Genomic DNA, 115,343 nt, shown 5'->3' with positions numbered 1-115,343 from the left:
CGATAATATTGAAGCCGAAATAGTTAAACGCTTAAGCTTTTTAAAACAAGGTAGCGTCTATAAGTTTCAACGCCGCCAACAGGATGGCCGAGTACTAGAAATGCAAGGTAATGCCTTGCCAGGTGGCGGTTTTGTCACCACTTATAGCGACGTCAGTGACTTTATTGATGAGCAATATCAATTAGAGCAACGCGTATTAGCGCGAACTCAGGACTTACAGCAATTAAACCAACAACTGCAATTAGCCCAAGAAAAAATAGAAGCCAATACCTTAGCTAAAAACCGTTTTTTCTCAGCGGCCAGTCATGACTTAATGCAGCCATTTAATGCCTCAGCTTTATTTGCTAGTTTATTACGCGACAAACAAACCGACCCCGAATTAAAACAACTAAGCCAACATTTAATTAGTTCGTTAAACTCAGCTGAAGAGTTGCTTGGCACTATTTTAGAACTAACTAAATTAGACTCTGGTGCTATTACCGCTAACTTACAACCGGTTACTATTAGTGCCATTTTGGATGATATCGCCAAAGATGCCTCCGTATTAGCCGCTGAAAAAGGCTTAACCTTTCACTATCAGCGCTCATCATTAGCGGTCATCACTGATCGCAAGCTATTAAAGCGGGTGGTGCAAAACTTATTAGCCAATGCCATTCGTTATACCCAAAGCGGCAAAGTGTTATTAGGGGTTAAACGCCGCGGCAAACAGCTAGTGATTTGTGTTATTGATACCGGTGTCGGCATTGCCGAAGAAGACCAGCAACGGATATTTGAAGAGTTTCATCAAGGTAATCAGCCGGATCAAAAAGGTTTAGGCTTAGGCTTAGCCATTGCCCACCGTATGACTGAAATACTGCAACATAAGCTAGAATTACACTCTGTGCATCAGCAAGGCAGTTGTTTTAGTGTCAGCGTGCCTATCACTAGCCAAGCTACCGTGGCAGTAGTTAAACCCGCTTTTCATACTATTAGCGCCAGCTTTAGTGGTAAAACGGTATTGGTGCTAGATAATGAGCCACAGCTACGCTTTGCTGTCGCCGAGTTGCTGCGCAGCTGGCAAATTAACGTTATAGCATTAGGTCAGCCTGAAGAGGTAATACAAGCCTTTACAGACGGTTTAGTGCCAGATTTAATCTTGTTTGATTACCATTTAGATAATGCAGTGACCGGTGTTGCCGTTGCCCAGCAAATAAGCGAACAGTTTCAATTGACTGCGCCGATTATTATCCACTCGGCCGATCATAACGAGACCATTCGTGAAAGCGCATTAAGTGCCGGTTTCTACTTCTTACTAAAACCGTTAAAACCGGTTTCGTTAAAGAAGCTGTTCCAACGCTTATTACGTTAACGCAACTTTATAAGCCGCGTTATCGTTAGTTATATCAATAGCGTTGAAATAATTTCGAGGTGATAACGAGTTAATTACTCAGTGATTGCTAACCTAAGCCATTAAGGTTATCTATCTGGCAGGCGCAGCTTTTCAAATAAAATGCCGGCTAAGGTGCGATTATTAACGTTTAACTTGCGTAAGACCGCAGAGACATGCTGCTTAACCGTCGTTTCTTGCACATTCATTTCATAGGCTATTTGTTTATTCAACAAACCATCGGCAACCATTTTCAATACCCGAAACTGCTGTGGTGTTAACTGCTCTAAGCGTTGGGCGAAATCATCATCTATCAACGAAGTAGCATTATTTACATCAGCTATTAACTCTTCAGGCAACCAAGTATCACCATTGAGCACGGCAGCAATCGCATCAGATAAACGCTCTAAAGGCGCAGATTTGGGAATATAAGCAGAAGCCCCTAAGGCTAAAGCTTGTTTAATGATTACTGGGTCTTCTTCTGCTGACACCATAATCACTGGGACATCAGGATATTCAGTACGCAGTGCGGTCAGGCCTGTAAAGCCATCAGAACCCGGCATTTTTAAATCAAGAAAAATAAAATTAGTATCAGGGTGTTGGCGTAATAATGGCCAAAGCTGTCCCATGTTTTGCGCTTGGAGCAATAAAGCGTCAGCACCAAGGATATTGGCACAAGCTTGGGATAAGGCTACACGAAATAAGGGGTGGTCATCTGCAATTAAAGCAATCATAGTAATGTTTCTGAGCATTTTTGCCCATAATGAACCGGGGCTTTCGCCCCGGCAAGGTTTTTCTTAATTAGAAGCGGTAACCAACTGATAAGCTAACCGTACGTGGGTCGATATAATAACCTGTAATAGTTTGCTCACCCGCTAACAATGGGAAGTTATAACCGGCAACACGCGCTTGCTTATCACCTAAGTTCTTACCCTGTAACGATACATCCCAGTGACCATCTTGTGAATACCAGTTAACACCAGCATTAATCAAAGTATAGCCGCCGTAATCAAGTACTGAAGGTACTTCAAAGATTTGCGTCGCACCGCGATAAGCTAAATTACCACTAAACACAATGTCACCAAAATCAGTCACAATAGTATAACGAGTAGCTAACGTTGCTGTTAATTCTGGTGTATTAGCAAAGCCCCAAACATCAGATACGTCTACGACAGATTGTGAGGTTGGGTCAAAGAACTCTACTTTATTAAATGATGCATCTAAGTAACCAACAATGGCACTGATTTCAAGATCGCGCGAGGCAGCAAATAGCGCTTCAACTTCAGCACCGTTAATATCTGCGCTAGCGGCGTTTAATACTTGAGAGGCTACGTTATTACCTACAGCACGTTGCACAGTAACTTGCATATCATCATACGAAGAATGGAAAACCGCTGCGTTTAAACGTACGCGTTGATCTAACCATTCACTTTTGATACCAAACTCATAAGTATCAACCGTTTCTTCTTGGTACGGGTCGGTAGCGTTAGGGTTAACAACTTCAACCGCACGCATGTCAAAACCGCCTGATTTAAAACCATCGGTGTAGCTTACATAGTACATTAAGTCACGGTTGTACTGATATTCAGCACCAATCCGCGGTGAGAAGTGGCTAAAGCTTTCACTGCCTGCGAAATCTGTTTGTACCTGTAGTAATGTACCTGGAACAACAGGATCACGTGGACCTTTATAGCCTAAGTACATGTTGCGATACATCGTCGCATCTTTATCATCTTTAGTGTAACGACCACCCGCTGTTAACGATAGCTTATCAGTTAACTGATACGTACCTTGGGCATAAGCAGCAATACTATCGGTATCAACACAACCACCGTTTTCAACGGTTACACCAGCACCGGCAACAATGACAGTACCAAAAGAACCACAAGCTTCACCGGTATAATAATATAAACCAGACGCCATTTTAAATTTGTCGCCAGTAAATAATAACTGCAATTCTTGTGAAGTTTGTTCATCTTCATAGAAAGCTGGAACATCTAATGACGCTAAAGGTGTAGAGTCAAAGTCGATATTAGTATCTGTAACGCCTTTCCGTTTTGCGGTAACCGATTTAATGGTCCAGTTATCATTAACATCCCAAGTTAGGGTTAATGACTGGCCTTCAGTGTCAACTTTGTTATCAGCAGGCATACTGGTGTAAGAGTCATACACGCTATCTGTTAACGGTTGATCTGGTACTAATAAACTTGGTGTTAAGCGGAAGCCACCTTTAGAGTTAGACTTATCTACTGTTTTATCTGCACTAAAGTTAACTCTAAAATTATCTGCAGCATTCCACTGCACGCTAATACGGCCAGATTGGACATCTTTATCGTAGTTATCAGCACCGGTATTTAAGTAAGTACCAAAACCATCACGATTAAAGCTAGCAATTGCACCACTAACAAATAAAGTGTCGGTTAAACCCACTTGACCTGACAATTTAACATCTTGCTGGTTTTTAGTACCGATAGTACCGCGCACTGCAAACTCAGTATCGCCAGTTAATTGTTTAGTTACATACTTAACCGCACCACCAATAGTGTTACGACCATATAAAGTACCTTGTGGACCACGTAATACTTCAATCCGCTCTACATCATATACATCTAACGCCGCACCTTGTGGACGCGCCATATACACATCATCAATGTAGATACCAACGCCTGGCTCAAAACCCCATAATGGATCTTGTTGACCAATACCACGAATATAAGCCGTTAACGTACTGTTAGTACCGCGCGAAACTTGTAACGTGGTATTGGGTGAATATTGCTGAACAGCAATTAAGTTATCCATACCGCGTTGTTGTAATTCATCACTACCAATAGAGGTTACTGCTACTGGTACTTCTTGTAAGCTTTCAACTGTGCGACGGGCCGTAACCTGGATCCGCTCTAGTTTTGCGCTTTCAACTTCCGTTTCTGCTACCGCTTCTTGAGCGATAACACCACCACTTAAACTCGCGCTAATAGCTAGTGCAATTAAGCTTGGCTTAAGTAAAGAGCGGCTGAATTTGTGCGTTACATTGTTTTTATAATTATTGGCCATTTAGGCTCTCCTGCTGATTTAATGCAATGTCCACCCTACTGTAGCGCTCTCTGCAGATTTTTTAACCTGTACCTTAGTACTATGGTGCAAAAACCCATGCTGTATCAGACTAACCCAAAATGACAATAAGGATTTAAGATGTTAGCAGTCATAGGACTTCTAGTCGGGTTAGGGTTACTCTTTGTATTAACAATGCGTGGCTTTAATCTCTTTGTAACCGCACCACTATGTGCGTTATTAGTTGCCGTTACCAATGGTATTCCATTTTGGCAACTCACTGATAAGCTTGATTTTGTACATGGCTATATGTCTGGTTTTGCCAGTTTTGTTGCGGCTTGGTTTTTAATGTTTTTACTAGGCTCATTATTTGGAAAACTGATGGAACACACCGGTGCAGCTGATGCCGTAGCACTGATGATCGTGAAAAAACTCGGTAAAAGTAAAGCCGTTCTGGCTGTGGTATTAGCTTGTGCGGTGTTAACTTATGGCGGCGTAAGTTTATTTGTGGTGGCGTTCTCGGCCTATCCAATGGCATTAAGCTTATTTAAAGGCGCTAACTTACCGCGGCGCTTTATTCCTGCCACGCTAGCTTTAGGTTCAGTTACCTTCACTATGACATCTGCAGGTTCACCTGAGATCCAAAACTGGATCCCAATCCAATATTTAAATACCACCCCATATGCCGGCTGGCAAGTGAGTATTATCGTGGCCATGTTTATGGCCATCGGTGGTTATATGTTATTAATGTGGATGATAAAACGTGCCGTTAGCAAAGGAGAAAACTTTGTGCAGCGCGAAACTGACCCAGCAATAACTGAACGTGCATTACCGCATCCGATTACCGGTATTATTCCGCTGATTATCGTATTAGTACTGTCATATTTATTACACGATAGCTTACAGCAAGCCGCGTTATTAGTGGCGTTAACCGGTGGTGTGGTTAGCTTATATCTATTGAATCATCGCTTTTTAAATAACCTAGGCGAAGCCACCAACGAAGGTGTTACCGGTGCGCTAATGGCAATTGGTAATACCGCCGCAGTCGTTGGTTTTGGTTCGGTAGCCAAATTAACACCTGCTTTTACCGATATAGTAGCCTTTATGACCCATTTGCCCGGCCCAGAATTATTAGGCGCCGCGGTGGCCGTTAGTGCTATCGCCGGCTTAACGGGTTCGGCTTCAGGAGGCCAAGTTATAGCCCTACCGGAAATAGCCCCGCATTATTTAGATCGTGGTGTGGATCCAGAGCAATTACACCGTGTGGTCGCTATTTCATCTGGTGCATTAGACTCACTGCCGCACAACGGTTATGTAGTAACTACCATTCGTGCTATCTGTGGCGAAACCCATAAAAACGCCTATTGGCCAATGGCTGTTGTGAGTGTGTTAGTGCCAGTAATTGGCACCTTACTTGCGATTACGCTATTTCAATGGCTATAAGGAGGTAAAGTTATGCCTAAAATTAATCTAATTTTTATCAGCTTACTATTACTGGTTGTTAGTTGTTCTGGCCAAGCTGAACTGGACAAAAACCTAGGCCAAGCACCTGTGCAAGAGCTAGCCTTAGTTGAAAAACAAGCCTTTGAAATGCCGGTTTATACCACCCAAAACGGCTCGACAATTAAGCAGCTAAAAGTTGGTTGGGAAGCTTACGGCACGTTAAATGCCGATAAATCTAATGTGATTTTAATCACTCACTTTTTCTCTGGCACGTCACATGCTGCAGGTAAATATACGGCCGACGATGCCGCTCCTGGTTACTGGGATGCGATTATTGGCCCGAATAAAGCTATCGATACTAATAAGTATTATGTGATTAGTGTTGATACCTTAGTTAATGCCAATGTGTTTGATAAAAACGTTATTACCACAGGCCCGGCAACCATTAACCCTGATACCGGTAAAGCTTATGGTTTAAGCTTCCCAGTAGTGACCATTGCCGATTTCGTTGAAGTACAAAAAGCCTTACTGGATAGCTTAGGTATTGCTAAATTGCACGCCGTGGTTGGCGCTTCAATGGGCTCGTTTCAAGCCATTGAATGGGCGACCCGTTATCCAGATAAAGTTGAACGCTTAATTCCTGTCATTGGCACAGCTTATATTGATGCTTGGGCGGCCGTAAAATTAGAGCGCTGGGCTTATCCGATTAAAACCGACCCTAATTGGCATAATGGCGACTATTATGAGCATGGCCAACCTAAGCAAGGTTTAGTCACCGCCTTAGCTTATATTATTCAAGATGCAGTATTCCCTACCGGCTTTAATATGCGTTATCCAGCGCCAGCAACCGATGCTGCGCCACATAACAATATTTTGGCCAGCTTTTCAGCTTGGGATCAACTGATGCAACATGCCGCTATGCGCGCTGAAGTGCAAGATGCCAACCATATTTTATACTTAATACGTGCTTCGCAACTGTATCGTGCTGGGATGGGCGACAATTGGCAGCAAGCGATTAAAAACATCAGCGCAAAAACCTTGTTTTTACCGGCAACAGGTGATCAGTTACTATATCCCGCTATGGCGAAGGCTAGTGTTGATGCCATGAATGCTGGCGAAAACCATGCCGGCGCTAAACAAGCAGACTATGCTGAAATTCCTGGCATATGGGGCCATTTAGATGGCGTGGTCGGTATTGCTGCAGTCGCAGATAAAATAGAAGCTTTACTTAACTAATCTTTAGTTTTAAATTATTATTTCAGTGATAGTTTAATTGAAACAAAAATCCAGCCAAAGGTTTAACCACGGCTGGATTTTTGCTTTGTAGGTTTAACAGAATTTATTGCAATATGAACTCATTACGGCAAACTACTAGCCGATACATTTTACGTTATTCTTTACGTCTCTATTCACGTTATTAATAAAAGCAAAAGGAAGTACTAATGGCCTATGATTATGGCAGTGAATCCCTAGGGATCCGTAACCCCTTTAAAGTAGAGGGACTTTTTAGAGCAATCAGAGGCCTGTTGGTAAGTTTGCTAGGTATTTATCCCTTACTTCAAGTGATTAACTTAGTTCAAGCAGATAAAGCGCTAGCCTGGATTTATGCTGGAGTGGGCTTCATTTTATTAGCCGGTGGTCTAAGAGCCTTGGGCGGTGGCATTTTTCAAATGTTTCGTTTTTTTGTTGGTCGCAGTGTGCCTACATCATTGGCACCGAACTTTAGCAAGTCAGAACGCGAAACCGCTAAGCTAGAAACCCCCCATTATAAAAGCATTGATTTAGAAGAAATGCTTATGGGTCGCAAAAATAAAACCTTTGTTGAACCTGATGGCTTTATTTCTCGCTTCGTTCATACCTTAGTCACAAAATTAATATTCTTACCTTATCCACTACGTAATCTAGCCCAGCGTTTTTCTGGTGCTATTATCGGCACTTTTGTCGCTTTAATTGCTTATGCGTTAACGGCGTTTGTGTGCTTAACTGGCTTGGTTGGTACTACAGGTGATATTTTATTACCTATTTTTTCTTTTGTATTAGTAGTGTATTTAATTTTAACCTGGCGCGCAGCCAGCACGGTGTATCGTCATGCGGAACGTACTATCGAAACCCAAGGCACTTTAAAATTAGCAAAAATTATGACCTTCGCTATTTTAGCGCCGGTAATTTTAGGGCTGATAATTAATTATTTACTACAGCAACCGGATATTGCCGATACCGTTGCACGCTTAAAGCAGTCAAATTTACAAAGCTTTGCCGTATTACCGCAGTTACTTTTAGTACTAGTATTTGCCGCTATCAGTGGCAGCTTAATTTTTATTTTATTAAAACAACGCACCGCGCTGGTACAGGCGCAAACTAAAGTGGCCGAGTACCGTGCTAACTGGCAAGAAAATATTCACCCTCGCGAGTTGTTTGTAAATATCGACAATATTGTGATGGCCAACCGCCGCTATAAAGAAATACCTAACCGTGTTTATCGTGAGTTAAATCCAAATTTAAACGAACAATCTGAAAGTAAAGGCAACTTTAGTGGCGAAGTTATGATAGAAACTCAGCCAGAATACGCGCCCTTACCCCATACCGCTTTATTTAAGCAACTACGTATTGCCGCTACTGCAGTAGGCCAAATATTACTATTAATTGGCCCAATGATTTTATTCTATTTAATGTTTGAAGCTAAAGACGTGATGGCATTAATTACCGATATTCAGAACGCTCGGTATAGTGGTGTTGATCCTGAACCCCTTGCCGTGCAGTTATTTAATGAAAGTCAGTTTATTTTAAGCTTATTATTTAGCTGGTTAATTTGTCATAGCTTTGGCCGCTTATTGCAAAACTACAGCCATACTTTTTGGGCCGAGCTAAACTTTAATTCATTATTAGTCTATTTAAAATGTGAAGGCACTTATACTGAAAGTAAGCTTACCACTGGTAAAGGTATTTACGATTCTACCGCTTCAGAAAACTATGTTATGCGCTCGTCATTAACGCCGTGGATTATCAGCTCGCGCATTATGACTAGCACCTTTGCCGACAGTGGCGCAAAGAATGTTGAGCACCCAAGACATATTTTAGAAATGCAAGAAAACCCAGAAGAAATGCAGTCGATTATCGCTGATATTCGCAGCTTCTTCTCTGATCGTGAAACCATTGCTAGCATTAAAAATGAACAAGATTTGGCTAACACCAATCAAATTCATCAAATAAATCAGCAATCACGCGCGATGCCGGTAACATCAGATCAAGCTACATTAGCTAGCCCACAAGCTGATGCAGAAGCCAGTACTGCGCTACCGTTAGAGCAACCTAAAGACTAGCCACCTTAGGTTAATTGCACTGCAACTCGGTACTAAGATTATCCACAGTCTTAGTATCGAGTTATATCGGGTTATTTAGTCTCGCTAAAACGGTTATCACGCACTCTCTCTCGAAAAAGTTTTATACGCTGCTCGTATTTTTATATCGTATTTATTCTCTGCATAACCAGGGCCGTTATAGCCTCGAGCGAACCGTGACCAATCTTTATTCTGTAGGTAGATATCTAGCGAGTTGTACTTTATAAAACCAACAAATGCCTCTAACTGCTTTGTTTCGGAGCAAAACATATCCTGAACAAAAGCCTGAACTGTTCGATAGCCACAGGCTTGATAGTTAAAACCCATAATCTGAAACCTGCCCCAAGACGCCGACTGCAATGCTGCTAACGGATCTAAAGCCAATGCTTGCTCTAAGCGATAGTATTCAGCATTACCACCCGTATACAAAGCAGGGTTCCAGCTTCTGCTAGAGATAGTTGGCTGGCTAATATCATAACGATGCTGGGTTAAACGAGAAAAAATATGGGCTTCAAATAATATTTTCGGCCTGCCGTTACTAAAATACGCTTCGCCTGAACATTCAACCTGAGCAACCGCTTTAATGGCAGCAACTTCGCAGCCTAGTGTTTGGGCAATATCATTATAATCTTGCGCGGTCGGTGGCGCAGAGGATTGTACCCTTGGCAATTGATAAGGTGTTGCATAAGCCGCAGCTAGGGTGGTATTTATTTTGCGGTGCGTAGCATCATTGGGCTCTATTTTACCATTGGGGTTTGCTAGGCCAACAACATTGCTTTGAAACAGCTTAATAGCCGCTACGGTTTTAGAGTTGTCTAGATGAGCCCCTAAAAAACCATCGATAACTAATGGCTGTATTGGTGAGCCTGTTGCTGAAAATATTGAAGTAGGTGCTAATGGCGTTAAAGCCAAAATTGTATTTAAAGCAATTTGCACCGCTTTAATATCACTGCCGATATTTACGCCAGCCATACCCACTGAGTAAGCAATATGCAACGAAGGCATAGTATTTCCTTGATTATTTATTAATCAAAAAAACGAGGAGTTTTAATTATAGTCGTAATTAATCTTGCTTGCTTAGGCCGTAGCTTATTAACATTTTATTAATTAACTACGACCCTATTTTAACAGCTTGTTGATTATACGGGGAATAGTACTAGGTGATCTAAGTCTAAGCGGATACCGATGTCTTCGCCTATGGCGTGGTTATGGTGGCTTAGCGCTAGGCATTGCACTTGCTCTCCACTTTTTAGCTTTAGTTGATACAAAATATGTGAGCCACGGAAGGTTTTTTCTACTACTGCAGCCGTAACTGGGCTGCTGTCATCGTGCACAATATCGTCTGGGCGAATTAACACATCTACCCTAGCGCCTTGCTGCATAATATTATTGTAGCGCGGGGTGAATATACCCAGATTAGTTTCTACTTTTCCTTCTGCTAATACGGTTCCGGGTACTAACACGCCACGGCCAATAAAGTCGGCAACAAAACGGTTAATCGGTTTATGGTATAACTCGTAAGGTGTGGCCCATTGTTGTAATTCACCGTCCGACATAACGCCAATAATATCGGCCATAGCAAAGGCTTCATGTTGGTCATGCGTCACTAACAATGCGGTGATATTTAGCTGTTTTAAAATGTCGCGAATATCACGGGCTAGGCTTTCGCGTAAATCGGTATCTAAACTAGAAAAAGGCTCGTCGAGTAATAGTACTTTTGGCTCTGGTGCTAAAGCACGCGCTAAAGCCACCCGCTGCAATTGGCCGCCTGATAACTGGTGCATAAAACGATTGCCTAAATTAGGCAAACCGACTAACTGCAATAATTGCCGTACTTTTTGCGCTTTTTCAGCTTTACTGGCGCGGGCCAAACCAAAGCTAATATTATCGGCTACTGATAAGTGCGGAAATAAAGCAAAGTCTTGAAACACCATACCTACTTGGCGTTGCTCAGGGTTTATGTGCTGTTGAGCACTGCTCACTTCAGTTTTTTGCAGCACAATACTGCCTGATTTTAGGCGTTCAAAGCCGGCAATTGCTCGCAATATTGTGGTTTTACCGCAGCCTGATGGCCCCAGTAGGCAACCTATTTGGCCCGGCATCAAAGCAAAGTTAACGTCTTTAACTACAGTATCCGCGCTATAGGCTATAGCAACGTGTTGTAAAGCTAGCATGGCTTACCCTTTAATATCCGGAGCTTTAATATCCGGAGCTTTAATATCCGGAGCTTTTATATCAGTATCAAGACCGCGTGCCAGTATTATCACCGGTAACAAACTAACTAACACGATAGATAATGCTGGTAACGCTGCATCGGCTAAGCGCTCGTCTGATGCCAGTTCGTAGGTACGCACCGCTAATGTATTAAAATTAAATGGCCGCAAAATTAAGGTGGCGGGTAACTCTTTTAACGCATCGACAAACACCAACAATAACGCGGTTAATACACTGCCGCGTAATAACGGTAAATGAATTTTCGTTAATACTTGACTCGAACTAGCACCTAATGAGCGCGCGGCATGGTCCATATTGGGTTTAATCCGTGCTAAACCTGACTCAACACTATGCAGTGACACCGCTAAAAAGCGCACGCTGTAGGCTAATACTAAAGCAAATAAACTACCCGAAAATAATAAACCGGTGCGAATACCAAACCAGTCTTCTGCCAATAAATCGATATGGTTATCTAGCCAGGCTAATGGGATCATAACGCCAATGGCGATCACCGTGCCGGGGATGGCATAACCTAACGCGGCCGTTTGCACCGGTAAGCGAATAAATAAGCTGTTACGTAACCGTTTAGCATAGGCAAAGGTTAGCGCCAATATCACCGATACCACCGCCGCAATGGCCGCCAAGGAAAAGCTATTCCACAACAAACTAATATAGGCTGGATCAAACAGCATTTCATAGCGCTCTGCCGCCCATAATCCTAACTGACTAGCCGGTAATATAAACCCGAACAGAATAGGTAAACCACATAGGATAAACACCCCTACTTGCTTGGCGACTGTTAACGATTTACGTGCCGCTGCTCTATGGCGTTGGCCTTGATGATAGTAGCGAATTTTACGCCGTGACCAATGTTCTAATAATAATAATATCAGCACAAAACTAGTTAGCATGGCCGCTAACTGAGCAGCTGCGGGTTGATTACCTAAGCCAAACCAAGTGCGAAAAATACCGGTGGTGAAGGTTGAGACGCCAAAATATTGCACTGTGCCGTAATCGGCAAAGGCTTCCATCATAGCTAAAGCAGTACCGGTTAAAATAGCGGGCCGAGCTAATGGTAAAGCAACCCGAATAAAGTGCTGTCGTGTGGTTAAGCCTAAACTGCGACTTGCTTCAGATAATGAGCCACTTTGTTCTGAAAAAGCACTACGCGCGAGCATATATACGTATGGATACAGCACTAACATTAACATAATGATAACGCCGCCTAACGAGCGTATTTCGGGGAACCAATAATCACCATAAGACCAAGAGAACGTGGCTCTTAGCCAACTTTGCACTGGGCCGGCAAAGTCTAATACGCCAGTGTAAGTATAAGCAATAATATAGGCCGGCATGGCCAGCGGCAGCAGCAATAACCACTGCAACACGCGGCGGCCAAAAAAATCATACTGGCTAACAAACCAAGCAGTGGTGGTACCTATAACTAACGCACCAAAACCGGTACCGGTAGCAAGCAGTAGCGAGTTAATAATATAGTCGGTTAATACGGTTTGGCGTAAATGCTGCCAAATTTCAACTTGCGGCGTAAAAACACTGGCAAAAACGACCAGTACCGGCAAAGCCAAAATAAGCGCGGGTATTAATACTACACCGCGCCAAAAATCAAACTGTGTTTGTCGATGTGACATCAGGCAATTACTTCCAGCCAGCACGATCCATTAAGCGAATTGCATCTGCATTTAATTCGCCTAAGTTCTCTAACTGTAAAGTATCGGCTTTAAATTCACCGAAACGCTGTAAAATGTCGCTACTGGCAACATCTGCACGAATAGAGTATTCATGATTTGCTTCGGCATACCAACGCTGAGCGTCAGCAGTGGTCATAAATTCTAGCAACTTAACTGCTTGGGCTTTATTGGGTGCATATTTAGCCACACCGGCACCAGAAATATTTACGTGTACGCCGTCTGTAGCTTGATTTGGCCAAAATACACTAAGCTTTTCTGCAGCAGCTTTTTGGCTATCATCCGCTAACATACCGGCTAAATAATAGGTGTTAGCAATAACTATATCGCACATGCCTGCGGCGGCAGCTTTGATTTGATCGCGATCACCGCCTCGTGGCGGCTGAGCAAAATTAGCCACAAAACCTTGTGCCCATTTAGCTGTTGCCGCAGCACCATCATGAGCAATAAAGCTGGCCGTTAACGATTGGTTATAGATATTATCTGAAGAGCGAACACAAATACGGCCTTTCCATTTAGCATTAGCCAAATCGGCATAAGTAGATAGTTCTGAGGCATCAACTTTAGCGGTAACATACATAATAGGCCGAGCGCGCATGGTTAGCCCATACCAATAGCCGTTAGGATCACGCAATGCACTTGGAATGGTTTCAGTTAAGGTGTCTGATTGAACGGCTTGCAGCACTTGCTGTTGTTTGGCTCGATATAAACGACCGACATCGGAGCTAATGATAATATCAGCAGGGCTATTGCGCCCTTCACTGACCATACGGCTAATTAACTCATCCGCTTTACCGGTAATAAGATTAACCTTAATACCCGTTTCGGCAGTAAATCTTTCTAATAATGGTTTAACTAATTCTTCTTGTCGGCCAGAGTAAACATTAACTTCAGCAGCGTTAGCCATAGGCAAAAAACTACTTAATACACTTGCACCAACTAAACTAATAACGCTAACTAATTTCATTCTGCTGCTCCAGTGACGACACTAAAATAATGCCGTGATTAGAACACAAACAAGAATGGTTCTCAATACAAACTAGCTTTCTGCTAACGTATTTCATCGCTAACAGAAAGCTAACTCTGTCGTATTATAAAAACAGTTTGTTAAAAACTACCCCGAACGCCAAGTGCAAATGAACGGCCAGGTAAAGGGGCAATATCTTTTAAAAATGACGTATGCACAGCGGCATATTCATTGGTTAAATTTTGTCCTTTCACATACAGTGATATTTCTTGCCCTGCTAAGTACACCCGATAGTTAACGCTGGCATCAACTAAGGTATAGCCAGCTGTTGCTGATTCTTCTGCCGCTACTTTGTCTTGTTTCAAATAACGAGTAGCACGAATGTCAGCACTGACATCACCTAAATCATAGCCAAATTCTGCTGCTAAACGCAGTGGCGGTGTACGAGGTAAATCACCACCTTGCTGTAAGCGGGCTCTAATATAGTCGGCTTGTAACGTTAAGGTATATGGATCGGCCATGCGCCAGACAAACTGGCCTTCAAAACCATGTAACCGGACATCCGCTGGGCTAAATAAGTACACCGGCAGCTCATCTTCGTGCTCATGTGCAGCTTCAGAGCCTGGGGTTGTTGCAGCATGATCATGGCCACTTTCGGCTAATAAACCGGTATTACGCTGATAATAATAATTATCAATTTGGTTATAAAAAGCATTAAATATAAAACCAAAATCACCACTAAATTTGCGTAGCGACAAATCGATATTATTAGCGGTTTCTAACTTAATAGGTTGGTTGTTAACTATAAAACTATCGCCATCAGCATCTAAATTAAATAAGGCGCCGACTTCATAAGAGGCCGTACCAATATGCGGGCCGAAGGCGAGTAATTCTGCTGCTGAAGGGGCACGCTCTGAACGTGACAATGACAAACCCAGGTTATAACCTTCAGCAAAATCCCATACCGCGCCGGCTGATAAGCTATAAGGGGTAAATTTCTGTTTAAAGGCAAATATTTGGCTAGTCTCATCATGGCCTGCTTCTGGAGCAGCATCATGTGAATGTAACTCTAAACTAGGCAATACCACGTTGCTAGCATCTATAGTGACTTGTTCTATTCGCGCACCTAATTGCAATAATACTGGGCCAAAATGACGCTCTTCCATCCAGGCTAAGGCTAACATTTCACTGCGTGAAGGGGGTGTAAAGGCTTCTTCACCCACCGCAGCAAAATCACTATATTTGTAATGCACACTAATGCCACCTAACCAATCGAAACGTGGCCGATGTAATATCTCGACCCGTGCCTCGTAACTATCATTACTAAACACTGTACCTATCTCGGTGCCTTCAATCTCTTTATGCTGATAATCAGTATAAGCAAAACGGGTATTAATTTGGCGAATAAAGTTATGCTGTAAATTAAGCTCGCTTAATAACTGCCAACGGTTTTGGCTTAATTCGGCATGTACATCTGGAGTCGCCTCAGCTTCTGCATGATTGTGACCTGCATGGCTATGGCCTGGAATGCCGTATTCACGATCCATTCGGCCATAAGAAACACCCACAAAACCATTATCGAGTAAATAACTGCCGCCTAAAGTAAAACCGGTCGCTTTAGCTTGGGTATTTTCCACTTTATTGCCTAACGCTTCATCAGCGTGCTCGGCGTGATCGTCATCTGCCTCGCTATGTGAATTGCGATGCGGAATTTTATAAGCATCGTTATCACGAATAAAACCATCCGCATATACAGCAAAATTATCGCCACCGCTGCTAATAGAGCCCGCGGCCAGTTTTTCGTTATTACCTGAGCCATGCTCTAGCATCCATTCGGCGCGGGTACTGCTATCCGTGGGAACACGCTGATCAACCACGTTAACCACACCACCAATAGCACCGCTACCATAAAATAAGGTTGCTGGGCCACGTAACACTTCAATTTGGGTGGCGGTGCTGGCTTCAGCTGCCACACTATGATCAGGGCCCACCCGAGAGGCATCACCTGAATCTAAACCGTTTTGAGTAATTAACACTCTAGGACCATCTAAACCGCGAATAATAGGGCTACTGGTAACACCACCGTAAAAACTACTATGCACCCCAACTTCATTTTTTAAGGTATCACCTAGCGTAGCAGCCTGACGCATTTTAAGATTATCACCCGCCAGCACACTGACCGGTAACGCTGATTCATTGGCAGAAGCATGAAATGGGCTGGCTTTAACATCAATCACTTCTATTGCCGATGATAATAATGTTAATTTTAAATCGGTTAAGCCTTCTTCTGGCACGTTGAAATGAAAATTACGGTGGGCATAACCACTGGCTTCAACGTGTAACTCGGCATCGAGGGTATGCAAATTATCAATAATAAAACGGCCGTCACTGTCTGACTTAACCCGAATATTCTCACCAATAATCGATATTTCTGCACCAGTAAGAGGTTTACCAGCGGTATCGGTTACGACACCTTTGACTGCTTGTGCCCATAGTGGGCTAGAAAATACCGCAGCTGTAATTAGGCTGGCTAAAACCGTTTTATTAAACATTTTCACTCCTATTCTGACACTGACACGTTACTTACTAAGCTTAAAAATACAGACTACTGTAGTCTAAATATCAATCTAAAATCGCTCTACACCAGACTTAACTCCGGCATTACAGTAACGTGATAGTATAACATTATGGTTAAGGTTTGTGATGTTATAACATTTTGTAGTTATCGGGCAACCGTTAAAGAAAATAAATTTGGTTTTTGCGTTGGATGGGGATAAAAAAAAGATAAGCCAAGCGTCTACAGCAGCCTGGCTTATTTGCATTAATTGGCCTTAGCTAAAGTAAGCCAAGCCTAAGGTTTATTGTTTTGCCCTACTATTTAATCTTACTGTTTAGCCATATTGCGTTGAAACTCAGCAATATCGGACACTAACGTCTGCTTAGGTAAATTAGCAAAAGGTTGTTGCTGAAATTTAGTGCCGCGCATTTGCACTGATACCCGTGCAGCCTCTGGGTTTAACATGGTTTGCTGATAAAAGGCGCTAACATCCGCTAGTGTGACTTGCTCAACGGCAGCAATTAGTTTTTGTTTACTGTCAAAGCTAAACTTTTCTTGATACCAATCACTTAATAGCGGCGCCACTTCTTGTTGCAAGTTTTTAGCCGGCTGTTTTAGGGTAATTAAGGTGCTGGCTTTTAACTGCTCAAATTGCGGCTCAGTTAATGCGGCTAATTCAGTCGCATATTGTTGTTTAAATTTATCGAACCGAGCCTGCATATCTAACACACTTTTTACCGGTGTTTGGATATACATGGCAAAGCCGACATAGTTATCTACTTTAGTTGCGGTACCGCCTACTGCATAAGCCAGTTGCTCTTCTGTGCGCAGTTTATCAAAGGCTATATTACTAAAGTGACTGCCTAATACTGTGGCGCTAGCCAATTGCCGATATGAAGGCTCTGGGTGAATATGCACATCCATTAATGCCACATCGGCCACATCAATATCGCGCTGGATCACTAAAGTTTGCCCAGGTTGTGGCTGCCAATAAGCAGTAGCTTGATACGGCTGCGTTACCCGCTCTGCCGGTAAACTTTGGTTTACCTCACTAACAACGTGCTGCAAATCTTTTTGATCATAATTACCAAAAGCAAACAAGCGTAAATGATTATGCGCTAGCGTCTGCTGCATAAATTGCTGCAGTTGCTGTAGCGTCAGACTTTGTGCTGCAGTAACTAATTGCTCTGGTTCGTTATTGCCGTTACGGATCAGCTTATTATAAGCATTAAATGCTTGATAATAAGGAAATTGCTTAGACTGATTTTGCACACCGCGTATAAAACGATCTAGCGCTTGAGTAAAGCTTTGCTGATCTACATTGAAGTTTAAACCGGCTAACGCTTGCTGGATTAATTGCGGTTGTTTATCGGTAAAGCCGGCAACCGTAAGAATTAAACCATTGCCTTCACTTAAGCCCATTTGCATACCCGCAATAGAAGCTTCAGTTGCTAAAGCACTTTGTTGCAAGTTATAAATATCGCGCCATATAGCCAGCATTACGCTTGCTCTAACATCCTGTTGTGCGCTTTTAGTATTAATCAGTAGGGTTAGGCTACCTTTAGGTTGATGAGCAAACTCTTGGCTTGGATACAACCAAGCTTTAATGTCATGCTGCTCCAGTTCCAGCTGTGGTTTATCTTGTTTGGCATTTTGCTTAATGGCGAACTGTTCTGGTAATAACCGGTTTACTGTCGGTAAAGTTAACGCTAATGAAGGCGATTGCTGCCAACTTTGTTGCTCTTCTAAGCTAATATCAGCAATTTTATATTTACCATCATAAAAGTGTAGTGCGCTATCGCTGGGCTCTTGCTGACTGATATACCAAACTCGTAACCGCTCTGGTGTTAATTGCTGTAATACTTGTTGCACTGCTGCAGCATCAAACTGCTGATAAAAGTAGTTGGCATTAATCGCATGCTTAGCGGGCACTTTTTGCATAGCATCGGTTAAATTAGCGACATAGCTAAATTCATCGCTTTTTTCTAAAAAACGAAACTTATTATTTAAGCTAGTTTGAATTTCACTAAAGTATTTACTATCAACACCCTCACGCTGTATTAGTGCAATATATTGCATAATTACCGCAACTATACCTTCGCGGTTTTGCATACCGGCGTCGGTTAAGTCAACATCAATACTTAGTGCGCCATAGTTACCATATAAATCTGGCGTGGCACTACTGCTTAATTGGGAAATTAAACCCATTGCTTTTAATTGCTCAGCCGGACTGCCTGGCATTTCTGAGCCTAATAAATAACTGACAAACTCATTCGGTTTTACCGCAAATTGTTCAGCGTTGTTATCGATAGTAAAATCGATGCGTAACTGTTTTACATCTTCATTCGGTACATAGTAAATGCGTTTAGCACCGAGCTGACTAAAATCCAGTTGTTCGGTTACGCTGGGTTTAGCAATATTTTTATTCTTAATATTAGCAAAGTGCTTTTTGGCTAATGTTTCCATTTCAACTAGCGGTAAATTACTTATCAACGCCACTTTCATTATGTTTGCTGAATAATATTGATTATAAAACGCCACAGTTTCGGCATGTAAATTACTGTTAGCTTTGTCGCCTAAAGTTTCTAAATTACCAATTAAAAACCGGTTGGCAGGATGTTGCCCCATCATGGCACGTGACAGCTTATATTGGCCAAAAAAGTCCATTTCGCGACGCATTGACCATTCGGCATTAACGGCATTTTTTTCTTTATCGGTATATTCTGGATACAGCTTTGGCGCTTTAAAAAAGTCGGAGAAACGATCTAAAGCTTCGTCATAGGCATCGTTATTAACTTTAAACATATAGTTAGTGATATCTAACCAAGTGTAGGCATTTTGCGCTCCACCATTTTTGGTCATAAACTCACTATAGCCTTTGGTATCGGGGTAGCGCTCGGTGCCTAAAAACAGCATATGTTCCAAATAATGCGCCATACCCTGCTGGCTCATAGGGTCTTGTTAATCAAATCCAACACCGACACTTAATGCCGCTGCCGACTTCTCTGCCGTTGGATCGGATACCAGCATCACTTCTAGCTTATTATTTAAGGTTAATACTTTATAAGCGCGCTGATCATTCGGGCTGGTAATCACTTGTATTTGCAGTTGTTGCTGCTGGCTAGCTTGGCTATTGGTAGTACTTTTCTCAGAGGCACAGCCTGCTAGTACCGCTAGTGCGACTGCACTAACCATTAGAATTTTTTTCATGCTAAATTCCATTTATATATTTTAGGGAGTCAATTTGCTATCGCCTACTCTAACCAAGCTCTGAATCTAGTGCCAGCCTACAGTGGTACTGGTTTGTAATAAAATGTGTCTATGCTACTACATAGCTAATACATCGCTAAAACCGCCATAAAATAGCCATAAAAAAGCCGGTAATAAAACCGGCTTTAATGCTTAGCATGTAGCATGTCTGTCACTTATCTAACTGTCGTTTTCCACGGCTATCCCTTTTCGACAGCAAGTAACAATTGCTACAGCTTACATTTGTGATTGTAAGTAATTAGGTAAGCCTAATACTTTAATTAATTTTAGTTGCTGCTCTAACCAATGGGCGTGATCAATCTCGGTATCAGCTAACAAGGTTTGTAAAATATTACGGGTAACATAATCTTGCTCTTGCTCACACAAGGCCATGGTTTGTTTTAGTAACTTAGCCACGCTGTATTCAACATTTAAATCGTTTTGCAGCATTTCCGGCACGTTTTTACCAACATGAATAGCATCGCGCTTACTCATATCTGGCACGCCTTCTAAAAACAGAATGCGCTCTATTAATGCTGAAGCATGGCCTTTTTCGTCCTCAAACTCATGATCTATACGAACAAATAACTTTTGTAAGCCCCAATCTTCATACATACGAGAGTGAATAAAGTATTGATCCATTGCCGCTAGCTCGTTGGCTAATAAGGTGTTGAGCGCGGAAATAATCTTAGTGTTGCCTTTCATATTATTCATCTCCTAACTGAGCTTGCAGATAATTAGCTAAGCCTAAAGCTTCGATTTGATATTGTTGGGTTTCTATCCAATCTAAATGTTGCTCTTCATATTCTAGTATGTCGGTCAGAATATCTCGGCTAACATAGTCTTGCTCTGTTTCACACAGGGCAATCGCTACCCGCAGTTGTGGTAGTTGCTCTAACTGAAAATCAATATCGCACTGCAGCATTTCTTCGGTGTCTTCACCAATGCGCAACTTACCTAAGGCTTGTAAATTGGGTAAACCTTCTAGCATTAAAATGCGTTCAATTAACTCATCTGCCTGCTTCATATCTTTTATAGATTTTTTATAACAAACATCGTTTAACGCTTTTAAGCCCCAATTTTTATAAATTCGAGCATGTAGAAAGTATTGATTAATAGAAGTTAATTCGCCGGTAAGTACTTCATTTAACTTAGCGAGAACTTTAGGATTACCTTGCATAACTTCACCTTTTATTCTGGATTAATAAATTTATGCTCACAGTGTAGTACAGTAATGCACACAAAGCAAAAATTCGTTATTTATCAATAACATATTATTGATAACGATTCGCGTTATTACCACCATTAGCGTAACCAAATTTAACCAAAAATACTGCGCAATTACATTAACTTAGTTTTTACGGCTTTAGTCTCAAGCCTTTTGTAATCTTCTAGCTTTTACGGTAAACCTTATCTTGGGATTAATTAAAAATACAACATAGGAAAAACTATGCCACTAAATACTATGCCAATAGTAAAATCGCTATTGCTAGTGCTGTTGTTCTGTAGCAGCCAGTTACTAGCAACCGAGCGCCAAATTGAAATTGATAGCAGCGTCGTTACTAAACATAAAACCAGCGTCAACGGTAAACGGTTTGAGTACACGGCGACTACCGGTACTCAGCCAGTTTGGAATGAAGACGGTGAGCCAACCGCCACCTTATTTTATACTTATTACCAACGTTCAGATATTAAAGATCGTAGCAAACGGCCATTACTAATGTCATTTAATGGTGGACCAGGTTCGGCATCAGTTTGGATGCATGTTGCCTATACTGGCCCTAAATCATTAAATGTGGATGACGAAGGCTACCCAGTTCAGCCTTACGGCGTAAAAACTAATCCGTATTCAGTATTAGATGTGGCTGATATCGTGTTTATTAACCCAGTGAATACCGGTTACTCACGGGTACTGCCAAATAAAGATGGCAAAATGCCTAGCAAAGACGAGCAGCAAAAAATGTTCTTTGGTGTTAATGCTGACGTTAAATACTTAGCAGAATGGCTTAATACCTTTGTTACCCGTACCGAACGCTGGCAGTCACCTAAGTTTTTAATTGGTGAAAGCTACGGCACCACTCGCGTTTCTGGCTTAGCCTTAGCCCTACAAAACCAGCAATGGATGTATTTAAACGGTGTAGTGTTAGTATCACCTACCGATTTAGGTATTAAGCGCGATGGTCCTGTTGATGCCGCTAACCGCCTACCGTACTTTGCCGCTACCGCTTGGTATCACAAAGTATTAAATGCTGATTTACAGCAAAAAGATTTATATGACGTTCTGCCAGAAGTTGAAGACTTTGCCATTAACCAATATCTGCCAGCATTAGCAAAAGGTGCTTTTATTAGCCCAGAAGAAAAGCAGCAAATTGCGACTAAAGTAGCGGCTTATTCTGGTTTATCAGTAAAAACCGTATTGCAAAATAATTTAGATATTAGCCCAGCTTTTTTCTGGAAAGATTTGCTACGTGAACGCGGCCAAACAGTGGGTCGTTTAGACTCTCGTTATTTAGGTATTGATAAGCAAGAAGCCGGCAATCGTCCAGATTATAATGCTGAACTAACGTCGTGGTTACATTCGTTCACGCCAGCCATTAATTACTATTTACGCGCCGAGTTAAATTATAAAACCGATATTAAATATAATATGTTTGGCCCCGTTCATCCGTGGGATCGCTCAGGCGACAACACCGGTGAAAATTTGCGTCAAGCTATGGCACAAAACCCGTACTTAAAAGTGCTAACCCAGTCTGGTTACTATGATGGTGCTACAAACTACTTTGATGCTAAATACAATATGTGGCAGTTAGATCCAAGCGGTAAAATGAAACATCGCTTAAGTTTTAAAGGCTACCGTAGCGGTCATATGATGTACTTACGTCGCGCCGATTTAGAGCAATCTAACCAAGACTTACGTGAGTTTATTTTAGATGCCATACCGGCAGAAGGTGTGGCTGCTAAATACTAAGTAAACAGTCAAGCGCCAAAAAAAAGCCGAGGATCCTAGCTCGGCTTTTTCATTTTTAGCGTTTCGATTTGCTATTCGGTTTGGCCTAGCAAATTAAGAATAAACGCATACTCTTGTGCGTATTCTGCCAGCCTAGAGAAGCGACCAGATTTACCGCCGTGCCCCGCTTCCATATTGGTTTTAAAAACTAATGGTTGATTATTAGTTTTATGGCTGCGTAATTTAGCGACCCACTTTGCCGGTTCATAATACTGTACTTGTGAATCATGCAAGCCGGTGGTCACCAACATGGCCGGGTAGGCTTGTTTAGTCACTTGATCATAAGGTGAATACGACAACATATAATCATAATAGGCTTGTTGCTTGGGGTTGCCCCATTCATCAAACTCATTAGTAGTTAAAGGAATCGTTTCATCTAACATAGTGGTCACTATGTCAACAAAAGGCACATGCGCGACTAAACCACGATACTTTTCAGGTGCCATATTGGCTATTGCACCCATTAATAACCCACCGGCGCTGCCGCCCATGGCAAACACTTTATCTTTTGCAACATAGTCGTTTGCTACTAAATAATCTGTGACGGCGATAAAGTCGGTAAAAGTATTGATTTTATGCAGTAATTTGCCGTTTTCGTACCATTGCCGGCCCATTTCTTGACCGCCTCGAATATGGGCAATGGCATACACAAAACCGCGGTCTACTAAGGATAAAGCAACCGATCTAAACCATGGATCAGACGAGCTGCCATAAGAGCCATAAGCATACTGATACAAAGGGGCTGTGCCATCACGTTTGTAATCTTTGCGATATAACAAGGTGACGGGAACTTTTACGCCGTCCGTTGCGGTTGCCCACACCCGCTCGGTTTTATAATTATTCTGATCAAAGCCGCCTAAGACTTCAGTTTGTTTTAGCAGTTGTTTGTCACCGGTTTTCATATTGTACTGATAGGTGCTTTCCGGTGTGGTTAAAGAGCTATAGCTATAACGTAGCCAGTCAGTGTCTGGCTCAGCATTAGTAGCAAAAGCCATCACATAGGCGGCTTCATCAGAGGCAACATAAAAAGCTTGCTCGGGCGTGGCCCAAGGCATCACTTTTAACCGACGCACACCATCACTACGCTCATTAATGGCCAAATAATTATCAAATACTGCAAAGTCTTCAATAAAGACATTGTCGTCATGCTTGACCAAAGGCTGCCAGTTATTCCGATAGCCAATTTTATCTGCTGCTACGGTCATTAAACGAAAATTAGGCGCTTGCCAATCGGTGCGGATCACCCAACGGTTGTTAATATGGCTGGCTGAATATTGAAAATCACGCTGTCTTGGCGCTAAAACTGTAAATTCACTGTCCGGTTTAGTCGCATCTTGTACCCGCATCTCTGTCGATACCGTACTGCCAAGGTAAATTACCACATAATTATTGTCTTCCGTATTACCCACGCCCATATAATAACTATGGTCTTGTTCGGTATACACTTGGCGAGCCTTAGCGACGTCCTTGCCTAAGGTATGCTGCAACACTGTGGTACTGAGCAAAGTTACCGGATCATTTTGAATAACATACAAGGTTTGACTATCTTTAGCCCAAGCGACACTTCTAGATAACCCTGTAATCTCATCAGCTAAATCTTTGCCTGTACGCAAGTCTCGCACTTTTAGCGTGTATTGTCGGCGACCACTGGTATCTTCTAAATAGGCCAGTAAGTTTTGATCTGGGCTCACGCTCATATTAGCTATTTGATAAAAGTCTTTGTCGCCTGCCAGCTCATTGACATCGAGCATGACCTGCTCGGTTCCGTCTTTTAATGATTTACGTAGATATACTGGGTACTCTTTACCGGCATCAAAACGGTCGTAATAACTATAATCACCTTTATTGTAAGGCACGGAGCTATCATCCTGTTTAATACGGCTAATAATTTCATCTGTCAGTTTGTCTGTTAACGCTTGGTAATTGGCACTATATTGCTCAAAATAGCTATTCTCACGATATAAGTAATCTAATACCGTGGCAGAGGTTCGGCTATCATCACGCAGCCAGTAATAAGAGTCTTGCCGATCCCCATTAGGCGATGTCACGGTATAAGGTTGCTGCACCGCTACGGGCGCAACAACTTCAGCAGCCTGCAACCAAAAGCAACTTAAGCTGCTTAAGAGCAGCAAGCCAAGGTGATGTTTTCGCATTATTATTCTCTCCAAATTATGCTGCAGAAAAAGTTAACATAAATACTACAATTATCCTGACAAGGCGAGGCTAAAAGTGTAACCGAGTATATTTTGCATCCGACTGACTAGCTTGGGATTAGTTGAACGAGCAGCACCATTATATTAACAGGCAACTGAATCTATATTAACAGGCAACTGAATAGGTCTAGGATGGCATTGCTAACAAATGTTGCAACTGCTGTTGCCAGTGTTTAGCTTCAGTCTCGTAACCTGGGATCGCGACATACCATAACCAACAAAATCCTGAGTACAGCTGTTTGGCTAACGGTATTTTTAGCTGTAAGGTTTCCAGTAATGAGTCATGTAGTCTGGCTTGCCTACGAAGCTGAATATAATCTACCAGCAATTGCTGCTGCTCCTTAACATCGAGTTGATAATGCATAATTATCGCGGCTAAATCTAAGCTGCTATCAGCTTGTTGGCTATATTCAAAATCCAGTAACCATAAGCGCTGTTCAGCCCAGAGTAAATTATCAGCATGTAGATCGAGATGGCACAATACTGTGTCTTGGGGTAAGGCTTCTAGCTGCTTAGCTGCCTGTTGCAGCTGGTTAAATAGTACAATATCTACCAGGTTTTTATCGGCAACTAGGCTGAGCTGAAACTGTAAATAATCCTCCAGTTGTAATACCGATGTCAGTACATTTAATTGGTGTAATTTTACAATATGCTGAATTAACTGCTTACTATCATGCTGGCGATAATTAAAAGGCTCGCCAATATCAATAAAGTCGCTAATCATTATCTGTAGATGATTATTTAAACATAACGGCGCCGGTGCTAAGTCATCGGCAGCAGCGGCATGTTGTATTGTCAGCTCTTGCTGACGGCATCGATACTGTTTTGGCGGGTAACAGCGCAATACAAACTCAGCCCGATCGGTACTAATGCGATAGCTTTTATTGCTTTGACCATGCGATAACGGCTGTATATGTTGCACTTGCTGATTAGCAAAAAATTCTAATTGTTTACATAGCTGCGCTATACGTTGGCAGTCATGCTCAATGTTTGTTGTTTGTGTTGATGCTTCTGGTGTAACTTTTGTTGTATAAAGTGATGGCGCCACGCAAAATACCCTACAATTGCGATAATGGTATACAGCATAAACAAGCCGGTAAGAAAATACAGGTGCTTTTGCGCATAAACGTAAATAGATACTGCATCTATTACTACCCAGTATAACCAATTAGACACTAATTTACGGGTTACTAACCAAGTGGCCATAACACTAAATGCCGTTGTTTGCGCATCTAAATAAGCGAAGTCAGCTTGAGTATAGCCTGCCATAACATAGCCTAAGCCTAAGCCCGCTAATGCAGTAATAATAATTAGCCTTACATGGCGTTGCCATGCCCATTCGTATACAGGTGCTTGCTCAGCGATATTAGTATTATTATTGGTGTTACTCTTACCGTTAAGGTTGGCACTTATTTTCGCGCTTTGTTTAAGTTGCTGCCAGCGCCACCAACCATAAATAGCCATACCGGCATAATACATTTGTAAAATGGCATCCGACAATAAAGCCGATTGCCACATCACTTGGGTAAATAAAATAGTGCTAAGTAAAGCGGCAGGCCAACACCATAGGCTTTGTTTTAAAGCCAGTATCACGTAAGCCAGTGCTAGCAAGGTAGCTACCAGTTCAACGCTGTGCATCAGCTGCCAATCAGCAATCGCTTTACTTAGCAACTCACTCATGGCCGCAAATCACCATGCAAAAATTTACAGACAAAAATCACTTTACCGTATTTCTCAAATGACCATTTAATGCAGTCTTGTAAGGCTTGCATCACTTCGTCGTATTCACCAAACATCTGAGTACTCAGAGTATTAGTTAAAACCATAATGGAAGGATATTGATTCAATTGCTCAATAAAACCTTTTATCGGTGTTAAATAATCATCCGCTAACGGATAGCTACTTATCTCAACGGTTAATTGCATCTTTAGCTCCTATTAAAATTGATAGCTGGCACTGACACCAAAACGACTGGGCTCAGCGTATTGTTCATAGGTATGTGGCGCATAGCCATCTCGCGGATCATTACCAAAGTAAAAGCCACGCACGCCAATATCTTGATTTAAGGCATTACGGCTCCACACAGCAAAGTTCCAGTGTTCTAGTTGATAACTTAAGCGTAAGTTGACCAGCTCATAACGTGACGAACGCGCGTTATGGCCATCGGAATAGAAGTATTCGTCTTTACCTTGCAGGCTTATATTGAACGTTATTGGCTCAGTAATATACCAATCTGCAGCTATGCTATATTGAAACCGAGGAGCTTGAGCTTGCTCACGACCGGTAAAAAGATCGCCCGCTAACGTAGTGTAATCACCTAATTTGGTTTTTAACCAGCTCGCACTAAGAAACAACGCCAATTGCGGGTGCAACTGTATGCGGTTTTCCATTTCAATACCGTAGTTACGGCCACTACCGGCATTATCAATAAAGCCAGAAAATTGCGGGCCAGTGTTCGGGTTTAACCAGCCTTTAACTTGCATATCATCACGCCACATATAAAACGCGGCAACACGGGCTATTATGCTTTGATCTAAGGCGCTACCTTTAACACCAAACTCGGCGTTATATAGCGTTTCTGGGGCAAAGCTAGCTTTGCTTTGTAGCTCAGTTAAATCACTGTTATTCGCTTTGGCTAACGCATCACCATTCACCCCACCCACTTTATAGCCGCGTGATGCTAATAAATAGATTAAAGCTTGTTGATTAACTTGATAGTTTAAACTTAGCTTAGCGCCCCACATGGTATCGTGGTTGCGAATAGCATTACCGCTAGTATCAGCATATTCATCATCATAGCGCTCGACACGTAAGCCGGAAATTAAACTCCAAACATCGTTTAACGGCGTAGTGACTTCGCCATAAGCAGCTACATTACGACGTTTCAATTGGTTATCAAATTGCGCCGGTTGCCACAGATCCCAGTCCCATGATTCTCGGGTTAAGTTGAAGTTTTTATTGGCGGCATAAATACCAAACACCCAATCGCTATCACCTATCTTACCCATAGGGGTAGACACTAAACGATAATCAACGCTTAATTGCTCGCGATTACGTAAATAGCGATCAGTCGTAGCGTATTCATCTGGATGAATGCCAACATAGCTCCAATCTTCATCAAAACCATAATCGCTGTTAGCATCTAACCAACTAATTTGGCCAAAAGCCGTAAAGTATGGCACACCGCTGTACTCAGCTTGTAATGCTAGCGCTTTGCTGCGAATTATATCTTGGCCAGGATTGTCAGATAACGTCGTACGATTTTGATCCAGCGAGAAGGCATCAAAGCCATTATCTTGATCTACTAAGTGAGTTACTAATTGCAGCATTAAATGCTCATTAGCTTGGAAACGTAGTTTGAATCGCGCAGTAAATTCGTCGATATTATTAGTATCGTCGCGGTTTAAGTAGGCATTTTCAATAAAACCGTCAGAGCTTTGTTGCTCAAGCGATATGCTATAACCCAGGTTTTGGTTGATAGCATCACTAAAATAACCGGCTAATTGATAGCTATTATAATCCGCTAAAGTAGCGCTAAATTTTCCTTCTGGCGTAGCAGAAGGACCTTGTGTTGTTAAGTTAAGCATACCGGCTAACGCATTAGCGCCAAAGCGAGTGGCTTCAGGGCCTCGGAATAATTCTAGTTGGGCTAAATCATGAATACCGCTAATGCCCATACCTGAATAATCAATACCATCAATTAAAATGCCAACTGATGGATTAATGGTATCGACATATTCGCTACGTTCACCAACGCCCCGTACTTGTAAATACCGGCCGCGTGACGCACCAGCCGTAAAGTTAACGTTGGCAAATTGATGAAGCAAATCATCTAAGTGTTGAGCAGAAGTACGCTGTAAATCTTCATCCGTAAGCACCGCTACACTACCGGCAATTTGTTGCACAGAATGACGTCTAAAGTCACCCTGCACTTCAATTCGCTCTAAAGCAACAGCGCTGTTAGCAGCAAGGCTAGGATTAATTTGGTCAGCAATGGCAATAGCTGGATTAGCAATAGCCAGGGTAAGTAAACAAGGTATAAAACGCATTTTTTGTATGAGTCTCCAATAAAACAGAGATCACACCAGCATGAGGAGTCAGCACCATCCCTCCGCCGGTATAATCCGGATCAGGTTCTTAGGGTTCGCCTTTCGGCATCTCAGCAATTGCACCCCTTGGTTGCGCGGCAAGTGTATAGCCTTTTCAAATTTACTGCAATGCGTGCCAATAAAGATTATTACGCTTAAAATTTATGCGTTAACCCTACGGCCAAATAATCAGTATCTTCTGCTAAATCAAAATTAAAACTAGAATACCACGCATAAATTTGGCTATTTTTACCTAGCTTATAATCCACTCCCACACTGGCACCATTATCATCATCCATCACTTGATACTGAGTTTTTAAAGTTAATTTCTGCCACGGATAAGCCACCCCGACTAAGTAACCATCACGATCTAATTGGGTTGTTATATCTTCTTGGCGTTGATACATCGTACTTAGGGTAAATTCGGCAAGTTTAAATTGCGCGCTAGCACGTAACGTATCGTAGCCATTCACTTCACTGTCATAGGCCAGTGCTGCATAAATATTACTTTGTTTTAATCCTTCATCACCGTAGAAAATAGCGGCAGAAAGTGCATCATCGGCGTCTGCGGCATCGGCCACTACATAAGTCAGTTGCATGCCAAAGCCAGCATAAATTGGTGAAAAGTAACTTATAGAGTCATTAACCCGGTTTTCGCCTTTCCATAAGGTTTTAACATCCGCCTCATAATCACTAAAAAAATCGGCTTTACCCTGCGACATTTTTAGTGCTGTATCATGTCGGCCCAGCCTGACTTCACCAAAATTACCTTTTAAACCAATATATTGATTACGTGATTTAAGGTTTTTTTCATTACTGTCATCTGACACATCAACTTGCCACTCCAACTTATATACAATGATTAAGCCATCTTCTAAAGCATAATCACCTTTAACACCAAATTTAGACGCATTGCTTTTCATTTCAGTAAAACGGCCTTCACCTTCTTCACTAGACTGCACTGATACATCTACTTTGCCATAAAATTCCAGCGGCTTAGCGTCAGCATTCACACTGTATGCAGCTACCGACATTAAGCCAATAATACCGCTAGTTAAGGTTATTTTTGTGGTCATCTGGTGTTACCTATATTGAAGTGATAAATGCGCTAAACATTATGGCCTAGCAGCTATTCATAAAATATTGATGCATATTTTATGAATATTATATGACAGTTGTATGACAATCAGCGTATTAATCACTCAGTTTTTTGGATAATAACTAGGATACTCAGCCGTAAAATTCGGTACTAATAATCTATGGTGATAGTCGGTAGTAAATGTAGGTAACGATAGTCCGAAGTATAGGCCGCAAAAATGACTTTAGCTCAAGCCTACTTTACAATAATTTTAATCGCTGCCTAAATTTACGGCCTGTTATGCTGACATTATCGCCACGCCAATTACTATTTCTGTCATTAATCGCCGCTTTTGCCACTATGGCACTTAAAGGTGTTGCTTGGCATTTAACCGGTTCAGTCGGTTTTTTATCTGACGCCTTAGAATCTTTAGTTAATGTCGCGGGTGCAGGTTTTGCTTTATTTATGGTCACCTTAGCCCAACGCCCCGCTGATGATAATCACCCTTATGGCCATAGCAAAGCAGAATATTTATCTGCCGCTTTTGAAGGTGGTTTAATTTTATTAGCCGCTTTAGCCATTTGCGCCACAGCGATAGAGCGGCTTATTAATCCGCAACCCTTAGCCGACTTAGGTGTGGGCACAGTGCTAACCGTTTTAGCTAGCTTGATAAATTTAGCCGTGGGCTTATTACTGATACGGGGCGGTCGCTTATATAGTTCGCCGGCATTAGACGGTGATGGTAAGCATTTAATTACTGATGTTTGGACCACAGTAGGTGTGATAATTGGCGTTGCGTTAGCAGCCATAACTGGCTATAGCTGGCTCGATCCTGTTGTCGCTATCGCCGTAGCGCTGCATATTTTACATGAAGGTTGGCAGATACTTTATAAAGCTAGTAATGGCTTAATGGACCAAGCACTACCGGATCAGCGTATTGCTGAAATAGAACAGACTTTAAGCCAATTTAGTGACCATAAAGTGCAATTCATCAACCTAAGAACTCGCTCCGCAGCAACATTACAATTTGCCCAAGCCGATATGCAAGTGCCTAAAGATTGGACCGTGCAACGCGCCCATCAAGTTGCCGATGATGCTGAATTAGCCCTAAAAGAAATCGGCATTGAACTCAGCATTCATATAGAACCGCAAGACGCGCATGGACCTATCTTATAACCCCAAGTACCAAGTGGCGATGGAGAAGTACAATACAACACCTGCGACGTCAGCAATCGAAGTGATCAATGGGCCACTCGCTGTTGCAGGGTCAAGTTTAAACTTGCTTAATAAAAACGGTAACGACAAGCCAATTAAACTACCGGCTATTACCACTAGCATCATGGTCAGAGCGACCACTACGGCAATATCATAACCGCCCCGCCACCAGCCTAAACCCACCACAGCTGCTGCCATGGTAAAGCCTAACAAACCCGCCACTAAGCACTCTTTACCCAATAATGCGCCCCAGTCACGTAGTTTGATCTCACCTGTTGCCAAGGCTCGCACCATCAAAGTACCGGATTGTGCACCCGCATTACCACTACTGCCAATTAATAACGGTAAAAAGAATAATAAGGCGATATGTTCTGAAATAGTGCTTTCATAATAAGCGATCCCGGCACCGGAAAAGATATTACCAAAGACTAAAATAACCAGCCAAAATACTCGTTTACGATAAAGTAATAAGATACCAGCGTCTTTAACACTGATTTCTAATTTACCGATAGTCGATGTTTTATGGAAATCCTCTGTTGCCTCTTCTGCCACAACGTCCATGGCGTCATCGTAGGTAACAATACCGACCATTTGATTATTTTTATTCAAGATCGGTAGGGCAAGTAAGTCGTATTTAGAGATTAAAGATGCTATTTCTTCTTGCGGCGTATCGACGCTAGCAAAGATAGGCACATGGTTCATTAACTCATCAATACGCATGGTTACTGGCGCAAGAATTAAGTCTCGAAGTGACACCACACCAATTAAATGCCGATCATGATCCACCACATAGGCAGAATAAATCGTTTCTTTATCTGGGGCTTCACGACGTAACACGTCCATCGCTTGTGCCACGGTAATCTCGGCAGCTAACATAGCGTAATCAGACGTCATAATAGCGCCGGCTGTACCTTCTTCATGTGAAGATAAATGCAGCAAATCTTCCCGCTCTGCTAAAGCCAAAGCCGGTAATAAGGTTTCGCGTTGTTCATCGCTTAAACGATTAAATAAGTCTGCCCGTTCATCTGATGACATTTGGCGAATAATCGGCGATAGCCGACGACGACTAATCCTAATAGACAGTTCAACTTGCACTTCAGCTGGTAAGTAACCAAATATTTTGGCCTGATCAGCACGGGGCAGCACACTTAATAGTGTCCATAAATCATTAATAGGAAATTCAATAATTGCACTGGCATAATCAGCAGGGTGAATATCTTCAAGCTGCTCACGCATTAAATGCACAGTATCTGTTTCTAATGCAGCACGAAGGGTCTCAATTAATACAGGTAGTTCCATAGCAACCTCTTACAGTACAGGCTGAGTAAGGCTATGGATGCGGTGAGGCAGGCTTACTCAGCAGAATTCATATAAATAGCAAAATCGATTATCAGGCTTCGCCTACTACCCGGTACGTCCATAAATTCACTTTGCTCCAACGTTTTAATCAGAAATATATAAAATACCGATAATACAGGCTATTTTATAAAGGATAGCCTTGAATAACAACTGAATATAATCACTTAGCCGCTGCTAAGTCAGATGGCTTCTTGTTAAGATAGCCAAAACACCGACATAAAATGGAATAACCAATATTGTGACTTCAACAGTGACGACAACAGTGACGACAACAGCTAGCTCACTGTGGTGGCAGCCGATGACCTTTGCCAATAATGAATGCAAAGGTTTTCGTATTGGTGCTTTGCAACTGTATTTGCAACGCCAAGCAAAACAGTGGCTCATTGCAACCGACACCATTCACGATGATGAAAAGGTGCCACTACAACAACATAACCTTGAGATGTTGCCGGGGCATTTACAGCCTCAGCGCTATATGTTTACTAAAAGCCCTAACGTGTGTCGTTTAGTACCACAATTATTAGACCGCCCCGTTGTAGTGAAAACCCTACAGCCAGTTCGGATACCGCCAGGCGAGCGAGCCACGTTTTATATTAGCTCACCAGTATGTATTGGGGTGGTACTACCTGCATCAGAAGTACTAAAATCTGAACTCATCTTAACCGATATTGCTGTGCAACGCTTGTCTGATACTTGGTTTGGTCCTTCTACCCAAATTGGTGAGTTATGTTACGCCGATAAAACCCATGCTAGACATAGTAAAGGCGAGTTAAAAGTTCGGCCACACCGTGCTATTACACCGGTGCATATCCATAATTTATCTGAGCAAATGCTAGCGATGGATAAAATTAGTATTCCAGTGCCGTATTTAACTTTATATGGCGATCTTGATGGCAGTTTATGGACTGACAGCTTAACCATTCAACATAAAAGCTTACTTAGCTTAGCTAGTTTTAAAATCGACAAGCTCGATATAACCAAACCGCAAACATCTACGTTGTTAAGTCCGCCACGTAAAACGGCAGAGAAACACAGTTTGATCCGAGCTTTTACCGATATGCTTTCCGACTAACGAGGCGATAATGTCAGAGTCAATTTTAACATGGTTACAACACGAGCAATTACGTAATGTCTTATTGGCTAGCCTATCGGTTATATTAGGTTTTTTAATTGCCAGCCTGGGTGCTAGAGCTGTCGAAAGGGTATTTAAAGCTAACTTTTCGCAACACCATATAGTGCTTTTTAAGCGCTTAGTGTATTGGTTAGTGCTAGCGCTTTTTATCGCCTCAGCCTTAAACCAACTTGGTTTTTCACTCAGTGTTATTTTAGGTGCAGCCGGTGTGTTATCTGTCGCTTTAGGCTTTGCTTCCCAAACCTCAGCTTCAAACATTATTAGCGGCTTATTTTTAATTGGCGAAAAACCGTTTCAGCTTGGTGACACCATTAAAGTAGGTAATACCACCGGCGAAGTATTATCTATCGATTTGTTGTCAGTGAAGTTACGCACCTTTGATAATTTATTTGTGCGTATTCCTAATGAAAGCCTTATAAAAAGTGAAGTCACTAACTTAACCCGTTTTCCTATTCGCCGCTTCGACCTTAAATTAGGTGTGGCTTATAAAGAAAACATTCGCCAAGTTCGTGAGCTATTATTAAAAACGGCTGATAACAATCCATTAAGTTTAGACGAACCAGCACCTGTTTTTATGTTTCTAGGTTTTGGTGATTCGTCTTTAGATATACAGTTTTCAGTTTGGGCAAAACGAGAGAACTTCCGAGAGCTACGTAATACTTTGCAAGAAGATATTAAACTGGCTTTTGACGCAGCGGGTATAGAGATCCCCTTCCCACAACGTAGTGTTATTTTGACTCAGGTAAACGAGAAGTAAACAATTTACATCTGTACTTCAGCTTCTGGCGTGATATAAATAATATCATGCCAGTCTTAAGCTGTTAGCAACAATAAGCTGAGCTATTCTAGTTATATTCCATTAAGAGGAGTAACCATGCGGGTTGCACTTTGCCTGACAATTAGCTGTATTTTTAGCACATATGCTTTAGCAGACTGTCAGCCCGTGGCAGATAATCACTTTTTGCTCGACCAAAGTAATATTCGCATTAAAGACATTACCTACAACAGCAATAACGTGTTTGATTTAACTAATAAAAATACTTTTTGGTTGCATGAATTTGCTAACTACACTCATACCATCACCCGTGACTCAGTGCTACAGGATGACGTTTTATTCGAAATAGGTGCCCCCTTAGATGAGAAAGTTCTGGCCGAAACCGAGCGTTTATTACGTACCCGCAGTTATTTACGTGAAGCCAATGTTCGTATCAGCCATTATTGCGCCAGTGAAAACGCTGTTATTATCGATGTTGAAACTTGGGACAACTGGTCGCTATTACCCACAGTCGACTTTTCAAGTGAAGGTGGCCGCAGTAAAAGCGCCTTAGGCTTTGAAGAAGATAACTTACTGGGTACCGGTAATAAACTTAGCTTAGAATATAAAACAGAAACCGAGCGTACAGGCTATGGTTTTGCTTTTAATTCACCCAATATGTTTGGTAGTTTTTGGGATGGCTCGTTACGTTATTTTGATAATTCTGATGGCAGTAATTATCAAGTTCAAGTCAGCCGGCCCTTTTACCGTTTATCATCGCCGTGGTCGTTATTATTTAATCTACAGCGTGATTCAGAAGAAGTGAGTGAATACGAGGCGGGTGAAGAAGTTAACCGTTTTCAGCGCCAAAATAACTTACTTAATGTCGAGTTTGGTTATAAATTGCCTATAGCCGGTAAAAATATCCACCGCTTAAAACTATCGGCAGAATTAAATGATTATAATTTTGACCTAGCCGAACACGGCACCTTTCATCCATTGCCTGAAGATCGAAACTTATCAGGTTTTTGGGTTGAATATGAGTATATCGTCGCTGATTATCGTAAATTATATAATATTAATTCTTTTAATCGCACTGAAGACTTTAACCTTGGCTGGCAGCTTAATGCCAGAATAGGCCAATATAATAAAGGCTTTGGTGCCGATGATAATGCATTGTTTTGGAAGTTTTCTGCCTTGAAAAATTGGCAACTTGCCAGCGATATTTGGTTGTTGTCTGACACCTCTTGGCAGCAACGTCAGTTTGAACAGCAACAGTTCTTAATTAGCAGCCATTGGCAACTGGTTAAACATTTAACTGATTACAGCAGTTTTGTCGCTAAACTAAATATTGATAAAGGGAATAACTTATTCCGCGATGAACCTTTGTATATTGGCGGCGAAAACAACATGCGCGCCTACCCAGAGTTCTTTCGCAGCGGTGAAGCTAGAATTATCAATACCTTAGAATATCGCCGTTATACTGATTGGTCGATATGGCAATTATTAGATGTCGCCTTTGTTGGCTATTTAGATGTGGGTAAAGTGTGGCCGGCTGGCGACCAACCTATGGCAGAGACTGATAGTTCAACTTTAGTCGGCGTAGGCGGCGGCCTGCGGCTGTTATCGAGTCATTCTAGCCGCGGCGCAATGATCCATATTGATGTCACAAAAGCGGTAACCGATAACGACAATCTTAACGGTGTTGAATTTAGATTAATGGCCAGCCGCAGCTTTTAGTTGCTTATTTCCAGCCTAAATCTGGCACACCGAGCAAAACACCGTTCGGCGTTGACCAATTTTAATATCACTTAATATCGACTGACAATTAACACAAGCTTGGCCAGCACGACCATACACTAATAACTGCTGAGCAAAGTAACCCGGTTTTCCATCTACCGCGCTAAAATCTTTTAAGGTTGTGCCGCCTTGCTTAATTGCAGCGGCCAATATCAATTTCACCTCTGCCACTAAGCTATTAATTTGTTCAGAGCTAACTTGATTAGCCGGTTTAGTCGGTAAAATTCCAGCTTTAAATAAAGCTTCATTAGCATAAATATTACCCACGCCAACTACCACGTGATTATCCATCAACACTTGCTTTACCGCAGTGCGTCGCTTAGCAAACGCTTGGCTAAGATGGTTAGGATTAAAGTTATCACTTAATGGCTCTGGACCCAGTGCAGCAAGCAGTGGGTGTAACTGGCCTCTTGCTTGCCATAACACCGCGCCAAACCGTCGGGTGTCGTTTAAGCGCAGCACTTTATCGCCTGATAGCAAAAAGTCGATATGATCATGCTTTTGCACTGGCGTATTGGCTGGTAACACTTTTAAATGGCCTGACATGCCCAAGTGTAAAATAATATCACCCTTGGGCAATTCAATTAATAAATACTTAGCGCGTCTGGTTACCGATAAAATAGATTGGTTTTGCAGATCTACTACCTCATCTGGGATCCACCAGCGTAATTGACGTTGCCGAGCCACTACTTTATGTAAGGTATGGCCTTGCATAAATGGACTAATTCCCTGACGGGACACCTCAACTTCCGGTAACTCTGGCATTAAAACCACTCCGTTTTATTAATTCACTTTGGCCAAATAACGGCGAATAAAATACTAAAAGGTTTCGTTCTATAAATTTAAGCTAGTCGTTATTCAAGCTAGTCGTAATTAAAAATATTCATTTAAGGTAATAGAAATAGCTGCGCCGCTTGCTCAGTACTTAACGCAAATAGTTTAGTTTGACCGGCTTGTTGCAATAAATAGCCCTGTTCGGATGGATACAATAGCCAAATCATCGGTTCAAATTGCCCCACAACTTGCACGCTCGCTTGTGCCACGGGTACCTTAGTCTGCAAAGAGGTCGTTTCAACTTCCAATAATAAAGTGTGCTGCCAAGCTAAAGCCAGTTGATTAGCGTCTATGATAGGCGAATTTACGTTAGCACTAGATTGTGGGTGTAATCGCCACTGAGTGCCGGCTTGGGTTAAGCGTTGCTGGCCAAAACTGACCATTAATAATTGGCTCTGCTCTGGTATTAAACCATAGCTGACAGGATCAGATTGCAGTAAGCGTTGTGGGATGCCATACAAAAAAAACATTAAAATTAGCACAACGAAAATAAGTACGTTATTCCAATTACGCCGAGAGAGTTTGATCATTTTGCTACCTGTCTGCACATCTTAAATGTCTGCTGCAGCGGCATAGTAACTTAGGCGGGTGCTAAAAAGCAAAAACCCGGTTTACACCGGGTTTTATTTTCGATTACTTGATTTTCGCTTCTTTGAAAATCACATGCTTGCGCACTTTAGGATCGAATTTTTTGATTTCCATTTTTTCTGGCATAGTACGTTTGTTCTTCGTAGTTGTATAGAAGAAACCAGTACCAGCAGAAGAAACTAAACGGATTTTATCGCGCATTATTTAATTCCTTAAACCTTGTGACCGTTAGCACGCACGTCAACTAAGACGGCATCGATACCATTCTTATCAATGATACGCATACCACGAGTAGTAGTACGTAATGTAACAAAACGGTTTTCACTTTCAACCCAAAAACGGTGAGTTTGTAGGTTAGGCAGGAAACGGCGCTTAGTAGCGTTTTTGGCGTGAGAGCGGTTGTTACCAACCATTGGTCTCTTACCAGTTACTTGGCACACTTTAGACATGTCAATTGTTCTCCAAAATTACATCAGCTCGAGCTGTCGTCACCCTTCTGGCCAAGAAGGTTACCTCAAAACAAAGAGGGCGCAATTTATACACGAATTAAGCTTGCTATTCAAGCTAATTCTTCACTCTAGCACTAGGTTTTACGCATAAGCACCAGCCAAGTATTATAGCCAGCCTCGTTCAGCGAAGGAGATGACATCAGTGTCGCCAACCACAAAATGATCTAATACCTTGATATCTACCAGCATTAAAGCCTGAACTAGTCGTTCGGTAATGCTTCTGTCCGCTCGACTAGGCTCAGCAACACCAGATGGATGGTTATGCGCCAGAATAACAGCGGCCGCATTATGCGCTAATGCATGCTGAACTACAATACGCGGATACACCGGAGAGGCATCAATAGTGCCACTAAATAGCGATTCGGTCTTAATTAAACGGTGTTGGCTATCTAAATATAACAATAAAAACTCTTCACGCTGTTTATGACTAATAGCATGCTGCAAATAACGCTTTACTGTAGCGGGGTCAGTAAACACCGTATCACGCTGAATTTGTTGCTCTAAATAACGCTTACTTAACTCCAACACCGCCTGTAATTGCACAAACTTGGCTTCACCTAAACCTTTAGCGGCACAAAATTGCTGTTGATTCGCCGATAATAAACTTTTTAAGCTGCCAAATTGAGATAATAATTGTCGCGCCAAACTCACCGCATCAATACCAGTAATGCCCGTTCGTAAAAATATTGCCAATAATTCTGCATCCGAGAGCGCACTCACCCCTTGTTGCAGCAATTTTTCACGCGGTCGCTCGGTTGCTGGCCAATTTTTAATACTCATCTGAATCCTCCCTGAATTGATGTCGAAATGCACTTTTCGTGCTATCTTAGCCACAGTTTTTTTTGGTCTTGGTAAGCCTGATATGCAACAAACTTTGGCAAATAAACGTATTTTACTCGGTATTAGTGGTGGTATAGCTGCCTATAAAAGTGCAGATTTAGTTCGGCGCTTATCCGAGCGAGGTGCAGATGTTCGCGTCATTCTTACTGACGCAGCGCAACAATTTATTACCCCTTTAACCTTACAAGCGGTATCGGGTAATGCTGTCAGCACCAGCTTATTAGATCCTAGCGCTGAAGCGGCAATGGGTCATATCGAGTTAGCCAAATGGGCTGACATCTTTATTATTGCCCCTGCCAGTGCCAATTTAATCGCCAAGTTAGCCCAAGGTATGGCCAATGATTTATTAACCACTTGTGTGCTCGCTACCACTGCAGATCTGTTTGTAGCCCCTGCGATGAATCAGCAGATGTATAAAAACATAGCTACTACAAAAAATATAGCAACATTAAATGAACATAATTTTCACATAATTGGTCCCGCGTCGGGTGAGCAAGCTTGTGGTGATGTCGGTTTAGGCCGCATGGTAGAGCCTTTGCAAATTGTTGCCGCTATTGAGCAGTTTATTTCAGCGAAGCAACAACCCGAACTTAGCTGGCAAGGTATTACACTGTCGATTACGGCTGGCCCAACGCGGGAAGCTATCGATCCGGTACGTTATATTTCTAATCAAAGCTCCGGTAAAATGGGCTTTGCGTTAGCGGCGATAGCGGCGCAATTAGGTGCCGATGTCACGTTAATAGCCGGACCTGTGCCATTAGCAACGCCAGCAGGCGTTAAACGAGTTGATGTCATCAGCGCAGAGCAAATGCATCAAGCCGCTTTAAAAGCCGCACAAAACAGCGCTATCTTTATTGGCTGTGCCGCAGTTGCCGATTATCGTATGGCCGAAATTGCAGTCGAAAAGCTGAAAAAGACCAGTGACGACGCACTAACGCTAAAGTTAGTTAAAAACCCAGATATTATTGCCAGTGTTGCCGCCTTAAGTCAGCAACGGCCATTCACGGTGGGCTTTGCAGCTGAAACGCATAATCTAATAGACTATGCCAAAGGCAAGTTAACTAATAAAAAGCTGGATATGATTTGCGCTAATGATGTATCTGATCCGGCGCAAGGCTTTAACACGGAACACAATGCGGTAACGATGATATGGCCTAATGGTGAGCTTGCCCTGCCGGCGCAAGCTAAAACCGAATTAGCCAAACTTATTTTGCAGCAAATATTGCAACAATATCAGATGGTAGAAAAAGCAAAGTTGCTAGTGTAAATATATTAGACATAATGTTTCGTTAAGCTTTCTATAAGCTTTGAATTTAAAACTTAGATAATAATAATTTCAGCTATATATCGAGTTATATACCAAGCGAAATAAACGATATACACGTTTTACATTACTATAAAGAGTTAAGCCGTAAATGAAAAAAGCTATTGATTTAAAAATTCTTGACCCACGTATCGGTACTGAGTTCCCATTGCCGGCCTATGCTACTCCTGGTTCTGCCGGTTTAGACTTACGTGCCTGTATTGATACTAGCTTGCAACTCGCGCCAGGCGAAACCAAGTTAATTCCGACCGGTTTATCTATTTTTATTGGTGATGCTAATTTATGCGCCACCATATTACCGCGCTCGGGTCTGGGTCATAAGCACGGCATCGTATTAGGTAATTTAGTCGGCTTAATCGACTCGGATTATCAAGGGCCATTAATGGTATCCATGTGGAACCGTGGTCAAGACAGCTTTACTATTGAGCCTGGCGATCGTATTGCTCAGTTGGTGTTTATGCCAGTGGTACAAGCAGAATTTAATTTAGTCGACAGCTTTGATAAAACTCAGCGCGGCGAAGGTGGCTTTGGCCATTCTGGTAAAGCTTAGTTTTAGGTTTGTTAAAGACCCAGCAGTCAGAAATACTCTCTGCACCGGCTTCAAGGAGCACATCCCTGTGCCCTTTCAGCCTGCGCGGCATCCATGCCGCTGTTTCGAGAGTACACTGACAGCTAGGTCCAATTAAAAAGCTGCAAAACGAAAAATACTTTAAGTAAAAGCAGTCATAACACATATTTTAGTTAACGCATTACAGGATGATCAATGCCAGCACCACGTCGCAGTAATCGTAAAGAAGACATATTGCAGGCCTTAGCCGCTATGCTACAAAGCAACAACGGTCAACGCATCACTACCGCAGCGCTAGCCGCTAAAGTCGGTGTTTCAGAAGCTGCGCTATATCGCCACTTCCCGAGTAAAGCTCGGATGTTTGAAGGCTTAATCGAGTTTATTGAAGATACGCTGCTGTCGCGAATTAACGCCATTTTAGACGAGCATAAAGACACACAAAGCCGCATTGAAATGATCTTACAACTTATACTGGTTTTTGCTGAGCGTAATCCAGGGATCTGCTGCATTTTAACTGGCGAAGCCCTACAAGGTGAACCCGAACGATTACAAGAGCGGTTGGTACAGTTATTTGAAAAAATAGAAACCCAGCTAAAACAATGTATTCGTGAACGTAAGCTACGTGAAGGCAAACGTTTTAGTATTGATGAAGCCGATTTAGCCAATCTGTTGTTGGCCACGGTAGAGGGTAAATTAAATCAGTTTGTGCGCTCGGGTTTTAAACGCTTACCCACTCAGCAATGGCCGGCACAATGGCAACTCATTCAACAAAGCTTATTTGAACAAGCTTAGGCCTGAGTGTTTAGTGTTTAGTGTTTAGTGTTTAGTGTTTAGTGTTTAGTGTTTAGTGTTTAGTGTAAATAATAGTTGTGACTAGTTGCCTTTGGTAACAGTGACCGTTCGCTTGCGAACTAGTTACCGCTTGCTAAGCAAGCTAGTCACTACTTATTAATCTTTGAGTATTAACTAAGCATCAACACCATATTGGGCACGATAGGCTTTAACAGCTTCTAAATGCTCGGCCATTTCTGGTTTATCGGCTAAGTAGTTAATTAAATCCGGTAAGCTAATAATCGAAATCACTGTCGTCGCAAAATCACGTTCAACTTCTTGAATAGCTGATAAATCACCTTGGCCACGCTCTTGTCTATCTAACGCAATTAACACGCCAGTTAAGCTTGCGCCTTGCGCTTGGATCAATTGCATAGATTCACGAATAGCCGTGCCTGCGGTAATTACATCGTCCACCAGCATAATACGGCCTGCAAGCGCTGCACCTACTAAGTTACCGCCTTCGCCATGGGCTTTAGCTTCTTTGCGATTAAAGCAATATGGTACATCACGATTATAATGATCGGCTAACGCCACCGCTGTGGTGGTCGCAATAGGAATGCCTTTATAGGCTGGGCCAAATAAGACATCAAACTCTAAGCCAGCGTCATCTAACGCTGCAGCGTAAAAGCGGCCTAACTTAGCTAAATCGCTACCGGTATTAAATAAGCCCGCATTAAAAAAGTATGGGCTAGTACGGCCAGACTTTAACGTGAAACTGCCAAATTTTAATACCTGACGCGCTAAGGCAAATTCAATAAAATCGCGTTGAAATTGTTTCATGCCATGATTACCTGTAATTATTCTTAACAATGAATGTTTGTAATGAGTTTCTAAATAAAAGCTGTAAAAAAATACCTGTAAACAGTACAGGTATTTTTATCAATATTAAGCTAAAGCGCGTTTTTGCTCGTCAACAATTTCGCGAATGGCATGCTTGCCTAAATCGAACATTTGTTGCATTTCTTCAAAGCTAAACGGTGCTTCTTCTGCCGTACCCTGAATTTCAATCACTTTGCCGGTTTCGGTCATCACGATATTCATATCAGTATCAGCATTAGAATCTTCAATGTAATCTAAATCGGCAACCGCGGTACCTTTGTAAATACCTACAGATACAGCAGCAACCATAAAGTTTAATGGGTTAGTTTTAATCGTGCCTTTAGCGCGCATAAAATTCAGGGCATCCACTAACGCTACACAAGCACCGGTAATAGAGGCCGTGCGTGTACCACCATCAGCTTGAATCACATCACAGTCAATGGTAATAGTGTTTTCACCTAATAGCTTTAAATTAACGGCTGTACGTAAAGCACGGCCAATTAAACGTTGAATTTCCATAGTACGACCACCTTGCTTGCCGCGGGCGGCTTCACGGTCGTTACGAGTATGTGTCGCGCGTGGTAACATGCCATATTCAGCTGTAATCCAACCTTTACCTTGGCCTTTCATAAAGCGCGGTACGCCTTCAACCACACTGGCGGTACAAATCACTTTAGTATTACCAAACTCTACTAACACTGAACCTTCAGCATGAGCAGTAAATTGACGAGTAAATGTAAGGGGACGGATCTGACTGGCGGTTCTGCCACTTGGACGCATAGCTGCACTCCTATAATGAATTTGGCGCTTATTATAGAGGCTAACCGCTTATAGGGCTATCAATTCGCCAAAATCGATTCTGCTAAGGTATACTCAATCATTATTTATTGTCAGAGTAATTTATTATGATCCATAGCATGACCGCTTTCGCCCGTCACGAAACCAACGCCAGCTGGGGCAGCGCCCAGTGGGAAATTCGTTCAGTAAATCAACGTTATCTGGAAACCTACTTTCGCTTACCAGAGCAATTTCGTGGTTTAGAAAACCTGCTGCGCGACAAATTACGGGCCAAGTTGAATCGCGGTAAAGTTGAAGTAAACTTACGCTTTCATGCTAACCAAGCCGCTGGCGAACTAAGCATAAACCATAGTTTTGCTGAACAACTGCTGCAACAAGCGCAATTATTATTAGCCAAAGCCCCACAAGCTCAGCTTAATATTGCCGATATTATGCGTTGGCCTGGTGTAATGGAAACACCTAACGACGACGTTGATGCCATGCAACAAGAGCTACTAGCAGGTTTCGACGCCGCGCTACAAGACTTCTTAGCAGGTCGCGGCCGCGAAGGTGACGCTATCGAGCAAATGATCCAACAACGCTTAACCGGTATTACCGAACAAGTGGCTTTCGTGCGCAGCCACCTACCCCAAGCCATACAATGGCAACGCGATCGCATCGTAAACCGCTTAACTGAAATTAAAGCCGACCTTGATCAAAGCCGACTAGAGCAAGAAATGGCCTTTATCGCCTCTAAATCAGACGTAGCAGAAGAGCTAGATCGCCTAGACGCCCACATTAAAGAAACCCAACACACCCTTAAAAAAAGGCGGCGCCTGTGGTCGACGCTTAGATTTTATGATGCAAGAATTCAACCGCGAAGCCAATACGCTATCATCAAAAGCCATCACCACCGAGATCACCAATGCGTCGGTAGAGCTTAAGGTGTTGATTGAACAGATGCGCGAGCAGATCCAAAACGTGGAATAACACCTAATATGGGGTCGTAGCACATTAATTTTATGTTAACGACCCCATCGTTATTTATCCTAAACCAATATGCGCAGATAGGTACTTTAATTTAGTATTAAAAAGTCAGAATTAACTTAAGCAAAGCGGTAAGAGCCAGCTTTAGCATATAAACCACCGCCAATGTCAGCATCGATATGAGTCTTGGTTGGGCATTAATTAATCGAGTCAAAAACACCCACTATTACGAAATCACATACCGCGTACTTCTTCCCCCAGCAGCGGTCTTCATCAGACACCCGCTCTCAACCAACTGGGCTAAATGCCGGCTGGCGGTCGCTGGGCTTACCTTGGCAACTTTGCCGTATTGGCTGTTGCTGATACCATCGCTGAAATCGCCATCCAGCAACCGGTTTAGTACTTTGACTTGTTCTTTACTCAGTTGCGTTTGATCAACCCGTTGCCAGATACACATAGGCTAAGCTCCTGCTTATTGAGCTGAATACGAAAACCAATCTAATCACTAAGTGAGGCGAATATAAAGGCTAATCGCCTCAACAAACGCAATAAGGGTTAGAAATGCAAAAACCTGGATATTACATTTTGCGATCAATCAGCTACCATCCTTGAAGCTTTTGATTCAAAGGGATTTCTATTCGGCGGGTAAATTGGTGAGAAAGCCTAATTAGGCTTTAAAGTTAAATCATAAATATTTTATTTATTGATTTTTACTGACTAACCAATAAGCAGATCAAAAACGTGGAATAGAGATACGTTGAATTTAATGCCTTAAAACCATTATTAATTCGAGCTTAATTCTATTACCCATATAGTAAACTTACTTCATAGCGCCAAAGTCAATTTGCGATTTCGTGTTAGTTAGAGTGGCAATTTAATTGCCAATTGTGACTTATAGTCTGTGGATTTCCGCAACAACACCTAAGATAATCCAGTAAAACAGCAAACTGGAAATTCATAATGACCAAAATTCGAGTACAAGACCTTCCATACAAAGCTTCTTATCTTGGCATTGATATTTATATTGAGCCTAACCCAGATCAGTATCGTGAAGGTTTCTGTTGGTCAATTAGCAAAAACGAGCAAGAACACAATTGCGGGCTGGAGTTTGATATACAACTAGCACTAATTGCTTCATACAACGCTGTGGAAATAATAGTAAACTCTGAAGGCTAATTTATTAACTCAGTTATTTTAATTGTGTATATTTTTATTCAAACTAGCTCACTTCAATATGTAGCATCAAAACCCGTATAAAGTTGTAAGCTTTCTTTAACATCATCCCAATGCTTAAATTGATGTAAATATTCAGCTTTAGTCAATTTAAATGCAAAGCTATCTGTGTACGGCTTTTCTATAACAGAACTCAGTTTTTCAGGCTCGCCCGCAAACTCAAAAAGCCAATAGTGATGATTGTCGTCACTTTCCTTACCAGTTAACTCTCTAGCAATGTCGTGCCTAGGTAATAGTTTTACACTACTAATACGATACAGATATTTACCTAATTGATATGTATCCGAACTCTTATCGCGAACGGTTACAATTAAATAGCGAATTTCCCGTACTATATTGCGGTGAATATTTTGCCGATTAGTCGCTAATAACTGGGTATGGTAGCCCTGCAATTTTCCACTAATAGCTTTTTGTAAATAATCTTCATTACGGTTAATTTCATTCAGCGGCGCTATCATGGTTAATCCATGGTGTCTTACAGTATTAGCACCGTACGGCCCAATGCGAACCGCATCTTCAACAAAGTAATAATCATTAGAAGGAGGCTTTGCATAAAGCTGCTTTTGATTACCTACACCTAACTTATTAATTAAGTAACTTCTTAACCATTGGTTTTGTGGTTTATGGCTATCGGCACTTGGCAATAATGCAAAAGCACCAATGCCAATTTCGTTAATTGCTTCTGTATAAGGGTTTTCTTCATGTTCTTGATCAAAGAATCCTGGATATAAAGCAAAAGCGCCCATAACCGGCCGACTTTTAAGCGGGGACTCATGTGCTAACCGTTGCTGGTGAATAATGGAATCTCTATATCGATGCATCTGATTAATCGCATCTTCTGGTACTGCATCTTTATTACTAAAGGGTTGTGAGTCGATACGATATTTGGCATCAAACAGAATTAAAAATGACTCCTTATTGGCTAATGTAACCCGCATTACAATATCTGGCCGTTGATTAGCTAGCCAAGTTCGATTAACCGAGCCTTTTGGCGTAAACGAAGGTTCATGAGCTAACTCAATGATCATGTCATCACTATCACGACGAAAAATAAAAGCGGCAGCCATTTCATCTTGCGGAAACTGCTTTTCAAATTGCACTTGCTTTAACTTACTGAGCCTTTTTTCTTGCTCGGTAAAACCCAAACTTAAAACAATTGAACGCACCTCAATAAAACACCACACCTCGTAAATATCAGCGACCGATTTAATCGAAAGTTCGGCTTCGCCATTCGCTTGGTTAAGGTAATACTTTAGTTGCTGCCAAATTTTGTAAACCTTGGAATAGCCTGCCGCTTGCTGTAACACTTTTGACTCTGAATTCATGCCATCAAAAGCAGAAACCTCCTGCCAAAGTGGGTGTTGAGCTACTTTGCATATATTTTTGTGCCAGCCGTCTAGAGTATTAAAAAATGATTCCGACACTTTACTGTCTTTATTATTTTTAATGACTTGAATTATTTTAGCTAAATGTAATTTAGTCTTATTGATTACCATTTTTATAAAACGGTTTTCGGGCGTGTCAAGATGCAATCTTTTATAGCCTATTTGCATTCGGCTGTTTAATCGTTTGGCAGCGATTAATTCTATTGCCAATTCTTGCTGCTTAGCACTCAATTTTTTATTTATACGTTCCAGCTTTTGCTGTTTAGTAAAAAGTTGCAAGCGATTATGAGGGGCATTAATAACCCGTTTTAGCCCCTGGTTAAATTCGTCAACTAAACGCTCAAACTGAGCAAGCCAAAATAATTCAAATTTTTCAGGCTGCCTTATCGATTTACCTTGCGACTGGGTTGTTTTGCCACTAATGGCATAACGCCAAAATGGATATACACTGTCAATCTTCTGGTTCATCAAGCCAAGATCAGCACTAACAACCATCTTAGTTGCGAAAACATTAAACTGAACCGCTACTGCTTTAGTAACACCGTTAGCCCTATAGTGAATATTAAAAGCACACTTGCCTATGTCGTTGCCAAAGTTAAGCATGGCTTGCAAGGTATTGCGCCTGGCACTGAGCTTAAAACTTTGTTCAATTAAACGATATTTATGGCTAACGTATGGCGAGTTTTTCTCAACTGCTGCAGTAAATTCAATCTCAAACCAATATTGACGATTTTCAAAAAAGAATGGAAGAGTTATCGCTGCACCAAGATCCGTTGTCGCAGCTGAACCATCAATCAAAACAGCAATACTCTCACCATCAGGAGGTGCAATACCTCGTTGAGAGTAAGTATTGGTTAGTTTAGCTCTAGGTGAATCTAAATCATCACAGCTAACAAACATCGTAAAGTCGTTATGCTTATAATAAATGGTTTCGCCTGTTTGTTTAGTCATTCCTTAACTGCCACTCCAATAAATTTTGGCGCCTTTTATGGCCAAAAAGACGTAAAACCACTATTTAATTGTTTTTGCATCCATTCTATTTTTTTACGCGAACGGCAGTTAATGTTAATAACTTGCTCAGGTTTCGCTATTGTTTCACGTAATAAATCGGGACGATATGTATCCCAAATATCAGATAATTCGATTTCTAACACGCTAAGAAGCAGGGTTAATACATCACTTGAGTCTCTACTTAACTTATCGTCATCCCCTTCAATGCGCGGTAATACTTTACACATTAAAAAGTCATCAAAGACGGCGGTTAATTCAAGATTATCTTGCGGTGAAAACGTAATAACTGATAAACATAATTCATTAAATGCCCGAAAAGCTAACTCGAATGGCGTGTTTTTAAGTACGCTATTAACTGCTTGGAAAAATGCTTTGGTTTTAGACGAATCCTGATCCGCTTTAACGTGTTGGAATTGTTCAAGTCTGGCTTGGCTATAAATAGGGTAACTTAAAATTTTAGGCTGCGTTTGTGGTGCAAAAAACTGTTCAATATCGTTAGGAAAAAACTCACCAAAATCAAAGCTCAGCGCACGGTCTATCACTTTTCGCGAAAAGCCATGGGTGGTTTCATCCATATTGACCGTACCGGCCACCATCAGGTTAAATGGAATCGACAAGCCATATTGGCAAAACTGCTGCCATAAATAGTCATACTTAGCTTCTTCAAAGCCAAGGCTTGCTCGAATTTTACTGTCGTAAGCTTCATCTTTATCGCCATTTTCATCTTTAATTGTTAAGGCAGACGGTTTTAACAAGGAATCGCTGCTGTAGGTAAAGTTATCGCCAATCCACTCCCATTCGCGGGTTTCTAGCACCGATAAGTAATCAGCAAAATACTGTTCAACGGGGGCTAGGTTCATCTCATCTAAGCACAACCAGTAAGGCAACACTTGCTTAAGGGTACCGGCCTCACCGGTAACCACCAAACGCTCCCCTTGTCCCTCAATATCCTGCACTTCAATGCTTAAACCATTATCTGCAATACCGCGCCAGGCTTTAGCTATAAACTGTAAAACATCGGTGGTGATGTATTCTGCAGCACCATTTAGCCGCGAAATATAACCCAGCAAATCACTCGGCTCATGCCAGTCTGGGCGCACCGAAGTTAAACAATAGGTTTCAGCAAACTGCCCCGAGGTTTTTGCTTGTTCACGCACAAAGCGAGTTTTACCTGTGCCTGATATGCCGGCAAGAAGGAGGAAGGGTTTGTACAGCACAGCAATAGAGCTTGAATTGGAGTTTCTCAGTATAGTTTCATTAGCTTGTTGTTTTACTTCAAAAAGCGATGTTAACTCAACTTCGTTTTCAGATAACAAAGAACTCAAATCTTTTGAATATTTTACAAAATCATTGCTATCTGAGTAAGCTATTAAATCAGCCAGATCTGCAGGGTATTCTCGCTTCACATACTCAATAAGCTTATCAAAGAGAACTCTTGGTTCACGCTCATTTTCATCAAACTTATTAAATCTATTCAACCAAATTAAAAATGAAAAACCGACCCGAGAAAAATCATATTTTTCTTTCAATTTATTCAAATAATCAACGGCCAATGAGAATTCATAATCGTCAATTACGATTAAACCCTTATTGGCTTTTTTGGGGTAATTTTGAACACTTTGGGTGGAATGAGTTGCCACACCAGCACTTAATAAATTACTGCCAACGCCAAAGTCAGATTTCTGCTTTATGTCATTAATAAAGTTAGTTGTGTAGCTTCCATCCTGATCTAACTTAACAATATCCCCAACATAGGTAATAAAGTCATCCAAGTAAGGATCTGTTTTATGTTTAAGTTTTACTGAAGTTATCGCTTCTTTATTTAGCAGACGAGATAATGCTAAACAATGTCTAATAGCGCTAACATCTTGGGTAACTCCTTGTTTAATTTCCTCGCCATTTGCCAACAACTTAAAATCATTTACAGCCAAGAGAAGCAAATCTCGTGATAAATATAAGTCCATAAAAAGATCCTGCCGTAATTAAAATACTTGCTCTAAAACACTCTTAGCTATGTGATAAGCCAGCCTCGGTGGAACAGCATTTCCTATCATCTTGTATTTACTTGGAATACTGTCACCTAAAAATTTAAAATCATCAGGAAATGATTGAAACCTAGCAATCTCTCTAACAGAATATCTTCTGTTTTCAAACGGGTGTAATATTCCAGAGTTTTCAGGTGTTGCAGCCGCTGTAATTGTCCCCATTATTTCATCAAGATTGAACTTTCGATAAAAATTAGGAGAACGATACCTTTTTATTTCTTTCCGAATACGCTTCAATCGTTCTGGTAAAACATCATCAGGAATATTTTTCCATGAACCTCCAGCTGGGATATACGATGAGAGAAGCTGCGCCTGTGGTGACAAAGGCCAAACCTCAAACTTTTCATCATCCAATATGCTATTGTTGATAACTGTACTTACCGTTAAATCTGATGAGCTTATAGGAGAAGGGAAAACAAAATCACCTTTAACATCATCTCTAACTCCTATTATTATGACCCTGTGGCGGTTTTGAGGAACTTCAAAATCAGACGCTTTGAGCAATTTCCAATAAGTACGATAACCATGCTCAAATAACTCATTTTCAATACGTTGGGGCATTGGCATACCTTTATCATCTTTTGATGAAATAAAGCCTCGAACGTTTTCAAAAAGCACAACCTTCGGTTTTTTTTTATCGATAATATTCATAACACTTTCAAAAAGACCACCACGATGATCATCCATGCTCTTTCGATTTCCAGCACTAGAAAACGGCTGACAAGGTATACCAGCAAGTATCACATCAATATCATTGGGAATTTCAGAATCTATATCAACTTCCGTAATGTCTTTTATTAATATCTCACCTAAATTATGCCGATAGGTTGCCTCAACAGTTTTCTCAATGTCATTTGAAAAAACAATATCAAAGCCCGCTTGATGAAAGCCAAGATCTAAGCCTCCACAGCCTGAGAATAAGGAGATTGTTCTAGGTTTTATTGGTGATTTGTTATTTATCATTATTAACTACTACTAAAAATTCTTGATGAATGACTGTAGGGCGAAGCATGGTTTTTGTGCTTTGCATTTCAACTAAGCTGTACTTGCCCAATGTTTTCAATGTTCTCGACACATTACTGACCGCTCGACCTGTAAGTGCTGCCAGCTCAGTAACCGATTGTGGCTGTTGCTCGGCGATCACTTTTAACAATTCCTGATTTTCTTTCGACAGCACATTAGCCACCGATTTAAGCGAGTCGAACCATATATCGACGGGGTAATCGGGGTCAGGCGTTTGTCCTTTAATCCCTATTACACAGCGCGATTGTTTTGCGTTTTTCATTTCTTTACTCGAGTAGTTTGTTACTACTTACTAGATTGCCAGCGGATGCATTAGCAGTGCTTGGCCAATCAAAAGACTGTACGCTTATACATAAGTCGCATATCTTATCAACTGCTGATAATAGCGCAAGGATATTTTCCATTTAGGAGAGGTTTATAGCTTATTGGAACATGGTTAGTTTTGAATAAATCCATTATTCAACTTAGTCTGGTTAATGTTGGCTCATCAAAGTAGTCATAATCACCCAGCTTTAACGCCTGCTGTCTGCGCGCCTGCTCACTGGGCTGGACTTCCCAGACTTTGCTTGACACTTATTAAAGTTTCTCCTGTCGATCATAGTAAGAGGGAAACATTTCTAATTTAGTGCTTTGCTCGTTTATCCATTTACGTTGGCAAACCACTTTAAAGGTGTTGGTTTCGCTGCTAACCCTATTTAGACACATCAAAGCTTGGGTAAATTCACCTCTACGCCGGTAAATATCTGCCGCTAACAACTGCAAGCGATCAGTGAAATCATGCTCAGCTTTTTCAATAAACTGATCTTCTATAAATTTAATCTCCTTCTCACTCTGTTTTATTTGAGTTATATCAGTGTCATTTTGTTCATTATCAGGAGCAAAGTACTGATTAAAAACCACATTGCTTGTAGCGAATATCGCTCTATTTGTGCTGCATTTAAATCAGCGCGTTTAGAGAGAGCTATCCAATCTTGTAAATCTAAATAGAGTAAATGCGGATATGTATTTGTTGATTCTCTGGTAAAATCTGCAGGCTTACGCCAAACTTTTTGCCAAAAGGTTTTAGGTTGATAGATTGTTTATATGCTATCTCTTCTAGTTTTTCTAAATTTATACAGTTCAATATGATGTAATGACACTCAGAGCATTTTTGACTCGTTACGATTTCAAAAAAAGATATATATCCATCGGAATAGTATCTACTGCCTAAATCGTTGATTGACGTCATTCGACTGTAGGTGTGTTTAGTTTGGCAATTGGGGCAAGCAATATTGTAGGGCTTTCAAAATTGCATCTAAAACCTGATTCTTAATAACAAACTATCAATCAATAAACACCGCACAATCTCGTCCGTTAGCTTTGGCCCGATACAGCGCATCATCTGCGCTTTTTAACCAGCTGTCGGCTGTTGCACCCGGCAGCCAAGATGCAACACCAAAAGAAACCGTTACTTCCTTACCATCCGGTGTTTTCAACTCTTTTTTAATGGCTGCCCTTAGGTTTTGAATAAACGCCTGGTGTTTTTTAATATCAGGAACTAGAAGAACAAACTCTTCACCGCCGAACCGATAAAAACGATCATACTTACGCGTATTGTCTGTAGTAATGGTAACCAAATCTTTTAACACTTGATCACCCACTGCGTGGCCATATTTATCATTGACCATTTTGAAATGGTCTAAGTCTAAGATGGCTAGCATATACGGAGTGTTTTTACGCTCGGCTATAGACAACGCTTGCTCTATATCAGAGCTGAAAGCACGTCGATTCAAAGCTCCCGTTAGTTCATCGACGATATTTAGGCTCTCTAACAAGCGAAATTGCTTCTCACTGCGGCTGGCATAAACATAGGTATTCACTGACACAATTAAAATAGTTATAACAAAGGAAACTAGCGAGATCAGCTCAAAAATATTAGAAAAAAACACACAAGATATCGTCAAAATGATATTTATAACAATGGCTTCAATAGGTCTTACTAAAAAGAAAGTACTGGCTATAGCAGGGTAAATCCATAAAAAACTATCAACCCCATTAATAAGCACAATGGCAAAAACACCGACATTGATAAATACTGCCACTATCCAACTCACCACTCGAGTTTTTTTGGTGCGAACCGCATAACCAACTAACGTTACAATGCCTAGTATCAAAACCAAATCAACAATCGCAGCTAAAGTGTTACCTTGAAAATAACGTATAAATACAAAGGGAGTAATACCCAAAACTGATACAACTCCGATTAGCGACAGTACTGATAATCTAAATTTTTCCTGTAGCTGATTATGCATGTTCCAAAGTCCTCTGGAGTAATTCTAGTGCCAACTTTATTGCCACATTACCAATTTATAATACTTATATATCTGAAAAACATTAATAAAAGCCTAATATAATAATCTAACATACTATAAAAGCTTAGCGCTTAGTACTAGCATCACTCATTGCATGTTTTAATTTAAGAAGCATAGAAACAAAAAAGACTGGCTCGGCATAAAGCCGTAAATTGGTTCTGTTAGCAGGTAGGTTACTGTGCGAATTTAAAGTTTTCTGTTTTTAACTAGGTGTTGCCATGATAAAGCGGCAGTTATTATTTGGTTTGATGTTAGCTTTATGGCCACTAGCAACGTTAGCTAGTAGGGGTAGCGGCTGCTGAATTAATCAGGCCTTGTTTTAGGCATGCAAAAATATAGTGGTAAAATCGATTTCAGATATAAAACAACTCAAAATCTGACTCTTCACTACTGATATTCATAACAAACTAGTCATCACTAAATATGGCACAGTCGCGTCCGTTGGCTTTGGCCCGATACAGCGCATCATCTGCATTTTTTAACCAGCTGTCGGCTGTTGTACCCGGCACCCAAGAGGCAACACCAAAAGAAACCGTTACTTCTTTGCCATCCGGTGTTTTCAATTCTTTTTTAATGGCTGTGCTCAGATTATGGATAAATGCTTGTTGGTTTGGAATATCAGGAAGCATAAGCACAAACTCTTCGCCGCCGAATCGGTAAAAACGATCATATTTACGAATTTTCGCGGTGGTAATAGCAACCAGATCTTTTAGCACTTCATCACCCACTGCATGGCCATATTTATCATTGACCATTTTGAAATGATCTAAATCTAAGATAGCCAACATATACGGAGTCTTTTTACGCTCGGCGATGGCCAACGCTTGGGCTATATCTGAGGTTAATGCCCGTCGATTAAAGGCGCCTGTTAGTTCATCAACGGTATTTAGACTCTCTAGCAAGCGAAGTTGCTTCTCACTGCGACTGGCATAAACATAAGTCGTCACTGACACCATGAGAAGGGTTACAAGAAAGGAAACTAGCGAAATTACGTCAAAAACATTAGGCAAAAATACGCACGCTACCATTAAGCAGATATTTATACCCAGAGCTTCAATAGGCTTGACCATAAAAAAGGTACTAGCAATAACCGGGTAAACCCATAAAACACTATCAACCCCATTAGCCAGCACAATGGCATAAACACCAGTATTAATAAATACTGCTACTATCCAACTCACTACTCGGGTTTTTTTGGTGCGAACCGCATAACCAACTAAGGTTACTATGCCTAGCACCAATATCAAATCAATAATAGCCGCTAAGACGTTACCTTGAAAGTAACGAATAAATACAAAGGGGGTAATACCTAAAACAGATACTACACCTAGTAGCGATAGCACTGATAATCTGAACTTTTCTTGTAGCTCATTCTGCATGTTCCAAAGTCCTCTGGAATAATTTTGCGCCATCCTAATTAGCACATTACTTATTTGTCATTCTTATATATCTGAAAATATTAAAAAATTTAAATATTACAATCTAACATACTATAAAAATTTAGCACTCAGTACTAGCTTGTGTTAGCAGTGCTGCAAAACGCTCTTGTTGCTCGTCTGTCAAACAGGCTTCTGTAAACTGTTTAACATAGAGTGAAACAGTATCAATATAAGCAATATTAACTGCAATAGCGGTTTCAAATTTTGCTGTTCTGCTAAATACAGCCACTGAATGCACTATCTTTGACTCAGCAGTCTCTTGCAGTTGCATCAGATGTTTTACCGCTGCTACATTTTTATAATTCTGATGTAATGGGTTCATTAAGTGCTTTTTACGGCCCAAATAACTCCGAGTCCAGTTGGCTTGAGTCTCAGTACCAGAAATACTGCCTCGCTCACCTTTTACGGTAATAACAAAAATACCATAAGGGCAAAGCACGACATGGTCGACCACAACAAGCTCATCATTTGCCGTACGTAATTTAAGTTTTCGAAAATGCTGATACTCGCGTGATAAACGCCAGCGTAGTAGCCTATTTAATTTATATTCTGCAAACACACCTTTAAAGCCGGGTAAGTTGAAGCCAAACCAAGTTGTCAATAAAAACACTGCTAATAACAATGCAAATATGTTGGCTGCTATCAGCGGTATATTATTAATTAGCTGTATCATCAACGCTGATGAAACTACTGCCGCGGTATAGATAGTGCCGTCATCAACCTGCTCATTAGATAACGGCAACTTATTGAGTGTTGCAGTGTCTGGTATCACTTTACTGCTTGTAGACGAAGACTGTTCCGATGCTGCAGTCATCGCCACTAGCGCCGGTTCTGCCAACTTCGAAGTAATAGCCTCGGTCGGTTGCTTAAGCTTAGTTATATCGGAAGTAATTTTAGCTGGAGTTGTTTTCGCAGTGTCAGGCATAACCACGACAGCTTTGTCGTTGGTGTTCATTTGATGGGGAAGATAGGTCACCGGATTGCGACAAGACTTTTCGTATTCACGAGTTGCACTACGAAAATTACTATTTTGTTTATGATTACTAAAGCGGTCTATTTGCTGTTGCAGCATAATGCAGGCGCCTTCAGTGTATTGCTGTTGGGCATACACCTGTGACGATACAAATATTAGCAGTGATAAAGCAAATATCAAATAGCGCATAAATCATCTCTAGATAATCAGATACTTATGCTATCAGTAACAAATATAATTAACATCTTTTTATGTGATTCAAACTAAAAGATGTTAATTTTCAGTAGAACCCCCTAACTACACCCTACAATTTATTTATTCAGTAAATATATATTTATATCGTTACCTCTGTCAGCATTCTTTACAATTACGCACTTAAATGTAAACAAAACAAACTTAAGCTACTGATTATAATCATTATTAGCTACATGGCACAATTAGTGCTCTTAGAAGTCTATCGCAATAGGAGCAACGCTCACTTGCCGCAGTGAACTCTTAATTGTTTAAAGGAATAATAATAATGAAGTCAATTAAATCCGTGTTTTGCTCCACTTTACTTTTAATTTCTACCAGTGTTTTTGCTGGACCCATGGTGTTTACAGATTTCAGCCAGTTAGATTTTTACGGCAATTTCGATTACGCCTTAAACTTTAATGGCTCAGGTACGCAACAAGTTGGCGATGCGCTTTTTACAAATGTCGCGGCAAACGGTTCTGGTGCACCCGCTGGAGTATCCATTACCGGATTTAACCGCAACACAACTTGGGCTGGCGGTTCTGCATTAGGAACAGGCAGTGATAACGATGCTTTAGAACAAATTTTAAGATCGTTAACTTGGTCGGCAGGTATTGCAACTGGCGCCCTCGATTTAGATATCATTATTGGTAATAACTATCGGTTACAATTACTATTTTCAGAGGGCTGTTGTAATAATCGCCATTATGCAGTTGCAGCTGAAGGCTTACTAAACGAGGTAGTGAAAGGTACTGCACTTGATAGCAGTAGTGTTTGGAAAAACTCTGCTAGCCAAGGTTACGCCATGACTTTAGATTTTTTAGCTAACGATTCAATGCTGAATATCGATTTTTCAAGACTTACAGGTGGCGACACTAATTACCATATTTCTGGTTTAACCTTAGAGCGCGTGCCAGAGCCTGGTGTGTTATTCATATTTGGTTTCGGCCTGGCTATATTAGGGTTTGTAAACCGTAAAAAATCTGCCACTACTACTGCTTCCCCTACAATTTAATAAAGCCCAATAATCTAGCAATATTCAGCGCATCGTCTATACCGCGATGCGCTGTACCTGCAAAACCAAGCTGATGATATTCAAGTGCATTCGCTAAACATTCCGCTTTACCGTTTCTGAACAGTAGTAACTTAGTTTAAATCAGTCTGTTGAGGTAATATTAAGGGCAATATTAATTAACATTTTATTAATTAACTCCGCCCCCTTTTTAAGGTTAACTCTGCTTTACGCTCCGCCGCTTGTTGCAACAACTTATCTAAGGCCTGCCTGTTATACACTTTACCGCCATAAATTAGGGTATCGATGGTTCTTACGGCGTTAATATCTTGCAGTGGGTTTGCTGGTAGTAATAACAAATCGGCCTGTTTGTTTGCTGCTATGCTGCCATAGTCAGCTTGAACACCCATAAACGTTGCGCCGTTAATAGTTGCTGTGCGCAGTATTTGGGCTGGGGTTAAACCGGCTTGTTGAAATAACTCTAATTCATCGTGTAGCGCTTGGGCTGGATAAACATAGGTGTTTAGCGCTGCTGAATCACTACCAGCTAATAATAAAACCCCTGCTTGTTCTAAATAAGGCAGTTGCTTAGCAATTAATTGATATTGCTGTTGACGCTCGGCAGTTTGGGCTTCGGTTTCACCCGCCATACGGCCTATACGCCACTGATAATTGTCGGTGAAGTCTGCAGTTAAATATTGCAAAAACTGATCCTTACTATGATCTGTTTCGGCTAAATAAGCTAACTGTCGACCGCCAATTAACGTTGGTGTTACCGCCACCTGCTGTCGTGCCAACATTTGGTAGCCATAAATAGCAAGGTGCTGATCAAAACCCTGTTTATAGTGCGCATAGGCGTCAGCATTGGTCATGGTTCCGTTGCGCACCGCTGCGGCTATTTCCGCTTCATCAGCAAAGCCTAAACGTAATAAATACGAAGCATGTTCAATACTGCTTAAGCCAGCTTCTGCAAGTTGTTTAATAGTCGCGCCTACTGGAATATGACTAGAGACTAAAAACCCTTGGCGACGCGCTTCGCGAATAGTATCGAGATATAGTTCGGGCTGCAGCGTGTTTTCGGTGATTTTAATAAAATCGACCTGCATTTGTTTCAGCTTTTCCATACCGGCTAATAAGTCTTGCTGATTGCCAATTTCCAGATCGCCATCCCACAACGAATCGATACCTTCAAACTTTTGACCGGCAGTGAAAATACGTGGCCCAAGCCGTTTGCCAGCCGCAATTTCGCTCCGCCACTCTAAAACTGTTGGCGCTAAGTTACCTGCTGAATCACGAACTGCCGTAATGCCGTATGCTAAATATACCGGCAATAATAAAGCATTATCTTCTACTAAATTGCGGCCTTCAAAATGGACATGCATATCCCACAAAGCAGGAATTAAATATTGCGACTGGCCATCTAGTTGCTGCATATTTTTATACTTACTGCGCTCAGTTGCCGGCAAAACAGCAGTGATTTTCCCTTGCTCTATTAACACCATTTTATTTTGTACAAGCTTACCGGCTTCAACATCAACCAGTTGAATATTGTGCAGTAATAAACTTTCATCTAATAAGCTGGAGTTAGCCTGTTGTGGCTGACTTATGCAGCCACTAAGTAATAACAAAACGACAGCATAACGAACAATAGAAAACATAATATATCTCAACAATTAAGAACTCTATTTCAGTATGACTTACTTTTTGTCACAACCACTATGTTTACTAACGCTTATCAGCACCCTTTAGTCGTGTTTATTTTTAATAACACTCAATAATGGACCTTTATTGGTTACAAATTCATCTTGGATTATCTTGTTGATACTATTTTCATCCCGTTGTGTCTTACAGCTATTTATAACCGCTGTTAACTAAGGTATAACGACGCAATGAAAATACCAAAACGAATCCAGCCTCTGGTTGACGAAGGCATGGTGGATGAAGTTATCCGCCCGTTAATGAGTGGCAAAGAAGCTTCTGTTTATATCGTCCGTTGTGGCGAGGATATTCGCTGCGCTAAAGTGTACAAAGAAGCAGACAAGCGCAGCTTTAAGCAAGCTGTGCTATATCAAGAAGGCCGTAAAGTTCGCAGCTCGCGCCGAGCGCGTGCGATGGAAAAAGGCTCTAAATTTGGCCGCCAGCAACAAGAAGAAATTTGGCAACATACCGAAGTTGATGCTCTTTTCAAGCTATCTAAAGCCGGTGTAAGGGTACCAGAGCCTTACGGCTGCTATAACGGCGTATTGCTGATGGAGCTGGTTTGTGACGACGAAGGCATAGTTGCGCCGCGTTTAGCAGATATTGCGATGGACGCTGAGTTAGCCATAGCTGACCACGCTACTATGCTGCATTATATCGTGATCATGTTGTGCGAAGGCCTAGTGCATGGTGACTTATCTGAATTTAACGTGTTAGTGGATGATCAAGGACCAGTGGTAATTGATTTGCCACAAGTAGTCGATGCTGCCGCGAATAACAATGCTAAGTGGATGTTCTGCCGCGATGTAAACAATATGCGGGATTATTACGGTATCTACGCACCAGAGCTGTTACAAACCAACTATGCCGAAGAAATTTGGGCGCTATATGAAGCCGGTGAATTAACCACAGATTCTGTACTAACCGGCGAATTTATTGCCGATACTGACGAAACTGATGTCGACTCAGTATTAGAACAAATTAAAGCTGCCTTTGCCGAAGCCGAAGAGCGCAAAGCACGTTTAGCTGAAGAAGACGAATAAACTACGCAACTATTTCGCTGCTGCATACTAGCTATAATAGAAGCTAAGCCTTAATCTAGCTGCAGTTATTCTGCAGTATTTTTTCGAGCTGTTCATGCCTAAATTTAAAGTGTTTTTGCTCCCTATTGCTATCTTAATCGTACTGGCTCTTAGCTTTTGGTACAGCACTGGCTGGCTACAGCTATGTGCTGGTTTGGCCTTATTTTTATTTGGTATGCAATGCTTAGAAGAAGGCTTAAAACAATTAGCCGGTGGCAAGTTAGAACAAGTACTCGCACGTAGTACATCTACTCGATTTAAAAGCTTTTTGGTTGGCATGGGCGGCACTATGCTGCTGCAGTCTACTACCCTAATGTCTTTATTAACTATCGCTTTTATTAGTACCGGTTTAATTCAATTTGCCAGTGGCATTGCCATTTTGTTAGGGGTTAACCTTGGCACCAGTGCTGGCATTTGGCTGCTGGCGGCGGCTGGGCAAAACTTTAGTTTAAGCCCGCTAGCATTACCGTTATTAGTATTTGGTGTGCTAGCTGGTTTTAATGGTCCAAAAAGTAAAGCGGCTGGCCGGATAGTGTTGGGTATTGCCTTTATTTTCTTAGGTATTGATCAAATTAAAGGCGGCTTTAGTGAGTTTGGCAGTAGCTTAGATTTAACAGAGCAATTTGATGCCACTTTATTAGGTCAATTAGCCTTTGTTATCGTCGGCATCGCCTTAACCGCTGTACTACAGTCAAGCCATGCCACTTTAATGCTAGTGCTAGCTGCATTAGCCGGTGGTCAAATAGAACTATGGCAAGCGATGACCATTACCATTGGCGGCAATATTGGTAGCAGCGTTACCACGGCCCTTGTTGGTTGGCTAAGCGGTAATCGCAGCGGTCAGCGCCTAGTGTTAGTGCACGCATTATTTAATATTGTTACCGGCATTATCACTTTTATATTCCTCATGCCACTAATGTGGTTAGCGCAAAGTTCTATGGCGTTATTTGGTGCGGCTGATAATACTTTGCTGCAACTGGCTATGTTCCAAACTTTATTTAACGTTATCGGTGTCATTATATTTTGGCCACTGCAAAGCAAAATTGGCCAATGGTTATGCTATTTATTTCCCGACCCGGTTGAACCAGAAGTATTAATTACGGCTGCAGATATACAGCCTGACTTGGCTATTAAGCCCCAACTAATTGCCCCAAACCAAGCACGCTATCTAAATGAAGCCGCATTAGCTTCTGCCGACACGGCTGCAAGTGCTGTGGTGCAAGAACTGCAGCATTTGGGTCGCTTAAGCTTAGAAGTAATCTGCCATGCCTTATATCAACCTATAGAGCAATTAAATTCACCCACAATCGATGAAAGGCTATTAAACACCCTACCCGATGATAGCAACAGCTTAGACGCTAAAGAGCTATATCAGCTGCATATTAAAGGTGTCTATTCTGACTTATTAAGCTTTATGAGCCGGTTAAACATTGAGCTAGATGAAGAGCAGCAAAAGTTCTGGATGACTTGCCATATGCTGGCACTGCAATTAGTTGATGCGGTAAAAAATGCCAAACACTTACAGAAAAACGTATACCGCTATTTACGTGATGACTCCATTTTCACCCGTAATTTATATCTAGACCTACGTCGCCATGTTATTTGGGTGCTGCGTGAAGCCTATGCCTTAAGCCGAATGGAGTTAACTGAAGAACAATCGCTACTGGCATTATCCGAGTTAAACACAGAAACCGAGCGGTTTGTGAAAGAGTTTCGACATCGTATTTTTAGTGCCATACGTATGCAAAGCTTAAATAACTTACAAGCAAGTTCGCTAATGAATGATTTAAATTACAGCCATCGTATCGCTCAAAGCTTTAGTCATGTGCTGCAAGTTAGCTTAACCGACGACAATAAACTACTACGTGACATACGCCATTTAGGCGCCGAGAGAACACCGTTAGTCAGTTTAATCTAAATTAAAATGGGGTCAGTGCTAATTAATAAAATGTTAACCAGATAATTGGTTAACAATAAATTAATGTGCACTGACCCCATATTAGTTTGTAAGGCTTAGTTTGATGGGCCTTTGCCGATGTAGCGCTCTAGCCAGTTGTGGAATTCACTAAACCAAAATACTGAGTTGTTTGGTTTTAATATCCAGTGATTTTCGTCTGGGAAGTAGACTAAACGGGCGTCGATGCCTTTTCCTTTATATACGCCGTAGGCTTCTAAGCCTTGAGTTACGGGTACGCGGTAGTCTTTTTCACCGTGGATAACCAGCATGGGTGTGACAAATTTGTCGGCATGCATGGCTGGGCTCCATTGCAGCATTTTATCTAAGCCATCCCAAGGTGCGCCACCATAAGAATGAACTCGATGTGACGTGCCGTCTGAGGCAAATTGGCCCATTAAATTATAGACACCTGCATGGTTTATTAAGGCTTTATAGCGATCAGTATGACCGGCAATCCAGCTAACGAGATAGCCACCGTAACTGCCACCTGCTGCGGCTAATCGGTCTTCATCAATAAAGCCTTTTTGCAGCATAAAGTCGACTGCAGCTTGGCTATCAATAAAGGGTTTTGTAGGGTGTTCGCCATGAATAGACTCTGCAAATTCTTGACCAAAACTGGTTGAACCATGGAAGTTAGGCATAATAACCACATAGCCCGGCGCGGCAAATAATTGCGGGTTCCAGCGGAAACTAAAGTTATCCCCAAAGAAACCGTGTGGGCCACCGTGCAGTAAGTTTAGTAATGGCCATTTTTTGCTTTTATCAAAGTTTGGTGGATAAATAACATACATTTGAATGGCTTTGCCATCAGCACCAGTGAACTCAGCTTCTTCAACCTTACCCCAGGCAATATTTTGCTGAAGATCTTGGTTAAAGTGAGTTAACGCCGTTAAGTTTTTACCGTTAGTTTTCAGTTTGAAAATTTCTGGAAACTGGCTAATACCATGCTGCACAAACACTAACTGATTGTTTGCTGCAACCCGAACACCGCTATTACTTTGGTCACGCAAGATCTGTTTTACCTTTCCACCTGCAGCCGATACCGAGAAAATGGATTGCTTAGCTCTATCGCCGGCAACAAAGTATAACGTTTTACCATTTTGGCTAAACTGCCAGTCGGCAGGAGAATGCATAAAGTCTTTAGCTAGCTCGGTTTTTTTACCACTTTTAATATCGTGGCGAATTAATTTAACCCGATCGGCATAAAAGTCGGTACGCTCTTGAGCACCATAAACAATAAATTTTCCGTCTGGGCTAAATACTGGGTTAGCATCCCGGGCTGGGTTATCGCTGGTAAGGTTAGTAAAATCACCGCTACCATCTAGCTTTAACATTAATACATCACTATTTAGCTGGTTGTACGGCTTTTCACTAGTAATGGCGCTTAACGCTAACGTTTTACTATCAGGAGCAATCGAATAATCCACACCGCCACCGACCGAGAACCACCGCTGCCAACCTGGGGTTAGTTCACTGACCGTATTGCTGGCTAAATCTAACTTAAATAAACGTGGAAATAAGTTATCTGTTAACCACTTATCCCAATAACGGTAAACCCGCTCTTCAGTCACTTTAGCGCTAACTTTATTATTTTTTTGTTGCTTTAACTCACTCTCTAACGCAGCAAAGTCACCATTAAAACTGGCTGGCACTTGGGCCATAAAAATAATGCTTTTACCATCAGGGGTAAATTGCGGTGCCGATACCGATACCGGCAAGGTGGTTAATTGCTTGGCTTCACCGCCTTGCATTGGCAGCACAAACAACTGGCCTTTGCTATTGCCGCGTCGGGCAACAAACGCCAATTGCTTACCGTCTGGGCTCCAAATGGGGCTTGATTCACTTTCTTCTAAATGGGTCAGTTGGCTAATGGCACCTGTGTTGATATCCAGCAAATGCAAATCAGCATTGCCTTTGTCGGTTTCCATGCTGTAACGCGTTAACGAAAACACTGCTTGCTTGCCATCGGGTGAAACTACTGGCGTGCTAGGCCGCGCGGCTTGCCATAAGTCTGCTGAGGTTATGGGCTGTGGCTCGGCCATTAGCTGGCTGCTTGCCAACAACAAGGCGCTTACTAAGCCTTTATAGATAAAAGAGTGACTTTTCATTGCGATACCTAATTTTAACTACAGATAAAGTACAGTAAAGTACGGTTAAGTGATAAAAATAACCGCTAAACCTTAGCACACAAGGCGTCACAGATAGTAAAGGCATGCGGTTGGCTGGCTAAAGCTTGCGATTAAGCTAACTTAAGGCGAGCTCTACTGGCTATAAATTTAAATAATTACTAGACGACTGGTCTAATTATGCGTATTATCTGGCCATGAGCAAAAAACACCACGACACTTGCCAGCATTTACTCGACACTGGCCATCAAATAATTGCCGCCCGAGGCTTTAGCTCGGTTGGGCTTACGGCTTTGTTGCAACAAGCTGAAGTGCCAAAAGGCTCGTTTTATCACTACTTTAAATCTAAAGAACAATTTGGCCAGGCGCTGCTAGAAGATTACTTCAGTCAGTACCTTGCTCAGTTAGATGTGCTGTTTAACCAAGCCGAACTAACGGCTAAGCAACAATTCATGCAATATTGGGCTGAATGGCAACGTCGCTATTGTAGTGCCGACGGCCGCAGTGATTGCTTAGTGGTAAAACTCAGCGCTGAAGTCGCCGACTTATCTGAGTCAATGCGTTTAACGTTAAAAGACGGTACCGATCAGGTAATAGTGCGTTTGACCCGTTGTATTGCAACCGGTGTTGCTGATGGCTCGTTAACCATTGCTCAGCCAGAATTTACCGCCACTAGCTTATATCAATTATGGCTAGGGGCTAGCTTACTCACTAAGTTACATCGTGATCAGCGCCATCTTGATTTAGCGATGCAAATGACAAAACAATTACTAGACGGCTAATCCCAAGTTGTTTGCTTACCCGCTTTATAGCGGGCTTTTTTAGCAAACCTAACTAGTCGACTGGTCTAATTTTACAATCCTAACGTAGTGCTTTAACCACTACATTTTTAATATTTATTAAGTAAAAGGTATTTTATGCAAGATTTTAGTTTTTATAACCCTACCCGTATTGAATTTGGCCCAGGTAAAATTGCCAAAATTGATAAATTAGTACCAAAAGATGCCAAAGTATTAATATTACTCGGCGGTGAAAGTGCCAAGAAAAACGGTACTTTAGATGAAGTATTAGCGGCTCTTGGTGAGCGTGACAGTCAAGTTTTCTCTGGTATTGAGCCCAACCCAAGCTATGAAACCATGATGCAAGCGGTTGCAGTGGTCAAGCAGCACAAAATTGATTTTTTACTAGCCGTTGGCGGTGGTTCGGTTATCGACGGTACTAAATTTGTTGCCGCAGCTGCGCTATACCCAGACGATGCTTGGCAAATTTTAGTCACTGGCGGTAAACACATTAAACAAGCCCTGCCATTCGGTACGGTGTTAACCTTACCGGCAACCGGTTCAGAAATGAACAGCGGCTCAGTTATTACCAATAAATCACTGCAAGCTAAACTGCCCTTTGGTAGCTCATTGTTGTATCCACAATTCTCAATTTTAGATCCGGTTAAAACCTACAGCTTACCGCAAAAACAAATTGCTAACGGTGTAGTCGATGCCTTTGTTCATGTTATGGAGCAATATTTAACCTATGCTGATGATGCGCCAGTGCAAGATCGTTTTGCCGAAGGCTTATTACAAACTTTAATTGAAATTGGCCCTAAAGCTTTAGCTGAACCAGAAAATTATCAAGTGCGTGCCAGCTTAATGTGGACTGCAACGTTAGCCTTAAATGGTTTAATTGGTGCTGGTGTACCACAAGATTGGTCTACCCATATGTTAGGTCATGAGTTAACCGCTATTCATGGTTTAGATCATGCGCAAACTTTAGCCATAGTGTTACCCGAAATGTTGCGCCAGCGTAAAGCCAGCAAAATGACTAAGCTAGTCCAGTTTGCTGAGCGGGTCTGGCATATTGAGCACGGCACTGATGACGAAAAAGCCGAAGCGGCGATTGAAAAAATGCGCGCTTTCTTTGAATCGGTTGGCGTTGCCACTCGCTTAAGTGACTATCAGCTTGGTGCTGAACATATCGAACCGCTAATCGAAAGCTTAATTAAGCATAATATGGTGGCCCTAGGTGAACATGGTGATGTGACGCCTGACTTATGTCGGAGCATTTTACAAGCCAGTTTGTAACTCTTTTGAGTAGCAGCTTGATAACCAGAGCCAAGTTATTGCAGTAGATAATTTATTGCAGGAAACAATTTATGCAGGAGAAAACTATGCAAAGCCAAAACAATACGGTTAATCGTCAATTAACGTTAGCAACACGACCACAAGGGGCACCTACTAGCGAAAATTTCGCGTTGATTGCAGGCGAAATTCCAAGCATTAGTGCAGGTCAATTATTACTGCGCACGGTGTATCTTAGCCTAGACCCTTATATGCGCGGCCGGATGAGTGATGCAAAATCTTATGCCGATCCAGTCGCCATAGGTGATGCTATGGTCGGCGGCACTGTCAGCCGAGTTCACGCCAGTAACCATGCCGATTATAACATTGGCGACTGGGTACTGAGCTTTAACGGTTGGCAAGATTATGCCGTTAGCGATGGCGAAGGCTTAATTAAACTCGACCCAAGCATTATGCCGCCTTCTTATGCCTTAGGCATTATGGGTATGCCGGGCTTTACCGCTTATATGGGCTTACTGGATATTGGTCAGCCTAAAGCCGGTGAAACGGTTGTTGTTGCCGCAGCAACAGGCGCTGTTGGCTCAGTAGTAGCGCAAATAGCTAAAATCAAAGGCTGTCACGTGGTTGCTATAGCGGGTGGTGCCGAAAAATGTGCTTACGCCTTAGAAAAACTGGGAGTGGATGCCTGTATTGACCATAAAGCAGAAGATTTTGCCCAGCAGTTAGCCGATGCTTGTCCGCAAGGCATTGATGTTTATTATGAAAACGTCGGCGGTAAAGTGCTTGATGCAGTGTTACCGTTATTAAATACCGGCGCTCGGGTACCGGTTTGCGGCTTGATTTCGCAATATAATGCCACTGAACTACCGCAAGGCCCGGATCGTTTAGGTCAGTTAATGGGCAGTATTCTGGTCAAACGCATGACAGTAAAAGGTTTTATTATCTTTGACGATTATGCTCATCGCTATAATGAATTCGCACAAGCTATGGTGCCATGGCTACAGCAAGACAAAATTCACTATAAAGAGCAAATTGTCGATGGTTTAGCTGCTGCGCCTGAAGCTTTTATTGGTTTATTAGAAGGTAAAAACTTCGGTAAGTTAGTGATCCGCGTTGGTCAGGATGACTTAAGCTAGCTTCAAGGGGTCAGAGTACTTGAAGCTGGTTTAACAACTTTGCCCCCGATTTATTCCCGCTACAAACCACTACTTCGGCTAACCCGCTTACTAATTGTTTGTGCCAGTATCTCACTATTGCCACATAACAAGGTGAATTGCTTTTTCGCCCGAGTAATACCGGTATAGAGTAATTCTCGGCTTAATATCGGGCTATTATCGGGTGGTAAGACTAAACAACAATGGCTAAATTCAGAGCCTTGCGATTTATGTACTGTCATAGCAAATACCGTGGCAATATCACTTAACCGACTCGGCAACACCCACTTTAAACTGCTATCGGCTAATTGAAATACCACTCGCAACTTGCCAGTACTGGCATCAAACAAGGTAATGCCAATGTCGCCATTCATTAAGCCTAAGCTGTAATTATTACGCTGCATCATAATCGGCCGGCCGTTGTACCATTGCTGGCTGCAATCTAATAAGCCTTCGGCCATTAACCAACGGCTAATTTGCTCATTCAGCCCTTCAATACCCCAGTCACCGCTGCGTAACGCGCACAATAATTGAAACTGAGTATAAGCGGCTAATACTGCTCCAGCCCATTGCTCGCTATCGCCGTAGTCAGCTTGGCGTTGTACTAGCTGTAAATAATGGCGATAACCTGCAACAACTACTGGCTGCAGGGCTTTAATCTGATTACCGGCTAATAAATTAATATCATCAAATTGGTTAAACAAATTAATCGCGCTGCTATCTCCGCGATTAACGGCAAAAGCTAACTGACCGATACCCGATTTAGCATCAAAGCGATGCGACTTTCTTAGCATCACCGTCGCTTGGTTAAGCTCTGTCCCCGCACCTTGCCAGGGGCTTAAATCACTGGCGGTAAAGGGTGCTAACAACGCCAGTGTTTGTGGTAAATACTGGCCTTTTTCGGCACCGCGACATAAGTCACCTAATACTGAGCCGGCTTCAACCGATGCTAATTGGTCTTTATCACCCAGCAGTATTAATCGGGCATGGCTAGGTAACGCTTGCAGCAAGGCTGCCATCATTTCTAAATCGACCATCGATGCTTCATCAACCACTAATACATCTAATGCTAATGGCTGCTCGGCATTATGTTTAAATTGGCGTCTATTTGGCATCGCGCCTAATAAGCGGTGCAAAGTTACCACTTCTGTTGGTATCGCAGCTTGAAAATCTGTAGGCAAGTTAGCAATAGCCCCACTGATGGACTCGGTTAAGCGCACCGCAGCCTTACCGGTGGGCGCAGCAAGCTTAATGGTTATTTTGCTTGCTGTACTTTGTAGCAATAAAGCCAGTAATTTAACGACCGTAGTAGTTTTGCCGGTCCCAGGGCCACCGGTAATAATGGCAAAATGGCGTTGTAGCGCCATAACACAAGCCAACTTTTGCCAGTCGGTTTCTTTTTGCTCATCTGCCGTAAACAGCTGGCTAATATTCTGCTTAACCTTATCGGTTAGGTTTATTTGTTGCTGCACCCGCTGACTAATTTGCTGCTTAACAATTTGCTCAGCTTGAAATAGCCGATGTAAATACAGTCTTTTTTCTGCCAACACTAAAGGCGCTATTTCGTTCTGTTTCAGCCACTCGCTGCTGGCTAATGCTTGTTCAATATCGGCTAAGCTGATTCCGGCTAAAATATGCGATGGCCTATCGGCAAAAAATTGTGAGTATTGATTTTGTGGCGGTAGGCTGAGCAAGCTATCTGGGTTTTTAATTAAATCTTGCAATAAAATACAGCTATGACCTCGGCCATATTGATGACATAACAAAGCACAAAGCAGCCAAACTAATGGGTTAGGCTCGGCCACCACTTGATTTAAAGTTAGTGGTAACTGCGCATCTAATGCGCGTAACCAACGTCTATCAACCCAGCGCTGTAATAACTGCTGCATAGCGGCCAGATCTTTTAAGCTAGCCGTTGCTGTTTTTAGTTTAGCCTCAGGTTCTGGCTCTGACGCAGCAAATAAATCAGTTTGCATTGGGCACCTCATTAGTAAGCATCGCCTCATTAGCAAGCTGCGCATCATTAGAAAAAAGCGCATCCAGCTGGGTTAATAAATGTTGCGTGGCCATAATATCCAACTGGCCATCTGCTGGAGCGCGCATAAACCAATATAAGGCGCCGCCTATATATTGCTCTGGTGCCGCTAAATAACCCGGTTGACGTTGCTTTAATAACCGATGCAACGCTAAAAGATATAATGCCGCTTGCACATCATATCGATGCTGTAAAAACATCTGCTGCATAGCTTCTTCGCTATAGGCGGCATCGTTAAGCCCCAACCAGTTAGATTTATAATCTAATACCCAATAACGGCCTTGGCTGTCTTGTAAGGTTAAATCGATAAAGCCTTTAAGCATGCCGTTTAACGTATCGGCTAATAATGCAGGTCTTGGTAGCTGAGGTAAAATAGCTTGGCTTATAATTCGGTCTAGCTTTAGTACGTCAACTTGTTTTGTTTCTACCCAAAACTCTAGCTCAGCGCGTTGTTGTTGCAGCTGTGACAAACTTAACGCTAAAGCAGTGATCGGTACTTGCAGCATTTCTTCAAACCATGGCTGCAATACCGGTTGCCAAGATTGCCAATTATGCCTTGGCAAATTTTGCTGTAAAATATCGGCTATCACTTCGGCATTGCAATGAGCAAAGCCATGCTGCTGAGCTTGCTCAAATAACTGATGCAAAAAAGTACCGGCTACCGCCCCGCGAGGGAAATCATGGATAGAGAGCTGCTGCTCACTTGTTACCATTGGCTCGTAAGCTTCTTCTTGGCGCAGTGAATCTAGCGCCGTATCGGCGGCTAAATCATTCGTTAGCGCTAAGCTTTGTAGCTCAGTATTACTAGTGTTAATACTATTGGCTTTACGCAGTGCCGAATAGCTAGCAATCCACCAGCGCTGGCGATTAACGGCTGAGCTTAAGCGCAGTGCGGGGTGTATCTCAGTTACCGCAGGGGGTGCTAATGCCGGTTGCGTATCCAATATTGCTTGCTGTTGCCAAGGTAAATCGGCTAAAGCCGCGGCTAACGTATGTTGGTCAACATCGGCGGTTAATTGTAATAAATAGCCAATCGCACTGGCGGCAATTTTACTGCTACTACCACGCCCTTCGCTATAAGCCGCTAAGCCTAACCAACAAGCATAAACCGGCCGAGTTAGCGCGACATATAATAGCCGAATATCCTCAAGCAAACGCTCGTGCTCAGCCTTTTCAATTGCGGCTTCGTCTGGGGTTAAATCTAACACCATTCTAGTGCCATCATAATAGCGCTGTGGCTTTTTAGCGTTGGCTGATTTAAAGCCACAAATAAAGGGTAAAAACACTAACGGATATTGTAAGCCCTTACTTTTGTGGATAGTAACTACTTGCACCAATTGCTGTTCGCTCTCTAAGCGCAGTTGTTGCTCTTCGGCACTATCGGGCTGTTCAATTTGCTCAGCTAACCAGCGAATTAACCCGGTTTCACCTTCACGCTGCTGACTTTCATGTTGTAATAGTTCGGCTAAATGCAGCACGTTGGTTAGGGTACGCTCGCCCTGCTCTTGGCTGAGCCATAAACTGGGTAAGCTAAAATAATGTAACCAGGCTTGTACTAACGCCAGCACGCCTTTATAGCGCCAGAGCAGTTTAAATTCGCGCACTTGCTCGGTTAACGCTTCCCATGCCGGTTCATTATTAAAATAGTGCTGTAATTTGGCATCGCTTTGACAAGACAAGGGTAAGGCTAATGCGGCCCGTAAAGCATTTTCATCTTCTATGTCATGACAGGCACGTAGCCAATATAGTAATGCCGTGGCTTCTGCGCTGGCAAAAATAGACTGGTTATCCGATAAATAAACCGAGCGAATTTGCCGTTTACTTAGCTGCTGCCTAACTAACGCGGCTTCGTTGCGATCTCGAACTAAAATGGCAATATCCGACGGCTGCACTGGCGTAAGCTGAGCTGCTTCTGTAACTACGTCTGTAACGTCAGTAAAACCGGCTTTACCTTGTTGAGCTTGCTGTAAAATTAAGGCAATTTGGTCGGCACAAGCTTCTGCCATTAGTTGCTGATAGGCGCCTTTCTTTAACTCCGCCGTTGGCGTATCGGCTAGCCAATAATTAACTGCGTCGACCTTGTGCTGCGCCAGACTAAAATGTTCGGCTTTACCCTGCGCTTTTACTGGTAAAAACGGCAACGGTGTAGCAGTGCTCTGATCTGTCTGTTCACTAGAACTAGCACCAAAGCCAAAGGCGCCTTCGCGCGTTTGCTCGGCGCGACTAAATAGCGCATTAACCGCCTCGACTAACGGCACAGTCGAGCGATAGTTAGTACTTAAATTATAATGTCGTTGCTCGGTTAAGCGCCGTGCTTGCAAGTAGGTATGTAAATCGGCCCCGCGAAAACTATAGATAGCCTGCTTAGGATCGCCAACCAAAATTAACGCCGTGTCTCGACTCTCGACTTCAGGATAAATAGCTCGGAAAATCGCAAATTGTATCGGATCGGTATCTTGAAACTCATCTACCATCGCAATGGGATATTGCTGGCGAATTCGCTCTGCTAGCACTTCACCACCGGGCGCATATAAAGCCTGATGTAAGTCGACTAACAAATCATTAAAATCGCGCTCGGCGCGTTGTTTTTTGCGCAGACTAAATTCAGCAGATAGCCATAGCGCAGCATGATGGCGCACATTGATACTAATTTCTGGTCTTTCGGCTAATAACATCACCGCCTGATCAAACAAGCTAAATATGCCATGCTGAGGCTGCGGTTGTTTTTTCTTGGTGCTGGCGGTTAAATTTTCTTGGCTAAATTTTTTTATGTAAGCCGCAAAGTCTGTTTGGCGCCAATTTAACTGACTAGGTTCAGCGATAATTAACTGCCACCAAGGTCGTTCTTGTTCTTGCCAGCTTTTGCTGCGAAATTTATTGCCATTAAGCCAACTATTTGCAAAAGCATCATCTAGTTGTGCTAAAGCTTCGTTGTCTATGCTTTGTTGCAACAATAAACACTGGGCATCCATAGCGTCGGCCCAAGCCGCTAACGGCTCGGCCGCTTCAGTCGGGCTAAGTGCTTTGGGTAAATCGTTGCCACTCACCGCAAAATGCAGGTTGTCGGCATCAGCTTGTAACCAAGGCCGGATATCCGCTAATAAACTTTCAGGCGATTTACTAATATTACCCAGCGCATGCAGTAAATTGGCATCTTGTAGTGGGTATAAAAAACAACGCCAATAATCACAGGCCAAGGTATGCAATAGCTGCTGATTATCATTAGTTAAGCTCTCACCAAAAGCTGCGCCGGAATCAAAAGCATGCTCGCTTAGCATGCGCTGACACCAACCGTGAATAGTAAAGACTGCCGCTTCATCCATCCATTGTGCCGCACGCTCTAATACCCCAGCGCAGCGAAAGTGTAATTCTGATGGATATTCAGCTAATAAAGCATTAATAAAGCTATCTGAGCTTTGATGCTGCTTAAACGCAAGCGAGGCTTCCACTAAGCGCGAACGAATACGATCCCGCAACTCAGCTGTGGCGGCTTTAGTAAAAGTTACTACCAGTATTTCTGGCGGTAATAACGAGCGACCAAAGGCCGTAGGCTCTTGATCGTGCCCTAACTCTTGTTCAGCCTGCAAGCGGCCATGACCTAGCACTAAGCGTAAATATAACGCAGCTAAGGTATAGGTTTTTCCGGTACCAGCACTGGCTTCAATTAATCGCGTGCCATGCAAGGCAAAGGTTAGCGGATTTAACGCTGTAACTGAATTATTCAACGTCAGACTCCTGCTCAGCTAATTTTGTATTTAATAATGGCTGATATAAATTCTCGGCCCATTCACTAAAGCCTGCCTGTTGCAGGCTAGCAAAATCAGGATAATAACGTTGTAATTCTGGGCTGTAATCACGCTCACCGCCCATCATATAGCCGCCTTCATAAATTTGCCGGCATTTTTCAGCGTCTTGGGTTTGCAACCAACATATCGCGGTTTTTGGCATCACCGGTAACGGTTGTTGAATTCCTTGCTGCCAATGCTGAACCAGTTGCTGTAACTGCGCCAAGGCTACATCTTGCTGTTGCGCCACTAATTGCACTTTGGCATCTAAACCATATTGTAAGGTGCTAACGGTTGCACCTTGCGCATTGGCCACTAATTGCTGCAACCAACTACTGCGCAAGGTATGCCAGCGGACTTGTTTTTTATCCAGAATGGCTGTTGGTCTAAGTAAAATAAGTGCTTGTTGATCCGCTGAAAGGTTTTCCTGTGTTAACCCTGCTTGAGTCAGCCCTGCTTGATACAGCTGAGTCAAAGTATCGTTAAGCTCAATACCGGCTAACTGTAGCGAAATAGCTAAGGGTTGCTCTGCTTTTTGCCACTGCACGCCATCAGCACGATAGCGATTAAACACCACTTCGGCCTCGCGTTGTAATTCCTCGGCGGTATCTTGGCCAAATAACGCTAGTGGTAGCTTGGCTTGCCGTGCTAACTGCGCTACTGCAGCCGTTAAATCTAAATCGGGCTGATGCAATAACTGTTGTAGCAACTGCTGCTTTAATTGATACAGCTGTAATCTGTCTAATACAAAAGGCTCATCGTCATTATTAATTAGCGCCGAGCCATAAAAGCGAGTTTTAAAGCGCTGGTTTAAATAATGCCGACACGGATTCGCCAAGAAATCATCTAATAGCCGTACGCTTAATACCGGTAACGCATCATCATAATTTGCAGTGGCGCTGCTTTCATCTGTTTGTTGCTCGGCCTGATGCGCCGCTTGCCATTCATAGGCATAGGTATGATATTCGTTATTAAAATAGCGCGGTGAAAAAGGCTGCAACGGATAGTGCTTGGTTAATGCTGCCATGACGGGCTGTTCTGAATGTTCTTGATCTGAGATTTGCTGCCAGCCGCTATTTAATACATCACCCAACTGACTAATAAGCACGCTTGGCGGTAGCTCGCTATTATTGCGAATATGCTTACCTACCCAGCTTAAATACAAGGCTTGGCGTGCGCTTAGAATAGCCTCTAAAAATAAAAATCGATCGTCATCACGCCGCGAGCGATCGCCAGGTCGATAATCATTGGCCATTAAGTCGAAATCGTCAGTTTGTCGAGTACGCGGATATTCACCGTCATTTAAACCCAGTAAATACACGCGTTTAAACGGAATGGCCCGCATGGGCATTAGGGTAGAAAAGGTTAAGCTACCGGCTAAAAAGCGCTGGCTTAACCCTGATTCACTCGCTTGCTCTAACCAAGCTTCACGAAGTACTGCAAGGCTTATGTCGCCGCTAAAATCGCCGCTAATACCGGCATCGACTAACTGCTGCATGGCATCGGCTAATCGACCATAAATGAGTTGATCTTGGTCGGTAGTAAAATCAAATACATTACTTAATAATCCCGGATCGGCAAACAGCACTTGCTGCCATTGCGCTAAGCTGCGATCTGACTTTTCGGCCAGTACTTGATGCCAATGCTTGAGCTGCTGAATAAATTGCAATAATGGCCCAAGTTCGGCGGCGGCTAAACCGGCTACATCGGCATAAGGGGCGCGGCCTTGCCATTGCTCAACATCACCTAATGCAAAGCCTAGCAACATCCTTTCAATACCAAACATCCAACTATAGTTATCCGCCAGTTGATCTAAGCCTAAACTGGCGCGCTGCTCGCCATCTAGTCCCCAGCGTACACCGGCTTCATTTAACCATAAGCGTATTTGCGGTAAGGCCTCAGCATTAATACCAAAGCGGCGCTGAATAGCCGGTACATCCAGTAAGTCGCTAATTTCAGTTAAGGTAAAACGCTGCTCTGGTAACTGCAGAATATATTCCAAAGCCACCATTAATGGCTGGCTACCGCGTAAGCTTTGATCGGCTAAGGTGTAAGGTAAAAAGCGTTTATCATCGCGATTTAAGCGGCCAAACACGGCGTGAATATGGCTTTGATACAGGCTGATATCCGGCGTCATAATAATAATATCGCGCGGTAATAAGCTGCTATCACTGGCGAATTGGCTGAGTAAGTTATCTTGTAGTATTTCTACTTCGCGCTGGCGGCTATGGGCGACATGAAAGCTTATACTGGTATCTTCTGCGCTTAATAATCGCGGTGTTACTGGCGTCGCATTAAGCTCTAGCATATCTTGCTGTAATTGTTGTAATAACGGCAAAGTAGCCACATCTGCTACGGGCTCGGAGAATAAGTCGATACGGTCGTTAAACCAATGCTGATAACGCTCGGGCTGATCAAATTGATCCAATAAACTAATATAATCTCGGCCTTGTTTACCTAAACTAGCTAGCAATATTGGTGCATGTAAATACAGCTCATCGGCATCCAGCACTTCAGGCAGACCCGGTTTACGCTGATGGCGTTTTTGTAAGCCGCGCATATCATCTTTAATGCTACTAATATCACCCCAAAAATGCCGACACGGATTAAGCACGGTTAATAATACTTGGCGTTGTGAGCCTAGCGCTGCTAGCAATTCTAAGGATTGTTGGGCTAATGATGACACGCCAAATACCACGATGCGCTCGGGTAATAAATCGGGTCGAGCTAACTGCCCCTGCTGTAACGCAGCTAAGGCTTTATTATGCACATCGGCTCGGCTTGAATACGCTAAGTCGCCGGCCGTTCTGGCAATATCTTGCTGTAATAAACGCCATAAAGCGGGTTGCCATAGTTGATCTTCGGGCACTGCTTTTAATGGGACGCGGCTTAAAATATCTTCGCCACTGCGCCATTGCTGTAGCCAATCGGCACGATACACTTGATATTGGTCAAATAAATCAGCTAAACGTAAAGCTAACTGATAGCTTTTTCTGCCATCAATGTCTTGCTGTAAATAACGGTTTAACGGCTCAAACACGGGTTCGGTTAATTGTGTTAACAAGCCTAAAATGCGCCAACTTAAGTTGTTTTTGTCATAGGGTAAGCTTTTTGGAATAGCTTCACCCAATACGGCGCGATATAACTGCCAAACAAACTGATTGGGTAATTCAACCTGCAAACCCGCTGCGATACCAGGATGGCCATTGGCTGTTTCGGCCAACGCCATTTTTAGCCACTGGGCGATACCATTACTTTGCACCAATATTTCTTCAGTACCCAGTACCGATACTGGATGAGAGCTTAACCATTGCACCAGTAACTCACGTAGCGTTTCTAATTGATTACTATGGATCACCACAAAACCAGGCTGCAGCATGCTAAATCTCTACTAAAACAGGATACTAGCAGGTTAGCACAGCCACTGTATTTTGAGAACGTATCACAGCGGCAAATAAAACCAGCAAAAAAAAGACCTACTAAGCAGTAGGTCTTTAATTTTGTTTAAACAGCGGGTTTTAATTCTACTTAAACAGCAACTTAAGCAGCAGCTTTAAAAACCAACGTAAACAGCAAACATCAACATTAAGCCGGCCATCACCGCAAAGATAGCCACTAGTGGCGCGATAAAACGGGCCCATTGCGTCCAGCCTACTTGTGCTGTGGCTAAGTAAGCTAATAACGTACCTGAGGTTGGCGTGATCATATTGGTAATACCATTACCAAACAAAAATGCTAGCACTGTACTTTGCCCTGAGACACCGGCTAATTGGCCCATAGGGCCTAAAATCGGCATGCTTACCGCTGCCTGGCCTGAAGTAGAAGGGATCATCACATCCAATAGCAGTTGCGAACCAAACATGCCGACAACAGCAACATAAGCATTATCTTCACCGACTAAGTTAACTAGGCCATGCACCACACTGTCTAATACTTTGCCGTTTTCTAAGGTAATAGCGATGGCCATAGCGACGCCGATTAAAATACTGGCGAGCAAGATTTTTTTCATGCCACTAACAAAAGCATCGGCAGCTGCGCTCGCGCCCATACCACTAATAATGGTCAGAATAATACTTAAGCCCAAGTAATACGCGGTTAATTGCTGGTTATGCCATTGCCAAGTGGTCGAGGCATAAACTAAGCCGCCTACCCCTGCCAGTAAAGTTAAAAGCAATAACAAATGACGCGTGCTTAAGCGTTTATTACAGACTTCATGCTTAGGTTGATCGGCAAAGCCAACTTTTTTAATCACCAACAGCATAAAGCCAATACCGACCACCAAGAAACAAACAAAGAATAGTGCGCGCATGCCAGCACCACTAAATACCGGCAAGCCTAATAATGGCTGGGCTATGGTTAACGGCAAAGGGTTAGTAATAGACGATAAATAGCCGACTTTAACCGCAACAGTTACGATGGCTAAGCCGATAATGGGCTGCATGCCTAAGCGGCGTACTAGCTCAACCATTAACGGGATAATGAGTAAGTACTCTGAGGCTAAGCCTAAAAAGGTGCTACCTAAAGCGAAAATGGTCATTAAAAATATCACTAGACCATACACATTGCCCTGCACCATATTCAGTAAGCGCTCTAGCCCAGCATCAACCGCACCTGAAGCATTAAGAATACCAAACATGCCGCCAATCACCAGCACCATAAAAATTAAGCCAGCGCCTCGCTGCAAGCCCTGTGGTATGGCCATTAATACATCAACCGCTCCCACCGGCCGCGCCTCGCCTACAGGTGCTTGTTTAACACTGCCAAATATGTGGCTAACAGAGCGATCTTTTTCAATGGTTTGATAACTGTTTGCTACCACTAAGCCGTTTTCACGCTGATAACTGCCTGAATCAAATACATAGGTTAGTACTGCGGCGATAACTAAAATAAACAGTAATACCACTATTGGGTTACGCGCTTTAGGTTTAGCAAGAACCGGCGAACTGGTATCAACCTTGGGCTGCGACATAATAATTCCTTAGCTTTTTTTAGTTAATGCTGATTTATTTAATGTTGATAAACGAATATTTAAGGAGCTACCCTTAATTAAAAAACCGAACATAAATCAGCTTCAATATATGCCAACATATTTGTGGTTAACAACTGTAAGTTACGCTGTAATTCGACAAAACCTAGGTGCTTACTAAAACCGGATTCGTCCATATATAAATGGCGATTTATTTCAATTTGAATGCTATGCCGACGCTGGGTAGGATTAGCATAACACTGGGTTAAATAGCCGCCTTTATACGGCTGATTTAAACTAACCTGATAACCCATGGCTTGTAAGCTTTCGACGATAACGTTAGTAAAGCCGGCACTGGCTGACTCGCCATCACGGTTGCCAATAACAAAATCTGCTCGGGCGGTGCCAGCATCTATGTTCATGGCATTGCCTTTAGATTTCATCGAATGGCAATCAACATGCCACACTGCACCAAATTCTTGGTGACGCTGATCTAATAATTGCTTTAATCGCTGATGATACGGCTGATAATAACGCGCCAAACGCTGCTGCACATCCTTTACCGCTAAAGGCTTGGCATACATGGCTTGGCCAGGTAGCGCCCATTGGCGTAATAATCCCATACCGCGCTCACTATAGGCCGTCGGATTCAGCGCCGTTGGCCAAGCACCCTCTAACATAATATGCGGAATATCATCCGGTGCCCGGTTTAAATCTATATACATCCGCGATACGGTTGCCGCTAATACCGCTGCACCTTGCTCGGTGCTCGGTTGCCATAGCTCATCAACAAAAGCGTCCCAACCGGTTTTCATTTGGCTAACGCTAGCCAGCGGTGCAAAGTCTGCTGGCAATACCATACCGCTATGTGGTGAGTCGAAAACTAACGGCTGCACATGCTGCTGTGGTAAGTGTAATACATAGCTTTCGCTATTTTCAGTCTTCATAAGTCAGGCTTCATAAATAAGAGTCTAAGGCTATGGCAACATCATTGTCGCCATAGCCAGAAGTAACTAGTGTCTAGTAAATAGGGCCCATTAATACTGGTAGCTAAGCTGCATATAAACAAAGCGACCTACAGCATTATAAGTTTGCTGATCAAAGTTAATGTTCAGGTTTACTAACGACACTGGAGGCTGTTTATCAAACAGGTTATTTACGCCAACCCGTAACGATAAGCCTTGCTCAAATTTATAGCCACCAGACACACCGTGATAAGTCACCGAGCCGATATGGCGTGGCGAATTAGCATAGGTTTCAGTACTGTCGCCGATATAACGTAAGTTATAAGCCGCTGACCAAGCATCATGTTGCCATTGTGCTGTTACGCCACCGCGCCATTCTGGATATGACTCACGTGAGCCCGCAGTACCGGCTTTATCTAACGATACGGTGCTACCATCGGCTAATGTAGACACTTCTAATAACTTGGTTAACTTGCTAACACTGGTGCTGAAATTCCAACGACCATAATCAGTATCAATTTTATAGCGCACTACCGCATCAACACCTGACACTTCTGTACCGTTTAAGTTAACCGGGCCATCATTTACATTGAGGATTTCACCGTTAGCTGCACGGCGAATCACGTTACAGTTTCTACCGGTAAAGGCACATAAATCAATCAGATTCTGGGTACCAAAGGTACTGATAGTGTTATCAATTTTAATGTTGTACCAATCAGCTGTTACACTAAAATTAGCCAGCTGTTCCGGCGTATAGACAAAACCTACTGAGCGGTTAATAGAGGTTTCTGGGGTTAACTGTAAATTACCGCCAACGGTAATAGGCACGTTGGATTCATTTTGCACATATGCAGCGGGTACACCGGCACAACCTGGTAAAGCACTATTGGCAGAACAAGGATCATTAACCGCTGAGAACGACTCGCGCTCACCTTCATACAGCTCTAATAACGATGGCGCACGGAAGCCTTCAGCCCACGTCGCACGCAGCATTAAGTCAGTTACTGGACGATAAATTAAACCGACTTTACTATTGGTAGTGTTACCAAAGGTGCTGTAGTCAGAGAATCGCGTGGCCAAGTTTAATTCTAAATATTTAGCTAAGGTAACGTCAGCTAACAACGGCACATTAAATTCAGCATAGGCTTCGTATAAATCATACTCGCCAACAGTACCGGTACGTGGTGAAGAAGACGTAGCGCGATAGCTGTTTACCCGTGGGTCAGAGTTAATAATGTCATCTGGCGTATCAGTGCCCTTCTCTTTACGATACTCAGCACCGGCTGCCATTAGTACGTCACCGGCTGGTAATTCAAAAATAGCATTGGTTAAGTTAAACCGACCATGCAACTGCTCAGTTTGGTTAGTATCATGGCCAGTAAAGTTAATATAATTAACCATGTCATCGGTGAGTGGGTTAAACAGGTTTACCGGCACACAACCCGCCTGTAAGTCACTAACATCTGCGGTAATACCGCTGGCATCACAAGCACGCATGCCTAAAGCCAGTTTGTCTAAGTGCAGTTGATTATATGAAGTAAATTCACCCTTATTTTGCGCCCAAGAAGCAAACGCATCCCAACGCCAATCGCCCGGCAAATAACCTTCAATACCTAAACCAACACGGCTAGTTTTAACGCTTTGCTCGTTACGACGCAGGCCATTATCGGTAAAAAAGTTATTGGCCACAAAGTCGCTGCCCGAAAACTCAACGCCAAAAGGGTTTACTGTTGGATCATTCGCGATAACAAAGCCTCGGCTACCGCGCACGGTTGGAATTACCGCCGAAAATTGCTGATCTGAAGTACGTTCGTTATACAGCGCCTCAACCCGAACTTGGGTATCTTGGAATATACCAGCGTCGGGTAGCACAAATACGCCTTGGGCAAATAAGCTCATGCGCTCACTTGGGCCCACGACATAGTTATCATGGTAACGGTTAAATCTGTCTTCGCTTGTGGCTGGACGCCAGCTGGCTAAGTCAGCGCCATTACTATTTGGCTCACGCGTAATGCCTTCTTTAGGGATAGGGAAACCGATAACCCCTTGCAGGTTTTTTTCGGTAAATAAGCCCTCAGCAGTACCTAACGAAATACCGTTTAACGGCACTGCGGTTAATGCCCGATCTTGGGTCATAATAGGCTTTTGCTTAGCAAAGCTGGCGGCAAACATTAAGTTATGCTCGCCAAAATCATGGCCAATTAAGGCATCAAAATTGACGGTTTCACGATCGCTTTTACTGGTTTGGCCGTAATAGGCATTGAGCTTAGCGCCAGCAAAATCTTTTACGGTTTGAATATTCACTACGCCAGCTATGGCATCGGCGCCATAAATCGCAGTAGCACCATCTTGTAACACTTCAACGTTACTAATAATGGCATATGGAATAGTATTTAAATCAACAAAGTCACGAAAGCCACGGCTACCGGCGCCATTGACCCAGCGGTTACCATTAACCAATACTAACGAGCGGTTTTCGCCCAAGTTACGTAAGTTAATGCTTGCCGTACCATGACTAGTACCGGCACTACCATTATCATTTAAGCTGCCACCAACAGAAGGCATTTCTTGTAATACTTCACCGATAGACACGGCGCCTTTAACGTCCATATCATCTTTATTAATGGTTTGAATTGGGCTGCCTTCTGTCTCACCACGACGGGTAATGCGAGAACCAGTAACCGAAATCACTTCAATTTTGCTTTCTGTTGCGCTGTCTTCTTGCTGCTGTGCCATTGCTGGTGTGGCGACTACTGCACTAGCACCAATCATCGCTAACATTATCGCAGATAAGTTATATCGTTGTTTCATTGCTTTACCCCGTTGCCTGTAACAGATTGTTGTTTTATTGCTTAGAAAACTAGCAAAGCAAAACAAGTCATGCAATATTATGATTAATGGTCATACAGTCATAACATAACGTTATAGATGTGCTGATTGAAAATATCGTGTTAAAGGAAGGGTTTATGCTCAATTTAAAAAGTTTGCAGAGTTTTCGCGCCATTATGCAAACCGGTTCGGCCACGGCAGCTGCTAAACAAATGGGCTTAACCCAACCCGGCATAAGCCGATTATTGGCTTCATTAGAGCAATCTGTTGGCTATGCCTTATTTTATCGAGAACACAGCCGGTTAATTCCTACTGACGAAGCGTTGCGCTTAAGGGCAGAAATTGAATTATTACTTAATAACGCCGATCGCTTTTTAGCTCTAGCCCGTAACTTACGTAAATTTGATGCCGGCTCACTGACTATAGTGGCGCCAGCCAGTTTTAGCTCCGGGCCCTTAGCCGATGCCGTCGCCAGCTTTATGGCGGTACATCCGGCGGTTTCAATTAGTATCGATAGCCAAAGCCCACAACAAGCACGGGAATTAGTCGCTCAACGTTCAATAGACTGTGGCTTTACTCAGCTACCTGAGCAGCATCCTGGTTTAATTTGCTACCCTATTTTAAAAAGCGCTTTAGTGTGTGCCGTACCCAGTCAGCATCCTTTAGCGCAGCAAACAAGTATTCAGCTAGCCCAATTATGCAGTGAGCCTTTAGTATTATTAGGTAAAGGTCGCCCTTCACGACAAAATTTAGAACAATTCTTTCAAAGCGAAGGCATTACACCCCAGGTGAAAATTGAAACCCATAATATCGCCACAGCGTGCGCTTATGTTAAACGGCAGCAAGGCATTGCTATTATTAACAAAATATTAGCTGAGCAGTATGTAGATAAGGATATGCGCTTAATTCCATTAACTAACACCATTTCTCATGAATATGGTTTTATTCACTCGGCTCATGCACCCATGTCGCGTTTAGTGAAAGCCTTTTATCAGCATTGTTTAAACTTCTTTAATACCGAAGAGCAGTAAAGCTAATTAGCCGCCACTAAGCCTAGAATGCTATAGTGGTTTCATAATGCAATTAAAAGTGTAATTCAATTAGTGGTTGCTATTAACAGCCCGAAATATAGGATTTAACATGGATAAAATTTATCATATTGGTACCGTCGGCCAGCCTTGGGGCGCCCCAGAAAAAGCCCAATGGTTAGCCGAGCAAGATATTAAACGTAGTTTTTTCAGCGAAGTATTACCGGAAATTGAAGCCTTAGCCGACCAATTTACTTTGGTTAAATACGGCAAGCTAGATTATGAAGCGGTATGCGGTAAAACTTATCCACTGTATGCGGTTAAAAGTCGTGATTGGCAATCATTTAAACCCACTATTTTAGTCACCGGCGGTGTGCATGGTTACGAAACCAGTGGTGTGCATGGTGCTCTGCGTTTTTTACAAACCAAAGCGTCCCATTATAGCCCGCACTTTAATATCGTGGTTATTCCCTGCATTAGCCCTTGGGGTTATGAAACCATTAACCGTTGGAACCCAGACGCTATCGATCCTAATCGTAGCTTTGGTCAAGACGGCAAAGCCATTGAAGCATTAGAGGCCAAGCAATACTTGCAGTCATTAGACACTGACTTTGCTTTGCATATTGATTTGCATGAAACCACCGACAGCGATAACAGTGAGTTTCGCCCCGCCAAAGCGGCGCAAGATGGCAAAGTAAACCATAATTGGAATATTCCAGATGGTTATTACACCGTAGACGACAGCGAGCATCCAAGCCCAGCGTTGCAAAAAGCCATTATTGATGCGGTGGCTCAAGTTACCCATATTGCCGAAGCTGACGAAAACGGCCGCTTAATTGGCGAGCCCATTCAACAGCCTGGCGTAATTAACTATGCTAAAGCCTCATTAGGCTTATGTGGCAGCGTAACTAACGCACCGTTAGTGAGCACCACAGAAGTGTATCCAGACAGCCCAAGCGCCACGCCAGAGCAATGTATTCAAGCTCAAGTCGCCGCAGTTTGTGGTGCGTTAGATTACTTGTTAAGCCTTGGCTGATAACAGCTATACCCACGCCGACACGCTGTGCCCCCTTNCTTGGGGGCTCTTTGCTGCCCGTCCGGGGCACCAAGGGTCGACTTAGGGTATAGCTGTTTACGCATCAAGTCTGATTTTCGCTAATTCCAATCATCTACTATTAGTTCTATATGGCCCTGAAAGCCTGGTTTGGCGTTAACATCTGTGCCAACAGGTATACACACTTTTCGTAGGCCGTTTTCTTCGGTTATTTCTGCTGGGTGAGGCGCATTTCCGATACCGTCTTGAAGTGAAACTCCGTAGCGAATGGTTTTATCCCGTATGGCCAAAGTGATATGTTCTTGGTACATAAAGCCTTCAAAATGCTCATCAAACCAGAACTTGCGGTTAATTTCGAATAGCGGAATACGTACACCGAAATCAATCATAAACATTAAGGCTTGATCAGATGCTTGCCGTGCGTCTTTGGTTAGATAACCGGTGAATAAATAGACCGGTTTTTGTTCATTAATCAATTCGTTAAAAGTGCGTAATAGCGCTGATGCATGATTATACCGTCGTTCATTTAAAACGTAGTTTGGCCCAGCCCGCACACCGGTAACGGTATCAAAATAATAAGAGCCTCTAACCTCGTCGCCGTTATCATATCGCTGTTTCACCCCTGGCGGCAGATCGACTTTTTTAACCTGTAGCTTGGCGGTTATTCGTATTGACCCGAACAAAAACCGCCTAAGGTTTTGATAACCTGACTCCGAGTTTACTAAACCAAAAGTACCAGAATGGCTACGATAGGCTACCGAACGAGGCGCGTCTTCAACATAAGCGTTAGCCATCATCACCAGCCCATCGCTGGCTGGCCCCGTTGCCTGCTTAGATAAGTTAAAAAACGCATTATAATCTTTATAGTTTGAACCGATAAAACAGAAACAGTTTTCGGGTTCAAAGGCACCGTCGAGCGAGTTCACTGCCACCGACTTTTTGCTTATTTTCAAATATTCACGCATTCGACCGCGGTCAAAGTTAGATATTTGAAAGCGATCAAGTGGTCCTAGGTCTGGCACGTTAAATCCCATCACCTCAATGCCATTATGCGGGGTACCATAGGTAAACATTTTATCCACTAAATGCGGGCTAGGGCCTTTTTTAGCTAACTCTAATCCATTGCTATCAAAGCCCGCAGGTGCGCCGTGACGACAAATGTTTTGCAGATAACACCGACAAACTAAGCCGCCCATTGAATGCGCCACTAAGTGCACTTTAAAAGCGGCCTTTTTAACCGGATCATCACCACAAGTGGCTGAACGCACACGAAGAATAAAGCAGCGTAAATCCAGCGCAAACTGTTCCATGCAAACCCGTTCGCCGTTGCCGAGCAAATCGGATGCGCGCTCATAATAACGAAACACCCAGATTGAACGTGTTTGCGCTGCATCGGGCTTATCTAGATAACCCCCGCTTTGAAACGCATCTACATATTGATGATCTTTAATCAGTCGCAACAGCGGGGATTCAAAGATAAACGATACCGGTTTGCATTGATGATCTTGGCGCAGTACTGATGAGCCTCGATTAAAGCCCATGTAAGGATCTGCGGTTGTTTCGTCTATCTCTGACATGGTTGCGGCAAAACCCCGCACATAAATAATCGGATAGTAAGGTGCCTGCATGCTGGTATTAGTGGTGTTGGTCGTCATTACACATCCCCCGCCGGATTTGCCACAACGCTTTGTTGTAAACTTACCGACTAAAGTAGTTAAGCCACATTGATAACTGTGATCACCGTTAACTGCTTTGGTGGAGTTAGAATTATAGTCCAATTCTGTGCAGACGAATTCATTTACTGCCTAAAAGCACACCATGACTTAGCATAGTGATTTTCAAGCCACTAGATTCATCTTATGCTCGCGCCGTGCTAACCTTAGTTAATTTTCATCTCAACTAAGATTTTTTAATGAATGCAAAAACTCCATTACTCGTTTCCGGCTCTACCGGTATACCTCTTGCCATAATTGCCACTCAAGACTATACAAAATGGCACGAGCAACAGCCTACCGCTCAGCAGAATTGGCTTAAAGCCACCCATTTCCCAGGCAAAGGCTTAAGTGTTATCCCTAATAACGACGGCCAAATTGGCCAAGTGATTTATGTTAGCGATACTCCTGATGCTTATTGGGTTTGTGGCGATATCGTTAACCAATTACCTGCCAATCAATACTTACTTAAGGCCAGCGACGCCCAGTGTCAGGTGGCGGCTTTTAGTTGGGCGCTAGGCGCTTACAAATTCGACCGCTATAAGAAAAACACTAAGCAATACCCACAGTTAGTTATTGATAACCCTGAATTAGTCGCCAGCACTTTGCAGTTAGTACGCTCAGTCACTATTGTACGCGATTTAGTGAATACCCCTGCAGCCGATATGATGCCGCAACATTTAGGCGACACCATGCAAGCGTTAGCCGATGAGTTTGGCGCTAAAGTGACTCAGATCATTGGTGATGAACTGCTGGAACAGAATTATCCAACCATCCATATGGTCGGTCGCGCCAGCGAGAATTTACCGCGCCTTATCGATTTAACTTGGGGTGATGAAAACGCGCCTAAAGTGACGCTGGTAGGTAAAGGTGTCTGTTTTGATTCTGGCGGTTTAGATCTTAAACCCGGCGCTGGCATGCGCTTAATGAAAAAAGATATGGGCGGCGCAGCCCATGTTATCGGTTTAGCCCACCAAATTATGGCCACTAATTTACCGGTTCGCTTACGGGTATTAGTACCCGCGGTTGAAAATGCCGTATCGGCCAACGCCTTTCGCCCCGGCGATGTGATTACTACCCGCAAAGGCTTAACCGTTGAAATTGATAACACCGACGCCGAAGGCCGTTTAGTATTATGTGATGCCTTAGCCGAGGCTAGTGATGACAAGCCAGACTTAATTATCGACTTTGCCACCTTAACCGGCGCCATGCGTGTCGCGTTAGGTACTGAATTACCAGGTTTTTTTAGCAATGACGATAAAGTAGCTGCCGACATAACCGCAGCGGGTTTAAAAGTTGAAGATCCGGTGTGGCGCATGCCGTTGCATAAGCCTTACTTCGACCAAACTGGTAGCGATATTGCAGACTTAGCCAACTGTGGCAAAACACCGTTTGGTGGCGCTATCACTGCCGCTTTATACTTAGAAGCTTTTGTTGATAGCAATATCAGCTGGAGTCACTTCGATATTATGGCTTGGAACAACCGCGCCCTACCTGGCCGGCCCGTTGGTGGTGAAGCCTTTGGTATTCGCGCCGTGTTTGAATACTTACAACAACGCTTTGATAAGTAGTTACTCGCGTAAACCCGTAATTATAAAGCCCAAGCTGTTATTTCAGCTTGGACTTTTTTTATTCATTTAACTCTAATAATAATGTATATGAAATCATACTGCCAAATACTGACATGTTAGAAGTGATTGATTTCACAACCCAACCATCTTGGTTTAGCGACGCAATTTTTTCATTGAGCAGCTTAATATCTACCGTACTAGACCAAAAGTTAGTCTTTTTAAATTCGATAACTTTTTGCAACTTTATAGCCCTTTTTTAGCAGCGCGCCAGCAAACAAATTAAAGCTTATAGTCTTATCACCAAGCGCTTATTAATAAACCAGTACCTATAATTACACAATGTACTTTATTTGCAGCATTTGAACTGTAACAGTCTATTTCAACTGAAAAATTAGCTTAAGCTAAGTCACCTAGATAGGTTGAAGTATTTATCAACTTTGCTTTAATTTTTCGACAATAATTGACGACACCTGATCGCAAAAGTCAAAACCTGAATAATCCGGATTAAAGCCACTAATAAACGGTACCGCCATCATAAAACAGCTGTTACATACCGACCCATCGGCATATACAAACTGGTAATCATCGTTAATAGCAAAACCGGGTAAATTTAGATAATAGTCAGCATCTACGGCTAACGATATATCTTTTGCACCACTCTGAACTAAAGCTGCTGCATAATAAGGATGTTTAAATTTAACTCTCGCTGCTTGAGTCTGCTTATTAATAAACAATGATTTAAAAGGAAATTCACTCATTGCAAAAGGCTTTTGCCCGGTACAGTCTATAAAGGTTTTAAATTCATGTACTTGTTCACATTGATTACTGTCTTTAAATACATAGTAAAATTCATGATCGTTTTTAATCTTAATTTGACTGGTTGTATCAACGGCAATGATGTCCAGTTTGCCACAGTTATGGAGGGCGAGTAACTGCTCTGCTGAAGATTGCGGTATGTCGGCAATAATAATGGCGATTAGCGGCTGTAATATCTGTTGCAGTCTTAACATATCTTCAGCAGATAGATATTTAGCTGGATGATTAATACTGAAGCTGAGAAGGGAAAACAGCTTTTTCCAATGGATGCTCTGTTTAGTTTGTATCGATTGTTCTGCTTGAATATATTCGATTGTCAGTAAGTTAAAAGGCTCAAAGGCTTTTCTTGATTCAAGTAGCCAATTAGCAAAACTCTCTAGGTTTTTACCCGCTATTGTTTGGTAGAAATTAGGATCTATATGCTTAATTATTTGTTTGAAATTTTGCTCAAACAAAAAATCTAAAGACACAAAACCGGCATTAGCATGTTTATGCCTTACTAGCTGCTGATCAGTTAACATATGTTCAGATGACAGCAGCGTATCGTCAACATGATAGCGCACACTAGGTAATAACCCATCTAAGCTAAACATGACTATTTTAAAATCTGTTGAGTTAGCCGCAACCTGATAAATCAAACGCTTATCTTGCAGTAAAAAGTGTCCATTAGCTTTGCTAAGGGTTCTAATGGCATCAACTGCGGTTAAAGAGCTGCCTTTAAGCGCAACAGGATGGTTAAATATTTTATTTAACTTGTGCGGTGGATACGGCGAGTTGAAATAGCCGGCAACCTCAGCTTCTTGTTGTTTCGGCCATAAGTGACCTGTGCAGATAATCACCTTATCAAAGCCGTCATATCTATTGGAGTTAACAATAATAGAATACGTAGCGCTTTGCTCAATATCACAGACTGTAGAATTTAAATGTATTGTAAACCTAATACCTAGTCTCTGTCCTTGTGCTATAAGCTGATGAAATTGATCTTCTAAATAACTACCGAGCAATAGTCTGGGCACCACCACTTTAGCGTGAAATTGACTGCCATCAATATGAAACGGCGTAAGCATGGCTGGATCTTGTTGTTTTAGCCACGATTCAAGAGTATCAACTAAAGGCGGCAGTTCGTCTGACGACACGTTGCTAATATGATCATTAAGCGCCCCTTTATGACTATAAGGCATGCCCTTACCAAGCGCTGTTGCGCTTTCAAAAACATCAATGCTAATAGGGCCTAAATCAGCCGCTATCAATTTCTTAACCATAAATAATGCGCTTGGCCCACCGCCGACTAGCGCTATTTTCATTTCTACCATATCAGCACCCTAAGCATAAACTTAGCTAGCAATAAGCATTTGTTGTGCCTAGTTTGAAATTTCGACAGTTAGCATTATTGATACTTATTTTCATAGTATCACTACGCTGTTAGTAACCTCGCAATATCGTGGGATACGTTTCTGCCAATAACGCTAACCCGAACACTGCTTAATGCAGTCAGTTTTTCTTAGGTCGTAAGTAAAGCTTACAATCCAATACTAGGTGAGAATGCAAATTTACGTGCTTAATCTACAAAGCCTAATTAAAAAAATACTGCTATTTATACGGTGTAAAACTTGCTAGTAACCTAAGCTTTTTAAAATAGGCTCGTTGATAAACGGTTAAAAGGAGAATATTTATGTTTGCAACTAATCCCATTTTTGACATGTTGCTTCGAGGTATGGTTTTAACAACTATTGCCATGTTTTGGGTCGTCGTTTTAGTGCGTATTAATGGCTTACGCTCATTCTCGAAAATGACTAACTTCGATTTTGTAATGACAGTAGCCATAGGCTCGCTGTTAGCTAGCTCAAGTCAGTCAACAACCTGGATAGGCTTTAGCCAAACCCTTACAGCAATGGCAATGTTATTTGTAGTGCAATACATAACTGCTCGAATACGTAAATATTCAGCTACGTTCGAGAGTCTGGTACAAAACAAACCGGTGTTGTTAATGCAAAACGGCATTATTTTAGAAGCTGCATTAATAAAAACACGGGTCGCAAAAGATGATCTTGTAGCAAAGTTACGTGAAGCTAATGTGTTGAATTTTTCACAAGTGCACGCAGTGGTACTAGAAACGACGGGAGATATATCGGTTTTACATAGTAATAGAAATACTGATAAAAATAATGATGAAAATGGTAATAAACATCCCGAGCTATGTTCAGCAGAAATACTACAGGGCATTCAAAAAATTCAGTTACGGTCATAATTAAGCATAAGACTGATAAGGATTTCACCCTATCAGCCACTACCTTATTAAAGGGGCTTATTTGTTAGCACACCGGCTGGGCTCATGGCCATCATACCGCGGTAAGTCTGCCGCTATGTCATCCCAGTTAGCACTTGAAGAAACAAAGTTATGCGACATGGGTCTTTCAACAATATCGGAATCTAAAATACCCAGCCGTAAACGTAATTTATCGGCTGCCTGTGCGTTGCTACTATAGATCGGTCCAGCACATACTTTACAGAAGTGACGCTTTTTACCCGGTGCAGTTTCATAACTATTAATTAGCTCTTGGCCGGTGTTAATTACTAACTCTTTAGTGGCTACAAAGCCATTAGTTGCATACGCTGTACCACTACTTTTTCTGCATTTAGAACAATGACAATGGATAATATCGCTAATGCCACCTTGCACAGTTAACGTTACTCGGCCACACAAACAACTTCCTTGATACATAATAGTCTCCAACACTAGTGCTTAGCTCGATTTCATTATTTATGTATAAACAATAAGTAGCCATCGCGAGTGCAACTTCGTTATTTAATTGCTTAGCAACTATGCACTTAGATAATATCAAAAACATAGATTAGAAAGTGAAATTGTTGATAAATACTAATATCTGCTGAAATCAACTGAGGCTAATTTCAGTGAGATGATTTTGAATATGTAGATAATGGGCAGTGTAATATTGCTGCTTAGTTAAATTACCATAAGCAAAATGCGGCGCTAATTCGCCTTGCCAATCGATAAATATTTCTAGTTCTTGTACTAACTCGGCTAGTGCAACATCATTAGGTACTCGGCTAACTAAGCTCGGTGCTTCTGGAATGGGTTCATTAAGGGCATGATGCATACTACCTGTGGCAGCAAAAGCATTAAGGGCCACGCTTCCCACCGTGAATTGAAACAATGCAGATCTATCCTGCGGATAGCCAAGTCGCGAGTAACGCACACTTTGCGCTAAATGTTGCAGCACCATACTAACATTCCACTCGCCATTACTGCTTAATCTCTCTGGCGGAAATCGTTTTAGCCGTTGCAGTAACTCATCCAATGGATAATGCCGTGCCATCGCCACCACCTTGCCACCCACTAAAGCTGCAACAGGGGCAACAATGGCATACTGGAGTAATTTACGTCGGTTCATTAGCTATTATCTCTGCTCTGGGTTTGGTAATTGCTGCGACTTGGATCCACTTTAAGGCTGCAGTCTCTGTTATGCAAATTGCGACAAATAAAATTGCCCCATATGAAATTACATTAGCCTGATAAATTTATCAAAGCTGTTGGCGATTAGCTGCACATCGTCTGGGGCAAATTTAACGTTATTCATCTTAGCCATATCGATATAATTAATGCCATCTTGTTCAAATAAACGCAGTAAGTCTATTTTGAAGTTAATAACACCATTATCGTCTACGTTATTATTGGATATATCGAAATTAAGCACGGTATAACTTTGGTCAAAGCCAATATGGTATACCAAAGGCAGCTGTTCATTTTCCAAGGTAATCGTACCTTCCAACAACAAGAATTTATAACCCACTTGCCAGTTCCAAGCCATTCTACTATTAGGGTCTAAATCACCGGCAATAATTAAGCTGCCATTAGCTTTTGCATCAATGCCAATGCCAAACAACACCTGTCTTAGCTTTTGCAGCTTAATTTGCGGCACAACAATTTGACCAAAGCTGGTATTGCCGTCAAACCTAACCAAATGATAACTTTCTAGCTCATTAAAACGGCTCGCTGGATAATCCAAAACGATATTACTGATAAACAATTGAAAATCTCTGATGGAAAACTGCCCTTCACCGCCCGGATTGTTATAACTTTGGTCATGCAATACTAAGGGTTGTTCACCAACATAAGGATGAAAGCGTAATTTTAAGTCTTGCGGTTTAGCCTGCTGCCAAAGCGTTGCTACCACTATGACTACAGCAACAATCGCTAGCGTTAAACTGGCATAAACAAGGGTAAGTTTATTAGGTTTAGTCATGGCGACTTTTCTCCAAGTTCCGTTCCAAACTCTGCTCCAAAAAGGGATTGGCAAATGCACTATTCGCTAAAAACTCTTCATCTGTTAGCGTATGTAAAAAAGCGATGATGGCTACTATTTCCTGTTCATTAAGATTTAAACTGATGTGATCGTTTTGCGTCTTAGGGATATTATCCGCTTCTATAATTAATGGACTTAAGGTTTTACTGCGCTTAATGCCGCCATTATAGTGCGCTAAAACCTGCTCTAAAGTAGCAAAGCGACCATCATGCATATAGGGTGCAGTTACCGCAATATTACGCAGTGTTGGGGCTTTAAATAACCCGCGATGCGCTTCATTGTTGGTCAGAGTAAATAAACCGGCTTGCAATGCTTGATCATTATCTAAGCCATTATTACTAAAGCCATCAAACGCGGTAGCAAAACCGCTGGTTAGAAATTGACTATGGCAATCAATACAATTGCCGCCACGTAAAGTCACTTTAGTATCCGGATGGGCCATAAACAGCTTACGACCTTGTTCTTCTTGAGGTGAAAGCGTAATTTCACCGCGTAAATATTGGTCATAGCGTGAATTTGCCGAAATCAGCGTACGCTGAAAGTTGGCCAATGCTTTAACTATGCCTTGAGCCGTTACGCTGCCATAGGCCTGCTTAAATAGCTTTTTGTAGGTTTTATCTTTATTTAACTCAACGACTAACTGATCAATATCCCGCGCCATTTCATCTATATGTTCAATTGGATGCAGTGCTTGGTCTTCTAACGAGGGCGAGCGGCCATCCCAAAAAAAGTGTTTTGGTCCCCACATTAAGTTGACTAAGCTCATAGCGTTAAACGAAAGCGGCGTACCAGAAACACCTATAGAGGTTTTTAAACCATCGGTAAAAGCCAAGGCTTGCTTATGACAGGTTGCGCAAGACACTTGATTATTACTAGACAAGATTGGGTCATAAAAAAGTCTTCTGCCAAGTTCAACTGACTCTTTGGTTAAAGGGTTATCTTCTGGCACAATAAACCGGCCAAACACAAAAGGGGCCGTAAATTCGACCAGATGGGTGACCGGTTTTTTGTGACTGAAATAGTAACTAGTTGACGCTATAACTATAATTATAACTATGGCTATAACTAAGGCTATAACTGCCAAGCGGATAGCGACAACTAGGGTAATAGCTTTCATAAGCATTAATGGTGATGGGTAAAGCCCGAACCAAATAATGCTTCAATATTATCGATGCCTTTTTTATACCTTTGTTTAAAGTTAATTTCACCAAGTCGCTCACCGGTACCAAGATCATGTACAGTTAACGAGTGGTCGTTTAGTTTAGCGATAAAATCGACATCGGTAGGGTCATCGTCTTTAGCATCACCTAAATTCAACAGATTATTTTGTACCGCAATAAGCTTACGGCCAGTAGCGGTTTTATAGAAAATCATATGATGAGCGCCGCTTTCAGCTTTAATATCTGCACCAGAAGAAACTAAATTAGGTAACTGTTTTAGATCGTAGCGCTTAACGACACCCGGCATGCCATGACTGATAAATAATTCATCTTCATTACCATAAAACTCTAGCGGTACTGCAGTGCCTTCTGTGGCACCATCGTATAGTTTTTCAGGTGGACCAAATACTTTGCTTTGCTCATTATAAGGTATTTTCCAGGTTTCAAAGCCAAATAAGGTGTTAACTAAAACGGCCGGCTTTACACCTTCGACAATACTAGGACGGACAAAAAGCACTTCAACCGGAGACGAAGGAAAGCCCACTGGATTAGCGTCTTCAACCACAATAGTTTCAATCGGTTCAAAAGTGTTTAAGTCGATTATAGTTACCGTATTACCCACTTCAGTGGCAATGGCTGGGTGGGTAGATGACGTCACCACCATTCTATCGCCATAGGCTGAAATACCATGCGGAAATTTTATATACGGTTTTCCTTCAGCCACTTGGGATTGCCTAGCTTCAATAATTTTGATGATTTCATTCGTTTGCGGGTTAAACACACCAACGGTACCGGCATCAATTTGGCTTAAATCTGAACCACCCATAAAGGTGACAAACATATACAACTCACCATTTACACTGTGCCACATGATGTCTTCACCAACATTTTGGCCATTAGTATTAATGCACTCAAACTTATCAATCATCGGCTCTGCTTGGGCATTACGAACCAAATTAATTTCAGCCAAACTGCAGTCTGAGCCTAACCCTGTCGCATATAAACGGCCATTAGGGCTGTAATACAGATGGTGCATAGGGGCATCTAGTTTGGGTAGAGGATAGTCATACAGAATATCGCCGAATTTGGCAGAATCAGGGTCCATTTCAATAATGGCGATACTATCTGTAGTCCCTAAAGTTGGTAGGCCACTTAACAATACTAAAGCTTGGGTTTGTTCAATATTGTAAGCACTATTTTCTGCGCCAATTTCTGGAACGCTTGCGGAAATGGCTTGGTCTAGAGTAACGTCACTATTTTTTTCTTGGGCTTCAGCTTGTGCAACAGTTGAAGTACTGTCTGTTGTAGTCGGCTCACTGCAGCCCGCAAACAGCATACTGGCGAGAACCATTAGTAATATCTTATTCATGGTCATATCTCTTTAATTATTTGTTTGTACTAAAATTTTGAACAAACTCATAAAAACAGATAACCATTACCTCTTAGCATTTACTGCAATAATCGTATTTCTGCTTCTGTAATAATAACTATGTTCAGTGAAATTCATTGTCACTTGTGCGGCATCCATAAAAATGAAACCGTCTCGTTCAAGTTATAAGTTTAGTAGAAATCGTCAATATCACACGCCAAAGGCTTAACCCTACACGGTAGAACTAATACTCTGTTACTTAATAAAACTTTAGGTGCTAACCCAGCTGTTGGACGCTAAGTTGACCGTTGCAGCCCAGGACGGGCGGACAAATTCGTCAGGAACGAATTTGAACAGCTATGCTGGCCCGCAAGGGTGAAGTTCAGGGATGAATTTCATAACCGAGCCTACAGGGAGGTATTTACGGCGTGTCGGCGTGGGTGCAGCTGTTGTGTGAAACGCAATTTAAATTCAAGCATGCTGTTTTAACTAACCCCACAAAAAAGCCCCAACAAAGGGGCTATATATTTCAACTAATCAACCTACGCTTTAGCTGGAATGCGCTCTAATACCGCTAACAACAACTGCCAATATTGCCCTACGGTTTTGATGTTAACCATTTCATCTGGCCCGTGTGGGTAACGAATGGTTGGGCCGATTGAAACCATGTCCATATCTGGATATGGCTTTTTAAATAAACCACATTCTAAGCCGGCGTGGATCACCATTACTACTGGCTCTTTGTGGTAAATATCTTGGTAGGTTTGGTTTACTATCGCCATAACCGCTGAGTCTGGGTTAGGTTTCCAACCTGGGTAGGCACCGCTGAATTTAACTTCTGCGCCAGCTAACTGTGCTAAAGACGACAGCATGCCTTGCACTTGCTCGCGGCCTGAGTCGATTAGCGAGCGAATTAAACATAGCACTTGGATGCTGCTATCGCTGGTGCTGATAACACCTACGTTTAATGATGTTTCAGTGACGCCTGCTACTTCATCACTCATACGCATTACGCCGTTAGGGCAAACATTAAGTAAATTAATTAAGCGTTGTTGCACATCGGCTTGCAGCACTTTAGTCGGCGCAGCAATGCTAGTTAAACTGAAGTTTATCGCAGGCTCAACGGCAGCTAACTCTAACTGCACCAGTTGCTGATAATCGGCTAACTGTTGTTGTAACAGCTCAGCTTTATCATTAGCTACCGTTAACACCACATTGGCTTCGCGTGGGATAGCATTGCGCAGTGAACCGCCAGTAAAGCTGGCAATATGTAAGCCTAGCTTAGCGGCGTTATCGGCTAAGAAACGGGCTAATAACTTGTTGGCATTGCCCCGACCTAAATGAATATTAACGCCAGAATGGCCGCCTTTTAAACCCGCGATATTAAGCTGAAACGCTTGGCTATTGGCTGGCACATTTTGCCACTGTGCTTTAATGCTAAACTCAGCATCTACACCACCGGCGCAACCCATGTAGATTTCGCCTTCTTGTTCAGAGTCAGTATTAATAAGTATTTCAGCCTCTAGCATACCCGGCTGAACACCAAAGGCGCCTGTCATACCGGCTTCTTCGTCTACCGTTAATAACACTTCAATGGGGCCGTGCTTAATATCAGTGCTGCCTAGAACAGCCAATGCTGATGCCATACCAATACCGTTATCGGCGCCTAAAGTAGTACCGCGGGCTTTTACCCAATCGCCATCAATATAAGCATCGATAGGATCTTTAGTAAAATCATGCATTTTATCAGCATTTTTTTGCGGTACCATATCTAAGTGCGCTTGCAGTACTACGGTTTTGCAATTTTCCATGCCTGGCGTGGCGGGCTTTTTAATAATTAAATTACCGACATGATCTTCCACTATATTTAGCTGACGGCTTTTGGCCCATTGCTGAATATGTTGGCTTAAAGCTTGTTCGTGTTTAGACGGGTGCGGAATGGCACAAATTTCGGCAAACCACTGCCATAATGGTTGTGGGTATAATGACGCTAATGCTGACACTGCGAACTCCTGAATACTGTTACTAAAACAACTGTTACTAAAACAACTTTGGTCGCTATTTTATCACAACAGCATGCAGAGTTGACACCATTAGAAAATGGCTAAAACATTAGAGTGGGTCGGCTGTATAGTCTTTGTTACTGATAACGTGTAGCTTACCTTCCGTTAGAAGTTGGCCGACATTAATTGATTCTGCCAATATTTCAGTCGTTGGCGGCGAACTGATATCAAGTATCATATAAGCATTGCGACCATGTTCTTTAACCCAGAATAACGCTTGATCAGCAAGACGCAAGCTATGCTGCCAGTCCCATTCGTCTAGTTGAGCAACTGCACCGATAGAGCAAGTAAGCGGTTGCTTTAAATTAACTTTATCTTGCCAAGGATAGTCAGAAATAGCTTTATGGATGCGTTTTATTACTAATAAAGCATCTTCATTATTCTCTAATAAAATTAAGAACTCTTCGCCTCCCCAGCGGATCAAGTGATCGGTGCTGCGACTATTTTTTCTAAGCAGATCGGCAATTATAACCAAAACCTCATCGCCGACTTGATGACCTAAACTGTCATTAACTTGCTTAAAGTAGTCTAGATCAAGTAGTGCCCAAATCAGAGGGGCATGATTGCGCTTAGCTCTAGATATAATACGGCTAATATTCGCATTCAAATAATGGCGGTTATTTAAGCCGGTAAGGGCATCTTGCCTACTCATCTCTAGTAACTTTTGGTTAGCTAGATGCAACTCTGCAGTTCGTTCTTTTACTAGCGTTTCTAGTTGTTGTTTAGCATTAGCCAGTGCCATTAATCTCCAGCGATAAATAGCCCATAACAATAGCATAAATGTTAGGAGCGCTATGGCACGTGCGGTTGAAGTTTCATACCAGTGGGGCGCTAATTGCACCTCCATACTCACAGTATCACTCCAGCGGTAATCTGAAGCTAAACGTACCTGGACAACAAAGCGATATTGACCAGGCGGTAGGTTAGTATAAAACGCTGCCCGACGGCTACCTGCATCTACCCAATCAGTATCATATCCTTGTAACTGGTATCTAAAATGCATTGAGGAAGGTTGCACAAAAAATGGCGCGGTAAAACGGAACTGCCAATCTCGCTGATTTGGCTCAAGCCGTACCTGACTTGCTAAGTAACGCTTGCTACCAACAATTAAGCTTTCTAACACTGGCTTGGGTATAGCATCATATTGCATAAGCTGTTGTATAGGTAAAGCCAAAACACCGTCTAAAGTTGGAAACCATAACTTGCCTTCATGCAATGCCCCTTTACTACTACCCGCACCATTACAACAACGCAGCGAATCTGTCACAGCTTCGGGCCTGCGGTCATCCAGCAACATGTAAACTTGCCTAATATTACCCATTGTAAGTTCAGAGTAATTTAGACGGTAAAACCCTTGAAAACTGCTAATAACCAGCTGGTCGTTAACTTGTTCCACATACAGAGCACCATTATCAGGTAACCCTTGATTTTGCGTAAACCAGTTCCAGCTTTCAAGCGATCCTAATACAAAGCCTTGGTCAAGACTGCCAATAAAAATATTGCCATCAGGAAGCTGCTTTAAGGCGCTGATAAAGCTGCCAGATAAAGGCATATTCTTCAGCTCGGCGAAGCTGTCACCATCACGTAAAAATAGCCCATTTTCTGTGCCAACCCACAGTCGTTGCTGGCTGTCTAACAAAAGGATACGAATTCTTGCATCGTGTAAAGCAATAGGCACTTGGTCTTGCTGCAGTTTATTATGTTCTAAATAATATAAGCCATCACTAGTACCAACCCAAATACGCTCATTCTCTTCTACCAATGTTGAAACCAGTAAGTGGCTAATTGAATCGTAATTTTGTTGCCAAGCTAAGGTATTACCATCCAGCTGACTTAAGCCCCCCCGAGTGCCAACCCACAGCTTGCTTTGTGAATCTAATAACATGCTATAAACTAATGGATTGGGTAGGTTTTTATTGGCACTTAATGCTTGAAACTTGTCGTCTTGTAATAATGCTAGACCGTCATTTGTGCCAACTAATAAATGCTGCTGCCAAGGTTGTATTGACCAAACAAAAGGATCGGTCAGACCTTGCTTAGTACTAAAGCGTTGCATTGATGTAGTGCGAAGCCGCTTTAAACCGCGGGTGTGGCTTCCCAGCCACAAATTACCAAACTTATCCTGCAGCATCGCTTCTATCCAAGTAAAGTCTTTTGACTGACCTTGTATCTGCTCTGCGGTAACCACCTGTCGCTGATCAATTTGATAAAGCATGTCATAGCTGGCAACCCATAATTTCTGCTGCGGATCGAGATAAAGCATACCAACCCGTTTCCCCGCAGCATATCCAGGTAAGGTTACAGTGTGCCACTGCTCATTTTGCCAACGGTATAGTCCCAATGAAGTGCCTAAATATAAATCATCAGCTTGCCTTGCTAACTGTACAACTTGTAATTCCGCTATATGATCTGGAACAGCAAACCATTGATATTGCTCTTGCTTTAAAGTAGCAAAGCCATTCTGGCCGCCAATAAATAGGGTATCTTGCTGCTGATGCAATGCAAATGCAGCACCTTGATGCGTGGTAACTTGTTGTAATTTTTCTAGCTGCTCATCCCATTGGTATAAATGGTCGGCGCCAACATAAATAGTGCCATCGGCATGTTGCATAATGCTATTCACACCGCCTGGTAAAGGAAGATTATCTAGATAGACAAACTTTCTATCTTGATAAAGCATCAAACCATAAACTGTACCAATCCATAACCGCTGTTGCTGATCAATATATAAGGCAGTAATTAAGTTAGACGAAAAAGATGGGGTATTAGCCGTATTAAAGACCCGAAAATTAACACCATCAAAGCGTGCCAGACCATTTTGTGTACCTACCCATACATAGCCCTGAGTATCTTGAGCTATGGAGGTAACCGATATTTGAGGTAAACCGGCTTCTACCGACCAGTAACGGTATAAATAGTCATCTTGTTCTAGTGTCATTGCGCCTACTTTGACAGCAGTTAAGTAACTACACAGCACTAGCCAAAAGATAAATCGATAGCGGATCAATGCGTAAAAGCCTTAATTGCGCAATAAAATGTTATTTTTACTCTACTATAATTTTTATTAAAACTGCAATGAACACCGATGAACGGTATTGTTAGGCGACTGAACGGTCAGCTTGCCGCAATGGTCTTACCAGTGTAAGCTTTTCTTAATTTAAAATTAAGGATTAGAAAATGACAACAACACTACGTAAAGCGAATTGGGGCTTAAAGTTTTTTGCTTGGCGCTATATTCCATTAATTGGTTTTTGCTCGCCAAAAATTGTCCGCATGGATAATAAAACCCTAGAAGTGACTATCCCTCATGGCTGGCGGACTAAAAACCATTTAGGCAGTGTCTATTTTGGCGCTTTAGCCATAGGTGCCGACTTAGCAGGTGCTTTCTTAGTGTTTACCAAGGCGCAAAACCGAGGCGTCAATGCCAACTTTGCTTTTAAAGACGTTCAAGGCCAGTTTTTAAAACGACCAGAAGCTAAAGTGCATTTTACCAGTAATGATGGTGAGGTTATTGATCAGATGATTGATGAATCACTGGCCAGTGGCGAGCGCATTAACCGACCCGTATCGGTGATAGTAACTTGCCCTAGCCTGCATGGCGATGAACCAATGGCCACTTTTACCTTAACGTTATCGGTGAAAGCTAAACAACGAAAAAGCTAACAGGTTTGCACCTAACGCCGACAACGACTAGAATCGCGCTGTCTATTGGCTACTTTATTACTACATACTATGCAGCAACTAAGCGGTAATCTTTTTATTATCTCTGCGCCCAGTGGCGCAGGTAAATCTAGTTTAATTCAAGCTCTATTAGCTCAGCATAGCGATATGCAAGTCAGTGTGTCGCACACTACTCGTGCGCCTAGGCCCGGTGAAATAGATGGTGTGCATTACCATTTTATCACTGTTGAGCAATTTAAAGCCTTAATTGAACAAGATGCCTTTTATGAATGGGCTGAAGTATTTGGCAATTATTACGGCACGTCGCAGCACACCGTCCGCCAAAGCTTAGAGCAAGGTATAGATGTATTTTTAGATATTGATTGGCAAGGTGCGCGGCAAATTCGTCAGCATACCAATAGCGCTATCGGTATTTTTATTCTGCCACCCAGCCTAGAAGAATTAGAAAACCGCTTAAACACACGCGGTCAAGACAGCGCCGAGATTATTGCTAAACGCATGGCCGAAGCTTATAGCGAAATGAGCCACGCCGATGAATATGAGTATTTAATTATTAACGATGATTTTGCTCTAGCCCAGCGCGAATTTAGCCATATTGTCTTGGCGCAACGTAACAGCTTTGATTCACAATTAAGTAAACATCACAGCTTACTCACAGAGTTGTTGGCCAAAGCAGCAAAATAGCGTAAACTGTCGAGTCTCGTGAAAACACACTGGAGTGGTAAATGGCGCGCGTAACAGTTCAAGATGCAGTAGATAAAATTGGTAACCGCTTTGATTTGATTTTAGTAGCATCTCGTCGTGCTCGTCAGCTTGCGGTTGAAGGTAAAGAAGCGTTAGTTGATATCGAAAATGATAAACCGACGGTAATTGCTTTACGTGAAATTGAAAAAGGTTTGATCACTAGTACTACACTAGACGCACAAGAGCGTCGCGATCAAATTCAGCAAGAAGCTACAGAAATGGCCGCAGTTGCAGCTATTATTGGTTCTGATCAATAAAAAATCCCGCATATCTGTATGCCAGCGGTATATTAGCCGTTGGCAACTTCCTAAAATAGACGTATATTCATAATAGATCCCGCGCTTTACGGCGTTTTTTTTGTTTGCTGTCACCGTTTGGGAGCACAAGTGTATTTATTTGAAGGTCTAAAAAAACAGATTAGTGCTTACCTACCGCCAGAGCAGGTTGCTTTAGTGCAACAAGCTTATGTGGTGGCAAGGGATGCACATGCCCCGCAAACACGCTCTAGTGGTGAGCCTTATATTACCCATCCGGTTGCGGTAAGTAGTATTTTGGCAGATATGCGCATGGACCATGAAACCTTAATGGCTGCCTTGCTGCATGATGTTATTGAAGACACCCCATTTGATAAAGCCGATTTAGCTCGGCTATTTGGCGATACGGTGGCCGAGTTAGTGCAAGGCGTCAGTAAGCTAGATAAAGTAAAGTTTAAAGACTATAAAGAGTTTGAAGTCACAAACTTACAAAAAATGTTTATGGCTATGACCCAAGATATTCGGGTTATTTTAATTAAGTTAGCCGACCGCACCCACAATATGCGCACCTTAGGCGCCCTACGCCCAGAAAAACGCCGCCGTATTGCCAAAGAAACCTTAGAATTATATGCCCCGATTGCTAATCGTTTGGGTATTCATAATATTAAAAACGAATTAGAAGACTGCGGTTTTCAAGCTTTATACCCGATGCGGTATCGAGCGTTATCCACTGCTGTACGCCAAGCTCGAGGTAATCGCCGCGAGTTATTAGAAAAAATTAGGCATGAAATTTTAGACCGCTTAAGCACTGTCGGCATTATTGCTGAAGTCAGTGGTCGTGAAAAACACTTGTATAGCATTTACTGCAAGATGAAAAACAAAGAGCTGATGTTCAACGATGTGATGGACATTTATGCCTTTAGAGTTGTCGTTGATAGCATTGATCAGTGCTATCGTACCTTAGGTGTAGTGCATAATTTATATAAGCCAATTGAAATACGTTTTAAAGATTATATTGCCATGCCCAAACAAAATGGCTATCAATCGCTGCATACGTCTTTAGTAGGCCCGCATGGTATTCCAATTGAAATCCAAATGCGCACCCACGAAATGAATGAAACTGCCGATAATGGTATTGCTGCCCATTGGATGTATAAGGCCAATGGCGAGCATCAAGATACCACGGCGCAAATTCGTGCCCGTCGCTGGATGCAAAGCTTATTAGAGCTGCAACAACATGCTGGTAATAGCGCCGAATTTGTTGAAAACGTTAAATCTGAATTGTACCCAGATGAGCTGTATGTGTTCTCACCCAAAGGTCGCATTGTAGAATTGCCCATAGGCGCCACACCGGTTGATTTTGCATATGCCGTGCATACCGATATTGGTAATCGTTGTGTCGGTGCCAAAATTGACCGTCGGCCATACCCGTTAAACAAGCCTTTAGAAACCGGCCAAACAGTAGAAATTGTCACAAGTCCAGGCGGTAAACCTAATGCTAACTGGCTAAATTATGTGGTGACTAGCCGAGCTATTTTAGGTATTCGCAATTATCTGAAAAAGCAAAAACAAGATGAAGCTGTTAATTTAGGTAAACGTTTACTCAGTTCAGCCTTAGGTGATATTAAGTTTACTGACATTGCACCAGAACGTTTAGAGCAAGTGTTACATAACAGCAAACAGCATTCTTTAGATGAGTTATGCAGTGAGATTGGTTTAGGTAATCAACTGGCTATTGCTGTCGCACGGCGTTTACTCGGTGAGTTTGACTCGCCCGATCCAGATGCAAACCCTAAAATAAACCCTGCCGATAGCCATTCTAGCAGCGCTGCAAATAGTAGTTTAAAAAGCAAAGCCTTTATTATTGGTGCAGATGGCATGTTAATTACCTTTGCTAAATGTTGTCGACCCATACATGGCGATGAAATTATTGCTAGCGCCACACCGGGCAAAGGGCTATATGTACACCGCAGCGATTGTCGTAATATTAAAAGTTGGGATAAAGAGCCAGGTAAGTTTTTCCCGGTAAAATGGGATAAAACTGTTGATCAACAATTCTTATGTGATATCCGCATTTTTATATTAAATCGCCATGGTTTATTAGCCAAGTTAACCACGCTGATTGCCGCGCAAGGTTCGAATATTCAAAATTTAGTAACCGATGACCGTGATACCGGCGAATACGTGATTAAAATTACGCTTTCAGTGCGAGATCGGGTTCATTTGGCTAACGTAATGCGCAAAATTCGGGTGTTGCCTGAAGTGCAAAAAGTCTATAGAAGGAGATAAGCTTAGATGTCTAAAGTTATTATTAACACCGACGCTGCGCCAGCAGCAATTGGCACCTATAGCCAAGCGGTAAAAATTCGCAATACGGTGTATATTTCAGGGCAAATTCCGTTAGTGCCCAGCACGATGCAAATGGTATCGGAAGACTTTGCTGAGCAAACCCATCAAGTGTTTAAAAACTTAAAAGCCGTGTGTGAAGCTGCCGGTGGTGGTTTGAATGATATGGTAAAAGTGAATATTTACATGGTTGATTTAGGCCAATTTGCGACGGTTAATGAAATTATGAGCCAGTATTTTGCCGAGCCATACCCAGCGCGTGCCGCGGTACAAATTAGCGCCTTACCTAAAGCCAGCCAAATTGAAATTGATGGCGTAATGGAAGTGCCCTCTACTTACTAATGTCCAGCGCGAACTCCCTTCATCAAGTCGCCATCTCTGCAATTAAAGGGGTTGGCGCTAAGGCGGCTGAAAAGTTAGCAAAATTAAATATCTTTACCATTCAAGATGTTTTATTTCATTTGCCGCTGCGTTATGAAGATCGCACCCGTATTTATGCCATAGCCGATTTAATGCCGTTAATGCATGCCACTGTGATAGCTGAAGTGGTATCGAGTGAAGTGCAATTTGGTAAAAGGCGCAGTTGGTTAGTTAAAGTCAAAGATGGCAGTGGTTTTTTAACCTTACGCTTTTTTCATTTTAGTGCCGCGCAAAAAAATGCCGTGACCCCAGGCGTAGTATTACGCTGCTTTGGTGAAGCCAAACGTGGCCCGCGCGGCTTTGAAATGCTGCATCCAGAATATCGGCTGCAAACCGAACAGCCATTAATCGAAGTAGCCGAAACGCTAACACCGGTGTACCCAACTACCGAAGGCTTGCGCCAAGCAACATGGCGTAACTTAACTGATGCCGCTTTAAGCTATTTAAATACCATGGCACCCGACGAGTTACTCAGCAGTAACGTATTGGCCCAAGCTTGGTCATTAGCCCAAGCGCTGCAATATATTCATCGGCCGCCGCCAGATGCTAGCTTAGCGTTATTAGAGCAAGGTAAGCACCCTGCCCAGCAGCGTTTAATTATTGAAGAGTTAGTAGCGCAGCAGTTAAGTATGATTAAATTGCGTAGCCAAAGTCAGCAGCAACAAGGCATACCACTTGAGATTAATACCGATTTATTACAACGTTTTTTAGCGGCCCTACCTTTTAGCCCCACCCATGCCCAGCAACGGGTCAGTAATGAAATTAGCCACGATATGGCTAAAGCTTTACCTATGCTTAGACTAGTGCAAGGTGATGTTGGGTCGGGCAAAACCTTAGTGGCGGCTTTTGCGGCATTAACCGCGATTAGTAATGGCTATCAAGTCGCGTTAATGGCACCTACTGAGTTATTAGCTGAACAACATGCGGTTAATTTTGCAAAATGGTTTACGCCGTTAGATATTAATGTGGCCTGGCTAGGCGGAAAAACTAAAGGTAAAGCCAGACAAGCTACATTAGCCGCCATTGCTGATGGCAGTGCCCAAATGGTCGTGGGCACTCATGCGCTATTTCAGCAACAAGTAGCATTTAACGCGCTAACCTTAATTATTATTGATGAGCAACACCGCTTTGGCGTGCATCAGCGTTTAGCGCTGCGCGAAAAAGGCGGTATCGCCAATGTGTATCCACATCAGCTAGTGATGACAGCAACACCTATTCCACGCACGCTGGCCATGACCGCTTATGCCGACTTAGATACTTCTATTATTGACGAGCTACCTCCCGGCCGGACGCCGGTAACAACCGTGGCCCTGCCCGACTCGCGGCGTGACGATATTATTGCCCGAGTTGAACATGCGGTGAGTCAAGAGCAGCGCCAAGCCTATTGGGTCTGCACCTTAATTGAAGAGTCTGAAACTTTACAATGCCAAGCCGCTGAAGATACTTGGCAGAATTTACAACTTGCGTTGCCTTACTTAAAAGTCGGCTTAATTCATGGCCGTTTAAAACCTGCCGAGAAACAAGCGGTAATGCAGCAATTTACTGACGCTGAGTTAGATGTGTTAGTGGCTACCACAGTCATAGAAGTCGGTGTAGATGTGCCCAACGCCAGTTTAATGATTATTGAAAACCCTGAGCGCTTAGGCTTAGCCCAATTACATCAGCTGCGGGGTCGGGTCGGTCGTGGCAGCACTGCATCGCATTGTGTGTTGCTGTATCACGCGCCATTATCGAAAACGGCTCAAGCACGCTTAGCGGTGCTACGCGATAGTAATGATGGCTTTGTTATTGCTCAGCGTGATTTAGAAATACGTGGCCCCGGTGAGTTACTCGGCACTCGGCAAACCGGTATACTGCAATTTAAAATTGCTGATCTAAGCCGCGATGCCGATTTACTGCCGCAAGCTCAGCAAATTGCCACTACACTGTGGCAGCAACAGCCAGAGCAATGTGAGCGCTTAATTCAGCGCTGGTTGGCCAATAAAGAAATTTACGGTAATGCTTAAGCTGCTATGCTGCCTTCTTGCGTTGCCTTACTTAATCAAACTGTTGTCGAGGAAAGTGTATGTCCGCTTCTGCTTTAAAATCGCCGCTAACACCATTACAACTACGTCAGCAAATTCGGCGTAATCAATTTACGGCTAATACCTCTGGCCAAGCACCGGGCTTTGTTCAGGCTAATTTGGCCATAATGCCTAAGCAATATGCGGCAGATTTTTTGCAGTTTTGCCACTTTAATCCTAAGCCATGTCCGTTATTAGCTATGTCGGCGACACCGGGTGCAGTAGATATGCCACAGTTAGCGGCTGATCTGGATATTCGCACTGACATTCCTAAATATAAGGTGTTTAAGCAAGGCCAATTAGTTGAAGAAGTCAGCGATATTAATGCCTATTGGCAAGATGATTTTGTCAGCTTTTTAATTGGTTGTTCGTTTTCATTTGAAGAGTCTTTAATTGCTGATGGTTTAGAAATTCGCAATATTACTGAGCAAGTAAACGTGCCGATGTATCGCACCAATATTGCTTGCGAACCGGCAGGCGTATTTTCTGGTGGCATGGTGGTAAGTATGCGTCCTATGAAGCCGGCTGATGCCATTCGGGCCATTCAAATTTGTTCACGCTTTCCGCAAGTGCATGGCGCACCAGTACATTTTGGTGATCCAGCTGCTATTGGTATTAACGATATTAATAAACCTGATTTTGGTGATGCGGTTACAATCAAGCCGGGTGAAGTGCCAGTATTTTGGGCCTGCGGCGTAACACCGCAAGTGGCTATTGCTAATGCCAAATTAGATATCTGTATTACCCATAGTCCAGGCTATATGTTAGTGACTGACTTACCAAATAGTAAATTATCGGTGTTTTAACAGCCAATAAAAAGGCTGCAGTTGCCAACAAGGGTTTCTGCAGCCTTTTGAATCAGCAATGTACTCAATTGCTAGTCACATAAATGCTAGAGTTTAAAACTCTAATGCCTGCTTTAAATCGGCAATTAAATCAGCCGGATCTTCAACCCCTATGCTAAAGCGAATTAAGTCATCACTGACCCCTGCGGCCAGTCGGCTGGCGTGATCCATAGCAGCATGGGTGGTGCTTGCAGGATGACAAGCTAAGCTTTCTAAATCACCTAAGCTGACAGCTTGAGTAAATAACTGCAATTGATCTAAAAACCGTGCCGCACGGGCAAAGCCGCCCGTTAATTCAATGCTAACCATGCCACCAAAAACGCCGACGGTTTCGGCCAACACTTTATGGCCTGCATCGCTGGCTAAACCCGGGAAAATAACGTTATTAACCTTTGGATGGGTGGCTAGAAATTCCGCGACTTCAATAGCACCGGCTAAATGAGCATCCATTCGCAGTGCTAAAGTCCGCATACCACGTTGTAATAAATACGCTTCTTGTGGGCCAATAGGTGCGCCAATATGCTTTAAAGCTATAGTACGAATAGGTTGCATTAATTCACTACGACCTGCGACGACACCGGCAATAATATCGCCATGGCCACTTAAATATTTGGTGCCGCTGTGCATCACAATATCAATGCCATACTCTAATGGTTTAAATAAATACGGGGTTAAAAAGGTATTATCACAGACCGTAATAGCGCCAGTTTTAGCCGCTGCCGCTTTAATTTTGCGATAATCATTAACCCGTAAATTCGGGTTAGTGATAGGTTCGAATAAAATGATTTTAGTGGCTAAGCTTATGTTTTCTAGTAAGTCGTCATCACTTTGATAGCGGCTGACCTTGATCCCGGCTCTCGTTAAGGTATTAATTAAAAAAGCCGCAGTACCGCCGTATACTGGATCAATAAAAGCAATTTCGTCACCTTGGCTAACTAAAGCATAAAAAATACTGCTAACCGCTGCCATGCCGCTGGCCAGTACTAAGGCTTCTTCAGCACCTTCTAATTTAGCTAATTGTTGCTCTAATGCCTGTACTGTTGGATTACCCATCCGACTATAAATAAAGCCTGGTTGCTCACCGGCAAAACGGGCTTTACCTTCTGCAGCTGTGCCATAGGTAAAAGTACTGCTTTGATAAATAGGCGTTGTTAAGGCGCCCGTTTGCGCATCGGCACCGCCGTTACTATGCAACAATTGAGTTTTAAATTTCATCTATAGGCTCCGTTATAATGCCGTTTTATTCTGCTGATTCTTGGTCTATTTTGCTTTTTCGATGCTGCTTTTATTGATGCAAATGTGTTGTGCTTAATCTACTGCTATCAAACTAGAATAATGTTTTTTAGCTACATCGGTATGTGAGCGTAAACGTCCTTTTAACACATTTTCACCCACTTGATAAAATAATGGGTTAGTTGGGTCGCTGGCTGGACCTTTAGCTTGCGCGGCTAATTCTGCCGGTAATGCTAATAAAGGTACTGTTGCATCTAGCTGCGCGGCCATAAAAAATGCACAGGATAAGCGTTCAATACCGGCTGGCGGGCTCACTACCCGATGCATAGTAGCCTTTAAATAACCATTAGACGCTAATTCTAACAGTTCGCCAATATTAACAACAAAAGCACCGGGTAAAGGGGCAGCACCCACCCAACCGTTATCGGTTAATACTTCTAAACCCGATTGTTGATCTTGCAGCACTAAGGTTAAATAGCCGGGATCTTTATGCGCCCCTACACCCTGATTTTGCGCCGTAGCAGTACCCGGATAACGAATTAACTTCATATGAGAGTATGGACCGTCCTTTACTGTATCAGCAAAGGCATTGTCTGGTTGCTGTAATACTTGAGCAAACGCCGTGAGCAAAGTAACCGTTAAATCGGACAGCTGTTGTTGCCATTGCAATAACGCTGGCTGCAGCTCAGGTAAAGCCGTTGGCCATTGATTAGGGCCTATTAACCGCTGCCATGCTGGCATGGTCGGGGTAATAGTAAGCGCTTTTTGTTCGTTCATGATATCAAACTGTTCACGCTGATCGGCTTGGCCTTGCGTTAGCTCGCCACCTAAACGGGTGTAGCCACGAAAATGCGCTGACTGTACCATTTGTACTGCTTGTTTTTCAGCATCAGATAAGGCAAAAAATTGCTTAGCGAGCTGTAAAATATGCTGTTGCTGCTCTAGCGTTAAGCCATGCCCAGTTAGATAGAAAAAGCCAACATCGCGGGCGGCCACGGCTAATTGCTGTAAAAAGCGTTGTCGCGACTCACCTTTTGCGTACCATAAACTAAGATCCAGCACCGGCAGATTTAATTGGCTCATTTTCTTACTCTATATTGGCTAATAACTGCCGCTATTTTAAGCTTAGTGCCTGGCAACAATAAGGAACTAATTACGCCGAGTTATACGCAATAAGAATAAGCAGACGGCTGCACATCTAAATTAACCAAATAAATAGTTTTGGTGTTGCACAGAGCCAAGAACGGTTAAAATTGCGGCTAAATGTATTGGCAATGCGTCATATCTGGTAGACATCATTTCTGGCTTATCGCACACTGCTTCCCTAGCTAGGTATAAGGTAAAACGATGAAATTAAACTGTGATTTAGGCGAAAGTTTCGGTAGTTGGCAAATGGGCTTAGATGCCAAGGCTATGCCGCATATCGATATGGCGAATATTGCCTGTGGTTTTCATGCGGGTGATGCCGATGTGATGGCCAGCACTTTGCAATTAGCCAAGCAACATAACGTTACCATTGGCGCTCATCCTGCCTATCCTGACTTACAAGGTTTTGGTCGGCGCAGCATGGCGTTATCCCATGCTGAAATTGTTCATATGATGCATTATCAAATAGCGGCTTTAGATGGCATGGCCAAAACAGCAGGCTTAACCTTAGAATATGTTAAACCGCACGGTGCCTTATATAACGATATGATGAGCAAGCCCAACGTATTTACTGCTGTCCTCGCAGCGATAGCTGAATATTATCAACCGTTAAAATTAATGATATTAGCGACTGCTGAGCAAGATCATTATCGGCAATTAGCCGAGCAAGCGGGTGTTACGCTATTGTTTGAAGCCTTTGCCGATCGCCGCTATACCGATGACGGTAAATTAACACCACGTAGCCAAGCCGGTGCTGTGTTATCTGAAACCGAGATGCTGCAACAAGTACAGCAACTGGTGCAATCTGGCACTGTGACTACACAATCGGGTAATAGGTTAGCGCTGCAAGCAGACACGCTTTGTGTCCATGGCGATAACCCAGCAGCGATTTTGCAAATAGCAAAAATTCGCGAGCTGTTAGCATGAATGGGTCATTGGTATGAGTAAGTCGCCGTATCAATTAGAGATTGCCGGTGAAAATGCATTAATTCTGTATTTTCAGCAACAAATGGCAGCAGAAATATCAGGCCAAGTGCAGTTGGCTAGCCAACAAATTCGCCAAGCTCTTGGTGACGATTTGATTGATATTCTGCCCTCTTACGCTTCAATTTTAATTGTCTTCAATGCTTTGCAGACCAACCATCTTTTAGTTAGTAGTAAAATAAAAAACTGTTTACAGCAGCAAGCAAACGCGAGTATTAGCAGCGGTAAATTAGTTGAGTTACCGGTATATTACAGTGAAGAAAGTGGACCTGATTTACGCTTAATTGCCGACACCAAGCAGATTAGCGTGGCTGAGGTTATTCAGCGCCACCAAGCAGTGATATATCGCGTTTATGCTATTGGTTTTGCCCCTGGTTTTGCTTATTTGGGTGAAGTTGATCCTATACTGCAAATGCCGCGTTTAAGCTCTCCTCGGGCCAAAGTGCCTAAAGGCGCGGTAGCCATTGCTGATAGACAAACCGCCGTGTATCCAGCGATGTCCCCTGGTGGCTGGAACTTAATAGGTTTATGCCCTAGCCCAATGTTTAACCCTGATGCTACCCCCGCTATGCCCGTTGCAGTGGGTGACGAAGTGCAATTTGTGGCCATTGATAAAGCAGAATTTTTACGATTAGGCGGTGAATTATGAGTAGTATGAGTAATTTTACCGTGCTATCTGCCGGCATACTAAGTTTACTGCAAGATCGCGGACGTTTTGGCCAAAGTGAGCTTGGCCTAACTAATGGTGGCCCAGTTGATGCCTATTCAGCTGATATTGCTAATGCGTTGTTAGACAATGACAGCAATGCCACTTTAATTGAATGCAGTGTCGGCGGTTTGCAGTTACAAGCCAATTGCGCCAGCTACATTGCCATTACCGGTGCTGAACTTAGCGTGAGTATTAACGGCCAAGACGCGCCAATGTGGACTACATTAGCCATTAGTGCCGGCGATATTATTGAATTAGGCATGGTAACAGCCGGCTTGCGCGCTTATGTCGCCGTAGCCCAAGGTTTTAATGTTCAACCACAATTTACTAGCACTGCTACGGTGTTAAGAGAGAAAGTTGGTGGTTTAAACGGTGATAAATTACAAGCCGGCGATACGTTAGCAGTAACCAGCGTTAGCAGCTGCATGAAGCGTAGTTTAGCGACCGAGCATAGACGGAAATTTAATAACACCTTAACCCTGCGCTTAATTGAAGGCTATCAAGCTAAGCAGTTTATAGCCACTGAACGGCAACGCTTTTACTTACATCCTTATACTGTTACACCACAGTCTGATCGAATGGGTTATAAGCTTAAAGGCAGCGCTATTCAGTGCCAACAGCAGAGTTTATTATCCGAGGGTATTTGTTACGGTGCCGTACAGATACCACCGGATGGCCAGCCGATAGTGCTGTTAAATGATCGGCAAACCTTAGGCGGTTATCCGAAAATTGGCTCAGTGTTATCTTTAGATTGCGCTTTATTAGCCCAAGCTAGCCCGGGTACCCAAGTATACTTTACGCCGATTTCTATCGAGCAAGCACATAATGCACTTTGTTTAGCCGACGTGTATTTTAAAAGCATTACTCAGCAATGGACACTGTCATAAATGATAACAGCCGGTCAGGATTACTTGGCGTTAAGCCAAAAAATAGAAAGCTTATTAGTACGGCAAAATTTACGCGGTATGGCGAAATTACAGCCCCTGCTTAGACCGGGCTATATTTTACGTGCCGCACGATTAATTAATCAATGCCGTGGCACAGTGTTAATTGGTACCGGTTTTCCGGTACTGGATACATTTGAAACCGACGGTCCAGTTGGCGCTATAGCCTTATATCAGCTGCTACAACAGCTTGGTGCTTCGCCGATTATTGTTTGTGGCGATCCGCTATTTAGCCAGTTATCGGCTGATTATCGCTGCTATCAACTTAAGGTTAACCAATCTCAGGAATTACCTGCTATTGCCAACCAAGCTTTGGCCGAATTAGCACCGCAATTGATTATCTCCATAGAGCGTCCGGGATTTAACAACCAGAAGCGCTATAGTAATATGCGTGGCGAAGATATTTCTGCCCGTTGCGCCAGTTTTGATGACTTTTTAAATCTAGCCACTTGCCCAACTATAGGTATTGGTGATGGTGGTAATGAAATTGGCATGGGAAATCTCAAGCAGGCATTAGCACAACTTGATATTATTCCGGCGGTAACTGAATGTGATGAGTTAATTGTCGCCGATGTGTCCAATTGGGCGGCATGGGGACTGGCCGCTATGGTATCGGTGCTGCGCAATCAAGATATGCTACAAGATGCTGATCCATTAGCTATTTTGCAGTATTTATCGGCTAAAGGTAGTGTTGATGGCGTGACACGGTTAAATACTATTACTGAAGATAGCTTGCCGCATACAGAAGGCTTAACTTTGATCAATGATTTACGCGCGCTGCTTTCTACAGTGAACTTAGCTGCGGATAGAGCTTAGAACCAAGTTGCCCACGCCAACACGCCGTAAATACATCCCTGTAGGCTCCTTTTCGCCCATCCGGGGCTGCAAGGGTTAGCTTAGGGCGAATCGGTTCACGCGTTTAGCCATAAACAACTTATAACTTACAACTAACTTATAACGACTAGCTTTTAATACGAGAATAGCAATGACAACAGTGTACTTAAATGGTGACTTTATCCCGGCCGAACAGGCAAAGATCTCTCCAATGGATCGCGGTTTTTTGTTTGGCGATGGTATTTATGAAGTAATTCCAAGCTACAGTGGCCGCTTTGTCGGTTTTGCCCCCCATATCGATCGGATGCATAGTGGTTTGGGTCAGCTATCAATTGATCCTCAGCTAAGCCATGAAAAATGGCAACATATTGCCGAGCAGTTAGTGGCCGATAATAAAGCCGAGCTAGGTGATAATCTTGGAGTATATTTTCAAGTTAGTCGTGGTACCGATACTAAACGCGGTCATGCTTTTCCGACTAATGTTGCGCCGACTGTTTTTGGCTTTGTGTTTGCTATTCCGCCAGAGCCGGTAGCCGATAAAGCCAAAGCGACTATTTATAATGTGGTTACCGGCCAAGACTTACGCTGGCAGCGTTGTAATATTAAATCGACCTCATTATTAGGTAACGTGCTGCATTATCAGCAAGGTGCTGAGCAAGGCGCACAAGAAATCTTGTTATTTGATAAACAAGGTAACTTAACCGAAGGCGCAGCAGTTAACGTGTTTGTAATCAAAGATGGTGTTATCGCCACCCCACCTTTAAGCACTAAGTTACTGCCAGGTATTACCCGGCAAATACTGTTAGCTATTTTAGCAAAGCATAGTGATATTGAAGTGCAAGAACGCGATATTAGTGAAGCAGAAGTATTAGCGGCAGATGAAATTTGGATAACCAGTTCAAGTAAAGAAATTGCACCGGTGCTAACCGTTAACAATAACCCTGTCGGCGATGGCCAAGTGGGTGATGTTTGGCTAGCAGCCCAGCAGTTATTTAGCAGCCATAAATTCGATTACTAAGCTTGCTCCTTATAAACTTTTAGACTTTTCTAAAATATAAAAATGCTGCCTATATGGCAGCATTTTTTATTGTAACGCATCCAGCCTGAAACAATTTAATTTACATTATGTTATTATTTTGCTACCTTTTTAAAACATAATTTAGCCGGAGCCAATATGCGCAATTTATCTCTCTGGCAAAAGCCATTGCTATTAATCGCAGTCGCTTTTAGTGCCGTATTATTTATTGTTTTATCACAACAGGTTAATGCAGATATGTTCGGATGGTTAAAGAAAACTGAACTGGAGTTATCCCCAGAAATTAAAGGTGTTGTCACTCAAGATGGTAAGCCTGTAGCGGGTGCAAAAGTACTGCGTCTTTTAACTTACAGTGATAAAGAGTTTAACGATAGCACCACTACTGATGAGCATGGTCGTTTTTATTTACCGACTAAAAAAGTCAAACTGAAAGTTTCCCCAATGTTTGATACTTGGGCTTCACAAATATTAGAAGTGGAGTATGCCGATAAAAAAATTGAAATTTGGTCTGCTGGGGCAACTAGCGTATTAGATTACGATAGTATCAAACAACTACTTTCCGGCATTAAGTGTGAACTTTCGGCTCCAGTAATAAGGTTAGGAATACCAAGACAAAGCCCAGAGTCCCCCCTACTTTGGATGGTTAGCTCGTGTGATTTTGAGCAAGATTATGTCATACATGAAAAGGAATTGAATTAATGAAAGAGTTAACTCCATTGATGGCCGCCTCATTGGCTGATGCTGTGTACTCCTTAAAAGTAAGTGGTAAAGAAAATCAGTTTTCCCAAGCTTTACCTCCCAGCGTTAAAAATAATTTCGATTTTGATTTAGCAAACCACCGTGTTACAGGTGTATCAGGCGGTATCACTTCTAGGCTACTAAATCGCAGGACTGGCTTTGCCGCTATAGGTAAAGGTAAATCTACATTTTCTGGTGATCATGTTGTAGCAATACGCGGTACAGATGGGCTTCGCGATATTATTACAGACTTACATATCGGCCTCACAGGAGGCGAGA

92 protein-coding genes and 1 riboswitch (2 of these 93 only partly in view) are annotated in these 115,343 nt (G+C 42.5%); of the genes, 39 read left to right on the top strand and 53 right to left on the bottom strand.

Annotation, left to right across the window (positions count from 1 at the left end; all coding sequences use genetic code 11):
* On the top strand, positions 1 to 1,348 hold the end of the coding sequence (locus tag BI198_RS03535; RefSeq protein ID WP_070048310.1) for a hybrid sensor histidine kinase/response regulator. Its footprint begins 2,099 nt before the window's first position; the window shows 1,348 of its 3,447 coding nt (coding positions 2,100-3,447); its start codon lies beyond the left edge, outside the window; its stop codon occupies positions 1,346 to 1,348.
* 107 nt (positions 1,349 to 1,455) lie between these two features.
* Here BI198_RS03535 and BI198_RS03530 read toward each other — a convergent pair whose 3' ends face one another.
* Both BI198_RS03530 and BI198_RS03525 read right to left on the bottom strand, forming a co-directional pair.
* On the bottom strand, positions 1,456 to 2,100 hold the full coding sequence (locus tag BI198_RS03530) for a response regulator (RefSeq protein WP_070048309.1): 645 nt from the start codon (positions 2,098 to 2,100) through the stop codon (positions 1,456 to 1,458).
* 67 nt (positions 2,101 to 2,167) lie between these two features.
* Positions 2,168 to 4,417 (bottom strand): TonB-dependent receptor, encoded by a 2,250-nt coding sequence (locus BI198_RS03525; protein ID WP_070048308.1) that lies wholly within the window; start codon positions 4,415 to 4,417, stop codon positions 2,168 to 2,170.
* 138 nt (positions 4,418 to 4,555) lie between these two features.
* Here BI198_RS03525 and BI198_RS03520 point away from each other — a divergent pair, with 138 nt between their 5' ends.
* From BI198_RS03520 to BI198_RS03510, 3 genes are all read left to right on the top strand, one after another.
* Positions 4,556 to 5,857, top strand: coding sequence for a GntP family permease (locus BI198_RS03520; protein WP_070048307.1), 1,302 nt, complete (start codon positions 4,556 to 4,558; stop codon positions 5,855 to 5,857).
* Between the two features lie 12 nt (positions 5,858 to 5,869).
* Positions 5,870 to 7,093, top strand: a complete 1,224-nt coding sequence (locus BI198_RS03515) for an E22 family MetX-like putative esterase (protein ID WP_083256545.1) — start codon at positions 5,870 to 5,872, stop codon at positions 7,091 to 7,093.
* 206 nt (positions 7,094 to 7,299) lie between these two features.
* Positions 7,300 to 9,177 (top strand): hypothetical protein, encoded by a 1,878-nt coding sequence (locus tag BI198_RS03510; RefSeq protein ID WP_070048306.1) that lies wholly within the window; start codon positions 7,300 to 7,302, stop codon positions 9,175 to 9,177.
* A gap of 96 nt (positions 9,178 to 9,273) precedes the next feature.
* Here the strand turns inward: BI198_RS03510 and BI198_RS03505 are convergent, their stop codons facing one another.
* The 9 genes from BI198_RS03505 to bfr (BI198_RS03470) all read right to left on the bottom strand — a co-directional run bounded on the left by BI198_RS03505 (position 9,274) and on the right by bfr (BI198_RS03470) (position 21,068).
* On the bottom strand, positions 9,274 to 10,200 hold the full coding sequence (locus BI198_RS03505; RefSeq protein ID WP_070048305.1) for an N-acetylmuramidase family protein: 927 nt from the start codon (positions 10,198 to 10,200) through the stop codon (positions 9,274 to 9,276).
* Between the two features lie 134 nt (positions 10,201 to 10,334).
* A complete protein-coding gene (locus BI198_RS03500; protein ID WP_070048304.1) occupies positions 10,335 to 11,369 on the bottom strand; it encodes an ABC transporter ATP-binding protein in 1,035 nt (344 codons plus the stop codon).
* A gap of 3 nt (positions 11,370 to 11,372) precedes the next feature.
* On the bottom strand, positions 11,373 to 13,058 hold the full coding sequence (locus BI198_RS03495; RefSeq protein ID WP_070048303.1) for an ABC transporter permease: 1,686 nt from the start codon (positions 13,056 to 13,058) through the stop codon (positions 11,373 to 11,375).
* Between the two features lie 7 nt (positions 13,059 to 13,065).
* Complete coding sequence (locus BI198_RS03490) at positions 13,066 to 14,082, bottom strand: Fe(3+) ABC transporter substrate-binding protein (RefSeq protein ID WP_070048302.1); 1,017 nt, start codon at positions 14,080 to 14,082, stop codon at positions 13,066 to 13,068.
* A 140-nt stretch (positions 14,083 to 14,222) separates the two neighbouring features.
* On the bottom strand, positions 14,223 to 16,634 hold the full coding sequence (locus BI198_RS03485) for a TonB-dependent receptor (protein ID WP_070048301.1): 2,412 nt from the start codon (positions 16,632 to 16,634) through the stop codon (positions 14,223 to 14,225).
* Between the two features lie 332 nt (positions 16,635 to 16,966).
* Positions 16,967 to 19,591, bottom strand: coding sequence for an insulinase family protein (locus BI198_RS03480; RefSeq protein ID WP_268793887.1), 2,625 nt, complete (start codon positions 19,589 to 19,591; stop codon positions 16,967 to 16,969).
* 9 nt (positions 19,592 to 19,600) lie between these two features.
* The gene (locus BI198_RS16190) at positions 19,601 to 19,849 is read right to left on the bottom strand and encodes a hypothetical protein (RefSeq protein WP_235605217.1); all 249 of its coding nucleotides are present in this window, start codon (positions 19,847 to 19,849) and stop codon (positions 19,601 to 19,603) included.
* A gap of 276 nt (positions 19,850 to 20,125) precedes the next feature.
* Positions 20,126 to 20,593 (bottom strand): bacterioferritin, encoded by a 468-nt coding sequence (gene bfr / locus BI198_RS03475; RefSeq protein ID WP_070048300.1) that lies wholly within the window; start codon positions 20,591 to 20,593, stop codon positions 20,126 to 20,128.
* Between the two features lies 1 nt (position 20,594).
* On the bottom strand, positions 20,595 to 21,068 hold the full coding sequence (bfr, locus tag BI198_RS03470; protein WP_070048299.1) for a bacterioferritin: 474 nt from the start codon (positions 21,066 to 21,068) through the stop codon (positions 20,595 to 20,597).
* Between the two features lie 270 nt (positions 21,069 to 21,338).
* Between bfr (BI198_RS03470) and BI198_RS03465 the strand changes: the two genes are divergently transcribed.
* Positions 21,339 to 22,856, top strand: a complete 1,518-nt coding sequence (locus tag BI198_RS03465; protein WP_070048298.1) for a S10 family peptidase — start codon at positions 21,339 to 21,341, stop codon at positions 22,854 to 22,856.
* 71 nt (positions 22,857 to 22,927) lie between these two features.
* Here the strand turns inward: BI198_RS03465 and BI198_RS03460 are convergent, their stop codons facing one another.
* The 6 genes from BI198_RS03460 to BI198_RS03435 form a co-directional block, all read right to left on the bottom strand.
* Entirely contained in the window at positions 22,928 to 25,048 is a 2,121-nt protein-coding gene (locus tag BI198_RS03460) for a S9 family peptidase (RefSeq protein WP_083256544.1), read from the bottom strand.
* Between the two features lie 187 nt (positions 25,049 to 25,235).
* Positions 25,236 to 26,156 (bottom strand): phosphotransferase, encoded by a 921-nt coding sequence (locus BI198_RS03455; protein ID WP_083256543.1) that lies wholly within the window; start codon positions 26,154 to 26,156, stop codon positions 25,236 to 25,238.
* Complete coding sequence (gene pnuC, locus BI198_RS03450; RefSeq protein ID WP_070048297.1) at positions 26,072 to 26,788, bottom strand: nicotinamide riboside transporter PnuC; 717 nt, start codon at positions 26,786 to 26,788, stop codon at positions 26,072 to 26,074. Before pnuC ends, BI198_RS03455 begins: the two co-directional genes overlap by 85 nt.
* Positions 26,785 to 27,033, bottom strand: a complete 249-nt coding sequence (locus BI198_RS03445; RefSeq protein ID WP_070048296.1) for a hypothetical protein — start codon at positions 27,031 to 27,033, stop codon at positions 26,785 to 26,787. Before BI198_RS03445 ends, pnuC begins: the two co-directional genes overlap by 4 nt.
* Before the next feature lie 12 nt (positions 27,034 to 27,045).
* Positions 27,046 to 29,157 carry a TonB-dependent receptor gene (locus BI198_RS03440; RefSeq protein ID WP_070048295.1) on the bottom strand — a complete coding sequence of 704 codons (2,112 nt, stop codon included), beginning with the start codon at positions 29,155 to 29,157 and terminating at the stop codon, positions 27,046 to 27,048.
* Between the two features lie 40 nt (positions 29,158 to 29,197).
* Positions 29,198 to 29,294: riboswitch (TPP riboswitch) on the bottom strand.
* A gap of 57 nt (positions 29,295 to 29,351) precedes the next feature.
* Positions 29,352 to 30,272, bottom strand: coding sequence for a porin (locus BI198_RS03435; RefSeq protein WP_070048294.1), 921 nt, complete (start codon positions 30,270 to 30,272; stop codon positions 29,352 to 29,354).
* Between the two features lie 302 nt (positions 30,273 to 30,574).
* On the opposite strand from BI198_RS03435, the gene BI198_RS03430 reads away from it, so the two are divergent.
* The gene (locus BI198_RS03430; RefSeq protein ID WP_070048293.1) at positions 30,575 to 31,450 is read left to right on the top strand and encodes a cation diffusion facilitator family transporter; all 876 of its coding nucleotides are present in this window, start codon (positions 30,575 to 30,577) and stop codon (positions 31,448 to 31,450) included.
* Here the strand turns inward: BI198_RS03430 and mgtE are convergent.
* Positions 31,445 to 32,788 carry a magnesium transporter gene (mgtE, locus tag BI198_RS03425; RefSeq protein ID WP_070048292.1) on the bottom strand — a complete coding sequence of 448 codons (1,344 nt, stop codon included), beginning with the start codon at positions 32,786 to 32,788 and terminating at the stop codon, positions 31,445 to 31,447. The genes BI198_RS03430 and mgtE overlap by 6 nt on opposite strands.
* A 298-nt stretch (positions 32,789 to 33,086) precedes the next feature.
* On the opposite strand from mgtE, the gene BI198_RS03420 reads away from it, so the two are divergent.
* From BI198_RS03420 to BI198_RS03410, 3 genes are all read left to right on the top strand, one after another.
* Entirely contained in the window at positions 33,087 to 33,920 is an 834-nt protein-coding gene (locus tag BI198_RS03420; RefSeq protein WP_235605215.1) for a DUF432 domain-containing protein, read from the top strand.
* Between the two features lie 10 nt (positions 33,921 to 33,930).
* The gene (locus tag BI198_RS03415; RefSeq protein WP_070048290.1) at positions 33,931 to 34,737 is read left to right on the top strand and encodes a mechanosensitive ion channel family protein; all 807 of its coding nucleotides are present in this window, start codon (positions 33,931 to 33,933) and stop codon (positions 34,735 to 34,737) included.
* A 117-nt stretch (positions 34,738 to 34,854) separates the two neighbouring features.
* Positions 34,855 to 36,474 carry a BamA/TamA family outer membrane protein gene (locus BI198_RS03410; protein WP_070048289.1) on the top strand — a complete coding sequence of 540 codons (1,620 nt, stop codon included), beginning with the start codon at positions 34,855 to 34,857 and terminating at the stop codon, positions 36,472 to 36,474.
* A gap of 15 nt (positions 36,475 to 36,489) precedes the next feature.
* On the opposite strand, the gene mutM is transcribed toward BI198_RS03410, so the two are convergent.
* From mutM to radC, 5 genes are all read right to left on the bottom strand, one after another.
* Positions 36,490 to 37,299 (bottom strand): bifunctional DNA-formamidopyrimidine glycosylase/DNA-(apurinic or apyrimidinic site) lyase, encoded by an 810-nt coding sequence (mutM, locus tag BI198_RS03405; protein ID WP_070048288.1) that lies wholly within the window; start codon positions 37,297 to 37,299, stop codon positions 36,490 to 36,492.
* Between the two features lie 122 nt (positions 37,300 to 37,421).
* A complete protein-coding gene (locus BI198_RS03400) occupies positions 37,422 to 37,898 on the bottom strand; it encodes a hypothetical protein (protein ID WP_070048287.1) in 477 nt (158 codons plus the stop codon).
* Positions 37,899 to 38,001: 103 nt separating this feature from the next.
* Positions 38,002 to 38,157: a 50S ribosomal protein L33 gene (rpmG, locus tag BI198_RS03395; RefSeq protein ID WP_008219722.1), complete on the bottom strand. Its 156-nt coding sequence runs from the start codon at positions 38,155 to 38,157 to the stop codon at positions 38,002 to 38,004.
* Positions 38,158 to 38,168: 11 nt separating this feature from the next.
* The gene (rpmB, locus tag BI198_RS03390) at positions 38,169 to 38,405 is read right to left on the bottom strand and encodes a 50S ribosomal protein L28 (RefSeq protein ID WP_070048286.1); all 237 of its coding nucleotides are present in this window, start codon (positions 38,403 to 38,405) and stop codon (positions 38,169 to 38,171) included.
* Positions 38,406 to 38,570: 165 nt separating this feature from the next.
* The gene (radC, locus tag BI198_RS03385; RefSeq protein ID WP_070048285.1) at positions 38,571 to 39,245 is read right to left on the bottom strand and encodes a RadC family protein; all 675 of its coding nucleotides are present in this window, start codon (positions 39,243 to 39,245) and stop codon (positions 38,571 to 38,573) included.
* An 82-nt stretch (positions 39,246 to 39,327) separates the two neighbouring features.
* Between radC and coaBC the strand changes: the two genes are divergently transcribed.
* From coaBC to slmA, 3 genes are all read left to right on the top strand, one after another.
* Entirely contained in the window at positions 39,328 to 40,572 is a 1,245-nt protein-coding gene (gene coaBC / locus BI198_RS03380; RefSeq protein WP_070050618.1) for a bifunctional phosphopantothenoylcysteine decarboxylase/phosphopantothenate--cysteine ligase CoaBC, read from the top strand.
* A gap of 148 nt (positions 40,573 to 40,720) precedes the next feature.
* Positions 40,721 to 41,179 (top strand): dUTP diphosphatase, encoded by a 459-nt coding sequence (gene dut, locus BI198_RS03375; protein WP_070048284.1) that lies wholly within the window; start codon positions 40,721 to 40,723, stop codon positions 41,177 to 41,179.
* 213 nt (positions 41,180 to 41,392) lie between these two features.
* Complete coding sequence (slmA, locus tag BI198_RS03370) at positions 41,393 to 41,989, top strand: nucleoid occlusion factor SlmA (protein WP_070048283.1); 597 nt, start codon at positions 41,393 to 41,395, stop codon at positions 41,987 to 41,989.
* A gap of 174 nt (positions 41,990 to 42,163) precedes the next feature.
* Here the strand turns inward: slmA and pyrE are convergent, their stop codons facing one another.
* Together pyrE and rph are read right to left on the bottom strand one after the other, a co-directional pair.
* Positions 42,164 to 42,811 carry an orotate phosphoribosyltransferase gene (gene pyrE / locus BI198_RS03365; RefSeq protein ID WP_070048282.1) on the bottom strand — a complete coding sequence of 216 codons (648 nt, stop codon included), beginning with the start codon at positions 42,809 to 42,811 and terminating at the stop codon, positions 42,164 to 42,166.
* 105 nt (positions 42,812 to 42,916) lie between these two features.
* On the bottom strand, positions 42,917 to 43,630 hold the full coding sequence (gene rph, locus BI198_RS03360; protein WP_070048281.1) for a ribonuclease PH: 714 nt from the start codon (positions 43,628 to 43,630) through the stop codon (positions 42,917 to 42,919).
* Between the two features lie 137 nt (positions 43,631 to 43,767).
* Here rph and BI198_RS03355 point away from each other — a divergent pair, with 137 nt between their 5' ends.
* Together BI198_RS03355 and BI198_RS16455 are read left to right on the top strand one after the other, a co-directional pair.
* The gene (locus tag BI198_RS03355; RefSeq protein WP_394331516.1) at positions 43,768 to 44,571 is read left to right on the top strand and encodes a YicC/YloC family endoribonuclease; all 804 of its coding nucleotides are present in this window, start codon (positions 43,768 to 43,770) and stop codon (positions 44,569 to 44,571) included.
* Entirely contained in the window at positions 44,534 to 44,617 is an 84-nt protein-coding gene (locus tag BI198_RS16455; RefSeq protein WP_394331522.1) for an endoribonuclease YicC domain-containing protein, read from the top strand. The genes BI198_RS03355 and BI198_RS16455 overlap by 38 nt, the downstream gene beginning before the upstream one ends.
* 223 nt (positions 44,618 to 44,840) lie before the next feature.
* On the opposite strand, the gene BI198_RS15865 is transcribed toward BI198_RS16455, so the two are convergent.
* The gene (locus BI198_RS15865) at positions 44,841 to 45,071 is read right to left on the bottom strand and encodes a Fic family protein (protein WP_201243393.1); all 231 of its coding nucleotides are present in this window, start codon (positions 45,069 to 45,071) and stop codon (positions 44,841 to 44,843) included.
* Positions 45,072 to 45,574: 503 nt separating this feature from the next.
* On the opposite strand from BI198_RS15865, the gene BI198_RS03350 reads away from it, so the two are divergent.
* Positions 45,575 to 45,790 carry a hypothetical protein gene (locus tag BI198_RS03350; protein WP_070048280.1) on the top strand — a complete coding sequence of 72 codons (216 nt, stop codon included), beginning with the start codon at positions 45,575 to 45,577 and terminating at the stop codon, positions 45,788 to 45,790.
* Between the two features lie 53 nt (positions 45,791 to 45,843).
* Here the strand turns inward: BI198_RS03350 and BI198_RS03345 are convergent, their stop codons facing one another.
* From BI198_RS03345 to BI198_RS03310, 8 genes are all read right to left on the bottom strand, one after another.
* Positions 45,844 to 48,183: a DUF2357 domain-containing protein gene (locus tag BI198_RS03345; protein WP_070048279.1), complete on the bottom strand. Its 2,340-nt coding sequence runs from the start codon at positions 48,181 to 48,183 to the stop codon at positions 45,844 to 45,846.
* A gap of 35 nt (positions 48,184 to 48,218) precedes the next feature.
* On the bottom strand, positions 48,219 to 50,207 hold the full coding sequence (locus tag BI198_RS16030) for an McrB family protein (protein WP_201243391.1): 1,989 nt from the start codon (positions 50,205 to 50,207) through the stop codon (positions 48,219 to 48,221).
* 18 nt (positions 50,208 to 50,225) lie between these two features.
* Positions 50,226 to 51,251 (bottom strand): DNA cytosine methyltransferase, encoded by a 1,026-nt coding sequence (locus BI198_RS03335; protein ID WP_070048278.1) that lies wholly within the window; start codon positions 51,249 to 51,251, stop codon positions 50,226 to 50,228.
* Positions 51,241 to 51,573: an HVO_A0114 family putative DNA-binding protein gene (locus tag BI198_RS03330; RefSeq protein WP_070048277.1), complete on the bottom strand. Its 333-nt coding sequence runs from the start codon at positions 51,571 to 51,573 to the stop codon at positions 51,241 to 51,243. The genes BI198_RS03335 and BI198_RS03330 overlap by 11 nt, the downstream gene beginning before the upstream one ends.
* 314 nt (positions 51,574 to 51,887) lie before the next feature.
* On the bottom strand, positions 51,888 to 52,211 hold the full coding sequence (locus tag BI198_RS03325) for a hypothetical protein (RefSeq protein WP_070048276.1): 324 nt from the start codon (positions 52,209 to 52,211) through the stop codon (positions 51,888 to 51,890).
* A 422-nt stretch (positions 52,212 to 52,633) separates the two neighbouring features.
* Positions 52,634 to 53,602: a GGDEF domain-containing protein gene (locus BI198_RS03320; RefSeq protein WP_070048275.1), complete on the bottom strand. Its 969-nt coding sequence runs from the start codon at positions 53,600 to 53,602 to the stop codon at positions 52,634 to 52,636.
* Between the two features lie 467 nt (positions 53,603 to 54,069).
* The gene (locus tag BI198_RS03315; RefSeq protein ID WP_070048274.1) at positions 54,070 to 55,041 is read right to left on the bottom strand and encodes a GGDEF domain-containing protein; all 972 of its coding nucleotides are present in this window, start codon (positions 55,039 to 55,041) and stop codon (positions 54,070 to 54,072) included.
* Positions 55,042 to 55,162: 121 nt separating this feature from the next.
* Entirely contained in the window at positions 55,163 to 56,263 is a 1,101-nt protein-coding gene (locus BI198_RS03310; protein WP_070048273.1) for a nuclease-related domain-containing protein, read from the bottom strand.
* A 331-nt stretch (positions 56,264 to 56,594) separates the two neighbouring features.
* Between BI198_RS03310 and BI198_RS03305 the strand changes: the two genes are divergently transcribed.
* On the top strand, positions 56,595 to 57,323 hold the full coding sequence (locus BI198_RS03305; RefSeq protein WP_141728832.1) for a PEP-CTERM sorting domain-containing protein: 729 nt from the start codon (positions 56,595 to 56,597) through the stop codon (positions 57,321 to 57,323).
* A gap of 191 nt (positions 57,324 to 57,514) precedes the next feature.
* Here BI198_RS03305 and BI198_RS03300 read toward each other — a convergent pair whose 3' ends face one another.
* Positions 57,515 to 58,978, bottom strand: a complete 1,464-nt coding sequence (locus BI198_RS03300; protein ID WP_070048271.1) for an amidohydrolase family protein — start codon at positions 58,976 to 58,978, stop codon at positions 57,515 to 57,517.
* A 231-nt stretch (positions 58,979 to 59,209) separates the two neighbouring features.
* Here BI198_RS03300 and BI198_RS03295 point away from each other — a divergent pair, with 231 nt between their 5' ends.
* Both BI198_RS03295 and BI198_RS03290 read left to right on the top strand, forming a co-directional pair.
* Positions 59,210 to 60,061: a PA4780 family RIO1-like protein kinase gene (locus BI198_RS03295; RefSeq protein WP_070048270.1), complete on the top strand. Its 852-nt coding sequence runs from the start codon at positions 59,210 to 59,212 to the stop codon at positions 60,059 to 60,061.
* Between the two features lie 94 nt (positions 60,062 to 60,155).
* On the top strand, positions 60,156 to 62,018 hold the full coding sequence (locus tag BI198_RS03290) for a Na/Pi cotransporter family protein (RefSeq protein WP_070048269.1): 1,863 nt from the start codon (positions 60,156 to 60,158) through the stop codon (positions 62,016 to 62,018).
* A gap of 95 nt (positions 62,019 to 62,113) precedes the next feature.
* Here BI198_RS03290 and BI198_RS03285 read toward each other — a convergent pair whose 3' ends face one another.
* Positions 62,114 to 64,165 carry a S9 family peptidase gene (locus tag BI198_RS03285; protein WP_070048268.1) on the bottom strand — a complete coding sequence of 684 codons (2,052 nt, stop codon included), beginning with the start codon at positions 64,163 to 64,165 and terminating at the stop codon, positions 62,114 to 62,116.
* Between the two features lie 215 nt (positions 64,166 to 64,380).
* Between BI198_RS03285 and BI198_RS03280 the strand changes: the two genes are divergently transcribed.
* From BI198_RS03280 to BI198_RS03270, 3 genes are all read left to right on the top strand, one after another.
* Positions 64,381 to 64,965: a TetR/AcrR family transcriptional regulator gene (locus tag BI198_RS03280; RefSeq protein ID WP_070048267.1), complete on the top strand. Its 585-nt coding sequence runs from the start codon at positions 64,381 to 64,383 to the stop codon at positions 64,963 to 64,965.
* Positions 64,966 to 65,100: 135 nt separating this feature from the next.
* Positions 65,101 to 66,258, top strand: a complete 1,158-nt coding sequence (locus BI198_RS03275) for an iron-containing alcohol dehydrogenase (protein WP_070048266.1) — start codon at positions 65,101 to 65,103, stop codon at positions 66,256 to 66,258.
* Between the two features lie 71 nt (positions 66,259 to 66,329).
* Positions 66,330 to 67,391 (top strand): NADP-dependent oxidoreductase, encoded by a 1,062-nt coding sequence (locus BI198_RS03270; protein ID WP_070048265.1) that lies wholly within the window; start codon positions 66,330 to 66,332, stop codon positions 67,389 to 67,391.
* A 59-nt stretch (positions 67,392 to 67,450) separates the two neighbouring features.
* On the opposite strand, the gene recD is transcribed toward BI198_RS03270, so the two are convergent.
* The 6 genes from recD to BI198_RS03240 all read right to left on the bottom strand — a co-directional run bounded on the left by recD (position 67,451) and on the right by BI198_RS03240 (position 81,971).
* Positions 67,451 to 69,385, bottom strand: coding sequence for an exodeoxyribonuclease V subunit alpha (recD, locus tag BI198_RS03265; RefSeq protein ID WP_083256542.1), 1,935 nt, complete (start codon positions 69,383 to 69,385; stop codon positions 67,451 to 67,453).
* The gene (gene recB / locus BI198_RS03260; RefSeq protein WP_070048264.1) at positions 69,375 to 73,169 is read right to left on the bottom strand and encodes an exodeoxyribonuclease V subunit beta; all 3,795 of its coding nucleotides are present in this window, start codon (positions 73,167 to 73,169) and stop codon (positions 69,375 to 69,377) included. The genes recD and recB overlap by 11 nt, the downstream gene beginning before the upstream one ends.
* Positions 73,162 to 76,608, bottom strand: coding sequence for an exodeoxyribonuclease V subunit gamma (gene recC / locus BI198_RS03255; protein ID WP_070048263.1), 3,447 nt, complete (start codon positions 76,606 to 76,608; stop codon positions 73,162 to 73,164). Before recC ends, recB begins: the two co-directional genes overlap by 8 nt.
* Positions 76,609 to 76,782: 174 nt before the next feature.
* Positions 76,783 to 78,198, bottom strand: a complete 1,416-nt coding sequence (locus BI198_RS03250) for a YfcC family protein (protein ID WP_070048262.1) — start codon at positions 78,196 to 78,198, stop codon at positions 76,783 to 76,785.
* 77 nt (positions 78,199 to 78,275) lie between these two features.
* Positions 78,276 to 79,142, bottom strand: coding sequence for an N-formylglutamate amidohydrolase (locus BI198_RS03245; protein WP_070048261.1), 867 nt, complete (start codon positions 79,140 to 79,142; stop codon positions 78,276 to 78,278).
* 90 nt (positions 79,143 to 79,232) lie between these two features.
* Positions 79,233 to 81,971, bottom strand: coding sequence for a TonB-dependent receptor (locus BI198_RS03240; protein ID WP_070048260.1), 2,739 nt, complete (start codon positions 81,969 to 81,971; stop codon positions 79,233 to 79,235).
* Positions 81,972 to 82,126: 155 nt separating this feature from the next.
* On the opposite strand from BI198_RS03240, the gene BI198_RS03235 reads away from it, so the two are divergent.
* Complete coding sequence (locus BI198_RS03235) at positions 82,127 to 83,020, top strand: LysR family transcriptional regulator (protein WP_070048259.1); 894 nt, start codon at positions 82,127 to 82,129, stop codon at positions 83,018 to 83,020.
* 109 nt (positions 83,021 to 83,129) lie between these two features.
* A complete protein-coding gene (locus tag BI198_RS03230) occupies positions 83,130 to 84,053 on the top strand; it encodes a M14 family metallopeptidase (protein WP_070048258.1) in 924 nt (307 codons plus the stop codon).
* A 119-nt stretch (positions 84,054 to 84,172) separates the two neighbouring features.
* Here BI198_RS03230 and BI198_RS03225 read toward each other — a convergent pair whose 3' ends face one another.
* The gene (locus BI198_RS03225; protein WP_070048257.1) at positions 84,173 to 85,726 is read right to left on the bottom strand and encodes an esterase/lipase family protein; all 1,554 of its coding nucleotides are present in this window, start codon (positions 85,724 to 85,726) and stop codon (positions 84,173 to 84,175) included.
* A gap of 257 nt (positions 85,727 to 85,983) precedes the next feature.
* Between BI198_RS03225 and BI198_RS03220 the strand changes: the two genes are divergently transcribed.
* Entirely contained in the window at positions 85,984 to 87,354 is a 1,371-nt protein-coding gene (locus tag BI198_RS03220) for a leucyl aminopeptidase family protein (RefSeq protein WP_070048256.1), read from the top strand.
* Between the two features lie 431 nt (positions 87,355 to 87,785).
* Here BI198_RS03220 and BI198_RS03210 read toward each other — a convergent pair whose 3' ends face one another.
* Entirely contained in the window at positions 87,786 to 89,483 is a 1,698-nt protein-coding gene (locus tag BI198_RS03210; protein ID WP_070048254.1) for an FAD/NAD(P)-binding protein, read from the bottom strand.
* A 359-nt stretch (positions 89,484 to 89,842) separates the two neighbouring features.
* Here BI198_RS03210 and BI198_RS03205 point away from each other — a divergent pair, with 359 nt between their 5' ends.
* Positions 89,843 to 90,418 (top strand): DUF421 domain-containing protein, encoded by a 576-nt coding sequence (locus BI198_RS03205; protein ID WP_074467405.1) that lies wholly within the window; start codon positions 89,843 to 89,845, stop codon positions 90,416 to 90,418.
* A 57-nt stretch (positions 90,419 to 90,475) separates the two neighbouring features.
* Here BI198_RS03205 and BI198_RS03200 read toward each other — a convergent pair whose 3' ends face one another.
* The 7 genes from BI198_RS03200 to BI198_RS03170 all read right to left on the bottom strand — a co-directional run bounded on the left by BI198_RS03200 (position 90,476) and on the right by BI198_RS03170 (position 100,025).
* Positions 90,476 to 90,892 (bottom strand): GFA family protein, encoded by a 417-nt coding sequence (locus BI198_RS03200; protein WP_201243389.1) that lies wholly within the window; start codon positions 90,890 to 90,892, stop codon positions 90,476 to 90,478.
* 172 nt (positions 90,893 to 91,064) lie between these two features.
* Positions 91,065 to 91,583 (bottom strand): DUF1569 domain-containing protein, encoded by a 519-nt coding sequence (locus tag BI198_RS03195; RefSeq protein ID WP_070048253.1) that lies wholly within the window; start codon positions 91,581 to 91,583, stop codon positions 91,065 to 91,067.
* Positions 91,584 to 91,691: 108 nt separating this feature from the next.
* Positions 91,692 to 92,435 carry an MbnP family protein gene (locus BI198_RS03190; RefSeq protein WP_070048252.1) on the bottom strand — a complete coding sequence of 248 codons (744 nt, stop codon included), beginning with the start codon at positions 92,433 to 92,435 and terminating at the stop codon, positions 91,692 to 91,694.
* Complete coding sequence (locus BI198_RS03185; protein ID WP_201243387.1) at positions 92,428 to 93,462, bottom strand: cytochrome-c peroxidase; 1,035 nt, start codon at positions 93,460 to 93,462, stop codon at positions 92,428 to 92,430. The genes BI198_RS03190 and BI198_RS03185 overlap by 8 nt, the downstream gene beginning before the upstream one ends.
* A 155-nt stretch (positions 93,463 to 93,617) precedes the next feature.
* A complete protein-coding gene (locus BI198_RS03180; RefSeq protein ID WP_141728831.1) occupies positions 93,618 to 95,024 on the bottom strand; it encodes a hypothetical protein in 1,407 nt (468 codons plus the stop codon).
* A gap of 542 nt (positions 95,025 to 95,566) precedes the next feature.
* Positions 95,567 to 97,027, bottom strand: coding sequence for an aminoacyl-histidine dipeptidase (locus BI198_RS03175; RefSeq protein ID WP_070048250.1), 1,461 nt, complete (start codon positions 97,025 to 97,027; stop codon positions 95,567 to 95,569).
* 109 nt (positions 97,028 to 97,136) lie between these two features.
* Positions 97,137 to 100,025: a ligand-binding sensor domain-containing diguanylate cyclase gene (locus BI198_RS03170; RefSeq protein ID WP_141728830.1), complete on the bottom strand. Its 2,889-nt coding sequence runs from the start codon at positions 100,023 to 100,025 to the stop codon at positions 97,137 to 97,139.
* A 239-nt stretch (positions 100,026 to 100,264) separates the two neighbouring features.
* Between BI198_RS03170 and BI198_RS03165 the strand changes: the two genes are divergently transcribed.
* The 7 genes from BI198_RS03165 to BI198_RS03135 all read left to right on the top strand — a co-directional run bounded on the left by BI198_RS03165 (position 100,265) and on the right by BI198_RS03135 (position 107,401).
* On the top strand, positions 100,265 to 100,750 hold the full coding sequence (locus tag BI198_RS03165; RefSeq protein ID WP_070048248.1) for a PaaI family thioesterase: 486 nt from the start codon (positions 100,265 to 100,267) through the stop codon (positions 100,748 to 100,750).
* 69 nt (positions 100,751 to 100,819) lie between these two features.
* Entirely contained in the window at positions 100,820 to 101,452 is a 633-nt protein-coding gene (gene gmk / locus BI198_RS03160; RefSeq protein ID WP_070048247.1) for a guanylate kinase, read from the top strand.
* A gap of 41 nt (positions 101,453 to 101,493) precedes the next feature.
* Entirely contained in the window at positions 101,494 to 101,769 is a 276-nt protein-coding gene (gene rpoZ / locus BI198_RS03155; protein WP_070048246.1) for a DNA-directed RNA polymerase subunit omega, read from the top strand.
* A 129-nt stretch (positions 101,770 to 101,898) separates the two neighbouring features.
* Positions 101,899 to 104,055 (top strand): bifunctional GTP diphosphokinase/guanosine-3',5'-bis pyrophosphate 3'-pyrophosphohydrolase, encoded by a 2,157-nt coding sequence (gene spoT, locus BI198_RS03150; protein ID WP_070048245.1) that lies wholly within the window; start codon positions 101,899 to 101,901, stop codon positions 104,053 to 104,055.
* 6 nt (positions 104,056 to 104,061) lie between these two features.
* The gene (locus tag BI198_RS03145) at positions 104,062 to 104,454 is read left to right on the top strand and encodes a RidA family protein (protein WP_070048244.1); all 393 of its coding nucleotides are present in this window, start codon (positions 104,062 to 104,064) and stop codon (positions 104,452 to 104,454) included.
* Positions 104,454 to 106,538, top strand: coding sequence for an ATP-dependent DNA helicase RecG (gene recG, locus BI198_RS03140; protein ID WP_070048243.1), 2,085 nt, complete (start codon positions 104,454 to 104,456; stop codon positions 106,536 to 106,538). The genes BI198_RS03145 and recG overlap by 1 nt, the downstream gene beginning before the upstream one ends.
* A gap of 59 nt (positions 106,539 to 106,597) precedes the next feature.
* Positions 106,598 to 107,401, top strand: coding sequence for a putative hydro-lyase (locus BI198_RS03135; protein WP_070048242.1), 804 nt, complete (start codon positions 106,598 to 106,600; stop codon positions 107,399 to 107,401).
* Positions 107,402 to 107,494: 93 nt separating this feature from the next.
* On the opposite strand, the gene BI198_RS03130 is transcribed toward BI198_RS03135, so the two are convergent.
* Positions 107,495 to 108,655, bottom strand: a complete 1,161-nt coding sequence (locus tag BI198_RS03130) for a trans-sulfuration enzyme family protein (RefSeq protein ID WP_070048241.1) — start codon at positions 108,653 to 108,655, stop codon at positions 107,495 to 107,497.
* Positions 108,656 to 108,748: 93 nt separating this feature from the next.
* Complete coding sequence (locus BI198_RS03125) at positions 108,749 to 109,756, bottom strand: isopenicillin N synthase family dioxygenase (RefSeq protein WP_070048240.1); 1,008 nt, start codon at positions 109,754 to 109,756, stop codon at positions 108,749 to 108,751.
* 264 nt (positions 109,757 to 110,020) lie between these two features.
* Between BI198_RS03125 and BI198_RS03120 the strand changes: the two genes are divergently transcribed.
* The 7 genes from BI198_RS03120 to BI198_RS03090 form a co-directional block, all read left to right on the top strand.
* A complete protein-coding gene (locus BI198_RS03120) occupies positions 110,021 to 110,746 on the top strand; it encodes a 5-oxoprolinase subunit PxpA (protein WP_070048239.1) in 726 nt (241 codons plus the stop codon).
* A gap of 13 nt (positions 110,747 to 110,759) precedes the next feature.
* Positions 110,760 to 111,452 carry a 5-oxoprolinase subunit PxpB gene (gene pxpB / locus BI198_RS03115; RefSeq protein ID WP_070048238.1) on the top strand — a complete coding sequence of 231 codons (693 nt, stop codon included), beginning with the start codon at positions 110,760 to 110,762 and terminating at the stop codon, positions 111,450 to 111,452.
* A complete protein-coding gene (locus BI198_RS03110) occupies positions 111,449 to 112,399 on the top strand; it encodes a 5-oxoprolinase subunit C family protein (RefSeq protein WP_235605213.1) in 951 nt (316 codons plus the stop codon). The genes pxpB and BI198_RS03110 overlap by 4 nt, the downstream gene beginning before the upstream one ends.
* Entirely contained in the window at positions 112,400 to 113,272 is an 873-nt protein-coding gene (locus BI198_RS03105) for a DUF4392 domain-containing protein (RefSeq protein WP_070048237.1), read from the top strand.
* A 169-nt stretch (positions 113,273 to 113,441) separates the two neighbouring features.
* The gene (locus tag BI198_RS03100; RefSeq protein ID WP_070048236.1) at positions 113,442 to 114,308 is read left to right on the top strand and encodes a D-amino acid aminotransferase; all 867 of its coding nucleotides are present in this window, start codon (positions 113,442 to 113,444) and stop codon (positions 114,306 to 114,308) included.
* Between the two features lie 156 nt (positions 114,309 to 114,464).
* On the top strand, positions 114,465 to 115,025 hold the full coding sequence (locus BI198_RS03095) for a carboxypeptidase-like regulatory domain-containing protein (RefSeq protein WP_070048235.1): 561 nt from the start codon (positions 114,465 to 114,467) through the stop codon (positions 115,023 to 115,025).
* A protein-coding gene (locus BI198_RS03090; protein WP_070048234.1) for a lipase family protein crosses the window boundary here: on the top strand, positions 115,025 to 115,343 show its 5' end (the start). Its footprint extends 851 nt past the window's final position; 319 of the gene's 1,170 nt are visible here — the first part of the coding sequence; it begins with the start codon at positions 115,025 to 115,027; the stop codon falls past the right edge of the window. Before BI198_RS03095 ends, BI198_RS03090 begins: the two co-directional genes overlap by 1 nt.

The sequence above is a fragment of the Rheinheimera salexigens genome (genome assembly GCF_001752395.1).
In the GTDB taxonomy this organism is placed as follows: Bacteria; Pseudomonadota; Gammaproteobacteria; order Enterobacterales; family Alteromonadaceae; genus Alishewanella; species Alishewanella salexigens.
This window is presented reverse-complemented; position numbering and strand designations above follow the sequence as displayed.

Coding starts and splice junctions, on each gene's coding strand:
- BI198_RS03530 (WP_070048309.1), bottom strand. CDS start 2,100: ATGATTGCTTTAATTGCAGATGACCACCCCTTATTTCGTGTAGCCTTA.
- BI198_RS03525 (WP_070048308.1), bottom strand. CDS start 4,417: ATGGCCAATAATTATAAAAACAATGTAACGCACAAATTCAGCCGCTCT.
- BI198_RS03520 (WP_070048307.1), top strand. CDS start 4,556: ATGTTAGCAGTCATAGGACTTCTAGTCGGGTTAGGGTTACTCTTTGTA.
- BI198_RS03515 (WP_083256545.1), top strand. CDS start 5,870: ATGCCTAAAATTAATCTAATTTTTATCAGCTTACTATTACTGGTTGTT.
- BI198_RS03510 (WP_070048306.1), top strand. CDS start 7,300: ATGGCCTATGATTATGGCAGTGAATCCCTAGGGATCCGTAACCCCTTT.
- BI198_RS03505 (WP_070048305.1), bottom strand. CDS start 10,200: ATGCCTTCGTTGCATATTGCTTACTCAGTGGGTATGGCTGGCGTAAAT.
- BI198_RS03500 (WP_070048304.1), bottom strand. CDS start 11,369: ATGCTAGCTTTACAACACGTTGCTATAGCCTATAGCGCGGATACTGTA.
- BI198_RS03495 (WP_070048303.1), bottom strand. CDS start 13,058: ATGTCACATCGACAAACACAGTTTGATTTTTGGCGCGGTGTAGTATTA.
- BI198_RS03490 (WP_070048302.1), bottom strand. CDS start 14,082: ATGAAATTAGTTAGCGTTATTAGTTTAGTTGGTGCAAGTGTATTAAGT.
- BI198_RS03485 (WP_070048301.1), bottom strand. CDS start 16,634: ATGTTTAATAAAACGGTTTTAGCCAGCCTAATTACAGCTGCGGTATTT.
- BI198_RS03480 (WP_268793887.1), bottom strand. CDS start 19,591: ATGAGCCAGCAGGGTATGGCGCATTATTTGGAACATATGCTGTTTTTA.
- BI198_RS16190 (WP_235605217.1), bottom strand. CDS start 19,849: ATGAAAAAAATTCTAATGGTTAGTGCAGTCGCACTAGCGGTACTAGCA.
- bfr (WP_070048300.1), bottom strand. CDS start 20,593: ATGAAAGGCAACACTAAGATTATTTCCGCGCTCAACACCTTATTAGCC.
- bfr (WP_070048299.1), bottom strand. CDS start 21,068: ATGCAAGGTAATCCTAAAGTTCTCGCTAAGTTAAATGAAGTACTTACC.
- BI198_RS03465 (WP_070048298.1), top strand. CDS start 21,339: ATGCCACTAAATACTATGCCAATAGTAAAATCGCTATTGCTAGTGCTG.
- BI198_RS03460 (WP_083256544.1), bottom strand. CDS start 25,048: ATGCGAAAACATCACCTTGGCTTGCTGCTCTTAAGCAGCTTAAGTTGC.
- pnuC (WP_070048297.1), bottom strand. CDS start 26,788: ATGAGTGAGTTGCTAAGTAAAGCGATTGCTGATTGGCAGCTGATGCAC.
- BI198_RS03445 (WP_070048296.1), bottom strand. CDS start 27,033: ATGCAATTAACCGTTGAGATAAGTAGCTATCCGTTAGCGGATGATTAT.
- BI198_RS03440 (WP_070048295.1), bottom strand. CDS start 29,157: ATGCGTTTTATACCTTGTTTACTTACCCTGGCTATTGCTAATCCAGCT.
- BI198_RS03435 (WP_070048294.1), bottom strand. CDS start 30,272: ATGACCACAAAAATAACCTTAACTAGCGGTATTATTGGCTTAATGTCG.
- BI198_RS03430 (WP_070048293.1), top strand. CDS start 30,575: ATGCTGACATTATCGCCACGCCAATTACTATTTCTGTCATTAATCGCC.
- mgtE (WP_070048292.1), bottom strand. CDS start 32,788: ATGGAACTACCTGTATTAATTGAGACCCTTCGTGCTGCATTAGAAACA.
- BI198_RS03415 (WP_070048290.1), top strand. CDS start 33,931: ATGTCAGAGTCAATTTTAACATGGTTACAACACGAGCAATTACGTAAT.
- BI198_RS03410 (WP_070048289.1), top strand. CDS start 34,855: ATGCGGGTTGCACTTTGCCTGACAATTAGCTGTATTTTTAGCACATAT.
- mutM (WP_070048288.1), bottom strand. CDS start 37,299: ATGCCAGAGTTACCGGAAGTTGAGGTGTCCCGTCAGGGAATTAGTCCA.
- BI198_RS03400 (WP_070048287.1), bottom strand. CDS start 37,898: ATGATCAAACTCTCTCGGCGTAATTGGAATAACGTACTTATTTTCGTT.
- rpmG (WP_008219722.1), bottom strand. CDS start 38,157: ATGCGCGATAAAATCCGTTTAGTTTCTTCTGCTGGTACTGGTTTCTTC.
- rpmB (WP_070048286.1), bottom strand. CDS start 38,405: ATGTCTAAAGTGTGCCAAGTAACTGGTAAGAGACCAATGGTTGGTAAC.
- radC (WP_070048285.1), bottom strand. CDS start 39,245: ATGAGTATTAAAAATTGGCCAGCAACCGAGCGACCGCGTGAAAAATTG.
- coaBC (WP_070050618.1), top strand. CDS start 39,328: ATGCAACAAACTTTGGCAAATAAACGTATTTTACTCGGTATTAGTGGT.
- dut (WP_070048284.1), top strand. CDS start 40,721: ATGAAAAAAGCTATTGATTTAAAAATTCTTGACCCACGTATCGGTACT.
- slmA (WP_070048283.1), top strand. CDS start 41,393: ATGCCAGCACCACGTCGCAGTAATCGTAAAGAAGACATATTGCAGGCC.
- pyrE (WP_070048282.1), bottom strand. CDS start 42,811: ATGAAACAATTTCAACGCGATTTTATTGAATTTGCCTTAGCGCGTCAG.
- rph (WP_070048281.1), bottom strand. CDS start 43,630: ATGCGTCCAAGTGGCAGAACCGCCAGTCAGATCCGTCCCCTTACATTT.
- BI198_RS03355 (WP_394331516.1), top strand. CDS start 43,768: ATGACCGCTTTCGCCCGTCACGAAACCAACGCCAGCTGGGGCAGCGCC.
- BI198_RS15865 (WP_201243393.1), bottom strand. CDS start 45,071: ATGTGTATCTGGCAACGGGTTGATCAAACGCAACTGAGTAAAGAACAA.
- BI198_RS03350 (WP_070048280.1), top strand. CDS start 45,575: ATGACCAAAATTCGAGTACAAGACCTTCCATACAAAGCTTCTTATCTT.
- BI198_RS03345 (WP_070048279.1), bottom strand. CDS start 48,183: ATGACTAAACAAACAGGCGAAACCATTTATTATAAGCATAACGACTTT.
- BI198_RS16030 (WP_201243391.1), bottom strand. CDS start 50,207: ATGGACTTATATTTATCACGAGATTTGCTTCTCTTGGCTGTAAATGAT.
- BI198_RS03335 (WP_070048278.1), bottom strand. CDS start 51,251: ATGATAAATAACAAATCACCAATAAAACCTAGAACAATCTCCTTATTC.
- BI198_RS03330 (WP_070048277.1), bottom strand. CDS start 51,573: ATGAAAAACGCAAAACAATCGCGCTGTGTAATAGGGATTAAAGGACAA.
- BI198_RS03320 (WP_070048275.1), bottom strand. CDS start 53,602: ATGCATAATCAGCTACAGGAAAAATTTAGATTATCAGTACTGTCGCTA.
- BI198_RS03315 (WP_070048274.1), bottom strand. CDS start 55,041: ATGCAGAATGAGCTACAAGAAAAGTTCAGATTATCAGTGCTATCGCTA.
- BI198_RS03310 (WP_070048273.1), bottom strand. CDS start 56,263: ATGCGCTATTTGATATTTGCTTTATCACTGCTAATATTTGTATCGTCA.
- BI198_RS03305 (WP_141728832.1), top strand. CDS start 56,595: ATGAAGTCAATTAAATCCGTGTTTTGCTCCACTTTACTTTTAATTTCT.
- BI198_RS03300 (WP_070048271.1), bottom strand. CDS start 58,978: ATGTTTTCTATTGTTCGTTATGCTGTCGTTTTGTTATTACTTAGTGGC.
- BI198_RS03295 (WP_070048270.1), top strand. CDS start 59,210: ATGAAAATACCAAAACGAATCCAGCCTCTGGTTGACGAAGGCATGGTG.
- BI198_RS03290 (WP_070048269.1), top strand. CDS start 60,156: ATGCCTAAATTTAAAGTGTTTTTGCTCCCTATTGCTATCTTAATCGTA.
- BI198_RS03285 (WP_070048268.1), bottom strand. CDS start 64,165: ATGAAAAGTCACTCTTTTATCTATAAAGGCTTAGTAAGCGCCTTGTTG.
- BI198_RS03280 (WP_070048267.1), top strand. CDS start 64,381: ATGAGCAAAAAACACCACGACACTTGCCAGCATTTACTCGACACTGGC.
- BI198_RS03275 (WP_070048266.1), top strand. CDS start 65,101: ATGCAAGATTTTAGTTTTTATAACCCTACCCGTATTGAATTTGGCCCA.
- BI198_RS03270 (WP_070048265.1), top strand. CDS start 66,330: ATGCAGGAGAAAACTATGCAAAGCCAAAACAATACGGTTAATCGTCAA.
- recD (WP_083256542.1), bottom strand. CDS start 69,385: ATGCAAACTGATTTATTTGCTGCGTCAGAGCCAGAACCTGAGGCTAAA.
- recC (WP_070048263.1), bottom strand. CDS start 76,608: ATGCTGCAGCCTGGTTTTGTGGTGATCCATAGTAATCAATTAGAAACG.
- BI198_RS03250 (WP_070048262.1), bottom strand. CDS start 78,198: ATGTCGCAGCCCAAGGTTGATACCAGTTCGCCGGTTCTTGCTAAACCT.
- BI198_RS03245 (WP_070048261.1), bottom strand. CDS start 79,142: ATGAAGACTGAAAATAGCGAAAGCTATGTATTACACTTACCACAGCAG.
- BI198_RS03240 (WP_070048260.1), bottom strand. CDS start 81,971: ATGAAACAACGATATAACTTATCTGCGATAATGTTAGCGATGATTGGT.
- BI198_RS03235 (WP_070048259.1), top strand. CDS start 82,127: ATGCTCAATTTAAAAAGTTTGCAGAGTTTTCGCGCCATTATGCAAACC.
- BI198_RS03230 (WP_070048258.1), top strand. CDS start 83,130: ATGGATAAAATTTATCATATTGGTACCGTCGGCCAGCCTTGGGGCGCC.
- BI198_RS03225 (WP_070048257.1), bottom strand. CDS start 85,726: ATGACGACCAACACCACTAATACCAGCATGCAGGCACCTTACTATCCG.
- BI198_RS03220 (WP_070048256.1), top strand. CDS start 85,984: ATGAATGCAAAAACTCCATTACTCGTTTCCGGCTCTACCGGTATACCT.
- BI198_RS03210 (WP_070048254.1), bottom strand. CDS start 89,483: ATGGTAGAAATGAAAATAGCGCTAGTCGGCGGTGGGCCAAGCGCATTA.
- BI198_RS03205 (WP_074467405.1), top strand. CDS start 89,843: ATGTTTGCAACTAATCCCATTTTTGACATGTTGCTTCGAGGTATGGTT.
- BI198_RS03200 (WP_201243389.1), bottom strand. CDS start 90,892: ATGTATCAAGGAAGTTGTTTGTGTGGCCGAGTAACGTTAACTGTGCAA.
- BI198_RS03195 (WP_070048253.1), bottom strand. CDS start 91,583: ATGAACCGACGTAAATTACTCCAGTATGCCATTGTTGCCCCTGTTGCA.
- BI198_RS03190 (WP_070048252.1), bottom strand. CDS start 92,435: ATGACTAAACCTAATAAACTTACCCTTGTTTATGCCAGTTTAACGCTA.
- BI198_RS03180 (WP_141728831.1), bottom strand. CDS start 95,024: ATGAATAAGATATTACTAATGGTTCTCGCCAGTATGCTGTTTGCGGGC.
- BI198_RS03170 (WP_141728830.1), bottom strand. CDS start 100,025: ATGACACTAGAACAAGATGACTATTTATACCGTTACTGGTCGGTAGAA.
- BI198_RS03165 (WP_070048248.1), top strand. CDS start 100,265: ATGACAACAACACTACGTAAAGCGAATTGGGGCTTAAAGTTTTTTGCT.
- gmk (WP_070048247.1), top strand. CDS start 100,820: ATGCAGCAACTAAGCGGTAATCTTTTTATTATCTCTGCGCCCAGTGGC.
- rpoZ (WP_070048246.1), top strand. CDS start 101,494: ATGGCGCGCGTAACAGTTCAAGATGCAGTAGATAAAATTGGTAACCGC.
- BI198_RS03145 (WP_070048244.1), top strand. CDS start 104,062: ATGTCTAAAGTTATTATTAACACCGACGCTGCGCCAGCAGCAATTGGC.
- recG (WP_070048243.1), top strand. CDS start 104,454: ATGTCCAGCGCGAACTCCCTTCATCAAGTCGCCATCTCTGCAATTAAA.
- BI198_RS03135 (WP_070048242.1), top strand. CDS start 106,598: ATGTCCGCTTCTGCTTTAAAATCGCCGCTAACACCATTACAACTACGT.
- BI198_RS03130 (WP_070048241.1), bottom strand. CDS start 108,655: ATGAAATTTAAAACTCAATTGTTGCATAGTAACGGCGGTGCCGATGCG.
- BI198_RS03125 (WP_070048240.1), bottom strand. CDS start 109,756: ATGAGCCAATTAAATCTGCCGGTGCTGGATCTTAGTTTATGGTACGCA.
- BI198_RS03120 (WP_070048239.1), top strand. CDS start 110,021: ATGAAATTAAACTGTGATTTAGGCGAAAGTTTCGGTAGTTGGCAAATG.
- pxpB (WP_070048238.1), top strand. CDS start 110,760: ATGAGTAAGTCGCCGTATCAATTAGAGATTGCCGGTGAAAATGCATTA.
- BI198_RS03110 (WP_235605213.1), top strand. CDS start 111,449: ATGAGTAGTATGAGTAATTTTACCGTGCTATCTGCCGGCATACTAAGT.
- BI198_RS03105 (WP_070048237.1), top strand. CDS start 112,400: ATGATAACAGCCGGTCAGGATTACTTGGCGTTAAGCCAAAAAATAGAA.
- BI198_RS03100 (WP_070048236.1), top strand. CDS start 113,442: ATGACAACAGTGTACTTAAATGGTGACTTTATCCCGGCCGAACAGGCA.
- BI198_RS03095 (WP_070048235.1), top strand. CDS start 114,465: ATGCGCAATTTATCTCTCTGGCAAAAGCCATTGCTATTAATCGCAGTC.